This is a genomic window from Bradyrhizobium sp. IC3195 (assembly GCF_020193585.1).
Classification (GTDB): domain Bacteria; phylum Pseudomonadota; class Alphaproteobacteria; order Rhizobiales; family Xanthobacteraceae; genus Bradyrhizobium; species Bradyrhizobium yuanmingense.
Map to the genome: position 1 here is coordinate 56,265 of NZ_JADYVG010000001.1, position 115,343 is coordinate 171,607.

At 64.5% G+C, this 115,343-nt stretch carries 80 protein-coding genes (1 of these 80 only partly in view); 53 read left to right on the forward strand and 27 right to left on the reverse strand.

The window, feature by feature from the left end; translation table 11 throughout:
• Nucleotides 1-125: 125 nt before the first annotated feature.
• From I6F09_RS00275 to I6F09_RS00290, 4 genes are all read right to left on the reverse strand, one after another.
• Nucleotides 126-953, reverse strand: a complete 828-nt coding sequence (locus I6F09_RS00275; protein ID WP_225155782.1) for an AraC family transcriptional regulator — start codon at nucleotides 951-953, stop codon at nucleotides 126-128.
• 124 nt (nucleotides 954-1,077) lie between these two features.
• Nucleotides 1,078-2,328: an ABC transporter substrate-binding protein gene (locus I6F09_RS00280; protein ID WP_036013367.1), complete on the reverse strand. Its 1,251-nt coding sequence runs from the start codon at nucleotides 2,326-2,328 to the stop codon at nucleotides 1,078-1,080.
• 196 nt (nucleotides 2,329-2,524) lie between these two features.
• On the reverse strand, nucleotides 2,525-3,520 hold the full coding sequence (locus I6F09_RS00285) for an alpha/beta fold hydrolase (protein WP_225187223.1): 996 nt from the start codon (nucleotides 3,518-3,520) through the stop codon (nucleotides 2,525-2,527).
• A 13-nt stretch (nucleotides 3,521-3,533) separates the two neighbouring features.
• Nucleotides 3,534-4,469 carry an MBL fold metallo-hydrolase gene (locus tag I6F09_RS00290; RefSeq protein WP_225187466.1) on the reverse strand — a complete coding sequence of 312 codons (936 nt, stop codon included), beginning with the start codon at nucleotides 4,467-4,469 and terminating at the stop codon, nucleotides 3,534-3,536.
• 224 nt (nucleotides 4,470-4,693) lie between these two features.
• Here I6F09_RS00290 and I6F09_RS00295 point away from each other — a divergent pair, with 224 nt between their 5' ends.
• From I6F09_RS00295 to I6F09_RS00320, 6 genes are all read left to right on the forward strand, one after another.
• A complete protein-coding gene (locus I6F09_RS00295; RefSeq protein WP_036013415.1) occupies nucleotides 4,694-5,638 on the forward strand; it encodes a LysR family transcriptional regulator in 945 nt (314 codons plus the stop codon).
• 428 nt (nucleotides 5,639-6,066) lie between these two features.
• On the forward strand, nucleotides 6,067-7,017 hold the full coding sequence (locus I6F09_RS00300) for a PDR/VanB family oxidoreductase (protein WP_225187224.1): 951 nt from the start codon (nucleotides 6,067-6,069) through the stop codon (nucleotides 7,015-7,017).
• Nucleotides 7,018-7,034: 17 nt separating this feature from the next.
• On the forward strand, nucleotides 7,035-8,375 hold the full coding sequence (locus tag I6F09_RS00305) for a Rieske 2Fe-2S domain-containing protein (RefSeq protein WP_225187225.1): 1,341 nt from the start codon (nucleotides 7,035-7,037) through the stop codon (nucleotides 8,373-8,375).
• The gene (locus I6F09_RS00310; RefSeq protein ID WP_225171362.1) at nucleotides 8,372-8,848 is read left to right on the forward strand and encodes an aromatic-ring-hydroxylating dioxygenase subunit beta; all 477 of its coding nucleotides are present in this window, start codon (nucleotides 8,372-8,374) and stop codon (nucleotides 8,846-8,848) included. The genes I6F09_RS00305 and I6F09_RS00310 overlap by 4 nt, the downstream gene beginning before the upstream one ends.
• Nucleotides 8,849-8,855: 7 nt before the next feature.
• Complete coding sequence (locus I6F09_RS00315) at nucleotides 8,856-10,472, forward strand: ATP-dependent acyl-CoA ligase (RefSeq protein WP_225187226.1); 1,617 nt, start codon at nucleotides 8,856-8,858, stop codon at nucleotides 10,470-10,472.
• Between the two features lie 31 nt (nucleotides 10,473-10,503).
• Nucleotides 10,504-11,232, forward strand: coding sequence for an SDR family oxidoreductase (locus I6F09_RS00320; RefSeq protein WP_225187227.1), 729 nt, complete (start codon nucleotides 10,504-10,506; stop codon nucleotides 11,230-11,232).
• A 10-nt stretch (nucleotides 11,233-11,242) separates the two neighbouring features.
• On the opposite strand, the gene I6F09_RS00325 is transcribed toward I6F09_RS00320, so the two are convergent.
• From I6F09_RS00325 to I6F09_RS00340, 4 genes are all read right to left on the reverse strand, one after another.
• The gene (locus tag I6F09_RS00325; RefSeq protein WP_057029875.1) at nucleotides 11,243-11,725 is read right to left on the reverse strand and encodes a MarR family winged helix-turn-helix transcriptional regulator; all 483 of its coding nucleotides are present in this window, start codon (nucleotides 11,723-11,725) and stop codon (nucleotides 11,243-11,245) included.
• On the reverse strand, nucleotides 11,725-12,219 hold the full coding sequence (locus tag I6F09_RS00330; protein WP_225155790.1) for a MarR family transcriptional regulator: 495 nt from the start codon (nucleotides 12,217-12,219) through the stop codon (nucleotides 11,725-11,727). Before I6F09_RS00330 ends, I6F09_RS00325 begins: the two co-directional genes overlap by 1 nt.
• A gap of 156 nt (nucleotides 12,220-12,375) precedes the next feature.
• Nucleotides 12,376-13,941, reverse strand: coding sequence for an indolepyruvate oxidoreductase subunit beta family protein (locus tag I6F09_RS00335; RefSeq protein ID WP_225187228.1), 1,566 nt, complete (start codon nucleotides 13,939-13,941; stop codon nucleotides 12,376-12,378).
• A complete protein-coding gene (locus tag I6F09_RS00340) occupies nucleotides 13,938-16,097 on the reverse strand; it encodes an indolepyruvate ferredoxin oxidoreductase subunit alpha (protein ID WP_225137888.1) in 2,160 nt (719 codons plus the stop codon). Before I6F09_RS00340 ends, I6F09_RS00335 begins: the two co-directional genes overlap by 4 nt.
• A gap of 127 nt (nucleotides 16,098-16,224) precedes the next feature.
• Here I6F09_RS00340 and I6F09_RS00345 point away from each other — a divergent pair, with 127 nt between their 5' ends.
• The 10 genes from I6F09_RS00345 (at nucleotide 16,225) to I6F09_RS00390 (ending at nucleotide 25,495) form a co-directional block, all read left to right on the forward strand.
• Nucleotides 16,225-17,247, forward strand: a complete 1,023-nt coding sequence (locus I6F09_RS00345; protein WP_225187229.1) for a carbon-nitrogen hydrolase family protein — start codon at nucleotides 16,225-16,227, stop codon at nucleotides 17,245-17,247.
• Nucleotides 17,248-17,300: 53 nt separating this feature from the next.
• Complete coding sequence (locus tag I6F09_RS00350; protein ID WP_225187230.1) at nucleotides 17,301-18,407, forward strand: cupin domain-containing protein; 1,107 nt, start codon at nucleotides 17,301-17,303, stop codon at nucleotides 18,405-18,407.
• 45 nt (nucleotides 18,408-18,452) lie between these two features.
• On the forward strand, nucleotides 18,453-19,361 hold the full coding sequence (locus I6F09_RS00355) for a fumarylacetoacetate hydrolase family protein (RefSeq protein WP_036013397.1): 909 nt from the start codon (nucleotides 18,453-18,455) through the stop codon (nucleotides 19,359-19,361).
• Nucleotides 19,361-19,798 (forward strand): thioesterase family protein, encoded by a 438-nt coding sequence (locus I6F09_RS00360; protein ID WP_225149416.1) that lies wholly within the window; start codon nucleotides 19,361-19,363, stop codon nucleotides 19,796-19,798. The genes I6F09_RS00355 and I6F09_RS00360 overlap by 1 nt, the downstream gene beginning before the upstream one ends.
• Nucleotides 19,795-20,502 (forward strand): hypothetical protein, encoded by a 708-nt coding sequence (locus I6F09_RS00365; RefSeq protein WP_225187231.1) that lies wholly within the window; start codon nucleotides 19,795-19,797, stop codon nucleotides 20,500-20,502. Before I6F09_RS00360 ends, I6F09_RS00365 begins: the two co-directional genes overlap by 4 nt.
• Nucleotides 20,503-20,853: 351 nt before the next feature.
• A complete protein-coding gene (locus I6F09_RS00370; RefSeq protein ID WP_225187232.1) occupies nucleotides 20,854-22,158 on the forward strand; it encodes an ABC transporter substrate-binding protein in 1,305 nt (434 codons plus the stop codon).
• Nucleotides 22,159-22,228: 70 nt separating this feature from the next.
• Nucleotides 22,229-23,128 carry a branched-chain amino acid ABC transporter permease gene (locus I6F09_RS00375; protein WP_225187233.1) on the forward strand — a complete coding sequence of 300 codons (900 nt, stop codon included), beginning with the start codon at nucleotides 22,229-22,231 and terminating at the stop codon, nucleotides 23,126-23,128.
• Nucleotides 23,128-24,084 carry a branched-chain amino acid ABC transporter permease gene (locus I6F09_RS00380; RefSeq protein WP_225187234.1) on the forward strand — a complete coding sequence of 319 codons (957 nt, stop codon included), beginning with the start codon at nucleotides 23,128-23,130 and terminating at the stop codon, nucleotides 24,082-24,084. Before I6F09_RS00375 ends, I6F09_RS00380 begins: the two co-directional genes overlap by 1 nt.
• On the forward strand, nucleotides 24,084-24,827 hold the full coding sequence (locus tag I6F09_RS00385) for an ABC transporter ATP-binding protein (protein WP_225112763.1): 744 nt from the start codon (nucleotides 24,084-24,086) through the stop codon (nucleotides 24,825-24,827). Before I6F09_RS00380 ends, I6F09_RS00385 begins: the two co-directional genes overlap by 1 nt.
• A complete protein-coding gene (locus I6F09_RS00390; protein WP_225187235.1) occupies nucleotides 24,824-25,495 on the forward strand; it encodes an ATP-binding cassette domain-containing protein in 672 nt (223 codons plus the stop codon). The genes I6F09_RS00385 and I6F09_RS00390 overlap by 4 nt, the downstream gene beginning before the upstream one ends.
• Before the next feature lie 246 nt (nucleotides 25,496-25,741).
• On the opposite strand, the gene I6F09_RS00395 is transcribed toward I6F09_RS00390, so the two are convergent.
• The 4 genes from I6F09_RS00395 to I6F09_RS00410 are packed head-to-tail and all read right to left on the reverse strand — an operon-like array spanning nucleotide 25,742 to nucleotide 30,452.
• Nucleotides 25,742-26,455, reverse strand: coding sequence for an ABC transporter ATP-binding protein (locus I6F09_RS00395; protein WP_225145821.1), 714 nt, complete (start codon nucleotides 26,453-26,455; stop codon nucleotides 25,742-25,744).
• Entirely contained in the window at nucleotides 26,452-28,221 is a 1,770-nt protein-coding gene (locus tag I6F09_RS00400; RefSeq protein WP_225187236.1) for a branched-chain amino acid ABC transporter ATP-binding protein/permease, read from the reverse strand. The genes I6F09_RS00395 and I6F09_RS00400 overlap by 4 nt, the downstream gene beginning before the upstream one ends.
• Entirely contained in the window at nucleotides 28,218-29,261 is a 1,044-nt protein-coding gene (locus tag I6F09_RS00405) for a branched-chain amino acid ABC transporter permease (protein ID WP_225187237.1), read from the reverse strand. Before I6F09_RS00405 ends, I6F09_RS00400 begins: the two co-directional genes overlap by 4 nt.
• 42 nt (nucleotides 29,262-29,303) lie before the next feature.
• Nucleotides 29,304-30,452: an ABC transporter substrate-binding protein gene (locus I6F09_RS00410; RefSeq protein ID WP_225187238.1), complete on the reverse strand. Its 1,149-nt coding sequence runs from the start codon at nucleotides 30,450-30,452 to the stop codon at nucleotides 29,304-29,306.
• A 633-nt stretch (nucleotides 30,453-31,085) separates the two neighbouring features.
• On the opposite strand from I6F09_RS00410, the gene I6F09_RS00415 reads away from it, so the two are divergent.
• Genes I6F09_RS00415 through I6F09_RS00445 form a run of 7 tightly spaced genes read left to right on the forward strand, consistent with a single transcriptional unit; the run spans nucleotide 31,086 to nucleotide 38,466 of the window.
• The gene (locus tag I6F09_RS00415; RefSeq protein WP_225187239.1) at nucleotides 31,086-31,868 is read left to right on the forward strand and encodes an aspartate/glutamate racemase family protein; all 783 of its coding nucleotides are present in this window, start codon (nucleotides 31,086-31,088) and stop codon (nucleotides 31,866-31,868) included.
• Nucleotides 31,869-31,899: 31 nt separating this feature from the next.
• Complete coding sequence (locus I6F09_RS00420) at nucleotides 31,900-32,328, forward strand: organic hydroperoxide resistance protein (RefSeq protein WP_311735370.1); 429 nt, start codon at nucleotides 31,900-31,902, stop codon at nucleotides 32,326-32,328.
• A 22-nt stretch (nucleotides 32,329-32,350) separates the two neighbouring features.
• The gene (locus I6F09_RS00425) at nucleotides 32,351-33,529 is read left to right on the forward strand and encodes a thiolase family protein (RefSeq protein ID WP_109144175.1); all 1,179 of its coding nucleotides are present in this window, start codon (nucleotides 32,351-32,353) and stop codon (nucleotides 33,527-33,529) included.
• Nucleotides 33,526-34,767, forward strand: a complete 1,242-nt coding sequence (locus I6F09_RS00430; protein WP_225187240.1) for an SDR family NAD(P)-dependent oxidoreductase — start codon at nucleotides 33,526-33,528, stop codon at nucleotides 34,765-34,767. Before I6F09_RS00425 ends, I6F09_RS00430 begins: the two co-directional genes overlap by 4 nt.
• A 35-nt stretch (nucleotides 34,768-34,802) precedes the next feature.
• Nucleotides 34,803-35,582 carry a cyclase family protein gene (locus I6F09_RS00435; RefSeq protein ID WP_225187241.1) on the forward strand — a complete coding sequence of 260 codons (780 nt, stop codon included), beginning with the start codon at nucleotides 34,803-34,805 and terminating at the stop codon, nucleotides 35,580-35,582.
• 52 nt (nucleotides 35,583-35,634) lie between these two features.
• Complete coding sequence (locus I6F09_RS00440) at nucleotides 35,635-36,792, forward strand: ABC transporter substrate-binding protein (RefSeq protein ID WP_225187242.1); 1,158 nt, start codon at nucleotides 35,635-35,637, stop codon at nucleotides 36,790-36,792.
• Between the two features lie 9 nt (nucleotides 36,793-36,801).
• Nucleotides 36,802-38,466 carry an ATP-dependent acyl-CoA ligase gene (locus I6F09_RS00445; RefSeq protein ID WP_225187243.1) on the forward strand — a complete coding sequence of 555 codons (1,665 nt, stop codon included), beginning with the start codon at nucleotides 36,802-36,804 and terminating at the stop codon, nucleotides 38,464-38,466.
• Nucleotides 38,467-38,478: 12 nt separating this feature from the next.
• Here I6F09_RS00445 and I6F09_RS00450 read toward each other — a convergent pair whose 3' ends face one another.
• Nucleotides 38,479-38,985: a MarR family transcriptional regulator gene (locus I6F09_RS00450; RefSeq protein ID WP_036013463.1), complete on the reverse strand. Its 507-nt coding sequence runs from the start codon at nucleotides 38,983-38,985 to the stop codon at nucleotides 38,479-38,481.
• Nucleotides 38,986-39,265: 280 nt separating this feature from the next.
• On the opposite strand from I6F09_RS00450, the gene I6F09_RS00455 reads away from it, so the two are divergent.
• The 16 genes from I6F09_RS00455 (at nucleotide 39,266) to fhuB (ending at nucleotide 86,345) form a co-directional block, all read left to right on the forward strand.
• On the forward strand, nucleotides 39,266-41,584 hold the full coding sequence (locus I6F09_RS00455; protein WP_225187244.1) for a bifunctional salicylyl-CoA 5-hydroxylase/oxidoreductase: 2,319 nt from the start codon (nucleotides 39,266-39,268) through the stop codon (nucleotides 41,582-41,584).
• Nucleotides 41,585-41,600: 16 nt separating this feature from the next.
• A complete protein-coding gene (locus I6F09_RS00460; RefSeq protein WP_225187245.1) occupies nucleotides 41,601-42,779 on the forward strand; it encodes an acyl-CoA dehydrogenase family protein in 1,179 nt (392 codons plus the stop codon).
• A gap of 18 nt (nucleotides 42,780-42,797) precedes the next feature.
• On the forward strand, nucleotides 42,798-43,229 hold the full coding sequence (locus tag I6F09_RS00465; RefSeq protein ID WP_225187246.1) for a RidA family protein: 432 nt from the start codon (nucleotides 42,798-42,800) through the stop codon (nucleotides 43,227-43,229).
• A 283-nt stretch (nucleotides 43,230-43,512) separates the two neighbouring features.
• Nucleotides 43,513-44,661: an amidohydrolase gene (locus I6F09_RS00470; protein ID WP_225187247.1), complete on the forward strand. Its 1,149-nt coding sequence runs from the start codon at nucleotides 43,513-43,515 to the stop codon at nucleotides 44,659-44,661.
• A 249-nt stretch (nucleotides 44,662-44,910) separates the two neighbouring features.
• Complete coding sequence (locus I6F09_RS00475) at nucleotides 44,911-47,250, forward strand: TonB-dependent siderophore receptor (RefSeq protein ID WP_225187248.1); 2,340 nt, start codon at nucleotides 44,911-44,913, stop codon at nucleotides 47,248-47,250.
• Between the two features lie 22 nt (nucleotides 47,251-47,272).
• Nucleotides 47,273-47,527: a hypothetical protein gene (locus tag I6F09_RS00480; protein WP_141697691.1), complete on the forward strand. Its 255-nt coding sequence runs from the start codon at nucleotides 47,273-47,275 to the stop codon at nucleotides 47,525-47,527.
• Nucleotides 47,528-47,625: 98 nt separating this feature from the next.
• On the forward strand, nucleotides 47,626-47,853 hold the full coding sequence (locus I6F09_RS00485; protein WP_036013449.1) for an MbtH family protein: 228 nt from the start codon (nucleotides 47,626-47,628) through the stop codon (nucleotides 47,851-47,853).
• A gap of 21 nt (nucleotides 47,854-47,874) precedes the next feature.
• On the forward strand, nucleotides 47,875-48,630 hold the full coding sequence (locus tag I6F09_RS00490) for an alpha/beta fold hydrolase (protein WP_225187249.1): 756 nt from the start codon (nucleotides 47,875-47,877) through the stop codon (nucleotides 48,628-48,630).
• Nucleotides 48,599-49,567 carry a TauD/TfdA family dioxygenase gene (locus I6F09_RS00495; RefSeq protein ID WP_036023852.1) on the forward strand — a complete coding sequence of 323 codons (969 nt, stop codon included), beginning with the start codon at nucleotides 48,599-48,601 and terminating at the stop codon, nucleotides 49,565-49,567. Before I6F09_RS00490 ends, I6F09_RS00495 begins: the two co-directional genes overlap by 32 nt.
• Nucleotides 49,568-49,645: 78 nt before the next feature.
• Nucleotides 49,646-54,145 (forward strand): non-ribosomal peptide synthetase, encoded by a 4,500-nt coding sequence (locus I6F09_RS00500; protein ID WP_225187250.1) that lies wholly within the window; start codon nucleotides 49,646-49,648, stop codon nucleotides 54,143-54,145.
• Nucleotides 54,146-54,230: 85 nt separating this feature from the next.
• Nucleotides 54,231-59,375, forward strand: a complete 5,145-nt coding sequence (locus tag I6F09_RS00505; RefSeq protein ID WP_225187251.1) for a non-ribosomal peptide synthetase — start codon at nucleotides 54,231-54,233, stop codon at nucleotides 59,373-59,375.
• A 2-nt stretch (nucleotides 59,376-59,377) separates the two neighbouring features.
• Nucleotides 59,378-65,923, forward strand: a complete 6,546-nt coding sequence (locus tag I6F09_RS00510) for a non-ribosomal peptide synthetase (protein WP_225187252.1) — start codon at nucleotides 59,378-59,380, stop codon at nucleotides 65,921-65,923.
• Nucleotides 65,916-82,352, forward strand: coding sequence for a non-ribosomal peptide synthase/polyketide synthase (locus I6F09_RS00515; RefSeq protein ID WP_225187253.1), 16,437 nt, complete (start codon nucleotides 65,916-65,918; stop codon nucleotides 82,350-82,352). The genes I6F09_RS00510 and I6F09_RS00515 overlap by 8 nt, the downstream gene beginning before the upstream one ends.
• Before the next feature lie 4 nt (nucleotides 82,353-82,356).
• Complete coding sequence (locus I6F09_RS00520) at nucleotides 82,357-83,337, forward strand: alpha/beta hydrolase (protein WP_036001621.1); 981 nt, start codon at nucleotides 82,357-82,359, stop codon at nucleotides 83,335-83,337.
• Nucleotides 83,338-83,515: 178 nt separating this feature from the next.
• The gene (locus I6F09_RS00525) at nucleotides 83,516-84,352 is read left to right on the forward strand and encodes an ABC transporter substrate-binding protein (protein WP_225187254.1); all 837 of its coding nucleotides are present in this window, start codon (nucleotides 83,516-83,518) and stop codon (nucleotides 84,350-84,352) included.
• Nucleotides 84,339-86,345, forward strand: coding sequence for a Fe(3+)-hydroxamate ABC transporter permease FhuB (gene fhuB / locus I6F09_RS00530; RefSeq protein WP_225187255.1), 2,007 nt, complete (start codon nucleotides 84,339-84,341; stop codon nucleotides 86,343-86,345). Before I6F09_RS00525 ends, fhuB begins: the two co-directional genes overlap by 14 nt.
• Before the next feature lie 6 nt (nucleotides 86,346-86,351).
• Here fhuB and I6F09_RS00535 read toward each other — a convergent pair whose 3' ends face one another.
• Together I6F09_RS00535 and I6F09_RS00540 are read right to left on the reverse strand one after the other, a co-directional pair.
• Complete coding sequence (locus tag I6F09_RS00535; RefSeq protein ID WP_081494481.1) at nucleotides 86,352-87,203, reverse strand: ATP-binding cassette domain-containing protein; 852 nt, start codon at nucleotides 87,201-87,203, stop codon at nucleotides 86,352-86,354.
• Entirely contained in the window at nucleotides 87,200-88,261 is a 1,062-nt protein-coding gene (locus I6F09_RS00540; protein WP_158284413.1) for a siderophore-interacting protein, read from the reverse strand. Before I6F09_RS00540 ends, I6F09_RS00535 begins: the two co-directional genes overlap by 4 nt.
• A gap of 294 nt (nucleotides 88,262-88,555) precedes the next feature.
• Between I6F09_RS00540 and I6F09_RS00545 the strand changes: the two genes are divergently transcribed.
• From I6F09_RS00545 to dusA, 4 genes are all read left to right on the forward strand, one after another.
• Nucleotides 88,556-90,253: a cyclic peptide export ABC transporter gene (locus tag I6F09_RS00545; RefSeq protein WP_050995851.1), complete on the forward strand. Its 1,698-nt coding sequence runs from the start codon at nucleotides 88,556-88,558 to the stop codon at nucleotides 90,251-90,253.
• 177 nt (nucleotides 90,254-90,430) lie between these two features.
• Entirely contained in the window at nucleotides 90,431-91,492 is a 1,062-nt protein-coding gene (locus I6F09_RS00550) for a GNAT family N-acetyltransferase (RefSeq protein WP_225112787.1), read from the forward strand.
• Nucleotides 91,493-91,514: 22 nt separating this feature from the next.
• On the forward strand, nucleotides 91,515-92,813 hold the full coding sequence (locus I6F09_RS00555) for a lysine N(6)-hydroxylase/L-ornithine N(5)-oxygenase family protein (RefSeq protein ID WP_225187256.1): 1,299 nt from the start codon (nucleotides 91,515-91,517) through the stop codon (nucleotides 92,811-92,813).
• Nucleotides 92,814-94,063: 1,250 nt separating this feature from the next.
• Nucleotides 94,064-95,050 (forward strand): tRNA dihydrouridine(20/20a) synthase DusA, encoded by a 987-nt coding sequence (dusA, locus tag I6F09_RS00560; RefSeq protein ID WP_225187467.1) that lies wholly within the window; start codon nucleotides 94,064-94,066, stop codon nucleotides 95,048-95,050.
• Nucleotides 95,051-95,155: 105 nt separating this feature from the next.
• Here the strand turns inward: dusA and I6F09_RS00565 are convergent, their stop codons facing one another.
• From I6F09_RS00565 to I6F09_RS00585, 5 genes are all read right to left on the reverse strand, one after another.
• Entirely contained in the window at nucleotides 95,156-95,710 is a 555-nt protein-coding gene (locus I6F09_RS00565; protein ID WP_036001607.1) for a TIGR02281 family clan AA aspartic protease, read from the reverse strand.
• A 28-nt stretch (nucleotides 95,711-95,738) separates the two neighbouring features.
• Nucleotides 95,739-95,942, reverse strand: coding sequence for a DUF1289 domain-containing protein (locus I6F09_RS00570; RefSeq protein ID WP_036001604.1), 204 nt, complete (start codon nucleotides 95,940-95,942; stop codon nucleotides 95,739-95,741).
• Nucleotides 95,943-95,986: 44 nt separating this feature from the next.
• Nucleotides 95,987-97,582 (reverse strand): HAMP domain-containing sensor histidine kinase, encoded by a 1,596-nt coding sequence (locus I6F09_RS00575; protein ID WP_036001601.1) that lies wholly within the window; start codon nucleotides 97,580-97,582, stop codon nucleotides 95,987-95,989.
• 162 nt (nucleotides 97,583-97,744) lie between these two features.
• Entirely contained in the window at nucleotides 97,745-99,136 is a 1,392-nt protein-coding gene (locus I6F09_RS00580) for a sodium:proton antiporter (RefSeq protein WP_225187468.1), read from the reverse strand.
• 237 nt (nucleotides 99,137-99,373) lie between these two features.
• Entirely contained in the window at nucleotides 99,374-100,246 is an 873-nt protein-coding gene (locus I6F09_RS00585) for an NAD(P)-dependent oxidoreductase (RefSeq protein ID WP_036001597.1), read from the reverse strand.
• 182 nt (nucleotides 100,247-100,428) lie between these two features.
• Between I6F09_RS00585 and I6F09_RS00590 the strand changes: the two genes are divergently transcribed.
• The 5 genes from I6F09_RS00590 (at nucleotide 100,429) to I6F09_RS00610 (ending at nucleotide 105,237) form a co-directional block, all read left to right on the forward strand.
• Entirely contained in the window at nucleotides 100,429-100,866 is a 438-nt protein-coding gene (locus I6F09_RS00590) for a VOC family protein (RefSeq protein WP_036001594.1), read from the forward strand.
• A 53-nt stretch (nucleotides 100,867-100,919) separates the two neighbouring features.
• Nucleotides 100,920-102,056 (forward strand): Mrp/NBP35 family ATP-binding protein, encoded by a 1,137-nt coding sequence (locus tag I6F09_RS00595; RefSeq protein ID WP_225187257.1) that lies wholly within the window; start codon nucleotides 100,920-100,922, stop codon nucleotides 102,054-102,056.
• A gap of 207 nt (nucleotides 102,057-102,263) precedes the next feature.
• Entirely contained in the window at nucleotides 102,264-103,352 is a 1,089-nt protein-coding gene (locus I6F09_RS00600; RefSeq protein ID WP_036001589.1) for a TRAP transporter substrate-binding protein, read from the forward strand.
• A gap of 155 nt (nucleotides 103,353-103,507) precedes the next feature.
• Nucleotides 103,508-104,596: a TRAP transporter substrate-binding protein gene (locus tag I6F09_RS00605; protein ID WP_225146538.1), complete on the forward strand. Its 1,089-nt coding sequence runs from the start codon at nucleotides 103,508-103,510 to the stop codon at nucleotides 104,594-104,596.
• Between the two features lie 260 nt (nucleotides 104,597-104,856).
• A complete protein-coding gene (locus I6F09_RS00610; RefSeq protein WP_225187258.1) occupies nucleotides 104,857-105,237 on the forward strand; it encodes a hypothetical protein in 381 nt (126 codons plus the stop codon).
• Here I6F09_RS00610 and I6F09_RS00615 read toward each other — a convergent pair.
• Complete coding sequence (locus I6F09_RS00615) at nucleotides 105,234-105,395, reverse strand: hypothetical protein (protein WP_225187259.1); 162 nt, start codon at nucleotides 105,393-105,395, stop codon at nucleotides 105,234-105,236. The genes I6F09_RS00610 and I6F09_RS00615 overlap by 4 nt on opposite strands.
• 152 nt (nucleotides 105,396-105,547) lie before the next feature.
• A complete protein-coding gene (locus I6F09_RS00620) occupies nucleotides 105,548-105,694 on the reverse strand; it encodes a hypothetical protein (RefSeq protein ID WP_225187260.1) in 147 nt (48 codons plus the stop codon).
• Between the two features lie 234 nt (nucleotides 105,695-105,928).
• On the opposite strand from I6F09_RS00620, the gene I6F09_RS00625 reads away from it, so the two are divergent.
• Together I6F09_RS00625 and I6F09_RS00630 are read left to right on the forward strand one after the other, a co-directional pair.
• On the forward strand, nucleotides 105,929-106,603 hold the full coding sequence (locus I6F09_RS00625; protein WP_225187261.1) for a response regulator transcription factor: 675 nt from the start codon (nucleotides 105,929-105,931) through the stop codon (nucleotides 106,601-106,603).
• An 85-nt stretch (nucleotides 106,604-106,688) separates the two neighbouring features.
• Nucleotides 106,689-108,020 (forward strand): ATP-binding protein, encoded by a 1,332-nt coding sequence (locus I6F09_RS00630; protein WP_225187469.1) that lies wholly within the window; start codon nucleotides 106,689-106,691, stop codon nucleotides 108,018-108,020.
• Here the strand turns inward: I6F09_RS00630 and I6F09_RS00635 are convergent.
• The 5 genes from I6F09_RS00635 to I6F09_RS00655 all read right to left on the reverse strand — a co-directional run bounded on the left by I6F09_RS00635 (nucleotide 107,989) and on the right by I6F09_RS00655 (nucleotide 113,823).
• Complete coding sequence (locus I6F09_RS00635) at nucleotides 107,989-109,275, reverse strand: M20/M25/M40 family metallo-hydrolase (RefSeq protein WP_225187262.1); 1,287 nt, start codon at nucleotides 109,273-109,275, stop codon at nucleotides 107,989-107,991. The two genes, I6F09_RS00630 and I6F09_RS00635, sit on opposite strands and share 32 nt — an antisense overlap.
• Before the next feature lie 119 nt (nucleotides 109,276-109,394).
• Complete coding sequence (locus I6F09_RS00640) at nucleotides 109,395-111,050, reverse strand: TRAP transporter large permease subunit (RefSeq protein ID WP_225187263.1); 1,656 nt, start codon at nucleotides 111,048-111,050, stop codon at nucleotides 109,395-109,397.
• Nucleotides 111,051-111,078: 28 nt separating this feature from the next.
• The gene (locus I6F09_RS00645; RefSeq protein ID WP_225187264.1) at nucleotides 111,079-111,660 is read right to left on the reverse strand and encodes a TRAP transporter small permease subunit; all 582 of its coding nucleotides are present in this window, start codon (nucleotides 111,658-111,660) and stop codon (nucleotides 111,079-111,081) included.
• Between the two features lie 169 nt (nucleotides 111,661-111,829).
• Complete coding sequence (gene moaA, locus I6F09_RS00650) at nucleotides 111,830-112,849, reverse strand: GTP 3',8-cyclase MoaA (RefSeq protein WP_225187265.1); 1,020 nt, start codon at nucleotides 112,847-112,849, stop codon at nucleotides 111,830-111,832.
• A gap of 266 nt (nucleotides 112,850-113,115) precedes the next feature.
• Entirely contained in the window at nucleotides 113,116-113,823 is a 708-nt protein-coding gene (locus tag I6F09_RS00655; protein ID WP_036034495.1) for an HAD family hydrolase, read from the reverse strand.
• Between the two features lie 183 nt (nucleotides 113,824-114,006).
• Between I6F09_RS00655 and rpiA the strand changes: the two genes are divergently transcribed.
• The 3 genes in view from rpiA to gor are tightly spaced (at most 47 nt apart) and all read left to right on the forward strand, a layout consistent with a single transcriptional unit that may run on beyond the window.
• On the forward strand, nucleotides 114,007-114,738 hold the full coding sequence (gene rpiA, locus I6F09_RS00660; protein WP_036001558.1) for a ribose-5-phosphate isomerase RpiA: 732 nt from the start codon (nucleotides 114,007-114,009) through the stop codon (nucleotides 114,736-114,738).
• The gene (locus tag I6F09_RS00665; protein WP_036001556.1) at nucleotides 114,735-115,277 is read left to right on the forward strand and encodes a DUF2059 domain-containing protein; all 543 of its coding nucleotides are present in this window, start codon (nucleotides 114,735-114,737) and stop codon (nucleotides 115,275-115,277) included. Before rpiA ends, I6F09_RS00665 begins: the two co-directional genes overlap by 4 nt.
• 47 nt (nucleotides 115,278-115,324) lie before the next feature.
• Nucleotides 115,325-115,343, forward strand: the 5' portion of a protein-coding gene (gene gor, locus I6F09_RS00670; protein ID WP_225187266.1) for a glutathione-disulfide reductase. It continues 1,370 nt past the right edge of the window; 19 of the gene's 1,389 nt are visible here — the first part of the coding sequence; the start codon lies at nucleotides 115,325-115,327; the stop codon falls past the right edge of the window.

Sequence of the window (115,343 nt, forward strand, 5' to 3'; positions counted from 1 at the left end):
TGGCCCTGCCATGAGCGAACGTCCTCCCGTCACGCGCGATCCTCTTTTCCGGGATCGCGTTGCCGGCATCCTAGCCAAGCGGCGAGGGCGACATTTGATCGTGAGTATCTTTTCGTGGCCTGCGCTCAGGCGCGCAAAACCTTGGCGGCGCGACGATAATCGGTCGGGGCCATCCCGACATTGGCGGCAAAAAAGCGCGTGAAACCGCTCTGTGAGGAGAAGCCGAGATCGAAGCCGATGTCGGCGATCGGTGTCTCGCTCGCCACCAGCGCTTCGAGCGCCTGTTCCATGATCAGCGTGTTGAGATAGAGGTTCGGCGTGACGCCGGTCTGCACGCGGAACAGCCGGTAGAAATGCGGTCGCGACAGGCCGGATTCGCGCGCGATGGTGTCGAGCTCGATTTCAGCGCCGGGGCTCTCCGACATCATCTTGATGCACTTGCGGACGCGAAAGTCGGTGACGGCGCCGCCTGCGCGCGGATCGCGCGCGGTCTCGGCCTGCTGCCAGCTTTCGTCGTAGCAGATGTCGATCAGCCGCCTCAGCTCGGAATCGAGACTGGAGAGCGATGGTGCGCCGCACACGAGCGCGGCGGTCCGCCTGATGTGCTTGTCGAGTGCGGGCGTGCGCCTGAACTGGGTGCGGCCGAAGCGCAACCGGTCGGAGCCGGAGGCATCCGGCGCGAACCATTCGGCGTTGACGTAGAGCACGAAGAAGATCGCGCCGCCGTCGAGATCGGTCGGCAGGAAGTTGTGCGGTTCCCAGGGATTGACGGCGACGACCGACGTCTCGGTGAGATCGTAATGCCCGTCGGAGACATCGATGCATGCCGACATGCCGCCGACATGGAAGATCAGATGACCTTCGCGATGGGCGTGGATATTGAAAGGCCGGTTCAACTGATAAACCGTCGCCCGGCCGAAGCGGCCATGGAAGACGGCGAGCGCACGGCTCATGCCTTCCCCTCCCGAATGTTCTTGTCTTTTCGGCCAGCCTTCAACAACACCGCCGAGATTGCAAGAGCGGAGAGCGACCGCGTCAGCGAGTCGCTCCCCGGTTGCGTCTGCCTGACGTGATGCGTCAGTACTTCTTACATTCCGGCACGGTGCGGCTCGGCAGCCCGATCTTGGAGAACACGGCCGGGTCGTAGCCGAGCGTCTGGTTCACGTTCGGGATCACCTTCACGACCTTGCTGAACAGCGCGCCCTTGCCGTCGTCGACGACTTCGGTGACGAAGTTGGTGCCGATCGCCTGGCGGTTGGAGTCGAGCTTGATCTTGCCGTTCGGTGCGTCGAGCTCGATCTTCGCCAGTGCTTCCTTGTACTTGGCCTGGTTGTTGGAGAGATCGCCGTTGACCTGACGCAGTGCGAGGATGAGCGCCATGGTTGAATTATAGTAGTTGGTGGCGAGCAGCGACGGGCTCGGGAAGCGCTTGTTGGGCGGGAAGGCGTCTTGATAGGCCTTCACGAATTTCTGCCAGCCCGGATCCTCCCAGGTGTCGGCCTGTCCGCTCGCCGCGATGGTTCCGATCAGCGCGTTCTTGGCGTTGCCCTTCGACGACAGGATGGTCTGGTCGATCATGATGGAACCGCCCATCAGATGCGCCTTGCCGCCGGCCTGCTGATACTGGTTGAGGAAGTTGACGGCGTCGGCGCCGCCAAGCCCGAGATAGATGGCGTCGACGTCGTCGGGCAGGGCAGCGATGACGGAGGCGAAGTCCTTCGTTCCCAGCGGCACCCATTGCCGGTTGGTGACCTGTCCGCCCATGCCGCAGAACTCGAGCACCAGCCCGAACACCTGGGTATAGATGAAGGAATAGTCCTCGCCGACGGTCGCGATCTTGCGATACTTCTTCTCTTCATAGGCGTATTTGCCGAGGCCGATCTGCCACTGCGCGCCGTCCATGTTGTAGCGGAAGAAGTTCGGTGCCGGGTCGACATAGGTCGTTTCCTGCGCACCGGATGCGGCATTGATGAACGTCAGCCCGGGATGGCTCTTGGCAAAATTCTTGACCGCGATGCCTTCGTCGCCGGAGAGCGGCGACAGCAGGATCTGCACCTTGTCCTGCTCGATCAGCTTGCGCACGGCGCGCACGGCGGAGTCCGGCGTTGCATCGGTCGAAGCGACGATGAATTCGAGTTCCTTGTCGCCGACCTTCTTGCCGAGCACGTTAAGCGCGGTCTGGTGGCCGCGCATGCCGTCCTCGCCGAGCACCGTGTAGGTGCCCTCGAGCGTTGCGGTCACGCCCACCTTGATCTTTTCCTGGGCGATCGCCGCGCCCGAAAGAAACAGGCTGCTCAACGCGAGCAGTCCGATGCTGCATTTCGACATGTGCTCCTCCCTGTGTCATCGCTTGTTGCCGCGACGAACCGTATGATGCCCGTGGCTCTCGAAGCCCGCGGCTTTGGAGGAAAGCTAACCGAAGTCGGATGCGCTGCACCCATCGCGGCCTCGTTCGGCTTGACCGGCAGTCTCATTTTTGAATGTTGCGGCGCGAGTGATTTTCGCGGTGCAGCAGGACGCCGCGCTAGCTGTAATCTTCGCCGAGAAACTGGTTGATCGCATCGAACGCCTGCAGACGGTTTTTCTCCAGCAGAACCATGTGCGTGCCTTCGCCAATCTCGACCCATCGCCGGTATGGCGCATGCTTCAACGAAAGGAAGAAGTTCTGCGCCGAGTCGATAGGAACGTCCTGGTCCCATTCCGCGTGGACCAGGAGCACGGGCACGCGAATGTCGGCGGCGTCATAGAGCCTCTTGCCCGCGGCCCAGTATTCGCGGATGTCCAGGATCGGGCCGTTGACTGCACGCATGATGGCAGGCGCTTGCGCGCTGCCTAGCGGATCGGTGGCGAGCGAGATATTGGCCCAGCGCTCGAAGCCGCCCGCCGGGATCAAGCTCGATCGTGCTGCTTCCGGCGCAGCCGAAAGCCAGCGCTCCCTGAAGTCCAGCACCGGAACGTTGCGATAGCCGCCGAGGCGCCCGCCAGCATCGATCGGAGCTGGGCCCTGCAGCACCCAAAGCGGCGCGACCAGCGCGAGCTTGACGACCTTGTCGTTGTTGCCTGCGGTGTAAGCGCCGGCCACCGAGCCGCCCCAGGACATTGCAACCAGATTGAGGCGAGCGATCCTGCGCTGCTTCAGGATGTGCGCGACGGCGCTGGCGAGGTCGCGCACGCCGGCCTCGGTGCGCACGAGCGGTTCGGACTGCTCCGGCGGCGCGTCCATCTCGGACGGGCGGGTCGATTGGCCATAGCCGCGCACGTCGAGCGCGAAGACGTCGTAGCCATGGCCGGCGAGATAGTCCATGAACGAGACGCCGCCGAGTGGCGTGTCGAAAAGGCTTCCCGATGAATAGGTCGCGCCGTGCATCATCAGGATGGTTCGCTCGGCGGAGAAGGTCTCGAGCGCCGCGGGGCGCTTGTTGCGCAGGTGAAGCGAAATTCCGGCCGTTTCGCTCGGGATCATGAGATCCTCGACCACGATCTCGTGCCTGTCGACGCGCGCGCTGGCGTGCTGGCTCATGATCGCTCTCCGTTCAGATGAATTGCCAGGTGAAGCGTCCTCTGGTCCGGCTGACGCGGCCGACCGATGACTGTGCAAAATGGGTGGTGAAGATGGTTGAGCCCCGCTCGGCGGCGTCCTCCAGCACGAAGGCGCGCGAGCGCAACGCGGCTTCCGGGAATTCGCAGAAGCAGGAATTGAGTGAAGGCTCATAGACCTGGAGCGGGTGGTGCATCACGTCTCCGGCGAACAGCGCCTCCTCTCCACGCGAGACGAGGCGGATGGAGGCGTGATCGACGCTGTGGCCGGCCGTCGGGACGAACGAGATGCCCTCGATGGCCTCGCTCCCGTCCACTGCGATGAGTCTGGCAAGTCCGGCCTCGATCACCGGCCGGACGCTGTCGTCATAGACATGGTCGGCCGGCTTGCGCAGCGCGGGGCCGAGGGACGGGGCAGGGCGGGCCGTTCCGGTCGGCTCTGTGCCCGTCGCGAGGCTCTCGCCATAGGCCTGCTCGATCGCGGAGAAGACGTAGGTCGCATTCGGGAAGGTCGGGACCCAGCGTCCGTCGACGAGACGGGTGTTCCAGCCGACGTGATCGGCATGCACGTGGGTGAGCAGCACGTAGTCGACCTGCTCCGGCGTGACGCCCGCTGCGGCCAGCCGCGCCAGGAACGGTTCGTTGAGCCGGTGAAGCGGCGGAATCTCCGGCCGGTTCTTGTCGTTGCCGGTGGCCGTGTCGATCAGGATCGTGTGGTGCGGTGTCCTGACCACCCAGCTGTGAATGCTTTGGATGAAGGTACCGGTCGCAGCATCGAACGAGCCCGCCTCCAGGCTGTCGCGATGGCGCTCCAGCGCCCGCGGCTCGCCTCCCGGATAGAGCGCGTCGAACTTGAATGCGGCAAGCCGCAACTCGTCGATCCGCGTGACGGATGTTTTGCCGACCTGATAGGTCTTGGCCGCGTGAATCATCAAGATGTCCTCCACTGGACCGTAGGGCTGGTTGCCCGGGCCGCGGTGACAATGAGGTACGAAGCGCGCCAGGCCTTGGGGAGAGTCGCGGGCTCGATAGGTCCCATCGACATTGTCGATATCGGAAAGGATGCTCGCCCAGCTTTTCACGCCGCCGTTTTGGCCCTAACCCTCGTATCGCGGCTCGTCGCGGTCGCGACATGCCCCAGACGGAGGTGCCACCGATGCAGGATGCGGAACACGGCCGGGGTCGGCCGGCCGATGATAACGATCTCGCCGAGATCGACCTCGGTCTGTTGCTGGCTCTGGAGGCTCTCCTGCGCGAGCGGAACGTGACGCGCGCGGCCTCCCGGCTCAATATCGGGCAGCCTGCGCTCTCGGCGCGGCTGAACCGGCTGCGGCAGATCTTTGCCGATCCGCTGTTCGTACCCGCCGCGAGCGGGCGCGGCGTCGTGCCGACGACGCGGGCGGTGGAGTTGCAGACGGCGCTTGCGGACGTGCTCGGCAAGCTTCGTCGCATGGTGGAGGGGCCGGCTGAGTTCGACCCCGCCAAGAGCCAGCGTACCTTCGTCGTTGCCATCCACGAGAATCCGGCCGTGACGCTGGCGCCCGGCCTGGTCGCGCGCTTGACCGCGATGGCCGAGCGGGCGCGGCTCGCCCTCGTTCACCCCGCGCGCGATGTCGTGGATCAGCTCGAAAGGGGGGAGATCGACATCCTGGTGACGGGCGCCGACCGCGCACATGGCGAGCTGATGCAGCGGCCGCTGTTCGAAGACGGCTTCCTGTCCGCACAGCGCAAGGGTCATCCCCGCGGCATCGGTCCGCTCGATCTCGACAGCTTTTGCGCGCTCGACCATCTGCTGATCTCCGCCGATGGCGGCGGTTTCTCGGGCCTGGTCGACGACGCGCTGGCGGTGCTCGGCCGCTCCCGGCGCGTTGCCGTCTCGATCCAGACCTATGCGCTGGCGCCGGTCATCCTTGCGCACAGCGACTGCATCTGCACCCTTCCGCGGCGCTTCCTGATCCGCTTCGCCCACGAGCTCGATCTCACGCCCCCGCCGCTCGATCTGCCGCCCGCTCGCATCGTCGCGCTGTGGCATCCGCGCAATCAGGAGGACAAAGGCCACGCCTGGCTTCGCGAGTGCCTATACCAGGCGGCTGCCGCTTGATCGCGGTTGCCCTCACGTGGGGACGAGCGGGCGCTGCTCAGGCTGTAAGTTCTGATTTCGGAATGAAGTCGGCCAGCTTGCATTCGCCGCGTCCGGTACGCCGCCTGCCGCCTTCTTGAGTGCGTGCCGAGATGGGCACGTGTCTCGAAGTATCGCCGGATCGCCGTTATCGCCGGCTTTCGCCCTTGGTATCCTTGCTCGATGCCGAGCGCAGGAGAGCGCATGATGCGCCGGGCCTGGCGACCGGCGGCAAAGACCGGTAGCGAGCCCCCAGGCTGGCCACTGACGTTGCCAGCGGGCGATCGCCCGAGAAGCCAGCTGGCAATCCATTGATTGCACATCCAGACCTACCCCCCACGCTGACGATTGACAGTGAATTATTACATGTCTAAAAATATGCAAATTCATATAATCCGTGAGATGCCTGAATGGACGTGCATCCGCTCAAGCTCAAGGTCAGGTCGTATGTCGCGGAGACGCCGTTCATACGGAGCCTTGTGTTTGGTGTGGAGGACGGCGTCGTGCCGCAATGGCAGGCAGGCGCGCATCTCCGCGTCGCGCTCCCGAATGGCGGAGACCGGCCGTACTCGCTGATGGCGTTGCCGGGACTTCCTGAAGATGCGCTGGCGCTTGGTGTCCTGCGCGAGGAGGCTTCGAGCGGCGGCTCGCAGTTCATGCACGCGCTCAAGGTCGGCGACGTCGTGAAGGCGAGCGCGCCGGTCAACAATTTCCGACTGCACGAGGGAGCAGCGCCGGCGCTGCTGTTCGCCGGCGGCATCGGCATCACGCCCGTTCTCTCGATGGCGGCGGAACTGGCGGCGCGGGGAAGCTCATATCGCCTGCACTATGCCGGGCGCACGCAAGGACTGCTGGCGTTCCTGCCGCAATTGCAGGAGATCTGCGCCGGAGGGCTGTCCGTCCACTACGACAGCGATGAATCCCGCCTCGACATTGCCGCGGCGCTCGGCGATGCCGCAGCAAACACCCACGTCTATGTCTGTGGCCCTTCGGGCATGATCGAGGCGGTGAAGGCCGCTGCGGCCGCCGCCGGCGTATCAGCGGATCGCGTTCATTACGAGCTGTTCAAATCCGAACAGACGTCGGCGCCTGACCGGCCGTTCGAGGTCGAGATCAAGTCGACCGGGCAGGTCGTCGGCGTTGCTGCGGGGCAGACCATCATCGAGGCGCTGGAGGCGGCTGGTTTCGACGTGCTCTACGACTGCCGGCGCGGCGATTGCGGCATCTGCCAGTGCGGCGTGATCGCGGGAGTCCCCGATCATCGCGACGTCATCCTCAGCGACGAGGAGAGGGCGTCCAACAAGGTCATGCAGATCTGCGTGTCACGCGCGAAGTCGGAACGACTGGTGCTGGATCTCTAGGGGAGACGATGGACGCCATGAAAAGATACGGCGGGAATGCCCACGCGATTGCGGCGCTGGTGCGCGAGGCCGAGGTGCATCGCGACGTCTATGTCGATCCCGAGATCTTCGAGCTCGAGATGGAGCATCTGTTTCCCAACAGCTGGGTCTATGTCGGCCACGCGAGTCAACTTGCAAAACCCGGCGATTTCATCACGGCCAATATCGGCCGGCAGCCGGTCATCGCCAGCCGCCATACCGACGGCTCCATCCATGTGTTCTACAATCGCTGTCCGCACAAAGGCGTGAAGATCGCGTCCGAACCCTGCGGCAACACCGGAAAGTTCTTCCGCTGCCCCTATCACGCATGGTCTTTCAAGACTGACGGCTCGCTGCTCGCGATCCCGCTGAAGAAGGGCTACGAGGGCACCGGCTTCGGCGACACCCAAGCGAATGAGGGGTTGTCGAAGGTCAGGAACGTCGTCATTTATCGTGATTTCATCTTCGCTCGCCTGAGCGTTTCAGGCGTCTCCTTCGAGGATTATTTTGGCGAAAGTCTTTCGACCATCGACAACATGGTCGACCGCTCGCCGGAGGGCAAGCTCGCAGTCCAGGCGACGCCGATCCGTTACATGCACACGTGCAATTGGAAGATGCTGGTCGAGAACCAGACCGACACCTGCCATCCGATGGTGGCGCATGAGAGCTCGGCCGGCACCGCGGTCAAGGTCTGGAAGCGCGAGCAGGGCGATTCCACGGAAACACCGATGGCGGTGCAGCTCTACGGTCCCTTCATGAGCCCGTACGAGTTCTACGAGCAGAGCGGCATCCGGATCTGGCCGAACGGCCACGGCCACACCGGCGTCGCCAACTCCATCCATTCGAACTACTCTGATATCCCGGGCTATCTCGACCAGATGGTCGCAGCCTACGGCGAGCAGCGCGCGCATGAGATCCTTGGCGAAGTCAGGCACAACACCGTCTACTTCCCGAACATCATGGTGAAAGGCGCTGTCCAGATCCTGCGCAATTTCATCCCGATCGCAGTCGACAAGACGCTGGTCGAGAGCTGGGTCTATCGCCTGGTCGGTGCGCCCGACAAGCTCTACGAGCGCGCATTGATGTACAACCGCTTCATCAACGCGCCGACCTCGATTGTCGGCCACGACGACCTCGAAATGTATGAGCGGGCGCAGGAAGGACTGAAGTCCAACGGCAATCAATGGGTCAATCTGCGGCGGCTCTACGACGGCCATGAAGAGCAGGACGTCACGGCGGTGATCAACGGCACGTCCGAGCGGCAGATGCGCAACCAGTTTCACGCCTGGGCGAAATTCATCACCATGGACATGGACAAGCGCATCGAGGCTGCGGAATGATCGGCGAGAACACCATCACGGACTTCATCTATCGCGAGGCGGAGCTGCTCGACACCATGGAGTGGCAGGCCTGGCTCGATCTGTTTCACCCCGAAGGGCGTTATTGGATGCCGCTGGAATGGCAGCAGCAGGATCCGGTGCTGCAGCCGTCCCTGATGTACGAGGATCTGCTGCTCCTGAAGGTGCGGGTCGAGCGGCTCGCCGGCGAGCGCACCTTCAGCCAGAAGCCGAAGAGCCGTTGCCATCATCTGCTCCAGGCACCGCGGATCGTCGCGTGCGATCCTGCTGCCGGAATGTTCAAGGCACGGACCTCCTACATCTACACCGAGACGCGCGGCGATATGCTGGAGCGCTATTCGGGATGGGCCTCGCACGAGCTCGTGCAGGTCGGCGATGCCCTGAAGATCAAGCTCAAGCGCGTCGATCTCGTCAATTTCGATGCGCCGTTCGGCAACATCCAGCTTTTCATGTGAGACTGCCTTGTCCGCTGCGACCACTGTCCATGCCCGTTTTCAAGAGACCGCGCTTCGCCGCGGCGAAGCGGGTTTCCTCAACGTGCTGCCGGAGACCGCAGGCATCTACGGCATTGCGGCGGGCGAGATTTCCTACCGCGCGATGCTCGACCGGGTCGAGCGCCGGCGCGTAGCGTTTGCGAGCCGCGGCTACGGCGAAGGCCACCGGGTCGGGCTGCTGCTCCAGAACAGGCCTGTCTTCATCGAGCTGTGGTTCGCGCTCAATGCGCTCGGCGTCTCGGTGGTGCCGATCAATCCGGACCTCCGTCTCAGCGAGCTCGAATACATCATCTCGCATTCCGAGATGAATGCTGCGTTCGTCCTCGCCGAACGGCGCGAGGAGGTGGCGCTGGCCGCGCGTCAGGCCGGCCGGCCGATCCCTGTCGTGGACGATCAGGACGACGTTCCCGCGCCCTTCGGCGGTGCGCGGCCCTCGACCGCGGCAAGCGAGGGAAGCGAATGCGCGCTGCTCTATACGTCGGGGACGACGGGCCAGCCCAAGGGCTGCGTGCTCACCAACACCTATTTCCTGCATTGCGGAAACTGGTATCGCGACGTCGGCGGGCTGATCGACCTCAAGCCAAACGGCGAGCGGATGATCACGCCGCTGCCGCTGTTCCACATGAACGCGATGGCGGTGTCGCTGATGGCGATGCTGTCGGTCGGCGGCTGCCTGACCATGCTCGATCGCTTCCACCCGCGCAGTTGGTGGGCCTCGGTGCGCGACAGCCGTGCCACCTGCCTGCATTATCTCGGCGTGATGCCCTCGATGCTGATGAGCGCGCCGCCATCGGAGCTGGACCGCGCGCACAGCGTACGCTTCGGCTTCGGCGCCGGCGTCGACAAGCTGTTGCATGCGACGTTCGAGCAGCGCTTCGGCTTTCCGCTGCTGGAGGCCTGGGCCATGACCGAGACCGGCAGCGGCGGCGTCATCGCCGCCAATGTCGAGCCGCGCAAGGTCGGCACCAGCTGTTTTGGCCGCCCGGCCCCCGAGATCGAGGTTCGGATCGTCGATGACGGCGGCAATGATGCCCCGGTCGATGTGCCCGGCGAGCTGTTGGTGCGGCGCGCCGGCGCCGATCCGCGCTACGGCTTCTTCCGCGAATATCTCAAGAACGAGGCTGCCACCACCGAGGCGTGGGCCGGCGGCTGGTTGCACACCGGCGATATCGTGTCGCGCGATGCGGACGGCGACCTGCACTTCGTCGATCGCAAGAAGAACGTGATCCGTCGCTCCGGCGAGAACATTGCCGCGGTCGAGGTCGAATCCGTTCTCAACCGCCATCCCGCGATCCGGCAGGCCGCGGTTGCGGCGACGCCGGATCAGGTGCGCGGCGACGAGGTTGCGGCGGTCATCATCGCTGAGAAGGCCGGCGCGGACCGCGCGCTCGCCGAAGAGATCGTGCGCTGGAGCCTTGAGCAGATGGCCTATTACAAGGCGCCGGGCTGGATCTGCTTCGCCGACAGCCTGCCGCTGACCGCGACCGAGAAGATCCAGCGCGGCGGGTTGAAGGATTTTGTCGGGAAGCTGATGGGCGAGGGCGCGTTCTTCGACCTGCGCGACCTCAAGAAGCGGCAAGTCTGATCAAGAAGGTCTGATCAAAGAAGGTCTGATCATGAGCGAGATCCGCACCACCCTCATCACCGGCGGCAATTCGGGGATCGGCGAGGCCCTGGCGAAGAAGCTCGTCGCGCGCGGGCAGCGCGTGGTCTCGGTCGGGCTCGAGCAGCCCGGCTGGACACATGATCTGCTCGCGGCCTATCGCGCCGACCTCACCAATATCGAACAGACGCGTGCGATCGCGCAGGAGATCTGCCGGGATCACGCCGTCGACAGCCTGGTCCACAATGCCGGAATCATCCTGCCGAACCTGCTGCCCGACGCCAAGCCGGAAGACATATTGATGCTGGCGCAGTTGCATCTGGGCGCGCCGATGCTCCTGACCCAGGCGGCGCTGGAAGGGATGCGTGCGCGCCGCTTCGGGCGCATCGTGTTCGTCTCTTCGCGCGCCGCGATGGGGGCAGTGACGCGCTCGGCCTATTCGGCCACCAAGGCCGGCGTGCACGGCATGGCAAGGACTTGGGCGCTGGAGCTTGCCGCGAGCGGCATCACCGTGAATGTCGTCGCCCCGGGGCCGATCCTGACCGATAATTTCTGGGGCATCATCCCGAACGGCTCCGAGCAGCAGGAGCGGATGGCGCGCAACGTTCCGGTCGGGCGGCTCGGCTCGCGCGAGGACGTCGCGCACGCAATCTCGTTCTTCCTCGACGAGCACTCCGATTTCGTCACCGGCCAGGTGCTCTATGTCTGCGGCGGTACCAGCCTCGTCGGCCTCGGGCCTTGACGCGCGCGTTCTAGATCTGGTTCTGGCGGATATTCTCGACCATCTTGGCCAGCACGCGCGCGCAGACCTCGATGTCGTCGGGCTCGATGCCCGCGACCAGCCTGTCGTAATTGTTCGCCATGATCGGCCAGATCTTGCGCAGCAGCGCTTCGCCCTCCGGCGTCAGGGCGACGACGCGGCGGCGCTGGTCCTCCTCGGCGATCTCGCGCTTGACGAGGCCCGACGACACCATGGACTCCACCATGCGGCTTGCCGTCGACTGCTCGGTCACCGCGAGAACGGCGACCTCGTTGACCGTGAGCGTCCTGTAGATGAACAGCACCGACAGCGTCCGGAACACGACATTGTTGATGCCGTGCTCGCTCAAATCACGGTTCTGATCCAGGTTCCAGCGGTTGGCGAGCCGGTTGAACAGATACGGAATATAGGTTTGCAGCTGGTCCCTCGTCCTCGGCGGACCCGACTTCCATCTGCTCTTGGATTCTCTGGCCATTATCTCTTGCGACTTTGCTTCTTGCTCTCGGTATGAAGTTTCGAGGAAAGCGATTTGAGCACGGACAGCGCGGTGTCCAGCTCCCGGGCCGGGACGTTCTCGAGCCGTCTGGCGAGATGCTTCTTGTGGATTTCGGCCGCCTGCCGGAACAGCGCTTCGCCTTTCGGCGTCAGGCGCACGATGAAGGACCGCCGGTCCTCGCTCGACATCTCCCTGCTGATGAGGTCGTCGGCGAGAAGACGTTGCACCAGCCCCGAGACATTGCCGCCGGTCACCTTCAGGTTTTGCGACAATTGTCCGAGCGCGAGGCCCTCCCGGTAACGATCGAGCTGGGCCAGCACGTCGAATTTTGCCAGCGACAGGCCGAACTCCGAATTGAGCATCGAATTCAGCGAGGCGAACAGCTCACCATGCAGCGACAGCAATTGGAGCCAGAGCCGGGTTTCGATCTGCCCAGGGACGGGAACAACGTTCTCCTTGAGTGCTGCCGGCATCGCATGACCATCGAGTACAGAATGTCTCGTCGAGTGAAGGGAATTACTGCGGGTCGTTCGCTCCGATTAACAACCTGAGAATCGTAGTCAAGCGGTCTGATCCTGACCTCCAGCGGGGCGAACGGCAATCCAATCCTGCGTCCGGCGCCCGTGGAATCATGCGAAAGTCTTGATGGTCTGGATCACGCCGTCGAGCGCCGTTCCGGCGCTGTCCTTCAGGGCGGCCTCGCGCAGGCGGCGCGCCCAGTCGGCGGCATCCTCGCGGCGCTCCACCAGCTTGATCGCCGCGAGCGTCCTGTCGAATTTCGACAGCCCCCGGCTGTGGGTGTCTGAATAGCCTTTGACGAGGCGTCGGCATTGCAGGATCTCGACACCGAGCTGGTAATTGGTGCCGACCGCCTCGGTCGCGGCCTTGAGCCATGAATCCCGGTGCGCCGTCTCGATGGCGTGACGCAGCGAGCGGCGGCGCAGGCCGCGCATTCCGCCGACGACATAGAGGGCCAGGAACCAGGGCAGCGAGTAGGTTCGCACCCGGCGTCCCCGGTTGACGCGGCGATCGAGCCAGCCGAGCAGGCGCGGACGCGCGCCGAGCCAGCGGCCGAAGCCTGCCGGCAGCATGCCCATCACTTCCTCCATGCGGGGATGCATGAACTCGGTGGTCTGGAGCACCTGTCCATTCGACATCTCGAGCTCGCTCTCGATGCGGGCGCGGCGACCGGCGCGCGTCTTGAGGTCGGCGACGCGGATGACGTCGTCATAGGTCATCGCGTTGGCGAGGTACTTTGCCGCGGCTTCCGTGAAGGCATAGGTATGCGCGTCACCGCCGGCGTTTCGGTCGGCTGCGTGCAAGGTCTTGAGGATGTCGAGATATTCGCCGCCATAGGCGATGTCCTGGAAGTCGACGACCTTCCGCAAGCCTGCACGAGCCATGCCGAGTGCAGGCTCGGGCAACTCCTGATTCAATCTTGCGACAAGCTCGCCGAGCTGCGGATCGGGCGTCGTAGAAGAGGGGATAGTGTCGGCCGGTTTGGCTGGCGCGGGCGCCGCAACTTCGGTCGGGCCGGTCTTGACCCGCTCGAAGGCGGCCTCGAACGTCTCGACGCTGGCCTTGGCGCCTTTGCCGCCGGTGCGGATGACGTCGAGATAGCTGTCGCGGCTGAACGGCAGCACGCCCGCGCCTGCGAGCGCGCCGAACATGGCGGCCGAGATGACGCTGCCATGCGCGATCGCCAGCGCGTTCAGATCGAAGATGATCTCGGTCTTCGCCGCAATTCCGATGGCGCCGGTCACGGCACCGCCGTCGGCGATGCCGTTGCCCGGCGCGATCTTCTCGCCGATCGCAAACGAGCGGTGGTTGGACGCGATCAGCGTGGTGCGATCCGGCGTCACGAGGCCGCGCAGGATCGATCGACCGGCTTCCATGAATTCGGCCGCCATCACCACGTCGACGTCGCCGGGGGTGGGCATCAGCGACAGGATCGGCTTGCGGCCGTCGAGCGGCGGCATCGCCTCGATATAGTAGATGGTGGCGCCGGTGCGCTGGGCGACGCCGGGCACGGAGGTGGACTGCGCGACCCAGCCATGGTTCTCGGCGAGCTGAACGATCCAGTCGGTCAGGACGCCGCCGCCCTGGCCGCCCATCGCGACAATCGCGATCGAGATCGGCCGCTCCGTCGCTTCGCCTGCGGCGGGGAGGGCCAGCCGGACCGTCTCGTCCCTCATGCCAGTGCCTCGAGCGCCGGCCGACGGCGGTCGCGCCGACGCTGCAGCCAGCCGATCACGCTCATGGCGACCCTGGATTTGAACATGTCCCAGCGAGTCGGATTGTGGATGACGTCGGCTCGATAGAACGAGGGGCAGAGCACGGCGGCCTCGGAGACCTCGCCGCAATTGCCGCAGCCGACGCAGGAATTGTCGATCGCCGCGACCGGATCGTCGCGCAAGGGGTCGTCGAGCTGCTTCACCGACAGTGACGGGCAGCCGGAGAGGCGGATGCAGGCATGGTCGCCGGTGCAGACGTCTTCGTCGACGCCAAAGCGCTCCTTGACGATGCGCGTCCCGTCCTTGATCGCCTTGTTGATCTGCGGCTTCACGCGCCGCTGCTTGTTCAGCATGCATTCGGAGGACGCGACGATGACCTTCGGGCCTTCCTCTTTCGTCGTCAGCGCTTCCTTCAGCGTGTCGCGCATCTTGCCGACGTCGTAGGTGCGGTCGAGCTGGCGCACCCACTGGCCGCCGATGCCCTTCACCGCCTGCACGATCGAATTGTTGGTCTTGCGGCGCTTGTTGACCGCGCGCGAGGACAGGATGTCCTGACCGCCCGTCGCAGAAGTGTAGTAATTGTCGACGATGACGAACACGCCGTCATGCTTGTTGAACACGGCATTGCCGATGCCGCTGGTCAGTCCATTGTGCCAGAAGCCGCCGTCGCCCATCACCGCGATCGACCGCTTGTCCGCCTTGACGTTGAAGGCCGAGGTCGAGGCCGGGCCGAGGCCGAAGCCCATCGTGGTCGCGCCGATGTTGAAGGGCGGCAGGATCGAGAACAGATGGCAGCCGATGTCTGCGGAGACGTGGTGCTGGCCGAGCTCTTCCTCGACCAGCTTCATGGCGGCGAAGATCGGCCGTTCCGGGCAGCCGGTGCAAAGCCCGGGCGGGCGCGCCGGCACCACCTGCTTGAGCTTCTCGACCGCGGGGTGATTGAGCACGGGCGCTGCGTCCGGCGCCGGCGGCCGGTTGCCGAGCAGCCGCGGCTCGGTCTTCTCCAGGAATTCCCTGACGCCGCCGAGCAGCACCTGCGCGGTGTAGTCGCCGCCCATCGGCAGCACGTCCTTGCCGTGGACGCGCGCCTGGATGTCCTTGCGGCGTAAGACCGTATTGATCGCCTGCTCCAGATATTCCGGCTGGCCTTCCTCGACGATGAGAACGGCCTCCTTATCGATGCAGAATTCCGCAACCTCGGTGTCGATCACGGGGTAGGTGACGTTCATGATGTAGAGCGGGATCTGGGTGTTGCCATAGGCATCCGACAGCCCGAGATATTGCAGCGCGCGGATGACGTTGTTGTACATGCCGCCCTGCATGATGATGCCGACCTTGCCCTGCTTCGGCCCCATCCACTCATTCAGCTTGTTGTCCCGAATGAATCCGATAGCCGCGGGCATCCGCGTCTTGATCTTCTCCTGCTCGTGCTCATAGGCCGCCGGCGGCAGCACGATGCGGTTGACGTCACGCTTGGGATTGTTGAGCGCGTCCTTGATGGTGTGCGCCGGCCTGACATTGTCCTTGCAGGCGAAGCTGCCGTGCATGTGGCAGGCGCGCACGCGCACCTCCAGCATGACCGGCGTGTTGGAGACTTCGGAGAGCTCGAAGCCTTTCTCGATCAGATTGACGATGCATTCATGCTCGGGGCGGGGATCGAGCAGCCACATCTGCGACTTCATCGCGAAGGCGTGGGTACGCTCCTGCATGATGGAGGAGCCTTCGCCATAGTCCTCGCCGACGATGATCATGGTGCCGCCGGTGACACCGCCCGAGGCGAGGTTTGCGAGAGCGTCGGAGGCGACGTTGGTACCGACGGTCGACTTCCACGCCACCGCGCCGCGCAGGGGATACATCACCGATGCCGACAGCATCGCCGCGGCGGCGGCTTCGTTGGCCGAGCTCTGGAATACGACGCCGAGATCGTCGAGCACGTCCTTGGCGTCGGCCAGCACGTCCATCAGGTGCGAGATCGGCGAGCCCTGATAGCCGCCGACATAGGCGACCCCCGATTGCAGCAGCGCCTTGGTGATGGCGAGGATGCCTTCGCCGCGGAACGTGTCGCCATCGCCGAGCCTGAGATCCTCGACCTCGCGAGCAAAAGACCGTTCAGCCATTGCACCCTCCAGAAATATGCGATAGCATACGTTTACATGTGAAGTAAGTCAACGCCGCGCCATGCTATCACGCTTGCGGATGCTCTCTCCGACAAGGCGGTCATGAGCCAGCGACAGGGTAGGGCCGATGCTGAAGCTGCCTCGCTTTAAAGCTGCCGCCGTCCAGGCTTCACCAGTCTATCTCAACGCAAGCGCGACCGCGGAGAAGGCGGCTTCACTGGTCCGTGAGGCCGCAGCCGACGGGGCGAAGCTCGTCGCGTTCCCCGAAGTGTTCGTTCCCGGCTATCCTTATTGGAACTGGATCACCGATCCCGTCACCGGCAGTGCATGGTTCGAGAAGCTCGCCAAGGCGTCGGTGCTGGTGTCGGGGCCGGAGGTCGAAATCGTCCGCAAGGCCGCGCGCGATACGGGATGCCACGTCGTGCTCGGCGTGAACGAGCGCAGCCCGGTCTCGCTCGGCGCGATCTACAATACGCTGGTTTTCATCGGTCCTGACGGCGCCTTGCTCGGCAAGCATCGCAAGCTGGTGCCGACCTGGGCAGAGAAGCTGACCTGGACCGGCGGTGACGGGTCGAGCCTGCGCGTCTATGATACCGAGATCGGGCGTCTCGGAGGCCTGGCCTGCGGCGAGAACACCAACACGCTCGCGCGCTTTGCGCTGCTCGGGCAGGGCGAGCTCGTGCACGTCGCCAGCTATATCTCGCTTCCCGTCGCGCCCCCCGACTATGACATGGCGGAGGCGATCAAATTGCGCGCGATTGCCCACTCCTTCGAAGGCAAGATCTTCACGATCGTCTCTTGCTCGACCGTGTCGGAGGAGATCATCGCGGCGATGGAGACCGTCGTTCCCGACGCACGCGCACGCCTGCAACGGAAGTCGAGCGCATTCTCCGGCATCATCGGTCCGGACGGGCGCGTGGTCGGCGATCCCTTGATCGACGACGAAGGCATCGTCTATGCCGACATCGACCTCGAGCGTTGCATCCAGCCGAAGCAGATGCACGACATCGTCGGGCACTATAACCGGTTCGACATTTTCGATCTGCGGGTCAACCGTCGTCCACAGACGCCGCTCGGTCTGGCAGAGGCGGAAGCCGTCGCCGGACCGGAGCAGGCGGGCTTCGCGTCGATTCCAGGTCGAGCGGAATGACGGGCTGGCTCGCTTGAGGGTGCGGGATCATAAGACAGGACTTGGAGGATAGGATGCGCGAGAACGTGATCGGCCGGGCCAATGTCGAGGACACCCCCGAGCTCGAGGCCTATTACAAGGATCTCGAAAGGTACGAAGCCGGAGCGCTCTGGACCGTCGCCAACAAGATCGAGCCGTGGGCGCCGCAATCGGCCTCGGTTCCCGTGCTCTGGCGCTACAAGGATCTGCGCGAGCACGTGCTGCGCTCGGTCGAGCTGGTCTCGCCCGAGAAAGCCGGGCGGCGCGTGATCTATCTCAACAATCCCGGGCGGCGCGACGTGTCGGCCGCGGTCGGCTGGCTCTATTCCGGATTGCAGGTGATGCATCCCGGCGAGGTCGCCACGGCCCATGCCCACTCGGCCTCGGCGCTGCGCTTCATCATGGAGGGCGCGGGCGCCTACACCATCGTCGACGGTCACAAGATGACGCTGGGCGCGCGGGATTTCGTGCTGACGCCGAACGGCACCTGGCACGAGCATGGCGTCGAAGGCAACGGCTCGGTCTGCATCTGGCAGGACGGCTTGGACATCCCGCTCGTCAACGCGCTGGAAGCCAATTTCTTCGTCGTGCATCCGAACATCCAGCAGGAGCCGTCCGGCTATCCCGTGGACGACATGACCCGGACCTGGGGCAATCCCGGTCTTCGGCCGGCGGATTCGCGCTGGTCGAAGGATTATTCGCCGATGTTCAAATATGAGTGGGAGCCGACCTACGAGTCCTTGCAGAAATATGCGGCCGCGACCGATGGCTCGCCCTATGACGGCATCCTCATGAACTACGTCAACCCGGTCACCGGCGGGCACGTGATGCAGACGATCGGTGCGAGCATGCAGCTGCTGCGCCCCGGCGAGAAGACCAAGTCGCATCGGCACACCGGCAGCTTCATTTACCAGGTGGCCAAGGGACGCGGCTATTCGATCATCGGCGGCAAGCGGCTCGAATGGGAGGAGCGCGACATCTTCTGCGTTCCGTCCTGGGCCTGGCACGAGCATAGCAATGCCTCAGCGAGCGAGGATGCCTGCCTGTTCTGCTTCAACGACCTGCCCGTCATCGAGGGCCTGGGGCTCTATCGGGAAGAGGCCTATGGCGACAATGGCGGTTATCAGTCGGTTGCCGCCTGATAGGCCCTTGCAGAATTCAACCAGAACAGCCGGATAAAAGCCTTCATGCGTCTCGTCACCTACACCTTGGGCTCCAGCGGTGCCCGTCTTGGAGCCCTCGTCAATGGACTGGTCGTCGATGTCGAGCACCTTGGTGCGTCCAGCGGCGTGACATGGCCGGGTGATATGCTGTCGTTCATCGACAACAGCGTGACCCTGCTGCCTGCGCTTAAGGACGCACTGGCGGACGCCGATGGCCGCTTCCCGGCCGGCTCGGCGGTTGCGGTCGAGGATGTCAAGCTGCAGGCGCCGATCCCGCGGCCGCGGAAAAACATATTCGGCATCGGGCTGAACTACCGGGCGCATGTGGCGGAATCCGCCAAGAGCCTGGATACGGACAAGGACCTGCCGAAGCAACCGGTCGTCTTCTCCAAGCCGCCGACCTCCGTGATCGGCCCGGGCGCGGCGATCCAGCACAATGCGAAGATGACGCAGCAGCTCGACTGGGAGGTCGAGCTCGCCGTCATTATCGGCAAGACCGCAACGCGCATCGCGGCCGACAAGGCGATGGACCACGTCTTCGGCTATTCGGTGATGATCGACATTTCCGCGCGCGACAATCGCCGCGCCGGACAGTGGATTTTCTCCAAGGGCATGGACACTTATGCGCCGTTCGGCCCCTGCATCGTGACTGCGGACGAGATTGCCGATCCGCACGATCTGCGGCTGTGGCTGACCAAGAACGGGGTCACGAAGCAGGACTCCAACACCAAATATATGATCTTCGACATTCCGGTGCTGATATCGGACATTTCGTCGGGTATGACGCTCGAGCCGGGCGACATCATCGCGACCGGTACGCCTGAAGGCGTCGGCGCCGGCATGAGCCCGCAGGAATGGCTTTGGCCGGGTGACGTGGTCGAGGCCGGCGTCGACGGCGTCGGCGTCATCCGCCACCCCGTTGTTGCGATCTGATGACGAATTTTTCGTTCGATCGCGTGCTCAGGTTCGGAGACTGCGATCCCTCGGGGATCGCGTACTTCCCGTCCTATTTGAACATTCTCAACGGCGTCGTCGAAGATTTCTGGGCGCGGATCGGCTTTCCATGGCCGGAGCTGATCGCGGTCCGAAAGATCGGAACGCCCACGGTGCACCTGAACTGCGATTTCTCCCGGCCGTCGATGTTCGGCGATCTCCTGACATTCAAGCTGCGCATCATCAGGGTCGGTGGGTCATCTCTTCATCTCGAGCATGTCATCTCCGGCGCGAATGGCCCGCGCTGGCGCGCGCGCCAGATCCTTGCTGCGACCTCGCTGGTCGATCATCATGCGATCCCATGGCCCGATGACATTCGCCTCGCTCTGATGGCGCATGTGAGTGTGGGCGAGGGGACCGAGGCAACGCCCGCATGATCTCGCTGTTCATGACATTCTCCGATTCCACGGGCGAACGGCGACTCCGTCCCGATGAGGTTGCCGCTGTGGCGGAGCGCGTCGGATCGATCCCAGGCATGACCGAGGCCCTGCTGTTCACGCCGCTGGAACAGTCGGTCGACCATCCTTACAAGGCCGACGGCACCGGCCCCGCCTTTGCGCTTCAACTCCGGTTTCCCGACCTGTTCGCCTGCGAGGCGGCAATGGACCGCGGCGGCGTCCTCGCCAGCCTCGCAACAGGGGCCGGGCTATCCGGCCTCACCGGACTCGATGTCGCACACCAGGTGATGCTGACGCGCCCGTTTCCGGTCGATGTCGCAGAGCATCCGGCGGGAACGACCACCCCGTGCAGTTACCTCGTGCACTATCCCGGCCCGGCCGAGGATATGAACGCTTGGAACCTGCATTATCTGGAGCACCACCCGTCGATCATGCGGACCTTCCCGAACGTCCGCCAGATCGAGATCTACACCCGCATCGACTGGGTCGACCGGCTGCCGTCGCGGCGCGTCGAGCACATGCAACGCAACAAGCTGGTGTTCGACAGCCCGCAAGCCCTCGCGCACGCAATCGGCTCCGACGTGATCAAGCACATGCGTGCCGACTTCGTGAAATTCCCGCCATTCGCAGGCGGCAACAAGCATTTTCCGATGCTGACCAGAGTGGTGGGGGCGAGGTCCTAGGCCGCGTACCCGTAACCCGGGCGTGATGCGGCCAAAAGCAACGTCTGCTTTACTCCCTATAGCGACCGAGTTCGTGCGGCGGCGCAGTATGTCGCGATGGGCCCAAAGCGCAAAGCGCGGTCGGTGTTTGTTTTTTCGCACGCTGGAATTGGAGGCATCGACCATTTGGGGCCCTTGTCCGTTCCAATCGATGCGCAGCCGACAAAATGGGCGACGGCGTCGAACCGGGTTCGTCGGCTCGCGAATGACAGAAGAGGGCTGGCAACACGCGACAATTATAGTAGCGTTGTTGCAAGAAGAAGCGCGCGGCGGCTGAAACCGGGCGCAACAATAAAACAGGGAGGATTTTCAATGAAATTTCTCAAGGCTGCGGTTGCGGCCGGGCTTATAGTTGCGAGCTTTACGGGCCCCTCGCTTGCGCAGAACAAGCCGTCGGAGCTCAAAATCGGCATCACGACGTTCCTGTCGGGCCCTGCGTCAGTCTTCGGTGTGCCGGCGAAGGCCGCGGCGGAGATGATCGCGGAGGACCTCAACAAGAAGGGCGGCATCGGCGGCGTGCCGGTCAAGCTCTCCTTCATCGACGAAGGCGCGGGAGGCGAAGCGCTCGTCTCGAACTACCGACGCGTTGTGCAGGACGAAAAGGTCGATGCCACGTTTGCTTCGATCTCGTCGGGCAGCTGCACCCAGTTGGTGCCGGTCGCCGAAGACCTCAAAGTCATGAATTTCATGTGGGACTGCGGTGCGGCCTCCATCCTCGAAACCAAGAAGTACCGCTACAATTTCCGGACTCAGGCGAACGGCACGCCGGAAATGCTGGCCGTGCTCCTTTACCTGCTCAAGACCAAACCCGACTTCAAGACGATCGCGGTGGTCAATCAGGATTATGCATGGGGTCGGGAGAGCTGGGAGATCTTTTCGACCGCGCTCAAGGCGATGAAGCCGGACGTGCAAGTCGTCGCGGAGCTCTTCCCGAAGTTCGGCGCACCGGACTATTCCACTGAGGTTTCCCGTCTGTTGGCGCTGCGGCCGGATGTGGTCCTGACCACGTCCTGGGGTGGAGATCTCGACACGCTGGTCCGCCAGGCCGGTCAGCGCGGCCTGTTGCAGCAGTCGACCTTCGTGCTCGGGATCGGCGAATCATCGATCCAGCGGTTGGGCAAAGACCTGCCTGAAGGACTGATCGTCGGCGCACGCGGAGACCACTGGTTCCTGCATCCCGAGAAGAAGAACGACGCGGCCTTCAAGGCGTTCAATGAAGCCTTCAAGGCGAAGACCGGTGCCTGGCCGATCTACCCGGTCTATCACATGGCGCAGGCGTTCAAGGCCCTGCAGACCGCCTACGACAAGGCGATCAAGTCCAACGGCGGCAACTGGCCCACGCGCGAACAGGTCGTCGACGCGACGGCGGGGATCGAGTTCGCCACCGGCTTCGGCCGTCCGATTACGCTGCGGCCCGAGGACAACCAGGGTCTCGAAGCTCAGCTGGTCGGCGTCACCAAGTCCGTTCCGGGGTACGACTTCAAGCTGCTCGACAACATGATGATCTTCGATCCGAAGATGATCACCAACCCGGCGGGCGTACGGTCGGTCGAGTGGCTCAAGACGCTCAAGCCGGACTTCATCAAGATGGACGTGCCGATCTTCAAAGCTCAGTAAGGGCACGCTGGACTTTTGATCCCGTCCTCCGAGCCGCGTCCCGGAGGACGGACCTTTTCCGAAGGCCATCATGAACTCGACACTTGCTATCTTGGCGATCCTCGATGGGATCAGCTACGCCGCACTGGTGTTCCTGGTCTCGGTCGGGCTCAGCCTGATTTTCGGCGTGCTGCGCGTGGTCAACGTCGCGCACGGGTCGCTGTACGCGTTCGGCGCCTACCTGGCTGCGACGTTCAGCCTTGCAGTGGCGCCGATATCGCCTTGGCTCACCTATCCCGCGCTGCTGGCCGCCTCCATCGTGATCGGCCTCGTATGCGGCGGTTTCATCGAACGGTTTCTGCTGCGACCGCTCTCCGGACAGCAGGACGTCCTCCAGCTTCTGATCACTTTCGCCGCCTTCATGATCATGGACAACCTGCAGCGTCTGATCTGGGGCGTGCAGCCCATCTTCGCCGCGGAGCCGTTGAGACTACTTCCCAACATCGTCGTGTTCGGCGTCAGCTACACGTCATACCAGGTCATTCTGCTGCCCGGCGTCGCCCTGGCGACGCTGTTCGGGCTCCGCTACTTCCTGCGCAGGACGCTGTCGGGAGCGGTGATCCTCGCGGTCACGGAGGACCGCGAAGCTTCGACGGCCATCGGGATTGACGCAAAACGCGTATATTTCGTCACCTTCGTCATCGGCGCGAGTCTGGCCGCGTTGGGAGGAGCGCTGGCCTCGCCGACCACCTCGCTGGTCCCCGGTATGGGCGCCGACATGATCGTGCTTTCCTTTGCCGTCGCTGCGACCGCGGGTCTCGGCCAGATCGAGGGCACCGCGCTCACCGCGCTGATGATCGGCCTGACCCGTGCCTTCGTGATCTATCTCCAGCCGGAATTCGAAGTTCTCGTTCCCTATCTGCTGATGGTGCTGGTGCTTCTGGTGCGTCCGTTCGGCCTGTTCGGCGCGGTGCAGGTCAGGAAAATATGATGAGCGGTCGCATCAAGCCGGTCACGACGATCGCGATCATCTTCTTTCTGGTCAGCGCCGTCGCGCCCCTTTTGGTATCGAGCTGGGCGACCGTGTTCGCGTTGATCCTCGCGAAGGGCATCGTCGTTCTCGGTATCATTCTTCTGCTGCAGGCGGGGCAGGTGTCGTTCGGACATGCAATGTTCTTCGCCACCGGGGCGTATACCGCGGCGTTCTGGGGCAAGTACGTCGGTGGCGGCGACATCGTGCTCTTCATCGCGCTGGGCGGCATAACCTCCGCCGTCTTCGGCCTCATCGTCGGGCTCTTCGTCGTGCGCTACCGGGAGATCTTTTTCGGAATGCTGAATCTGGCGTTTTCGATGGTGCTGTGGTCGCTGCTGGAGAAGATGTTTCATTACACCAACGGCGCCGACGGCATCCGGGTCCCTCGTCCGGCCCTGTTGGGGCTGTCGTTTACGCCCGAAACCTTCCAGTACGTCATTCTTTACGTGAGCCTCTTGATCGCGGTCGTCGCCTTCTACGGCGTGCAACGCTATCTCGATAGCCCGCTCGGACACATGCTGCGTGCCATCAAGTCGAACGAGACCCGGCTCGAGTACCTCGGGATGTCCGCACGGCGCGTGCTTCTGATAGGCTACGTGATCTCGGCTTTTCTCGGCGGCATCGGCGGCACGCTGGTGGCGATCATCCAGCAGATCGCCACGCCCGAGTTCGGGTTCTGGACGAAGTCGGGCGAGTTCGTCTTTATCGCGATCCTCGGCGGCAGCGCCCACTCTTTCGGAGCGTTCGCCGGCGCGGCGATGTTCGAGTGCGTGCGCTTCTATGCTGCGGCCCACCTGGCCGACACCTGGCAGCTGATCCTCGGCGTGGTCTTGATCGTCATCATTCTCTATGCGCCTAACGGACTGATAGGTCTCAGGCAGCGCTACGGCCAGGCGAAGCAGGGAGGACATTGATGACCAACGTCCTCCTTTCCGCGAAGGGCATCAAGATCCGGTTCGGTGGCGTCGTCGCCGCCGACGGTATCGATCTGGACGTGCTCCAAGGCGAGAACCTCGCGATCATCGGACCGAACGGCGCCGGAAAGACCACCTTCCTCAACATCTCGACGGGCTATCTGCGGCCGCAGGCCGGAAGCATCACCTTCCTGGGGCAGGAAATCACTGCTCAGCTCCCGCGCACGATCACCAAGCTCGGCATCGCGCGGGCCTTTCAGATACCGCAGCTTTTTCTTGATCAGACTGTGATGGAGAACATGCTGATCGCCGCGGCCTCGCGGCTGGGAAGCCCTTCCGGCTTCACGGCTCTTTCCGCCCTGCCTGAGCTGCCTGAAATGGAGCGCCTTCTGGATCTCGTCGGCGTCAAGTCGTACGCGTCTCGCAAGGCGAGGGAGCTTCCCGAGGGACAACGCAAGCTGGTCGACATCGCTCTGGCGCTCGCGCTGAAGCCCAGACTGCTGCTGATGGACGAGCCCACCTCGGGCGTCGCCTCCGCCGAGAAGCTGGAGATCATGGACATCCTGACGTCCGCGCTCGCCAAGGAGAAGGTGACTTCGGTCTTCGTCGAGCACGACATGGACATGGTGGAGCGCTATGCCCATCGAGTCGCGGTGTGGAACGTCGGGAAGATCCAAAAGGTCGGCACGCCGGCGGAGGTTCTGGCCGATCCCAAGGTCCGCGAACAGGTGATCGGCATATGACGGCGATGCTGGATTTCGAGAACGTCAATGTCGCGATCGCCGATGCGCCGGTGCTGCGCAGCGTCAGCTTCTCGCTGCCGCCGGGCGCGACCGCCGCGCTCATCGGGCGAAACGGCGCCGGCAAGACCACGACGGTACGGACCATCATGGGCTTCACGAAGGCGAGCGGCACCGTGCGCCTGGGCGGTCAGAACCTGGGGCATGTTCCTCCGCACCGACGGCCCTTCTTAGGCATCGGCTACGCCCCCGAGGACCGTCGTCTCTTCTCGGCCTTTACGGTGGAAGAAAACATTCTTTTGCCCGCTCGCGTCGCGAAACTTAGCGCGGAAGAGGCGCGCCGGCGGCTGGAGCGAGCCTACTCCGTCCTGCCGGAGCTCGAGGAACTGGCGGGTCGCCCGGCGGGCTCCGTCTCGGGCGGCCAAGGCAAGATGGTCGCGCTCGGGCGCGCCCTGATGCTGGGCACCCGCCTCGTCATTCTGGACGAGCCGTTCCAGGGTCTCGCCCCTGTGCTGGCGCAGAGGTATGCCGAGGCGCTGCGTCGGCTTCGTTCGCATGACCGGGACATTACCCTGCTGATCACGGAGTCGAACCCAAAGCTGCTCGAGACCTTCGCCGACGTGACGCTGACGATCGAGCGCGGCGAAATCGAAAGCCGGGTCCTTGCGTAGCGCTCGCCCGGTTCGGCGGGCAAAAAAGACGGTCAAACCAAGCTCCACGAGTTGCTCAACTCGCACCAACTGGAATTGGGGCGATGATGGCATTATGCCCCTGTTTTGCCCGACGGAACAAGGGGTTTTCGTAAAATCCGCAAGACTCGCCGCCAAGTCATTGAAATCGCTGTCACCGGCTACTGTGCATGGGGTTGTTTTCGACGTTTTGTGTTTTCAGCGAGCGGGGCCTGATCCAGGCCGGCGCTAGTGTCCGCCGAGATAGGCTGTGATCAGCCGGGGATCGTGGATGAGATCCTTGGCGAGGCCCGACTGCACGATCTCGCCGGTCTCGAGCACATAGCCGTAATCGGCCGTCTCCAGCGCGGCGCGGGCGTTCTGCTCGACCAGCAGGATCGAGACGCCGAGGTCGCGCAGCGAGGCGATGGTGCGGAAGATCTCGCGCACGATCAGCGGTGCGAGGCCGAGGCTCGGCTCGTCGAGCATGAGCAGCTTCGGCTTGGCCATCAGCGCGCGCCCGAGCGCCAGCATCTGGCGCTCGCCGCCGGAGAGGGTGCCGGCGGCCTGGCGCTGCCGCTCCTTCAGGCGCGGAAAGCGATCATAGACCTCGTCCAGCGTCTTCTGGACGCCCGAGCGGTCGCGCAGGCTGTAGGAGCCGAGCAGGAGATTGTCGGCGACCGACATGTCGGAGAACAGCTCGCGCTTCTCCGGCACGAGGCACAGCCGACGCTCGACGCGGTCCTCGACGGACATCCTGCCGATGTCGTTGCCCTGAAAGACGAGGCGGCCGCGGGAGGCGAGCAATCCGATAGCGGCCATCAGCAGCGTGGTCTTGCCGGCGCCGTTCGGGCCGATCACGGTGACGATCTGGCCTTCCTCGACCGACAGCGAGACGTTGCGGACCGCTTCGACATTGTCGTAGCAGACGGTCACATCCGTCATGGAAAACATCTCGCTCACGCGACGCCTCCGAGATAGGCCTCTTGAACCCGTTCGTCGCTCCGGATCGCGGCGGGCGCGCCCTCGCAGAGCTTGGAGCCGAAGTCGAGCACGACGATGCGGTCGACCAGCGACATCACGAACTCCATGTCATGTTCGACGATCAGGATGGTCAGATGGTCCGACCGCAGCGAGCGGAGCAGCTCCGCAAGCCTGAGCTTCTCCTGGCGGCGCAGGCCCGCGGCCGGCTCGTCCAGCACCAGCAGCGCCGGGTCTGCGGCGAGAGCGCGCGCGATCTCCAGGATGCGCTGGTTGCCGAGCGGCAGATTGCCCGCGAGCTCGAACGGCTTGTCGCCGAGCCCGACGCGCTCGAGCTGCTTCAAGGCCTCGTGCCGGGTGCTGGCTTCCTCGCGCTGGTTGAGGCGGAGGGCGCCGGCGAACAGGCCCGTGCTGGTGCGGGCGTAGGTGCCGAGCATGACGTTCTCGAGCAGGCTCATGCGCGGCCGCAGCTTCACATGCTGGAAGGTCCTGGCGATTCCGCCCCTCGCGATGCGGGATTGTGGGTCGCGCGTGATGGCGCGGCCGGCAAAGACGATCTCGCCCTTGTTGACCCTGAGCGCGCCCGTCAGGCAGTTGAACATCGTGCTCTTGCCGGCGCCGTTCGGGCCGATGACGGCGAGGATCTCGCCGGAGCGGACCTCGAAGCTGACATTGTTGACCGCGACGAGACCGCCGAACCGCCGCTCGGCGCCGTCGACCTTCAGAAGCAGTTCGCCCGGTTTCGGCTGGGGACGGCGGGGCAGGGGCGGGGCGGCTGGCGGCCGTTCGCGCTTGATCTTCGGTAAGTAGCGCGCGACGAACGGCACGATGCCCTGCCGCGCCCATTGCAGGAACAGGATGAACAGCGCGGAGAAGGCGACGATCTCGAGCTGGCCGGACGCGCCCTTGGCGATCAGCGGCAGATAGTCCTGCACGCTGTTCTTGAGCAAGGTGACGATAGCGGCGCCCACGACGCCGCCGAGCAGGCTGCCGGCGCCGCCGACCATCGACATCATCAGATATTCGATGCCCATGCCGGCCTCGAACGGGCCCGGGCTGATGAAGCGGCTCATATGGGCGTAGAGCCAGCCGGAGAGCGAGGCGAGGAAGGCCGCGATCACGAAGGTCACGAGCTTGATCCGGAAGGCGTTGATGCCGAGGCTTTCGACCAGGATATTGCCGCCGCGCAGCGCGCGCATGGCACGGCCGACCCGGGAGTCCAGGAGATTGTATCCGAGGAAAAGCACCACGACGACGATGCCCCAGATCAGGAAATAGATCTGGGCGCTCGAGACGAGCGCGAGTGATCCGATACTGATCGGCGGGATCGACGAGATGCCGTTGAAGCGCCCGAGCCCCTCGACATTGCCGAACAGGAAGCCGATGGCGAGCCCCCAGGCGACGGTCGAGAGCGACAGGAAATGGCCCTGGAGCCGCAACGTGACGACGCCGAGGATGGTCGCGACGCCGCAGGTCAGCGCCACCCCGAACACGAGGCCGAGCCACGGGGAATATCCATTCAGAGCAGAGACCCAGGCCGTGGCATAAGCCGCGACGCCGACGAAGGCGGCCTGTCCAAATGACACGATGCCGCCGACGCCGGTGAGCAGGGCAAGGCCGATCGCGACCAGCGAATAGATGCCGATATAGTTCATCAACGTGATGCTGAAGGGGTTGAGGACGAATGGCGCGAGCGCGAGGCACGCTACCGCCGCCACCGCCGCGAGCTGAACGTGAAGGCGCGTCATTCCTCGATCTCCTCCTCGGAATGCAGCGAGGCGAGGGATCGCCAGATCAGGATCGGGATCAGAAGCGAGAACACGATGACATCCTTCAGCGCGCTGCTCTCGAAGGATGCGAAGCTTTCGAGGATACCGACGCCGACCGCGCCGATGGCCGCGCCGGGATAGCTCGTCATGCCGCCGACGATGGCGCCGACGAAGGCCTTGAGGCCGAGCAGGAAGCCGGAATCGTAGAATATGGTGTTGACGGGCGCGATCAGGATTCCGGAGACGCCGGCCATCAGCGAGCCCAGGAGATAGGCGATGGTGCCGGCGCGGGCGGGACGTATGCCCATCAGGCGGGAGCCGGTCCGGTTCACGGCCGTCGCGCGGAGCGATTTACCGACCAGCGTGAAGTCGAAGAAGAGATAGAGCAGGCCAGAGAAGACGAGGGCTGCGATCACGATCAGCATGGTCTGGCCCGAGATCAGCACGCCCGCAAACTCGGTCGACAATGACGTCAGCGGCTCGGTCCTGACACCCTCGGGACCGAAGAAGAGCAGCCCAAGGCCGACCAGCGCGAAGTGCAGGGCGACGGAAACGGTCAGGAGCAGCAGCACCGTTCCGTCCGCAATGGGACGGAAGACGATCCGGTCCAGCAGCGGGGAGATGGGGGTGATCAGCATCAAGGCCAGCACGAGCCTGATGGCGAGCGGCGGCTCGGCGCGCATGGTCAGCCAGGCGAGGCCAACCACGGCCAGCGGCAACGCGAGGTAGAAGAAGAGCGCGCGCGGAACCAGCCGACGCTCGCCGTTGCGCAGCAGCGAGACGATTTCGATCAGGGTTGCGAGGCACGCGAGGATGACGACCAGCGCGCCCGTGCCGGGAAAGCGCTTCGCGTCGAGCGCCGCCAGCGTCAGCGCGGTGAAGGCGGCGATGTCGCCAAAGGGAATGAAGATGACCCGTGTCACCGTGAAGATGAGGACCGTCCCGATCGCCACCAGCGCGTAGACTGCGCCGGTGGCGATCCCATCGATCGCAAGAATGGCTGCGATGTCGCTCGTCATTGAGAACGCCGTCCCCTTGTTCTGGTGGCCTGGCCTGTCCGACTACGGCGCGTATTTCCAGGCGCCGCCCGTCAGGCGCACCACGACCAGCGCGCGCTCATCGACGCCGGTCACCGAGCCGGGCTTGAAGTTGTAGATGGCGTGCACGCCGGGCAGCTCCTTGGTGCTGAGGATCGCGTCCCGCAGGGCGGCGCGAAATTCCGCCGTGCCGGGCTTCGCCGTCTTGAGCGCGCGCTCCGCTGCGTTGGCGAAGATCAGCCAGGCGTCGAAGGAGTAGGCCGAGAAGCCGTCGGTGGTCGGGATGTTATGGACCTTCTGGTAGACGCTGCGGAAATCCAGCGCGATCTTCTTGGCGAAATGTTCGTCGGGCAGCTGCTCGGCCACGATGACCGGGCCGGCGGAGACCTGGATGCCTTCGGCCGCCTTGCCGCCGACGTTCACGAAGTCCGGATTGACGAGCGCCACCGTGCCGTAGGTGTTTCCCTTGAAGCCGCGCTCCGCGAGGCTGAGGAGCGGCAGTGCGCCTTGCGTCCCCGAGCCGCCGTCCAGCACGGCGTCCGGCCGCGCCGCGAGCACTTTGAGGATCTGCGCGGTGACCGAAGTGTCGGTGCGCGCATAGCGCTCGTTGGTCTGGATCTTGACGCCGCCGGCGGCCTCCGCCGCCTTGGCGCCGTTGTAGACGAGGTCCCCCCAGGCGTCGGAGAAGCCGATATAGCCGATGTTCTTCATGCCATCGCGCTTCATGCGATCGGCGATGATCTTGACGAGGAGGGACGCAGGCTGCGGCACCGACACCACCCACTGCTCGGGAGTTTCCGGCAGTTTGCCGATCGGCGAGACCGCGATCATCGGCACTTTCAATTCGCTCGCCACCGCCGCCATGGCGATGGTCGAGGGCGCGGTCGCGGTGCCTATCAGGAGGTCGACCTTCTCTTCTTCCACCAGCTTGCGCCCGTTGCGGGTCGCGGCCGACGGGTCGGAGCCGTCGTCGAGCTGGATTAGACGGATGGTCTCGCCGTTGACGGTCTTCTTGTATTCATAGGCCGCGTTGATGCCACGCCCGTAGGGGATGCCGATCGACGAGCCGTTGCCGCTGAGCGAGGTCACGAAGCCGATGGTGATATCGGCCCGCGCGGCGGGGGCTGTGACGATGCCGGCGGCAAGTGCAAGTAAACTCAGAGTCTTGCGCATATGCGTTGTCCTCCGTTGATGCTGGATAGGAATGCTTCGATGCTGCCGCACGGGGTCCCCGAACGACGAACCGACCGATTGAAAACATTGCTGCGGCGCCAAATACCGGGCGCGACCGAAGAGAGTGTGCTCCGGGCGCTCAGCAGCCATGATGTTGCGTGCCGCGCGAACGATAGGCCCACCGGCACATGCAAGCGGGCCTTTTCCGGAGCGATGAAAGGTCGTCGATGCCGCCGCGATGCGCGACCGGCGATGCTGCTGCTAAGGCCGGCTGTTCGAGCACGGCGACTGTCCACACGATCGAGTCTCTCAAAATCGGTGCCCTGCAACATCATTGTCATGGCCACCGGTCTTTGACCGGCGAGGAATTACTTAAAGCCTAAAGTAACTCCGGTGGCGCCGTCAACACGTGTCACGGGGCTGTCAGAAAAAAATGTTGTTGCATACAATTTCGTCAGTGTGCGGCGCTCCTGCGCTCATCGACCCGTAGAAAACGCCGTGCTCGCCTTGACCCCGACGGCACTGGTCGCCGTCGCCGCCGCGCGCATTTGACGCGTCAATTAGTTTATGGTTGAAATATATTCATCGGCAGCCGACGACCGATCCTCCGATCACCGCTTGAGGAGAAGGACGATGCGCATCTTCTGGCAGAGCTTTGTTGATGCGAGCGTGAATGCGCCCTACATGGCGCGGCTGTCGGAATACCTGAACGACATCGCTGCGCCAGGCACGGCGGTCCACGTCCAGGGCATCAGTCCGCCGGACCGCGAGTTCGGACGGCTCGCGGAATTGCGCTGTGCGGTCCAGGCGATCGACAACGGCATCGCAGCGGAAGAGGGCGGGTTCGACGCCTTCGTCATGGGGCATTTTCAGGATCCCGGACTCTACGAGCTGCGCTCGGCCCTCGACATTCCCGTGATCGGGACCGGCGAGGCGACGTTGCTGGCGGCCTCACAACTCGGGCGGCGGCTGGGTCTTGTGACGCTCGATCCCGTCTTCGAGGTCTTGCACTATGAGCAGGCCGAGCGTTACGGCCTCGGCGATCGCGTCGTCCATGTGACCGGCCTTGGCTGCAGGCCGGATGATTTCGCCGATGCGTTCGCCGGAAACGCCGCCGCCCAAGCCCGCATGATCAAGGACTTCGTCGCCTGCGCACTCCCGCTGGTGGAACGCGGCGCGGATGTCGTGATCCCGGCCGGCGTGTTGCCAGGCCTCTTGATCGGGCGAGAGCATGGCCTGAAGGTCGGCCACGCTCCGGTGGTCAACTGCGCGGCCGTGGCGCTCAAGAGTGCCGAGATGTGGGTACAGCTCCGGAAGCTCAATGGCACCGAGCCCAGCCGCGGGCCGAGCTTCAGGCGGGCCAGCGCCCAGGCCCGCGATGACTTCCGCGCGCTACTTGCCCGTAACAGCCGCTAGTCCTCGAAAAACCGTTCCTGGAGAACAAATAATGATGACCCCCGAAAAGATCCTGTACGAGACCGAGGTGGCGGCGACCGGAGGTCGGGATGGCAAGGCGGTCAGCGCTGACGGTCTGCTCTCGGTGTCCCTGTCCTTGCCGAAATCGATGGGTGGTCCCGGCGGCGAAGGCACCAATCCCGAGCAGCTCTTTGCGGCCGGCTATGCCGCTTGCTTTCTCGGCGCGGTCAAGCTCGTCGCGCGCACGCGGAAGGTGGTGCCCTCTGCCGAGCCGTCCGTGACTGCGAAGGTTGCGATGGGGCCGGTGCCCGTCGGATATGCGCTCGCTGTCGAGCTGAAGGTCAGCCTGCCCGGTGTCGAGAAGGCCGTGGCCGAAGAGGTCGTTGCCGGTGCGCATGAGCGTTGCCCCTATTCGAACGCAACCCGCGGCAATATTGACGTGAAACTGACGGTGGTCTGAGGCGGATGAACGAGGGCGGTCGGTGACCAACACCTTGCGCGCACCATATGACGGCGTGGTGATCGCGGCTCCCGTCACGATTCCCTATGTGCGCTACTCCATCGAGAGCGCGCAGTGGTGGATCGGGCGGGCGCTGAGCGCGCTCGTCGCGCAGGCCGGCATCAAGGCCTCCGACATCGACGGCCTGTGCGTCTCCAGTTTCACCATGGGCACGGACAGTGGCATCGGATTGACACAGCATTTCGGGCTCTGCGTCCGGTGGTTGGACACGATCCCGCTCGGCGGCGCCAGCGCTATTGCGGCGCTGCGCAAGGCGGCGCGCGCGGTTCAGGCGCGCGATGCCGACATCGTGGCGTGCGTCGCTGGCGACACCAATCACGTCGATTCGTTCAGGCTGACGCTGGAGAATTTCTCGCGGTTCAATCAGGACGCCGTCTATCCTTACGGCGCGGGCGGCGCCAATGCCAGCTTTGCGCTGATTGCGCGCAACTATATGCGAATGTTCGGCGTCGCGCGCGAGGACGTCGGCAAGATCGCTGTCGCCCAGCGCGCCAATGCCCTGCGCAACCCGCATGCGCTCATGAAGGCTCCGCTCACGCTCGAGCAATACCTGGCGGCCCGGCCGATTTCCGATCCGATCCACCTGTTCGATTGCGTGATGCCCTGTGCGGGCGCGGAAGCTTTCCTCGTGATGCGCGATGAGACGGCTTCATCCCTGAAGCTGCCCGCCGCGCGACTCCTTTCGACGATCGAGCGGCACAATGCCTTTGCCGACGATCCGATGCAGGTGCGCGGCGGCTGGGCGATGGATGTCGACGAGCTCTATGCGATGGCCGGCGTCAAGCCTGACGATCTCGATGTCGTGCAGACCTATGACGACTATCCCGTCATCACGATGATGCAGTTCGAGGATCTCGGATTCTGCAAGAAGGGCGAGGGCGCTGAGTTCGTGCGCCAACACGATCTCACCATCGATGGCGACTTCCCGCACAACACCTCGGGCGGACAGCTCTCGGTCGGGCAGGCCGGTGCCGCCGGCGCCTATCTCGGCCTCGTTGAAGGGTTGCGGCAGGTTCTGGGCAGTGCCGGTCCCACGCAGGTCAGGAATGCGAGCCTCGCTCTGGCCTCGGGGTTCGGTATGATCAACTATGATCGTGGTCTCGCCTCGGGTGCCGCGATCCTTGCTGGACCGTCGCGATGATAGAGCAGATCAAGCCGCCCCGGCGCAAGAACCCGCTGCTGCGGACGCGGCTACCGGCCTCGCCACCGCGACCGCGCAGCAGGATGTCGCACGGGTTCACGCGCGCGGCCGCCGAAGGCCGCTTTATGCTGCAGCGCTGCGAGGCTTGCGGCACCTTTGCCTATCCGGCGCGCGAAACCTGCCCGTCTTGTCTTTCGGCCGGCCTCGCTTTCGTCGATGCGCCGCGGCGAGGTGTACTGCTTGCCGAGACAACCGCACGGGTGCCGAGCGACGTCTATTTCCGCGAACGGGCGCCGTGGCGGATCGGCCTCATCAAGATGGATTGCGGTCCGATGATCGTCGCACATCTTCATGCCGACTGCGCAGAGGGCGCGGCCGTCAGCATGTCGCTGCAACTCGACAAGAGCGGCCAGGCGGTGGCCTTTGCCCGTCCCGAAGGGGAGACTCCCAACATGGCAGACGACAAGCAGTGGCGGGAAATGACGGCCGATCCGAAATTCCGTCGCGCGCTCGTCACCAACGGCCGCAGCGTCATCGGTCAGGAAGCCGTCGCCGCTTTGAAGGCGGCGGGCGCCAAGACGGTGTTCGTCGGCGTTGCCGAACCATGGCGGCCGTTCGCCGGCGAGGAGCGGCTGCGCGGCCAGGACGGGATCGAGATCGTGACTCTCGATGCTGCTGACGAAAAATCGGCTACCGATCTTGCGGCCGACATCGGCGGCAAGGTCGATATTCTCGTCAACACGACGGAATATGTCCGGCCGGGCGGCCTGCTCGACCGCAGGGGCACGAGCATCGCACGGGACGAGATCGATCAGGCCTATCTCGGCTTCATCAATCTCGCTCAAGCCTTTGGCCCCGCCATGCGGATGCGCGGTGCCGACGGCATCAACAGCAGCGCGGCATGGGTCAATATTCTCTCGGTCTATGCACTGGCGAATTGGCCCGCCTTCGGCGCCTACTCGGCTTCGCAGGCCGCCTGCCTGTCGTTGTCGCATTGCTTGCGCGCGGAGCTGCGGCCGGGCGGCGTCCGGGTGATGAACCTGTTCACCGGCCCTGTCGACACCGAATGGTTCCAGACCGTGCCGCCGCCCAAAGTCGCGCCGCGCGTGATCGCGCAGGCGGTCGTGTCGGGCCTCAAGAACGGACTCGAAGAGATGTATGTCGGAGATGTCGCCGAAGAGATCCGGCAACGTCTCGCGGCCAATCCGAAAGCGCTCGAGCGCGAGCTCGACCGATAAGAAGCGGGATTTCAACCGAGCTGGAGGACTTGACGATGCAAAGCAATCTCCTGGAGCTAGCGAGTGCGATTTCTTCCGGCGCGGTGCGCGTCGTCGATCTGACCTTCACACTCAGTCCGGACTTTCCGGTCATCGTCCTGCCGCCGGAATTCGGTCAGGCCGCGCCTGTCCGCATCCAGGAGATATCGCGATACGATGGTCGCGGCCCGGCCTGGTACTGGAACAACGTTACGTTCGGCGAACACACCGGCACGCATTTCGACGCGCCGATTCACTGGTTCACCGGCAAGAACCTGCCGAACAATGCCGTCGACACGATGCCGGCCAAGGACATGATCGCACCGGCCTGTGTCATCGACTGCTCGGCGCAGGCGGCGCAGGATCCCGATTTCCTGCTGACCGTCCCGATTGTCGAAGCTTGGGAAGCCAGGCACGGCCGGATCCCTGAGCGGAATTGGGTCCTGCTCAGGACCGACTGGTCGAAGAAGGGGTGGCGCGACTACTCCAATCTCAGGGACGACGGCGCGCATACGCCGGGCCCGAACCCGGCGGTGATGAAGTGGCTGGTGGAGGAGCGCGGTGTCATCGGTTTCGGCACCGAAACCATCGGCACGGATGCGGGGCAGGCCGGCCACTTCGAGCCGCCTTATCCGGCGCATCATTTCCTGCACGGCGCGGGCCGCTACGGTCTGCAATGCCTGTGTAACCTCGATCAGCTTCCCCCAACCGGCGCTGTCATCGTGGCCTTACCGCTGAAGATCCAGAACGGCTCCGGCAGCCCGCTTCGAGTGATCGCTCTGGTGTCCTCGACCTGAGGCCATGGCGCTCGCCAATCAGACCAAGACATTCTCCCGAAAGACAGGTGCCATGAACTTGATCAAGAGCCTGGTGGCTTCCACTGCATTGCTGCTTGCCGTTCCGCAATTCGCGCAGGCCGAGATCCTCGTCGGATTCGTTACCGGCCTCAGTGGGCCGGTGTCATCGATCGGGATTCCCAACGCGAAGGGGATCGCGGCTGGTCAGGCCTATATCGGCGAAATCGGCGGCGAGAAGCTGCGGGTTATCCAGCTCGATGATGGCTCTGATCCGACCGCGTCGGCACGCAATGCGCGCAAGCTGGTCGAGCAAGAAAAGGTCGATATCCTGATCGGCACGTCCGGAGCTCCCCAGACGCTGGCGATGGCGACCGCGGCCATCCAGATGAAGATTCCGATGATCGCGGTGTCGCCGATCGCACCGGTGCCATCAGGCGACGGCGGTCCCTGGGTCGTGCAGACACCGCAGCCGACGCCGCTTCTGGTGCAAGGAATCGTGGACCACATGAAGGCGAAGGGCCTGACGACCGTCGCCTTCATCGGTTTCTCCGATGCGTTCGGCGATCTCATGTACAATTCGCTCGAGCAGAGTGCGAAGGCCGCCGGCATCAAGGTCATCGCCAACGAACGCTACGCCCGGTCGGACTCCTCGGTGACGGCTCAGGTGCTGCGCGCACTCGCCGCGCGTCCCGACGCCATCATGCTCGGCGGCACCGGCACGCCAGGCGCGCTGCCGGTCATCGCGCTGTCCGAGCGGGGATATAAGGGACCGCTCTACGGCAATCACGGGCTGATCAGCGCCGATTTCCTTCGTCTGGCCGGCAAGGCCGCCAACGGCATCATGTGCCCGACGGGACCTGTGACCGCGGCGGAGCAGCTTCCGGCCAGCAATCCGATCCAGAAGGTCGCCCTGGATTTCCGCACGGCCTTCGAAAAGGCCAACGGCGAGGCGCCGACGGATTCATTCTCGTCCTATTCCTTCGACGGCTGGCTGATCTTCGCCGACGCCGCCAAGCGTGCGCTGGCAGCCGGTGCCAAACCAGGCTCACCTGAGTTCCGTACCGCGATTCGCCAGGCGCTGTTCACCACCAAGGAGGTCGTCGGGACGCAGGGCGTCTACACCTACACGTCGGCGGACCGGCATGGAGTCGACGATCGCTCGCGCATCATGGTTCAGATCGAGGACGGCAAGTACAAGCTGTTGCCTTGAGGTGCGAGCATGGTCGTAATGGAGAAAGATGCGCTGGCGAACATCACCGAGGTGGTCGGCGGTGAGGACGTGACGCCTGCCTGGGCGCGCGCGATGGCGTCGTTTCCGCCGTCTGAGCGCATCCTCTCGACGATGCTCACGCGCCAGGCGGAGCGTTACGGCGATCGCCTTCTGCTCGTTGCCGGAGAGGCGCGTTGGAGCTTTACGCAGGCTGCGACGATTGCGGCTGCGTCGGCCCAGACGCTGGTCGATGCCGGGATCAAGCCGGGCGACCGGGTCGCGCTGATGTGCTCGAACCGTCCGGAGTTCTTGCAGGTCTATCTCGGCTGTGCGTGGCTGGGGGCGATTGCGGTCCCGATCAATACCGCCTTGCGCGGCTTCCAGCTGTCCCACATTTTCCGCAACTCGCGTCCCGCGCTGCTCGTCATCGAGGCTCAGTTCGCCAGCGCGGTCGAGAGTGTCGAGGCGGATGTCGAGCTGCCGCCTCGGACCTGGATCATCGGAGCTGCCGCCGACGCAATCGGTGCCAGGCTTTCCGCGGTCCCGCTGCCGCCTCTTGGCGCCGCAGCCCCGGCCGGCGCCGTGCGTCCCGGTGACACCGTTGCGATCCTCTATACGTCGGGCACCACGGGGCCTGCGAAGGGTGTGTGCTGTCCGCAGGCGCAGCTGTTCTGGTGGGGCGTCTATTCGGCGCGCGCGCTCGGAATCCGCGAGGGCGATGTGCTGTTCACGACGCTGCCGCTGTTCCACACCAACGCGCTGAATGCGTTCTATCAGGCGCTGCTGAACGGATGCACGTACGTGCTCGAGCCGAAGTTCTCGGCTTCCGGCTTTTGGGCTGCCGCGCGACAGCACAATGCGACGGTCGGCTATCTGCTCGGTGCGATGGCGTCGATGCTCCTGGCACAGCCGAAGAGCGCAGACGAGTCAATGCATCGTCTTCGTGTCGCTCTTGGCGGCGGCGTGCCGCCGCAAATCCACGGCCCGTTCCGCGAGCGCTTCGGCGTACCGCTGGTCGACGGCTACGGGTCGACGGAGACGAATTTCGTGTTCGCCGGCACGATTCCGTCGGATCGGGCGGGGACGATGGGGTACCTGGCCGATGGCATTGAGGCGCGGATCGTCGACGAGAATGATTCCGCGCTGCCTGATGGAGAGGCCGGCGAGCTCGTGCTTCGCGCGAGAGAACCCTTTGCGTTCGCGTCCGGCTATTTCGGCATGCCGGAGAAGACCGTGGAGGCCTGGCGAAATCTGTGGTTCCACTCAGGCGATCGGGTCGTTCGCGATTCCGACGGGCATTATCGCTTCATCGATCGCATGAAGGATTCCATCCGCAGGCGCGGCGAGAACGTGTCCTCGTGGGAGGTCGAGCAGGCGATCCAGGCGCACCCCGCGGTCGCTGCCTGCGCGGTCTACCCGCTGCCGTCGGAGTTGGGTGAGGATGAAGTTGCTGCTGCGATTCTGCTGGAACCGGGCCACTTGCTACAGCCCGTCGACATCGTCAGGCATTGCGAAGGACGGATCGCCTATTTCGCTATTCCGCGTTATGTGCGAATCCTCGGTCAGATGCCGCTGACGGAGAACGGCAAGATCAAGAAGGGCGTGCTGCGCGATGCCGGTGTCACGACGGATACATGGGATCGCGAAGCGGCCGGAGTGAAGGTACGACGCTGACGTCGTATCCGCTCAAGGTTTTTGCAAGGCGTCCCTGACGGCGGCCTTGAGTTCGTCGAGCTCGCCGATCAATCCATCGAACCGATCTGCCGGGAAATCCGCCAGCAGCTCGGCAAGCCATGCGCCGTGGCTCTTGGCCATTCGCCTGAAGATCTTGCGGCCTTCGACCGTCATACAGACGATCTGCACCCGCCGGTCGAGGTTCGACGCCGTGCGGGTGATGTATCCATCTGCGACCAGGCGGTCGACGATTGGCGTGAGGTTCCCGGCGGAGACCATCAGGCGCTTGGGCAGCTCTCCCAGCACAAGTCCGCTTGGTTCGCGGTCGAGCTGGGCGAGAACGTCGAAGCGGGGCATCGTGAAGTCGAACTCTTCGCGAAACCGGCGCCGCAACTCGCTTTCGATGAGGGACGTGCAGGCGAGGAGTCGGAGCCAAAGGCGTGTTTGAGCCCTGTACTCAGCCTCCTGATCCGTCTCGTTCTTGGCCGAAACAGGGGTGGACTCCTTCGCGAGTGCCAATCGAATCTCCCGGGCTTCGTGGCTTACGAAAGCTGGCGCAGCTCTCGTGACATTGGCAAGATAGTTCGTGCCAAAAGTAAATTCAAGGCTGGGTCCGAAGGATCCGGAATCGGCGCCGCCGTGCATCCGATTTACACTAAAATTCAGATCGACGCTGCGGCGAGGGGCGTGCCCTCCAGGGCCTTTGCAGAACCGCCTTGACAAGGCACGCGTCGAGGAAATATTTTATACTTAAAATAATTGGGTGAGAGCTCGGCGCAACGCGCGAAAGCGAGGGATCATGCGCATAGTCTGTATCGGCGGCGGGCCGGCCGGCCTCTATCTGGGCCTCCTGATGAAGCGTCGACATCCGGAACATGTCGTCACGGTCGTCGAGCGCAACAAGCCCTACGATACGTTTGGCTGGGGGGTGGTATTCTCCGATGCCATGATGTCTGCGATGCGTCTTGCCGACCCCGAAAGCGCGGCCGAGATCGAGGACGCCTTCAATCATTGGGACGACATCGAGCTGATCTTCAAGGGGACGCGCCAGCGCACGACCGGCCACGGCTTCATCGGCATTGGTCGCAAGCATCTGCTCAACATTCTCCAGAGGCGCTGCGAGGCTCTGGGTGTCGAGCTCGCCTTCGAGCGTGAGGTGGAGTCCGATCTCGAATTCCCCGACGCCGACCTGATCGTCGCCTGCGACGGTGTGAACTCCAGGATTCGCGCCCGCTATGCCGAACAGTTCCAGCCGGACATGGTGATCCGGCCGAACCGCTACATCTGGCTCGGCACCAAGAAGGCGTTCGACGCCTTCACGTTCGATTTCCAGAGGACCGAGCACGGCTGGTTCCAGGCACACATTTACAAGTTCGACGCGGAGACCTCGACCTTCATCGTCGAGACCACGGAAGAGACCTACAATGCTCACGGGCTGGGCGAGCTCGATCAGCAGGGGTCGATCGACTTCTGCGAGAAGATCTTTGCCGAGACGCTCGACGGTGCGAAGCTCTTGACCAACGCCCGCCATCTGCGCGGCTCGGCCTGGCTCAATTTCAGCCGCCTGATCTGCGGCAGATGGAGCGTGTTCAACGGCCGCTCCCATGTCGTGCTGATGGGAGACGCCGCGCACACTGCGCATTTCGCCATCGGGTCGGGCACCAAGCTCGCGCTCGACGACGCCATCGAGCTCGCCAACCAGTTCGATCGCCATGGTCACGGGCGCGACCGCATCCAGACCGTGCTGGAGGCCTACGAGGAAGTACGCCGCGTCGACGTGGCGCGCATCCAGAACGCCGCGCGCAATGCGATGGAATGGTTCGAGGTGGTCGGCCGGCGCTATGCTGATACGCTCGAACCGCCGCAATTCTTCTATTCGATGCTGACGCGTTCCCAGCGCATCAGCCATGAAAACCTGCGCCTGCGCGACCGTGCCTGGTTGGAAGGATTCGAGCGATGGTTTGCCGCGCGCTCGGGCATCGCCGTCGAGGACGGCGAACGGGTACCGCCGCCGATGCTGACGCCGCACCGCGTGCGCGGCCTCACGCTGGCGAACCGCATCATGGTCTCGCCGATGGCGATGTATTCGGCGAAGGACGGGCTGATCAACGACTTCCACATCGCCCACCTCGGAGCGCGCGCCATGGGCGGCGCCGCGTTGATCTTTGCCGAGATGACCTGCGTCTCACCGGATGCCAGGATTACGCCGGGCTGTCTCGGGCTCTGGAATGATGAGCAAGCGGCACAATGGCGCCGGCTGGTCGATCTGGTCCATAGCCTCGGACATGCCAAGGTCGGCATCCAGCTCGGCCATGCCGGGCGGAAGGGATCGACCCGGCTCGCCTGGGAGGGGATTGACCAACCGCTGGCTTCAGGCAATTGGCCGCTGATCTCGGCTTCCGCGCTGCCCTATCTGCCGCACAGCCAGTTGCCGCGGGAGATGAACCGCAGCGACATGGACCGCGTCCGCGACGATTTCGTCGCCGCAACGCGCCGTGCTGCCGACGCCGGTGTCGATTGGCTCGAGCTTCATTGCGCCCATGGCTATTTGCTATCGAGCTTCCTCTCGCCGCTGACCAACCGGCGGACTGACGAATATGGCGGCAACCACGAAAATCGTGCGCGCTTTCCGCTGGAGGTCTTCAGGGCGATGCGCGCGGCGTGGCCATCCGATCGGCCGATGTCGGTGCGGCTGTCCTGCCATGACTGGACCGAAGGCGGCAACACGCCGGCCGACGCCGCGATCTTCGCTGCGATGTTCAAGGAGGCGGGAGCAGACGTGATCGATTGCTCCTCGGGACAGGTCTGGAAGGAGGAACGGCCGATCTACGGCCGCCTGTTCCAGACGCCATTCGCCGATCTGATCCGCAACGAAGTCGGCATCGAGACGATAGCAGTCGGTGCGATCTCCGAGGCCGATCACGCCAACTCGATTCTCGCGGCTGGCCGCGCGGATTTCTGCGCGATTGCGCGGCCGCATCTCGCCGACCCGGCCTGGACGCTGCACGAAGCCGCGCGCATCGGGATCACAGCGGTCAACTGGCCAAAGCAATATCTGTCCGCCAAGGGACAATACGAAGCCAATCTGGCGCGTGCCGCTGCCGTGGCCGCGCAGTGAGCGAAGGAGGGATCGGATGAACTCCGTGGTAAAGATGATCCGGCGCGAATGGCTGGACTGGCCGTTCTTCGAGCCCCGCCATCTTGCGATCGGCGAGGCGCTCGATCGCTTCGTGCAGTCGGGAGCCCTCGACAAGATCGATCACCATGATGTGGATGGTGCCTGTCGCAAGCTTGTGCGCGCGATGGGCGCGGCGGGGTTGCTCGATTGCGCGGTCGCGGCGCCCGATGGCGATGCGACGTCGATCGATTCCCGCTCGATCTGCCTGTCGCGCGAGTCGCTGGCCTATGCCGATGGCCTCGCCGATTTTGCTTTCGCCATGCAGGGGCTTGGCTCCGGAGCGATTGCACTGGGTGGCTCGGCGGAGTTGCGCAAGGCCGTGCTGCCGAAGGTGCGTTCCGGCGAATGGCTCGCGGCCTTCGCGCTCTCCGAGAAGGAGGCGGGGTCGGACGTCGCGGCGATGTCCTGCACGGCGCGGGCCGACGGCGACACCTACGTCATCGACGGCGAGAAGACCTGGATCTCGAACGGCGGCATTGCCGACGTCTATACGCTGTTTGCGCGAACGGGCGAGGCGCCGGGCGCCCGCGGCATTTCGGCCTTCGTCGTCTTTCCGGATGATCCCGGTTTTAGCATTGCCGAGCGCATCGACGTCATTGCGCCGCACCCGCTGGCGACGTTGCGCTTTACTAATTGCCGGATTCCCGCGAGCCGTAGGCTCGGCGCGCCCGGGGGCGGGTTCAAGCTCGCGATGCAGACGTTGGATATTTTCCGCGCATCGGTCGCCGCCGCAGCCCTCGGCTTTGCCCGTCGCGCGCTCGACGAGGCATTGTCGCATGCCCGCAGCCGAAACATGTTCGGTGCGACGCTGGGGGATCTTCAACTGACCCAGGCCGCGCTCGGCGACATGGCGACCGACACCGACGCGGCGGCGCTGCTGACCTACCGCGCGGCCTGGCGCCGCGATGTCCAGAAGCTTCCGACGACGCGCGAAGCCGCCATGGCGAAGCTGACCGCCACCGAGACCGCGCAGCGCGTCATCGACCGTGCCGTCCAGATGTTCGGCGGCCGCGGCGTGCGCAAGGGAGAGGTCGTCGAAAGTCTCTACCGCGAAATCCGCGCGCTGCGCATCTACGAGGGTGCGACCGAGGTCCAGAAGTTGATTGTCGCCCGCGAGCTGTTGAAGCCGCGCTGAAGGGATTGAGAACTACGCATGAGCACGATCAGCAAGCCGGAAGCCCCCGTTGTGCGTGGTCTGCAACTGCTTCAGCCCAGCGGCTGGCCGCAGCCGAAGGGGTATGCGAATGGCGTCATGGCTGAAGGACGACTCATCGTGACGGGTGGTGTGGTCGGTTGGGACGCAGCCGGGCGATTTGCGGACGGCTTCGTTGCGCAGGTCCGCCAGACGCTCGAGAACATCGTCGCGATTCTGGCAGAGGGGGGCGCGCGGCCGGACAATCTCGTGCGCCTGACCTGGTACGTCGTGGACATGGACGAATATGTGTCGAACCTGAAAGCGCTCGGCAAAGTCTATCGCGAGGTCATTGGCACCCATTACCCCAGCATGGCGCTGGTGCAGGTCGTGCGTCTCGTCGAGCCATCCTCGCGTGTCGAGATCGAGGCGACGGCCGTCGTCCCGCGCTGACGAAGGCGTCGGCCGCAGGCCCGCGGCGAGACCGCGACGATGGAAAGCTCTCTACGGCGCCCGTGATGGATTGGAGCGAGAGCTCAATATTTTCAATCGGCTAAGGGGCGGCGTGTGCACGATGTGTGCACCGGGAGATGCACAAAAATCTATCGACTGCAAATTTGAGCAGACGGTCTGAGGCGTGATACTGAGCTCGGCTTCCGCGCGATCGAATTGACGAGAGCAGTGCAGCGACTACAACAGGCGTTTCGCCGCCGGTCATGAGTGAGAAAGAAGCCCAATGTTCCTGACCGAGAACGATCTGAATGAATTGGTGACATGGCGACGCCATCTTCACGCCGTGCCGGAACTGTCGGGGCAAGAGGCAAAAACCGCGGAAGCCGTGCGGGCCCGTCTTCAGGCGGCGGGTGCCGACAGGATCGTTTCGGGCCTCGGTGGTCACGGCGTGCTTGGAATCTATGATGGACGTGAGTCTGGCCCGACGATCATGCTTCGGGCCGAACTGGATGCACTGCCGATTCAAGAAAAATCAGAACTCAAGCATCGATCGCTGATAGCAGGAAAGGCCCATCTCTGCGGTCATGATGGTCATATGGCAATTCTGGCGGCCGTAGCGCAAAATCTGAGCCAGCAACGTCCAAGCCGAGGTCGCGTAGCGCTCCTGTTTCAGCCGGCCGAGGAGGACGGGTCCGGTGCGGCCGCCGTTCTGGCTGACGCGAAGTTTGAGCAGGTGCGGCCCGACTTTGTCTTCGCGCTGCATAACCTTCCCGGCCTCGGTCTTGGACAGGTCTCTCTTGCCGAAGGTTTGGTGAATTGCGCCTCGCAAGGAATGCAGATCAGATTATCAGGACGAACGACGCACGCGTCGAATCCGGCGCTCGGTATCTCCCCGAAAGACGCGCTCGCCAGGCTTCTGCTGGAGATACCCGCGCTCGGGCGCGGGACGGAGCTAGACGACGACTTCTCAATGCTGACGGTCACCCACGCAAGACTTGGTGAGCCTGCGTTCGGTATCGCGCCAGGCTTCGGCGAATTGTGGGCGACACTGAGAACATGCACCGACGTGATGATGGAACGGCTCCGCCTGGAGGCGGAAGACTTGGTTCGAAGCGTGACGGCCGGTGAGGGGCTGAGCACGGAAATCGCTTATCGCGACGTCTTCAATCATTGCGCAAACGACGTCGATGCTGTTGCCCAGCTTAGAAGCGCGCTGGACGCAGAGGGGGTGCGACATTCGGCGGAGGGCCTTCCACTGCGTGGCTCCGAGGACTTCGGACGTTTTAGCTCCCGTTCGAAGTCGGCGATGTTTTTCCTGGGAGCCGGCAAAGAGCATCCCGGGTTGCATGAGCCGAACTACGACTTTCCGGATCAGTTGATAGAAATTGGTGCAAGAATATTCATACGCACCATACGCAACCTGCTTGGCTAAATAGAGAATTCCGGACGGAGTGACAGCGTATCGCCTGCATGTCACATGTTGGATCGGCGCTTAGAACGATTTGAAACTAGAAGCTTTCGAAAATTTGCAGTGAAGTTCGAAGCAGGAAATCGCTTCTCCGATCACGACGGTTTCGTCGTGCAACCTTAGATAATTTCTAGGTCCCAATTCCTTCTCGCAGCACCGTCGTATGTTAGGAAGCGACGGGGACGTGCTTGCAAGTGGAATTGGGGCGCAGGAATGATGCGTGAACTCTCGGCCAGGAAAATCGTGCGTACACTATCGTTGGGCGCGGTGAGTTATCTCGCACTGTCGATGGAATCTTCGGGTGACCTTCAGCATGCGGTTGCGCAATCCAATCTGCCGCCCGTGACCGTGGATGCCCCCAAGCCAAGAGTTCGTCAGCCGGTCCAGAGATCACAGTCGACGCGCGCCTCGCGTGGACAGCGATCAGTCGCCGCGGCGCCTCCGCGCCAGGCTGCACCCGTTCCCTATGTGGTGCCCTCGACCGGAACGGTCGGCACGGTGCCGCCCGCCTACGCAGGCGGCTGGGTTGCAACCGGCGGGAGTCTCGGTCTGCTCGGCAATCGCGGCGTGATGAACACGCCGTTCAACCAGACGAGCTATACGGCGGAGCTGATCAAGAATCAGCAGGCGCGCACCGTCGGCGATGTGCTGTTCAACGATCCCTCGGTCCGGGTGAAGACGCCTGCCGGCAATGGCATCGATGGTGTCTACATCAGGGGCTTCTACCACGACAGTGGCGACTACGCCATGAATGGCCTCTATGGAATGGCGCCGTTCTATTCCACGTCAGCGAATTTCCTTGAGCGCGTCGAGGTTCTGAAGGGACCGGGCGTGCTTCTCGGCGGCATGCCGCCTGCAGGTGCCAATGGTGGTAGCATTAACTTGGTGACTAAGCGCGCACCTGACTTCGACATCACGCAACTCACTGCACTTTACATATCAAGGTCTCAGTTCGGACTGCAAACCGATGTGAGCCGTCGATACGGCGAACATAAAGAATGGGGCGTCCGGTTCAATGGTGAGGCGCGGGGCGGCTCGACTGCGTATGATCGGCAGACCGATCAGTTCGGCAACGCCGTGCTCAATCTGGACTACCGGGGTGAACGCGTGCGCTTTTCAACGGATATCGGTTATCAGGCTGATGATCTGAAGCCGCCGCTGCGGTTCCTGACGTTTACCACCAGTCCTCCGTTCGCGACCACCATCCCAGTTCCCGCCCTTCCGAAGCCCGGCGCCAATTACATGCCGGAATGGGCGACATGGAAACCGAAAGACGCGTTTGCCATGACGCGCGGTGAAGTCGATTTAACGGAGTCGGTGACGGCGTACGGTGCGGCTGGATATCACAAGAGCGAGATCGACTACGTCTATCCATCGCCGCGCATCACGAACGCGAACGGCAACTGGACGGCCGTTCCATTCAGCGGGCGCGATGTTTATGACAATTATACAGGTGAGGTCGGGCTGCGAGCCTCGGTGGATACCGGCCCCATCAATCATCTCTTGACTGTGAACTACTCGGCTTTCGAGCGAGATTACAGTTCGTTCGGCAGGGCAGGCGCTGCGATCAATTCAAACTTGTACAATCCGGTTCCGATCCCTTATCCCAACTTCGCTACCGTCGCCCAGAATCTGGAGACGCGAACCAAGCTTACCAGTGTCGGTATCGCTGATACGATGTCGATGTTCAACAACAGGCTTCAGTTTGTTGTCGGGGCGAGGCGGCAGACAGCGGGCGTAGACAGCGTGAACCTGCTGACCTCTGCCAAATCGAGTGTCGACGTTCCGACCTGGAGTCCCGGCTATGCGGTCATCGTCAAGCCGGTGGAGAACATCTCCCTTTACGCAAACTACATCGAAGGCCTTAAGGCGCCCGAAGTCGTTGTCGGCGCCACGTCGTATTCGAACGTTGGCGAGATCATTCCTCCTGCTCAGACCAAGCAGAAGGAAGTCGGCATGAAGGTCGATATGGGCCGGATCGGCTTTACTGCCAGCGCATTTGACATCAGCAGTCCGAACATTATTTCGGTCGCAGTGCCGGGGCAAACCCTACCTGCGAGGCGACTTTCCGGCGAGCAGCGCAATCGGGGCTTCGAACTGTTCACCTTCGGGGAGGTGACCCCGACGTTCCGGGTGCTGGGTGGTGTGAGCTTCATTGACGGCGAGGTCGTCAGGCAGGCGGTCTCCGTCGGATCGATCATCGTCAACTACAATGGCAAGGTTCCCGTCGGCGTGTCGGCGGTTAACTTGAACCTCGGCGCCGAGTGGGACACCCCGTTCCTGCCGGGACTGACTATGACCGGCCGGGTCATCTACACTAGCGAGAGCTACGCCAACGATGCGAATACGCAGGAGCTTCCAGCGTGGACGCGAGTCGACCTTGGCGCACGCTACACATTCCTGTCGCCTTGGAACGGTAAGCCGATTGTTGTTCGCGCCAGCGTGGAGAACGTGTTCAACGAGGCGTACTGGAATTCCTATCGCACGGTGAGTAGCGCGGTATCACTCGGCGCGCCGCGCACCTACCTCCTGTCGACGACGTTCAATTTCTGAACGCTGGTCCTTGGTACTCCCGATGCGCACCGCCGTGGATCTGGTCCGCGGCGGTTTTTCGTTGGTCCATAATCAGCAAGCTGCACTTGTCGCGATTGATGACAGTGTCATGAAACACCACCGCGATAAAATGCACCATCATGCTACATCGGAAAAGTTCCTTCTTACGCAGTTAGAATTGCAGCAATCTGCGACATGTTCTGAAATCTCGATATTTTCCCGCGTATTGGCGCGCAAGCGCGGAGGTTGCATTGTGTTCTCCCGTCGCCAGTTTTGAGGTCTTACAAAAAGGCGCGTCGATATTGCTTTGACCCTCGTCGGCTTCTGACCTAGTCAAACGTCTCTGCTTTCGCTTTCCGAAAAGGGGATCGCGCCATGATGGTGTTCGACAGAGACGACGTCACCTTCACCGTCGTCGTCAATCACGAAGAGCAATACTCCATCTGGCCGACGTTCAAGGAGATTCCTGCCGGCTGGAAGGCGGTGGGCAAGTCAGGCAGCAAGAAGGAATGTCTCGACCATATCGAGCAGGTGTGGACCGACATGCGCCCGCTCAGCTTGCGCAAGTTCATGGACGGCGCGTCGCCTCAGCAGACGACGTAGTCAGCGAAGTCTGGTCGTCCGATGCGGCTTCTTTGTCTGCCTTATTCCGGCGGCAGTGCCATGTTCTATGCGCGGTGGCGCAGGCTGCTGCCGTCATGGATCGACGTTCGGCCGGTCGAATGGCCCGGGCGTGGTGCGCGCATGGACGAGCCGCTGGCGACCGATCCGGGCGTGCTGGCGGCGCAGCTGGCTGGTGAACTCGCGGCGCAGCTCGACGGGCCCTATGCGTTGTTCGGGCACAGCCTCGGTGCCGTGATCGCGTTCGAGCTCGCACATGGCCTGCTCGATAGCGGAGTGCCTGCGCCGGCCATTCTCTTCGCCTCGGGTGCGGAAGCGCCGGCGGTGCGGGACGGCAGCAAGTGGCGCCATCCCCTGAGCGACCAGGCGCTGATGCAGGAGCTGCGTCATCTTCAGGGCACACCCGACGAGGCGCTGTCGAATGCCGAGTTGATGCGATCCGCGCTGCCGGTACTGCGCGCAGATTTTCTGATGTGCGGAGCCTATGCCTACCGGCCGCGGCGTCCATTGCCGTGCCCCGTACACGTTTTTGGCGGAGCGGACGACGAGACCAGCCGCGAAGCACTCGAGGCTTGGCGGCTGGAGACCTCGGCGGCATTCACGCTCGATATTCTGCCCGGGCATCACTTCTTCATTCACACACAGCAGGCCGAACTGATCGACCGGATCGGCTGGGCGCTGGCCCGGCAATCGGGGCGATCGACCGGTTTGCATCGGAGCGAGGATCATGAGCGCGTTCTCCGTCCAGCCACTCATTGAGGGCAAGGCTCTTCCCATGCTGCTTAGGGCAGGTGAGGCCGGGCAGCCGCTCGGCGAATCCCTTCCCATGCTGCGTGCAACGATCGACCGGTACCTCACCGACAGCGGCGGCATCGTGTTTCGCGATTTCGCGCTCGATGGTCCCGATGCGTTTCGAGCCTTCGCGGCCGATTTCGGCCACCCGCTGCTGACCTACGAGTTCGGGTCGACGCCGCGTTCGCAGGTGACCTCAGGCGTCTACACGTCCACGGAGTATCCGCCGCACCAGCATATCCCGCTGCACAACGAGCAGGCCTATACCCGCGATTGGCCGATGAAGATCTGGTTCTACTGCATGCAGCCAGCGCTGGAAGGCGGCGAGACGCCGATCGCCGACAGCCGCGCCATCTATCGCGACATGCCGCCGGCCATTCGCGAGCGGTTCGCCGAGAAGGGCGTGATGTATGTGCGGAACTACGGCAACGGGCTCGACGTCGATTGGCAGCAGGTGTTCGGCACCGACTCCAGATCGGAGGTGGAAGCTTACTGCGCTCGCCACGACATCGAATGCGAGTGGAAGGAAGATGGCGAACTCCGTACGCGCCAGGTCTGTCAGGGCACGGCGCAGCACCCGGTCACGAAGGAGTGGGTCTGGTTCAACCAGGCGCATCTGTTCCATGTCTCCAATCTCGAGCCGGAGGTGCGCGAGAGTCTGCTCGACGTGGTCGAGGACGAAGCCGATCTACCGCGCAACGTCTTCTATGGCGACGGTTCGACGATCGAGGACGAAACATTGTCAACGGTCCGGACCGTTCTGGAGAGGCACAAGATCAGCTTTCCCTGGCAGGCTGGGGACGTCGTGATGCTCGACAACATGCTCACCGCGCACGCGCGGGCCCCGTTCAGGGGTCCGCGCAAGGTGATCGTCGCCATGGCGGAAGCTCATCGGCAGGGGTGATCGGCAAGGGTGATCAGCGGCACGTCTCATTCGGGCGGCGGGGATTTCCGGCGCGCGGCCGGACAGGAATTTGAGAACATGGACAGATCCGACCTCGTCGAACGCTTGCGAGAGCATGCCGCCTTGCGACCGGAGAAGGTGGCGTTGCGATTCCTGGAGGGCGACGACGTCGCCGACGAGCTGACGTTCGCCGCGCTCGACGCTCGGATCAGGGCGCTTGCGGCTTGGTTTCAGCAGATGGGCGGTACGGGCGAGCGGGCGGTGATCCTGCTTCCGAGCGGGATCAACTATGCCGTCGCATTCTATGCCTGCCTGTATTCGGGCGTAATCGCCGTGCCGGCCTATCCGCCTGAGGGCGGCCCCGAGCGCTATGCGGGACGACTCAACGGTATCCTGCGAGATGCCGCGCCGCGCTTCATCCTGGTGGAGACGGGGCTGCGCGGCCTCATCGAGGCGGCATTGCCCGAGCTCGCCGACGTGCAGATCGTTGCGGTGGACACGATTTCGCCCGATCTCGCGGCGGACTGGCGCGAGACGGGGCCTGCGGCCGATGGGATCGCGTTCCTCCAATACACATCCGGCTCGACCTCGCAGCCGAAGGGCGTTTGCGTCTCTCACGGCAATCTGGCGGCCAACGAGCGTGCCATCGAAGCGGTTTGTGGCGGAACGCCGGACGACGTGTTTGTGAGCTGGCTGCCGCTCTATCACGACATGGGGCTGATCGGCGGACTTCTGAACCCGCTGTTCACGGGCTTTACCGGCGTCCTGATGTCGCCACGGAACTTCCTGGAGCGGCCACGGCGCTGGCTCGAGGCCATCGACCGTCACGGCGGCACGTTGAGCGGTGGCCCCGACTTCGCGTACTCACTCTGCACCGACCGCATCTCGGAAGAGACCATCCGTCGGCTCGACCTCAGCCGGTGGAGGTTTGCGTTCTCGGGCTCGGAGTTCGTCCGCCGCACCACCTTCGAGAAATTTGGCGACCGGTTTGCGCGGGCCGGGTTCGATCGACGGGCGTTGACGGCTTGCTATGGCCTTGCGGAGGCGACGCTGCTGGTCACGGCCAGCGACATCACCGCCGAGACCGTCAGCTACACGCTCGACACCGCGGGACTCGCCGCCGGCCGCATCGCGAGCGCCAGCGAAGGCACGGACCTCGTGGCATGTGGTCGAACTGCTGCTGGTCACGCCGTGCGCATCATGCGTATCGACGGCTCCGCCGAGGCCGAGGCGAATGAGGTCGGCGAGATCTGGGCCTCGGGTCCCAGCGTCGCGCATGGATATTGGAACAATGCCCAGGCCACACATCAGGCCTTCGTCGAGCGGGATGGCGTGCGTTGGCTGCGGACCGGCGACATCGGCTTCCTTCGCGACGGCGCACTCGTGGTGGCCGGTCGTCTCAAGGACCTGCTGATCGTTCGCGGGCAGAACGTCTATCCGACGGACGTGGAGCAGGCGGTCGAAGCCGAGGTCGAATCCGTCCGCAGCGGACGGGTTGCCGCCTTTCCCGTCGAGGTCGATGGGCGTGAGGCCATCGGAGTGGCGGCGGAGTTCAGCCGCGCCGTGCTCAAGCGCAGCAACCCGGAAGTGCTCGCACATGCGATCGGCGAAGCCGTCCTCCGGCAGGCGCAGGAATATCCGGCGGTGATCGTTCTGCTGAACCCGCAAGCGATGCCGTTGACAACGAGCGGCAAGCTGCAGCGGTCGGCCTGCGCAACGCGTCTCGCCGACAACACACTCGACAGCTTCGCGGTGTTCGAGAGAGGGCGTCGCCGCGGCACTGCATCCCTGACGGTGCCGGCGACTGATACCGAGCGCGCCGTCGCTGCGATGTGGTGCGAGGCGCTTGGCGTCGCGGCGGTGCATCGCGAGGACGATTTCTTTGTGCTGGGCGGAAACTCGATCGCGGCTGGCCAAGTAGCCGCGGCGATCGGCGACCGCCTGAACGTGGAAGTGGAGCTGCGCACCTTCTTCGACGCGCCGGCGCTTGCGGCCTTCGCTGGCCGGATCGATGTTTTGGCGGGCACCGGCGCTGGCCGGGCGCTCCCGCCGATCCCATGGGCCGTCGCGGCCGATCGCACGATGCTGTCGCACGCACAGGAGCGGCTCTGGTTCCTCTGGAACATGGATCCTGCTGGGACAGCCTATACCGTTGCGAGCACAATCGGTCTGAAGGGACGGCTCGACCGTGCAGTGCTTTCGCGTGCTTTCGGCGAGATCGTCCGTCGTCACGAGATATTGCGCACCAGGTTCATCGCCAGAGACGGCCGTGGAACGCAGCTCATCCACGATGTCGTGAGCATCGGCGTCCGGCACGAGGATCTCCGCGCCTATTCTGTGCGGGAGCGCTCCGAGCGCGCGGAGACGGTCAGGCGATCAGAGCTCGGCAAGCCGTTCGATCTCGTGAACGGGCCATTGTTGCGCGTCGTGCTGCTTCAATTCGCGGACGATGCATATGAACTGCTGCTGCTGGCCCATCACATCATCGTCGATGGCAGGTCGCTTGATGTGTTGCTCGAAGAGCTAGCCGCTCTCTATCGGGCCGGTACTGGTCAAGGCGCAGGCGTGCCGCCGGTTCCGGCAATTCAATATGCTGATTTTGCGGCCTGGCAGCGAAGCTGGCTTGCGGACGGCGAGGGCGATCGGCAGCTCGCCTATTGGCGCGCCAAGCTCGGCGATGTTCACCCGGTGCTGGCGCTGCCGCATGATCGGCCGCGCCCGACGATCCAGAGCCATGCCGGCGATACGATCGGTCTGGCCATCGACGCCGTGCTTGCGTCCCGGCTCCGGGAGATCGCCGGCAAGCAGCGCGTCAGCGTCTTCATGCTGCTGCTCGGCGCATATTACGCGCTGCTCCAGCGCTACACCGGGCAGAGTGATTTGCGTGTCGGCGTGCCGGTCGCCGGGCGCCGGCATACGCAGCTCGAACGACTGATCGGATGTTTCGTCAACACGCTGGTGCTGCGGGCCGAGATGACCGCCGAAGCGAGCTTCACGAGCCTGTTGCGTCAGGTCAGGGAATCGGTGGTCGAGGCACTGGCGCACCAGGATCTTCCGTTCGAAATGCTGGTCGACAGCCTCAAGCCCGAACGCAGCGGTAGGCAAAATCCCCTGTTCCAGGCGAAGTTCAACTACATGACGGCGCCGGGCGGTTTCTCCGGCGTCGAGGGGCTCACTGCCGACATCGACATTGTCGATCTCGCTGGTTCGCATTTCGATGTCGCCCTCGACGTCATCGATGGCGTCGGCATGAAGGTCACGTTCAACTACGCCATCGATCTGTTCGAGCGTCCGACTATCGCGCGATTGGCGACGCAATTCGGTTCGATGCTGCGCCAGATTGCCGACAACGCCGAGCGGCGGATATCGGACTTCGTCATCGACGACGGACACCGGCAGACCGTGCCGAGTGAGGCTGCGGCGTTCGGCTTCGCCGATGTGGTGAGCCTTCATCGCGCGGCGACAGTCGATCGACAGACCGCCATCGCCATTCGATGCGGCCGGGGGCAACTGACCTTTGCGGAGCTCGAGCAGCGGTCAAATCGTATCGCACACGCCCTCATCGCGAAGGGCGTGGCACGCGAGACACCGGTTGCGCTGTGGATCGAGCGCTCTCCGGCCTTTGTCGTCGCCTTGCTCGGTGTGCTGAAGGCGGGCGGCTCTTATGTCCCGCTCGATCCGAAATGGCCGTTGGAGCGCGTCCGCCGTATCCTGACCGACGGCGGCATCGACATCATGCTTGCGGCGGGCGACAAATTGGCGGATGCGCGCGAGCTGGGCTGCCTGGTGCTCGACGCGGAGGCGGAAGCGGCGCGCGCCGAGGTATCGAGCCTGCCGCTCGACACGACCATTCATCCAACGCAGACCGCTTACGTCATCTATACCTCCGGATCGACCGGCGCGCCTAAGGGCGTCAGCGTCTCGCACGGGGCCTTGGCCAATTATGTCCAGGCTCTGCTGCAACGTCTGAAGCCGCGCCCGTCGGCGAGCATGGCGATGGTTTCGACGGTGGCGGCCGACCTCGGCCACACTGTCCTGTTCGGTGCGCTCGCATCCGGCGGCACGCTGCATCTGCTGTCACCGGAGGCCGTATTCGACGCGGATGCGTTTGCACAAGCGATGCGCGAGGGCGAGGTCGACATTCTCAAGATCGTGCCGAGCCATCTGCGAGGGCTGCTTCAGGCCTCGCACTCGGCCGATCTGCTCCCCCGCGACGCGCTCGTCCTGGGCGGCGAGGCGTGCGATGGCGCGCTGCTGGACGACGTCCGGCGTTTGCGGCCGGAATGCCGGATCCTGAATCATTACGGGCCCACGGAAACGACCGTCGGTGCGGTGACGCATGAGTGCGCGGCAGGCCGCGGGGACGGTTCGGTTCCGATCGGTCTGCCCCTTGCCAATCTGCGCGTCCATGTCCTCGATGACGCCTTGAACGAGGTGCCGATCGGAGTCGTTGGCGAGCTCTATGTCGGCGGCGCTGGGCTGGCGCGGGGCTATCGCGGCGCGGCGGGCCTGACCGCGGAACGCTTCGTGCCGGATCCATTCGGCGCCGCGGGCGGGCGCCTCTACCGAACCGGCTGATCGTGTCCGCTGCGACCGCGAGGGCCGGCTGATATTCCTGGGTCGTTCTGATGACCAGATCAAGTTGCGCGGCTATCGCATCGAGTTGGGCGAGGTCGCGCGCGTTATCAAGGTGCTGCAGGGGATCGGTGACGCGGTGGTCGTTTCACGCGCCATCGGTGAAAGTGAGCGCCAGGAGCTGATCGCCTATTGCGTGGCTGAGAGCGGCGCCGCTCCACAGGCCGATGCGATCAAGCAACAGCTGGCTGCAATCGTGCCGGACTATATGGTTCCGTCACACATCGTCATGTTGGCGCAATTGCCGCTGACGCCCAATGGAAAGGTCGATCGTCGCGCCTTGCCCGAACCGGCCGAAGAGGGGGCGTCGGCCGGCTATGCCGCGCCTGCGGGGGATATTGAAATTGCCATCGCGGCGGTCTGGTGCGAGGTGCTCGTTCGCGAGCGCGTCGGCCGTAATGACAATTTCTTCGAACTCGGCGGCGATTCGATTCTGAGCCTGCAGATCATCGCCCGCTTGCGCAAGCGCGGCATCCGGCTCACTCCGAAGCAGATCTTCAGCCAGCAGACGATTGCCGGGTTGGCGACGGTCGCCGTGATATCGGCGGGGACGACCAAGAAGGAGAGACCGGCGGCGAAGGCGTCAGTCGGCGACACCGCATCTGGCATGCCCCATCTGATGCCGATTCAGACGCGCTTCTTCGCCGAGGACATTGCCAACCGGGATCACTGGAACCAGGCGGTTCTGCTGCTGCCCCGTATGCAGGTCGATTGGGAGACGCTGCGGCGCGCGCTTGCGGCCATCTCGGACCATCACGATGCGTTACGTTTGCGGTTCAAGCAGGTGGATGGTGCTTGGCGGGGGGAGCAGGGACCGGCGCCGGGTTCAACCGAACTGTTATGGCTTCATGCGGGCGTCGGCGGCGCGATGGAGGTCACGGCGCTCGCCCGCGCTGCGCAGGAAAGCCTCTCACTGTCTTCGGGACCGCTGCTGCGCGCGGTCGGCATGGACCTGGCGGACGGTAGCCAACGCTTGCTGCTTGCGATCCATCATCTCGTCGTCGATGGCGTGTCCTGGCGTATCCTGCTGGAAGACCTGGCGTTGGCCTATGACCAGCTGCAGCGTGGCAGTCCCGTCGCGCTGCCGCCGAAGAGCGACTCCTTTGCCTCGTGGAGCGAGCGGCTGCATGCCTATGCGGGAACGGCGGAGATCGCGGCCGAATTGCCGTATTGGCTGGATCGTGGCGCCGGCGCACGCCTGCCATGCAACGACGACCATGGCGATGTCGATCGCGTCGGTGATGGCGGCGAGGTGTCCTTGGTGTTGGATGCCGATCTGACGTCACAGCTCCTCGAACAGGCGCCGGCTGCCTATCGGACCCAGGCCAACGATCTCCTGCTCGCCGGTCTCGTGCGCGCGGCGTCGCGCTGGAGCCAGCACGACGAGATCACCGTGGAGCTCGAAGGCCACGGCCGCGAGGAGATCTTCCCAGATGCGGATGTGTCCCGCACCGTCGGCTGGTTCACGACGGCCTTCCCGGTCCGGCTGAAAGATGCAGGCGACGAGGCGTCGCTGATCAAGGCGGTCAAGGAGACGCTTCGCGCGATTCCGAATCGCGGGATCGGCTATGGCGTGTTGCGCCATCTCGGCTCCGAGCAGCAGCGCCATGCTCTGGCTCAATTGGCGGAGCCGCAGATCGTCTTCAACTATCTAGGCCGCTTCGACGCCAACATAGGCACCAACCAGCGCTTCGCCTTCGCAGCGGAGAGTGCAGGTCCCTCGCGTAGCGCCACGGCACCCATGCGCGGTTGGCTGAACATCACTGGCCTCGTGCGTGACGGTCGATTGGAACTATCTCTCGGATACGGACGCAAGCGTTACCGGGACGCGACGGTCGAGCGGCTCGCCGCACATTACAAAGACGCACTGCGCGAACTGATCACCCACTGCTGCAATGGAGCGTTCGGCCTCACGCCATCGGATGTCCCGCTGTCTGGGCTCGCTCAAGCCGACCTCGACCGGTTGGCTGCGAACCTGGATCTGCGCGGCATCGAGGAAATCTATCCGCTCTCGCCGATGCAGCAGGGCATGCTGTTTCATGCGCTGCGCGACGGTGCCAACGACGCCTATGTGAATCAGGTCGGGCTCGAACTGTTCGGCGTCGATGCGGGCAAGCTGAAAGCCGCGTGGCAGATAGTCAGCGACCGGCATGCGGCCCTGCGGACCGGGTTTGTCTGGCAGAACCTGTCGGGCGCAGCGCAGCAGATGGTGCATCGTCATGTGACGGTGCCGTTCGTCGAGGAGGACTGGCGCGGCAGCGCGCCTCCGGATCTGCAAGCCGCGCTGGCGGAGATATCCCGGCGTGAGCGCGAGATGGGCTTCGACATTTCGCAGCCGCCGCTTCAGCGTATCCGTCTGATCCGTCTCGACGACGAGAGGCACTGGCTGATCTGGACCCATCATCACATCTTCGTCGATGGTTGGAGCTCGGCCCGGCTAGTGGCCGAGGTATTGCAGCAGGCGAGCGGCCGCCCGCTGCCGGCCGTGCAGGGCGGCTATCGGGACTACATTGCATGGTTGCAGGGCCGCGATCGCGAGAGCGCTGAGAGGTTCTGGCGCGAGGCTCTGGCAGGGCTTGAGGCGCCCACATTGCTCGCGAACACACTGACGCCCCCCAAAACATCCCTCGCCGAAGGCCATGCCAGCGTCGGGGCGGTGGACGCAGCGTTGACCGAGCGATTGAAGTCCTTTGCAAAGCATGAACGGGTAACACTCAACACGCTCATACAAGGAGCATGGGCGCAGCTGCTGCGGCGTCATTCCGGGCAGTCCGCGGTCTCTTTCGGCGTGACCATCTCGGGTCGTCCGGCCGAATTGCCCGGTTCAGAGGAGATGGTGGGCCTCTTCATCAACACGCTTCCCATCGTCGATGCGACCAGCCCGCAAGCTATCGTGGGCGATTGGCTGCGCCAGTTGCAGGAACAGAATTTGGCGCTGCGCGAGCACGGTTGGACGCCGCTCTACGACATTCAGCGCCTCGCCGGCCGTGCCGGGCAGCCGCTGTTCGACAGTATCCTGGTGTTCGAAAACTATCCGATCGACGAGGGGGTGCTGCGAGGCGGGGAAGGTGGTCCGCGGCTGGGACGTGTGGCGCATGTGACGCCGACGAGCTATGCGCTGGCGGTCGCGGTGTTCGCCGCCGGCGATCGGCTGAACATTGAATTCAACTATGACCGGAGCCGGGTCGACGAGGCGGCGATCCCGCGCCTTCGCGACATTCTCCACGCCCTGCTGGAACGGATTGCGGCGAATTCGGAATGTGCGCTCGGTGATCTCTCTGCGGCAGTCGAGCAGGACGCGCGACGAGCTCTCGAATGGAGTGGCGCAGCGCGGCTGACCTCCGCATCATCCTGCGCCGACGTCGTGATGCATATCGAAGCACAGGCCGCGCAGGCGCGGTCTGCCATTGCCATCGTCTGCGGCGACCAGCGCATCTCCTATGGCGAGTTGAACGCGCGTGCGAACGCGCTCGCACGACGCCTTCGCCTCTGGAACGTCGGTCCGGATCGGCTGGTCGGCATTGCCTTGAGCCGAAGCCCGGACATGATCATCGCGCTGCTCGCGGTTCTGAAGGCCGGAGGCGCCTATCTGCCGCTCGATCCGGATTATCCGGCCGAGCGGCTTGCCTACATGCTGCGTGACGGCGGCGCGGCGCTGGTCCTGACGCAAGGCGCGCTGCTCGAGCCGCTTGCACCGGTGCTGCGCGAAGCCGGGGTCGAGGCGCTCTGCATCGACGAGCCATCGCCGCGCGCCGGCGAGGACGGCGGGAACCTCGACATCGAAATCCATCCGGACAGCCTGGCCTATGTCATCTACACGTCCGGGTCGACCGGCGCGCCGAAAGGCGTGGCGGTTGCGCGCGGACCGCTGGCGATGCATTGCGAAGCCATCGGCCGGCTGTACCGCATGACCTCGCGTGACCGCGAGTTCCAGACGGCATCGATCAATTTCGACATCGCCCACGAGCGATGGCTGGTACCGCTGATGACGGGCGGTTCGCTCGTCCTGCCTTCGAAGCCCGGTCTCCTGATTGACGATCTCGTCAGCGAGATGACCCGCAATGCGGTGACCTCGATCTTCCTGCCGCCGGCCTATGCGGATCAATTGAGCGCGGCATTGCGGCAGGGTGGGCGCAGGCTGGCGATCAGGGCCTGTATCGTCGGCGGCGAAGCCTGGTCCGATACCGGGGTCAGGGCATTTCGAGAAGCTTTCATTATCGATCTTCTGGTCAACGCCTACGGCCCGACCGAGACGGTGATCGCGCCGACGGCGTGGATCGTCGACGCCGCCGCGTTGACACCTCACCAGCCCGCACCGATCGGACGGCCCGTTGGTGCGAGGTCGGCGCACATTCTCGATTCCGACCTCAATATCGTTCCCGCCGGCGTCACCGGCGAGCTGTTCATCGGTGGTGTTGGCCAGGCCCGCGGCTATCTGAACCGGGCTGCACTGACCGCGGAGCGGTTCGTCCCCGATCCGTTCAGCGACGATGGCACGCGCCTCTATCGCACCGGCGATCTCGCGCGCTGGCGCAACGACGGCGTGATTGAATATGTCGGCCGCGCCGACCAGCAGGTGAAGATCCGCGGCTTCCGTATCGAGCTCGGAGAGATCGAGGCGCGTCTGCTCGAGCAGCGTGGCGTGCGTGCGGCGGCCGTTGTGGCGGGCGAAGGCCGGACCGGGCGCCAATTGTTCGCCTATGCGAGTGGCGGGCCGTCGCTCGACGGCCGCGCCTTGCGCGATGCACTGTCCGCCGTTCTGCCTGACTACATGGTGCCGTCGTCGGTGACGGTGCTGGAGCAGTTGCCGCTCACCGCTAACGGTAAGATCGATCGGCGTGCACTGCCGGCGCCGGGCGAGGATGCGTTGGCGAGTCGCACCTACGAGGCACCCGAGGACGAGATCGAGCTGGCGCTGGCCGGGATCTGGGCGGAGCTGCTCGACGTCGATCAGGTCGGACGCAACGATCACTTCTTCGAGCTCGGCGGACATTCCTTGCTCGCAGTGCGGGTGCTGAGCCGGGTGTCGCAGGAGATCGGCGTGTCAATCGCGGTCTCGGATCTGTTCGCTCATCCCGATCTTGCCTCATTTGCCCGGGTCGTGTCGATCAGGCTCATCGAGCAAGAATTCGATGCCGAAGAGCTCCAGGAACTGGTGGGAACGGAGCAGTGAGCATGGCTGACACGGCAAAGCCGAGCTTACGCGATCTGGATCCCCAGCAGATGAGAAAGCTCGTCGCGCTGGCCAGGGATCGCGGCCGGAGTGCCGACAGGAGTGGCGCCAGTGCCATTCCGGTGGTGGCGCGGAGCGGATCGTTGGAAATGTCCTTTGCGCAGCAGCGGCTCTGGCTGCTGGCGCAGCTCGATGGTACGAATTCCAGCTATCACATTCGCGGAGCATTGCGGCTTACGGGCGAGCTCGATCTCGAAGCCTTGCGTCGCAGCATCGACCGTGTGTTCGCGCGCCACGAAGCCCTGCGCAGCGTCTTTCGCGTAGTGGACGAACAGCCGCGCGTGGTGCTGCTGCCCACGGATGCGCGTGTGCCGCTGCTCGAACATGATCTGAGTAGCCGGGACGTTCGCGAGCAGGAGCTGGCGCGCCTCTGCCGCGAGGAGGCCGCGACGCCGTTCGATCTCGCCGCTGGACCGTTGGTCCGCGGTCGCCTGATCCGGATGGCGGAGGGAGAGCATCTCTTCTTGCTCACCCAGCATCACATCGTCTCCGATGGCTGGTCGATCGGCGTGCTCATGCGCGAGCTCGGCGCTCTCTACCGGGCATTCGCCGCCGGCAAGGACGATCCTCTGCCGCCATTGGCAATCCAGTATCCGGACTATGCCGTCTGGCAGCGGCAATGGCTGTCGGGCGAACGCTTGCAGCGGCAGGTCGACTATTGGCGAGAAGCACTCGCGGACGCTCCTGCCGTGCTTGAATTGCCGACGGATCGGCCGCGTCCGCCAATCAGGTCGCTCGCCGGGGCGTCCCTGCCGATCGAGATCGATGTGGAGCTGGCCTCCGGCATCAGGCGACTGAGTCAGTCGCATGGCGCCAGTGCTTTCATGACGGTGCTGGCGGCCTGGGCAGTGGTGTTGTCGAGACTCTCCTCGCAGACCGATATCGTCATCGGGACTCCGACGGCCAACCGAAATAGGCCGGAGATCGAGGGCCTGATCGGATTCTTCGTCAACATGCTGGCTGTCCGCGTTGATCTCTCGGCGGAGCCCAGCGTGGCCGAACTGCTCCGCCGCGTGCGCGCGGCGGCGCTCGCGGCGCAGGATCATCAGGACCTACCGTTCGAGCAGGTCGTCGAGATCGTCCAACCGCTGCGACGGCCGGAGCAGACACCGGTCTTCCAGGCCGTGTTCGCCTGGCAAAACAACGAGAGGGGGCCTCTCGAGTTGCCCGGCCTCAAAGCCGAGGTCGCTGATATTCCGCTGCAACAGGTCAAGTTCGATCTCGAGCTCAATCTCGGCGAGATGGACGGGCGCATTGTCGGCTCCCTGAATTATGCGACGTCGCTATTCGACGAAGCGACGATCACGCGCCATCGGGGCTATCTGTTGACCGTGCTGCGGGCGATGATCTCCGATGCGGACCAGGAGGTCGACCGGATCGAAATCATTGGTGCCGATGAGCGCAGGCGCGTTCTCGACACTTGGAACGAGACGGCCACGCCGTTTCCCTCCGAAAGCTGCATTCAAGATCTGTTTGCGGAGCAGGTGAGAAGGGCGCCGGAGGCCATTGCGCTGGCATACGAGGACGTTCGTCTGAGCTATAGCGAGCTCGATGCGCGGGCGAACAGGCTTGCGCGGCACTTGATCACCTTGGGAGTGGTGCCGGATCAGCCCGTTGCGATCTGCCTGCCGCGGGGCATCGCAATGGTGGTGAGCCTGCTGGCCGTGCTGAAGGCGGGCGGCGCCTATCTGCCGCTCGATCCCGCTTATCCTGCGGAGCGGCTACGTCAGATTGTCGAGGATGCCAGGCCGCGCCTGCTGATCGCAGACGCCACAGGACGCGCGATCATTCCAGATGGGACCTGCGAGATGGTCGACCCCGACGCAGACGCAGGGCTGGCGACGTCGGATCCGAGTGTTCTCCTCGAAGGCCTGACTGCGCGAAGCCTCGCCTACATCATCTACACGTCCGGCTCGACCGGTCGGCCGAAGGGGGTGATGGTCGAGCACCGTGGCCTGGTGAATTTGGCGTTGGCGCAGCGGGCATTGTTCAACATCAATTCGAGCAGTCGCGTCGTGCAGTTTGCCTCGCTCAGCTTCGATGCCAGCATCTGGGAAATCGTCATGGCCCTGTGCTCGGGCGCCGCGCTGTTTCTGGCCGGCACGCGCGAGCATCAGGACACCGCGGCATTGTTCGGCTATCTCGCGGACAATGCGATCACGCATGCGACCTTGCCGCCGGCGATGCTGCACGGGCGGACCGATCTCGAACGGCTCGCCTCGTTGCGGGTTCTCGTTCTTGCCGGTGAATTGCCCAGGGCCGAGCTGGTCAAGGGATTGCCTCCTGATATTGCCGTCTTCAACGGTTATGGGCCGACGGAAGCAACGGTCTGCGCCACGAGCTGGTTGCGGCATCGGGGCTTTGATGGCGACGCGGCTCCGATCGGTCGACCGCTGCCGAATGCGCGGATCTATCTTCTGGACCGGTTCGGTGCGCCCGTTCCGCTCGGTGCGGTCGGTGAAATCCATATCGGAGGGGTCGGCATCGCGCGCGGTTATCTCAATCGCGCCGATCTGACGGCGGAACGCTTCGTGCGCGATCCCTTCTGCGGCGATGCGGATGCACGCGTGTACCGCACCGGCGATCTCGGCCGCTATCTCCCGGACGGCAATATTGCGTTTCTCGGCCGCAACGACCACCAGGTCAAGATCCGTGGCTTTCGTATCGAGCTCGCTGAAATCGAGTTTCGGCTCAACGAGCACGCCGACGTTGCCGATTCAATCGTGCTGGTGCAGCGCAATCATGGCGGCGACATGCGGCTGGTCGCCTATGTGGCCGCTAGGGGGGGCGTAAGGCGCGATGGCGGAGAGCTTGCCAGCGCGTTGCGCGATCACCTGCGTGCGTGTCTGCCGGACTACATGGTGCCGTCAGCGTTCGTAAGTCTCGATGCACTCCCGCTCACGCCGAATGGCAAGGTGGACCGCAAGGCGCTGCCGGCGCCGGAGAACGATGCATATGCGCGGCGCCGTTTCGAACCGCCGCGAGGCGAGGTCGAGCAGATTGTCGCAAATATCTGGGCCGAGCTCTTGGGCGTCGATCGGATCGGACGCAGTGACCACTTCTTCGAGCTCGGCGGCCACTCGCTGCTCGCAGTGCGCATGCTGGAGCGATTGCAGCGGCATGCGCTGAGGGCGGATGCGCGCATGCTGTTCGCGAAGCCGGTGCTGGCGGAATTTGCCGCCAGCCTCGATGGCGGCGTAGAAGCGGACGTTCCGGTCAATCGGATCACCCGGCAGACGACGGCGATCACACCGGAATTGTTGCCGCTGATCGCGCTAACGCAATCCGACATCGACAGCATCGTGGCCGGCGTTCCCGGCGGCGTCGGCAACATCCAGGACGTCTACGGCCTCTCGCCACTTCAGGACGGCATCCTCTTCCACCACCTGCTGTCGAAGGAAGGCGATCCCTATCTGCTGGTTGGCCGGATGGCTTTTGCCGACCGCGACCTGCTCGATCGCTATCTCGACGCGGTCCGGCAGGTGATCGCTCGCCACGACATTCTGCGAACGTCCATCGTGTGGAACGGCCTGTCCACACCGGCTCAGGTGGTCTGGCGGCAGGCGCCCTTGGTCGTCACCGAGATCGTGCTGGACGGCGAAGGCCCTGGGGATGAGCAACTCGCGCGACGATTCGATCCGCGTTTGCATCGGATCGATCTCGGACGGCCGCCGCTTTTGCGATTTGCGGTCGCGGCCGATCCGGGTGGAGAGCGCTGGCTGCTTTTGGTCCTGCTGCATCATTTGATTGGCGACCACTCCACGCTCGAAGTGATGCACGACGAGGTCGGGAAGATCCTGTCCGGGCGGAGCCACGAATTGCCGCCGCCTTATCCGTTCCGGAATCTGGTGGCACAGGCGCGCGGATCGGCGGCGACCGTGGAGCATGAGCGCTTCTTCCGCGGCATGCTCGCCGACATCGACGAGCCCTCCACGCCGTTCGGCCTGGATCGGGTGCACGGCGATGGTGCCGGTATTGCCGAAACCCGGCTGATGCTGCCCGAGAGCTTGAACGCAAGGCTTCGTGTGCAGGCGCGGCGGTTGGGCGTCAGCCTCGCCAGCCTTTGCCATCTCGCCTGGGGGCAGGTGGTGGCGCGAACCAGCGGGCGCGAGCACGTCGTGTTCGGGACCGTCCTGTTCGGCCGCATGCACGCCGGCGCGGGCGGCGATCGCACCATGGGCTTGTTCATCAACACCTTGCCGTTGCGGCTGGATCTTGGTGACGCTGCGGTCGAGGACAGCGTTCGTGATGCGCATCGCCGGCTGACCGAACTGATGGCACACGAGCACGCCTCCCTGGCGCTCGCGCAGCGATGCAGCGGCGTCACGGCACCTGCGCCTCTGTTCAGCGCGGTCCTGAACTATCGGCACAATGCAATGCCGGCGGATCTGGCTGCCAACAGGGAGAGCACCGGCATCGAATGGCTCGGGGGCGAGGAACGCACCAATTATCCCCTGATGCTGGCGGTCGAGGATTATGGCCAGGCGCTTGGCCTGACCGCCCAGATCGTCCATCCGTTCTCGGCCGATCGCATTTGCGCCATGATGCAGCAGGCACTCGATCAACTGGCCGATGCGCTGGATCGCGCGCCGCGTGCGCCGGTCCGGCAGCTCGACATTTTGCCCCCCGACGAGCGGCAGCTGTTGCTGGAGACGTGGAACCGGACGCAGGCGCATGATCGGCGACAGTCGTTGATCGAGCAATTTGAAGCACAGGTCCGGAAGTCACCTGAGGCGATCGCGCTGGTGTTCGGCGAGGCGGAGCTGAGTTACGCTGCGCTGAATGCGCGCGCCAACCGGCTGGCGCGACGATTGCGGGATCACGGCGTCGGGACCGAAATCGTGGTCGGGCTGGCGCTCGACCGCGGCGTCGAGATGCTGGTCGCGCTGCTGGCGGTGCTAAAAGCCGGCGGGGCCTATTTGCCGCTCGATCCGGATTACCCGCCGGAGCGGCTGGCGCACATGCTGCGCGACAGCGGCGCGGCGCTGGTGCTGACGCAGGAGAGATTGCACGATCAGTTCGCAGCCATCCTGGCGGAGACCGGCGCAGAGGCCTGGCTCGTTGATGGACAGGACGGCGAGGGCAGCGATGCCGCCAATCTCGATGTCGCCGTTCACGGTGAGAGCCTCGCCTATGTGATCTACACCTCGGGCTCGACCGGCCTGCCCAAGGGCGTGATGGTCCGTCATGACGCGGTGACGAACTTCCTCGCGACCATGGCGGAGCAGCCCGGCATGACGGCCGCCGACCGGGTGCTTGGCCTGACCTCGCTGTCCTTTGACATCGCAGTGCTTGAGCTCTGGCTGCCGCTGACGATTGGCGCCTGCGTCGTGCTGGCGGATCGCGCGGCCGCGCATGATCCTGCCAAGCTCAAGGCGAGCGTGGAGCGGCATGGCGTGTCCCTGATCCAGGCAACGCCGTCGACCTGGCGGATGCTGCTCGATCATGACGGCCCTGCGCTGCCGGCGAGCTGCCGGGTGCTGTGCGGCGGCGAGGCGCTGCCGCCGGATCTGGCGCGGCGGCTGGTGGCGCAAGCCGGCGAGGTCTGGAACCTGTACGGTCCGACCGAGACCACGGTGTGGTCGGCGCGCCATCGGCTCGATGCGATGGATGATCGTCCGCTGCTGGGCCGCCCGATCGGCAACACCACGCTTTACGTTCTCGACGGTGACCTCAACCTCGCGCCGGTCGGCGTCGCCGGCGAGCTCTATATCGGCGGGAGCGGGCTCGCCCGCGGCTATTGGCAGCGCGGCGGCCTGACGGCGGAGCGCTTCATCCCTGATCCGTTCGGTCCGCCGGGGGCGCGGCTGTACCGCACCGGCGACGTGGCGCGGTGGCGATCCGACGGCGTGCTCGATTATGTCGGCCGTGCCGATTACCAGGTGAAGATCCGCGGCTTCCGCATCGAGCTCGGCGAGATCGAGGCGCGGCTGCAGGCGCAGCCGGGCGTCCGCGCGGCCGTGGTGGTGGCGCGCGAGGCCGGCACCGGCCGCCAGCTGGTCGGCTATGTCAGCGGCGAAGCGGTGGATGGGGCGGCGCTCAAAACGGCGCTGTCCCCGGTGCTGCCCGACTACATGGTCCCGGCGCGGATCGTGGTGCTGGAGCGTCTGCCGCTGACGCCGAACGGCAAGATCGACCGCAAGGCATTGCCGGCGCCGGATCAGCTCGCGGAGTCAGAACGCATCGCGCCGCGCACGCCGGCGGAGGCTGCATTGGCCGCGATCTGGGCCGATCTGCTGCGCCAGCCCAATATCGGTGTCACCGACAATTTCTTCGAGCTCGGCGGCGATTCCTTGATCGCGGTCCAGCTCGTCAGCCGCATCAAGCGGGATCTCGGCCACGACCTGCCGCTCAATCGTCTGTTTGAATTGACGACCGTTGAAACCATGGCTGCTGCGCTGGGCCTGGAGAGCGAGATCGACAAGCGAAGCGACGACATCGTAGCGATGCTCGACCTGTTGAAGGAAGTCGAACTGTCCCATGAGTGACACGGCAACCACGCAAAAGCAGCAGCTGCGCGACATTTCACGGCGCTTGATGCGTCTCGATTCCGGCAAGCAGCACGCGTTCGTGTCGCAGCTCGCGGCGAAGGGCGTCAACCTCGCCATGCTGCCGATCGTGCGCCAGGGGCGAAAGCGGGCGCCGCTGTCCTTTGCGCAAGCGCGCCTCTGGTTCCTGTGGCGGATGGATCCGTCCAGCGCGGCCTACAACATATCAGCGACGGTGCGCGTGCGCGGCCAGCTGCAACCACGCGCATTGCAACAGGCGTTCGATATGCTTGTCGCCCGCCACAGCGCGCTTCGCACCGTCTTTCGGCAGGAAGGGGAGCAGGCCGAACAAGTCATCCAGGTTCCGCAGCCGGCCGCATTGCGGCACCTGGCCCTCGATGGCGACGACCGCGAACGGCAGGCGCGCGAGCTTGCGCGGCAGGAGGCTTCCCTGCCGTTCGATCTCGAGGCCGGCCCGCTTATGCGCGCGACGCTGCTGACGCTGGACGAGGGCGATCACTTCCTCGTCGTCAGCCTGCACCATATCGTGGCCGACGGCTGGTCGATGGGCGTGCTGGTTGACGAGTTCTGGAAACTGTACGCGGCATTCGCTTGCGGTGAAGAACCGGCGCTGCCGGAGCCGGAGATTGACTATGCCGACTACGCCGAATGGCAGCGGCTCTGGATGAGTGCGGTCGATGGCGAACGGCAGGTCGGCTACTGGACCAGGCGTCTTGCCGATCCGGCGGTGCTCCAGCTGCCGATCGACCGGCCGCGCCCGGCGGTCCCGGATCTGGCGGGATCGGCACATCGCATCCCGCTCGACCCGGCGCTAGCCGATGGCTTGCGCGGGCTCGCGCGGCGGCATCGCACGACCCTGTTCGCCGTCCTGCTGGCGAGCTTCAAGCTGCTGCTCTATCGCTACACCGGGCAGTCCGACATCAACATCGGCGTGCCCGTCGCCAACAGGCATCGCGGCGAAGCGCGCGGCGTGATCGGTCTGTTCGTCAATACCCAGGTGCTTCGCACGCAGATCGACGGCCGCGCGGCGATCGCGGACTTCATTGCGGCGGTTCATGCGGCCACTGTCGAGGCACAGGAAAACCAGGACCTGCCGTTCGAACGTCTGCTCGAAATCCTTCGGCCCACGCGCAGCCTGAGTCAGAATCCACTGTTCCAGGTCCTCTACAATCACCAGCGCCGTCGGGCGTCGGCTAGTCCATCGGATCGGACCGGTCTCCAGATCGAGACGATCGATACGGAGGTCGATGCCGTCAAGTTCGACCTCGCGCTCGATACCGAGGAGGGGCTGTCAGGCGAAATCCGCGCCGTCTTTACCTATGCGGCGGCGCTGTTCGAGGCGGCGACGATCGAGCGTCTTGCCGCGCATTGGACCACGACCCTGAAGGCCATGGTCGCCGACGACGCGCAAGGGATCGCCGATGTGGCGTTGCTGTCCGAACAGGAACTGGGGCAGTTGCGGCAATGGAATCGCGCCGACGAAACGGCAAGCTCATCGTTCACACCGGTGCATCGGACGGTTGCACGGCTGGCCGCCGAAACGCCCGACGCGCCGGCGCTGGTCTTCGGTGACGATGAAATCAGCTATGCCGAGCTCAACCGCCGCGCCAATCGGCTCGCGCACCACCTGATCCGCCTCGGTGTCGGGCGCGACGACCTTGTCGGTGTCTCGGCACGGCGTTCGCCAGGCCTCATTACAGCGCTGCTCGCCATCTTGAAGACGGGTGCAGCCTATCTGCCGCTCGATCCCGAGCATCCGGCCAGACGACAGGTCGGCACCCTGCGCGATGCCGGCGCGCGTGTCGTGCTGGTCGACGCAGATAGTTCGGCGTTAACGCCGCCGCCAGCTGGCGTTGTGGTCGTTCCGCTCGGTGCGATCGATCTCGCCAAGGAGAGCGAAAGCGATCCCGAGATCGCGGTGGTGCCAACCAGCCTTGCCTATGTGATCTACACCTCCGGCTCCACCGGCATCCCCAAGGGCGTCGCGGTCGAACACGGTCCGTTCGCCATGCACTGCGAGGTGACGGCCGGGCTCTACGACATGGATCGGCACTCGCGCGAGCTGCACTTCCTGTCCTTCACCTTCGATGGCGCCCATGAGCGGCTCTGGACCGCACTGACCTGCGGCGCGGCGCTCGTGATGCGGGATGCGGACCTGTGGTCCGCCGAACAGACTATCGAGGTTCTGCGCCGGCAGCGCGTCACCAATGCCGGATTCCCGCCCGCCTACCTGCAACAGCTCGCTGATTTCGCGATGTGGCGTGGCGATCCGCCGCCAGTCGAGCTGTACTCGTTCGGCGGCGAGGCGATGCCAAAGGCCGGCTTCGACAAGGTCAAGCGCGCGCTCAAGCCGCGGGCATTGATCAACGGCTACGGGCCGACCGAAACCGTGGTCACGCCGCTGGTCTGGAAGGTCGATGCGAGCGAGGAGATCGACGGCAATTATGCCCCGATCGGTCGCCCGGTGGGCCGCCGCTCGGCGTACATCCTGGACAATGATTTCAACATCGTCCCGGTCGGCGTGACCGGTGAACTGTTCATCGGCGGCGAGGGCTTGGCGCGCGGTTACTGGCAGCGCGCCGAGCTGACGGCCGACCGCTTCGTCCCTGATCCGTTTGGCGCGCCGGGCGCGCGGCTGTATCGCACCGGCGATCTGGCGCGGTGGCGCGCCGATGGCGTCATCGAATATGTGGGCCGGACCGATCATCAGGTGAAGATCCGCGGCTTCCGGATCGAGCTCGGCGAGATCGAGGCATGGCTGATGCGGCAGGCCGGCGTGCGGTCGGCCGTGGTCGTTGCCCTTGAAGCCAGCGTCAGCCGTCAGCTGGTCGGCTATGTCGCCGGCGATGGGCCGTTCGACGAAGCGGCGATGCGTGCGGCGCTCTCGGATGAGCTGCCCGACTACATGGTGCCGGCCCGCATCGTGCGATTGGACCGGCTGCCGCTCACCGCGCACGGCAAGGTTGATCGCGACGCCCTGCCGGCGCCTGAGATGCCGGCCGCAACCACCGCGCATGTCGCGCCGCGCTCCGCAGCCGAGACGGTGCTCGCTGCGATCTGGGCCGAGCTGCTCGGCCAGCCCGCCATCGGCGCCACCGACAATTTCTTCGAGCTCGGCGGCGATTCCATCATCTCGCTGCAGTTGGTCGGTCGCGCGCGCCAGGCGGGCCTGCTGATCGAGCCGCGTGACGTCTTCCGGCATCAGACCTTGCAGGATCTGGCGCGCGTGGCGCGGAGTGAAGACAAAGCGGAGATCGTCGCCGCTGAGATCGATCTCGACGGCCGCGAGCACCTGCTGCTGCCGATCCAGTTGCGGTTCCTCAGTGAGGATGCAGGGGACCGTCATCACTGGAATCAGGCCGTCCTGCTGATGCCGAAGTCGCGGCTCGACTGGAAGCTCGTCGAGCTCACGCTTGCCGCTCTTGTCGCGCATCATGCGGCCCTGCGCCTGCGCTTCGAGGAGATAGACGGTGTGTGGCGTGCCATCTATGGCGCAGCGCCTTCAGCGTCGGAGCTGCTTTGGATTCGCAGCGACGTTCGCGATGCCGCCGAGGTCACGGGAGTTGCCGCGTCGGCTCAGACCAGCCTGTCGCTGGCCGGACCGCTGCTGCGTGTGGTCGGCATGGATCTCGCGGACGGCAGCCAGCGGCTTCTGGTGGTGGTGCATCATCTCGTCATCGATGGCGTGTCATGGCGGATGCTGCTCGAAGACTTTGCGGCGGCGTACGATCAGCTCCGCCAGGGTGCGGCTTCAGTCGCGCTGGTGAGGAGCGAATCTTATGCATCCTGGGGCGCGCGATTGCAGGCCTATGCTGCGACCGACGAGCTGGCAGCCGAGCTCGACTATTGGCTGGAGCGAGGATCGCATTCCGCGTTTCCCTGCGATGACGATCATGGGGGGGTAGATCGGGTTGCCGACGGCGAGGAAGTCCTGCTGGCGTTCGACGCCGGATTGACCACGCGGCTGCTGAAGGAGGCCCCGACCGCCTACCGTACCCAGGTCAATGATCTCCTGCTGGCGGCACTTGCGCGAGCGGTGTCGCGCTGGAGTGGGACTGAAGATGTCGTCGTCGAGCTCGAAGGCCATGGCCGCGAGGACGTCTTCGCAGGCGCCGATGTGTCCCGCACCATCGGCTGGTGCACCACTGCGTTTCCGGTGCGGCTGCCGGGCGGCTCCGGGGACGATGCCTCTCTGATCAAATCCGTCAAGGAGGAGCTTCGGGCCGTTCCCAACCGCGGCCTGGGGTACGGCGTCCTGCGTCATCTCGGCACCGAAGCCCAGCGGAGCGCCCTGGCGGCACGTCCTGAGCCGCGCATCGTCTTCAACTATCTCGGCCAGTTCGATTCCAGCATGGGAGAGAGTGCCCCGTTCCGCCTCGCGCCCGAGAGCTCGGGGCCGATGCGCAGCGAAAGCGCGCCGCTCGGTCGCTGGGTCAGCATCAACGGTCAGGTCGGGGAAGGACAGTTGCGCCTGTCGTTCAGCTATGGCCGCAGGCGTTACCGGCGCGCAACGATCGAACGTCTCGCCGAGCATTACGCGGCTTCCTTGCGCGAACTCCTCGCCCATTGCACGGGCGGCGCCCGCGGAATCACGCCGTCGGACTTCGCCTTGTCGAACCTGAAGCAAGCTGATCTCGACGCGCTGGTTGCAACGATCGACTGCCGCGAGATCGAGGACATCTATCCGCTGTCTCCGATGCAGCAGGGTATGCTGTTCCATGCTCTGCGTGATGGCGAGAGTGGCAACTACGTCAACCAGATTGGCCTGGAGGTTCGTGGTCTCGAGGCCGGCAGGCTGCGCGCAGCCTGGCACGAGATCGGTTCGCGCCACGCCGTGTTGCGAACCGGATTTGCGTGGCGCGAGCTGTCGGGGGCCGCGCAGCAGGTGGTCTATCGCTCTGCGCCTTTGCCATTCGAGGAAGAAGACTGGCGAACGCGGGCGGCCGCCATGGAAGAGGAGGAGCTCCGGGTTGCGCTCGCGGGTATTGCGCAAGCCGAACGCGCCAGGGCATTCGACCTGTCGCAAGCGCCATTGCAGCGGGTCCGGCTGATCCGGCTCGACGAGGCACGCCACTGGCTGATCTGGACCCACCACCATATCCTGCTCGACGGCTGGAGCGCCGCGCGTCTGATGGCGGAGATCTTGCAGCACGAACGCGGCGAGCGGCTGCCCGCTGTGAGGGGCCGCTATCGCGACTACATCGCGTGGTTGCAAACGCAGGACCGCGATGCGTCGACAGCATTCTGGCGCTCCGCCTTGGCAGAACTGGAGGAGCCTAGTTTCCTGGCGGACACGCTGGGAGGACCAGTAACCACGGATTCAGCCGGCCATGGGTCGCTGGATCTGCTGCTCACGCCGGATCTGACGGTAAACTTGCAAGCCTTTGCCAGGCGCGAGCACGTCACGTTGAACACGCTGGTGCAAGGCGCGTGGGCGCAGCTGCTGCGTCGCCACACCGGCCAGAGCGCGGTCTGTTTCGGCGCGACGGTATCGGGCCGGCCGGCCGAGATCAGCGGGTCCGAGGACATGGTGGGCCTGTTCATCAACACGCTACCCGTCGTCGATCAAGCAGCCCCGCAAACGGAAGTGGGAGCGTGGTTGCGCGACCTCCAGGCGCGCAATACGGATCTGCGCGATCATGGCTGGATGCCGCTCTATGACATTCAGCGTCTTGCCGGCCGTTCCGGCCGCGCGCTGTTCGACAACATCCTCGTGTTCGAGAACTATCCGATCGATCAGGCGCTGCGGGGCGAGAGCGATAGCGGACGCCGGTTCGGCCGGGTCGAGCAGGTATCGATTACCAATTATGCGTTGACGGTGGCGGTCTTCGCTAAACCCGACGGCATCAATCTGGGCTTTCGCTACGATCGCAGCCGTTTCGACCACGATCATATCAGATATCTGCAAGCCTCGCTGTCGCAACTGCTGGCCAGGATCGTGGCGGACGCCTCGCGGCCGCTGGGCGCGCTGGACAGCCTCGATGCCGATGAGGAGCAGAGATTGCTCGGCTGGGGCGGCAGCGCCGAGCGGGCACCGAAGCTTGGCGACACTATCGTCGCGCAGATCGAAGCCCGGGCCGCGGCTTCGCCATCATCGATCGCCTTGATCTTCGGTGAACGACAGATCAGCTATGGCGAGCTGAACGCACGTGCCAATCGCCTGGCCTCGCGGCTGCGGGAGCACGGGATCGGTCGCGACCGACTGCTCGGCTTGGCGCTCGAGCGCAGCGTCGAGCTGATCGTCGGCGTCCTGGCCGTGCTGAAGGCCGGCGGCGCCTATTTGCCGCTCGATCCCGACTACCCGTCCGATCGCCTGCTTCACATGCTGCGCGACAGCGGAACGGCGCTGGTGCTGACCCAGGAGCGCCTGCTCTCGCATCTGGCGCCGGTGATCGCGGATGCGGGAGCCGAGGCCTGGACGATCGACGGCGAGGGCGAGGCCCACATCGAGATGCCTGCGGGCAACCCCGAAGCGGTGCTTCATCCGGACAGTCTGGCCTATGTGATGTACACGTCGGGCTCGACTGGCGTACCCAAGGGCGTAGCCTGCTCACATCGCGCACTCGCGGCACGGCTCGGCTGGATGCAGGCGGAGTATGGTCTCGATCCTGCCGAGACCTTGCTGCACAAGACCCCGTTCAGCTTCGACGTCTCGGTTTGGGAGATATTGTGGCCGCTCGCAGCCGGCGCGCGGCTCGCGATCGCCGCTCCAGGCGCGCATCGCGAGCCGCGAATCCTGGTGGACGCCGTCATCGCCCATGACGTGACGACGCTGCACTTCGTGCCGCAGATGCTCGAGCATTTCGTGACCGAGCCCGGCGCGCCGCGCTGCACCTCGCTGAGGCGCCTGTTTGCTGGCGGCGAGGCGCTGTCACTCGATCTCATGACGCGTGTGCGTGCGGCGTTCCCCCATGTGCGGTTTGACAATCGCTACGGTCCGACCGAGGCTCTCATCAACGCCACGTATTGGACCTGTCGCGACGAGGATGGGACGCGCGTGCCGATCGGACGACCCATTCCCGGCGTGACGATCCGCATCCTCGACGCCGATCTGAACATGGTTCCGGCAGGCGTGACCGGCGAGTTGTTCATCGGCGGGGCCGGTTTGGCGCGGGGCTATTGGCGGCGCGAGAAGCTGACGGCGGAGCGCTTCATTCCGGATCCCTTCGGGGAGCAAGGCGAGCGGCTCTATCGGTCGGGAGACCTGGCGCGCTGGCGCGCTGATGGTGCGATCGACTATGTCGGACGCGCGGATCACCAGGTCAAGATCCGCGGCCTCCGCATCGAGCTCGGCGAGATCGAGGCGCGGCTGCTCGAGCAGCCCGGCGTTCGCTCCGCCGTGGTGGTGGCGCGAGAGGTCGGCGCCGGCCGGCAGCTCGTTGGCTACGTCAGCGGCACGGCGGAGTTGGAAGAGGCTACGCTGCGGACAGCGCTGTCGGCCGTCCTGCCGGATTACATGGTGCCGCCGAGAATTGCCGTGCTGGAGCGGCTGCCCTTGATGCCGAGTGGCAAGGTTGATCGCCAGGCGCTGCCGGCGCCCGACATGGCCCATGGCCATGCGGATCATCAGGCGCCACGCACGCCTGCGGAGATCGCCTTTGCGGCGATCTGGGCCGAGCTGCTCGGCCGGCCGGCCGTCGGCCTCACCGACAATTTCTTCGAGCTCGGGGGCGATTCCATCATCTCGCTCCAGATGGTGAGCCGCGCCCGGCGCGCCGGATACCTGATCGAGCCCCGCGACGTATTCCAGCATCAGACGCTCGAAGCTCTGGCGCGCGCGGCGCGGACCGAGCAGCGCACGGGGACGCTCGCCGATCAGGGGCAGGTCATCGGCCCGCATCCGCTCTTGCCGATTCAGTCCCGCTTCTTTGCTGAGGACATGGAGAATCGGGATCATTGGAACCAGGCTGTGCTCTTGCATCCGCGAGAGCGCCTCGACTGGAACGTGATGCGGCGCGCGCTCGCCGCCGTGGTCGATCATCATGATGCGCTACGCCTGCGCTTCGAGCAGAAGCAAGGAAGCTGGTATGCCGAGCACGGCGCTGCTGTTGGCGCGGAGGAACTGCTCTGGGTCCGGCAGGCGGCCGGCCGCGATGCCGTGACGGCGCTGGCATCGTCGGCGCAAGCAAGCCTGTCGATCTCCGGCGGGGAGCTGTTACGGGCCGTCGGCATCGATGTCGCTGACGGCAGCCAGCGTTTTCTGATCGTGATCCACCATCTCGTGGTCGACGGGATGTCATGGCGCATTCTGCTGGAGGACGTCGCGTCCGCTTACAGGCAGCTTGCGAAGGGTGACGCCGCGGCCGCGCTTCCGCCCAAGACTCATGCTCACGCGCTGTGGGGTCAGCGCTTGCGGGCTTACGCGACCTCGCCAGAACTGGCGACGGAGTTACCCTACTGGACCAGCCGCTGTGCAAATGCGGACGTTCCCTGCGACGAGGACCACGCGGGCAACGATCGCATCGCCGATGCCGATGAGGTCCTGCTGTCATTCGAAAGTGAATGGACGCGGCGCCTGCTGACGGATGCGCCATCGGCTTATCGTACGCAGATCAATGATCTCCTTCTTGCCGGCCTTGCACGCACCGTCTGGCAGTGGAGTGGGCACGACGACGTTCTCGTCGAGCTGGAGGGGCATGGCCGCGAGCCTCTCGCTGGCGATCTCGACCTCTCGCGCACGGTCGGCTGGTTTACGACGGCCTTTCCCGTGCGGTTGACCGGTGGCTCGGAAGATCCTTCGTCATTGATCAAAACCGTGAAGGAGGAGCTTCGCGGCATTCCCGGCCGCGGACTGGGCTACGGCGTATTGCGTTATCTTGGCTCCGAAGAGCAGCGCTTGGCGCTATCGCACGCTGGCGAGCCGAGGATTGCGTTCAACTATCTCGGCCAGATCGACGGAGGCGATGAGGCGGCGCTGTTCAAGATGGCAGCGGAAAGCGCCGGCCGATCGCGGGATGCATCGAGCCCGCTGCGACGCTGGCTGACGGTGAACGGCACGGTGCGCGATGGTCGGTTGTTTCTATCGTTCGGGTTCGGCCGCAAGCGCTATCGGCGCGAGACGGTCGAGCGGCTGGCCGCGTTGTACGAGGCTGCGTTGCGCGAGCTGGTCGATCACTGCACCGGCGACGCTTGCGGTCTGACACCATCGGACGTGGCGTTGTCGGGGCTGGGTCAGACCGAGCTCGACAGGCTTACGCTTGATTGGCGCGAGATCGAGGACATCTATCCATTGTCGCCGATGCAGCAAGGCATGTTGTTCCATGCGATGCATGACGGCGAGAGCGGGCTCTACGTCAACCAGGTCGCGGCGGAGATCCGTGGGCTGGAAGCCGGAAAGCTGCGCCGCGCCTGGCAGGCAGCCAGCGATCGTCACGCGGTGCTGCGGACGGGATTTATATGGCGTGACCTGTCCGGCGCGCCGCAACAGGTCGTCTATCGGCGGGCCGAAGTGCCCTTTATCGAGGATGACTGGCGAGCACGGAGTGCGACGTGGGACCAGGCGCAACTGGATGCGGCGCTGGCCGACGTTTCGCGGCAGGAGCAGGCCGCCGGGTTCGACCTGTCGCGACCACCCTTGCAGCGGGTCCGGCTGATCCGGCTCGGCGCCGACAGGCATTGGCTGATCTGGACGCATCACCACATCCTGCTCGACGGATGGAGCTCGGCGCGTCTGATCGCCGAGGTGATGCAGCATAATGGCGAGGGACGTCTGCCGGCGCTGCATCACCGTTATCGCGACTACATCGCGTGGCTGAAGGCTCGCGACAGCGACGCCTCGGCGGCGTTCTGGCGCAATGCGACGGCAGAACTTGACGAGCCGGGTTTCCTGGCAGACAGCCTGGCTGACCGGTCGGGCGCGCAATCGTCAGGCCACGGCACCCTCGCGCTGGAGCTGGATGCGGCTCTGACCGGACGCTTGCAGGAATTCGCGGCGCGCGAGCGGATCACGATGAACACGCTGGTGCAGGCGGCATGGGCGCAGTTGCTGCGACAGCATACCGGGCAGGGCACGGTCTGCTTCGGTGTCACCGTGTCGGGCAGACCGCCGGAGCTCGCCGGCGCCGAAGAGATGGTCGGCCTGTTCATCAACACGTTGCCGGTCATCGACGGTGTCGGCCCGCAGCAGACCGTTGGATCATGGTTGCACGAGTTGCAGGATCGCAATCTGGCCCTGCGCGAATTCGGCGCGACGCCGCTCTACGAGATCCAGCGGCTGGCAGGGCGCCCCGGACGGCCGCTATTCGACAGCATCCTGGTGTTCGAGAATTACCCGGTCGATCGCGCGCTGATCGGACAGAACCGGCAGATCCAGGTCGGCGAAACCCGGATCGTCGAGAGCAGCAATTATCCTTTGTTCGCCAGCATCGGCGTCGATGAGCGCCTGCGCCTCGTCTTCAACTATCAGCGCAAATATTTCGACGAGGCTCAGATCGCACGGCTGCAGCGAACCTTTGTGCGGCTGATCGAGGCGCTGAGCATGGATGCCGATCGACCGGTCGGGATGATCGCGGCCCGCGACCCCGCGGATGACGTCCTGCTTGCACGGGCGAACGATACGCGCCGGGATGAACCGCGCGAGGGGATCATTGCGCAGTTCGAGGCACAGGTCCGGAAGTCGCCGCAGGCGATCGCGCTGGTGTTCGGCAAGGCGGAGCTGAGCTATGCCGCGCTGAATGCACGCGCCAACCGGCTGGCGCGGCGATTGCGCGATCGCGGCGTCGGGACCGAGATCGTGGTCGGGCTGGCGCTCGAGCGCAGCGTCGAGATGCTGGTCGCGCTGTTGGCGGTGCTGAAAGCCGGCGGGGCCTATTTGCCGCTCGATCCGGATTACCCGCCGGAGCGGCTGGCGCATATGCTGCGCGACAGCGGCGCGGCGCTGGTGCTGACGCAGGAGAGATTGCACGATCAGTTCGCAGCCATCCTGGCGGAGACCGGCGCAGAGGCCTGGCTCGTTGATGGACAGGACGGCGAGGGCAGCGATGCCGGCAATCTCGATGTCGCCGTTCACGCCGAGAGCCTCGCCTATGTGATCTACACTTCGGGCTCGACCGGTCTGCCCAAGGGCGTGATGGTTCGCCACGACGCCGTGACAAACTTCCTCGCGACCATGGCGGAGCAGCCCGGCATGACGGCCGCCGACCGGGTGCTTGGCCTGACCTCGCTGTCCTTTGACATCGCAGTGCTTGAGCTCTGGCTGCCGCTGACGATTGGCGCCTGCGTCGTGCTGGCGGATCGCGCGGCCGCGCATGATCCTGCCAAGCTCAAGGCGATTGTGCAGCGGCATGGCGTGTCCCTGATCCAGGCAACGCCGTCGACCTGGCGGATGCTGCTCGATCATGACGGCCCTGCGCTGCCGGCGAGCTGCCGGGTGCTGTGCGGCGGCGAGGCGCTGCCGCCGGATCTGGCGCGGCGGCTGGTGGCCCAGGCCGGCGAGGTCTGGAACCTGTACGGCCCGACCGAGACCACGGTGTGGTCGGCGTGCCATCGGCTCGATGCGGCGGACGATCGTCCGCTGCTCGGCCGCCCGATCGGCAACACCACGCTCTACGTTCTCGACGGTGACCTCAACCTCGCGCCGGTCGGCGTTGCCGGCGAGCTCTATATCGGCGGGAGCGGGCTCGCCCGCGGCTATTGGCAGCGCGGCGCCCTGACTGCGGAGCGCTTCATTCCCGATCCGTTCGGTCCGCCGGGGGCGCGACTGTACCGCACCGGCGATGTGGCGCGGTGGCGATCCGACGGCGTGCTCGATTATGTCGGCCGTGCCGATTACCAGGTGAAGATCCGCGGCTTCCGCATCGAGCTCGGCGAGATCGAGGCACGGCTACAGGCGCAGGATGGTGTCCGCGCGGCCGTGGTGGTGGCGCGCGAGGCCGGCGCCGGCCGCCAGCTGGTCGGCTATGTCAGTGGCGAAGCGCTGGATGGGACGGCGCTCAAAACGGCGCTGTCCTCGGTGCTGCCCGACTACATGGTCCCGGCGCGGATCGTGGTGCTGGAGCGCCTGCCGCTGACGCCGAACGGCAAGATCGACCGCAAGGCATTGCCGGCGCCGGATCAGCTCGCGGCGTCCGCCCAGCATGTGGCGCCGCGCACGCCGGTGGAGGTCACACTGGCCGCGATCTGGGCCGATCTGCTGCGCCAGCCCAACATCGGCGTCACCGATAATTTTTTCGAGCTCGGTGGTGATTCCATCATCTCGCTGCAGATGGTGAGCCGCGCGCGGCGCGAAGGCGTGCTCATCGAGCCGCGCGACGTGTTCCGGCATCAAACCATCGAGCTGCTGATTGCGTCGTCCCGAGATGTCGAGCCCGATAAGGAAGACCCCGCATCGGAGCGTGGCTCGCTGGCGGGACTCTCCAGTGAGCAGCTCGAACGACTCGGTCTGGACTGGAGCCGCGTCGAGGACGTCTATCCGCTGTCGCCGATGCAGCAGGGCATGCTGTTTCACAGCCTGCGCGATGCTGGCAGCGGCGTTTATGTCAATCAGGTCAGTGTCGAGATCCGGGGCCTCGACCCGGAACGGCTCGGCACAGCGTGGCGCGAGGTGAGCGCGCGTCATCAGATGCTGCGGACCGGCTTCCTCTGGCGTGAGCTCTCCGGCTCCCCGCTGCAAGCCGTCTATCGCGACGCCATCGTGCCGTTCGCACAGGAGGACTGGCGAGGGCAGGCGATCAGTGATGAAAGAATTGCGGCGGCTCTTGCCGATGAGCGCGCCGCCGAGTTCGATCTCCAGAGGCCGCCGCTCCAGCGGGTGCGGCTGTTGCGCCTCCAGGACCACCTGTATCGGCTGATCTGGACCTATCATCACATCCTGATGGACGGCTGGAGCTCGGCAAGGTTCGTCGGAGAAGTCCTGGAGTGCTATTACGGCGGCGCTGCCGCCGCGAACGCAACGCGCTACCGTGACTATATCGCCTGGCTGCAGGCGCAGGACGCCAAGGCTGCCGAAGCGTTCTGGCGTGAACAACTCAGGAGCTTCGATCAGCCAACGCAGCTCGCCGACGCCTTCGGCGCGCGCCGCCATCAGGCATCCGGCCACGAACGCTGTTACACGCGTCTCGGAGAGGCCGCCACCGCGGAGCTGAAGGCGTTCGCGCGCCGCGAACGGATCACGCTGAACACCGTCGTCCAGGGCGTGTGGGCGCTGCTGCTGCAACGCTATACGGGCCAGAACACAGTCACATTCGGCGTAACCGTGGCCGGTCGTCCGGCCGGTCTCGACGGATCGCAGCAGATGCTCGGGCTCTTCATCAACACGCTGCCCGTGATCGAAACGATTCCGCCCGAAAGCCCGATCGGAGAATGGGTCCGCGCGCTGCAGGACCGCAATTCGGCGATCCGGGACTACGAGCACACGCCGCTCTATGACATCCAGGGCTGGGCCGGCCGCGCCGGTCAGACCATGTTCGACAGCATCATCGTCTTCGAGAACTATCCGATCGAACGCAGCATGCACCGCGGCGCAGGCGCATTGCAGTTCAGCGGCCTCAAGAGTGTCGACGTGACGAACTATCCGATGGACCTCTCGGTGCTGGTCGAAGACACGCTCCAGGTCGAATACACCTATATGCCGAGTCATTTCACCGCAGCGCAGGCGGCGCAGATCAAGGCGCAGTTCGAGCTCTTGCTGGCGGAGCTGACTCGGGATGCCGCGGCCTTGCTTGGTAGCATCCATCCCCTCACAGAGCTCGACGCCGTCCTTGCGGATCGTTGCAATCGGCACGCGACGTCGAGCGCTCCGCTGCCGCTGGTGCATGAGGCGATCAGCAGCCATGCGCGGCGTCTCCCGGAGCGGACGGCGTTGACAATCGGCAGCTCGGTGCTCTCGTTCGGAGACCTCGAGCGCAGGGCCAACCGTCTGGCGCATCACCTGATCGCCCGGGGGCTCAAGCCCGAGCAGCGCGTCGGCGTGGTGGTCGAGCGAACTGCTGCCACGATGATTGCGCTGCTGGCCGTGCTCAAGGCGGGTGGGGCCTACGTTCCACTCGATCCCGAGCTGCCCTCGGAGCGGCGCGCGTTCGTCATGCGCGATGCCGCAATCGCGTTCCTGTTGACGGGTCCGCTCGAAATCGAGGGCAGCCCGGACGGCATGGAGCGAATTTCCTTGTCTTCGTTCGAGTTCGACGCGGGACCGGACCATCCGCCGCAGCCCGAACTGCATCCGGAAAACCTTGCCTATTTGATCTACACCTCGGGCTCGACGGGGACGCCAAAGGGCGTCGCTGTCGCCCACGGACCGCTGGCGATGCACTGTCACGTCACGGGCAGCCTCTACGAGATCGACGAGAGCTCCTGCGAGCTGCATTTCCTCTCGCTGGCCTTCGACGGCGCCCATGAGCGCTGGCTCACAGTTCTGTCGCATGGCGCACGGCTGTTGATGCGTGACGCCGAATTGTGGACGCCGGAACAGACCGTCGAGAACCTGCACGCCCATCGCGTCAGCCATATCGGATTGCCGCCGGCCTACCTCCAGCAGGTCGCCGATTGCGTCGAGCAGAGCGGCAATCCACCGCCGGTCAAGCTCTACTCGTTCGGCGGCGAGGCGATGCCGAAGGCGGGCTTCGACAAGGTCAGGCGCGTTCTCAAGCCACGCATTCTGATCAATGGTTATGGTCCGACCGAAACCGTCGTCACGCCGCTGGTCTGGAAAGTCGATGGCGCGTCGGAATGCGACACGCCCTACGCGCCGATCGGCGTGCCGGTCGGAGATCGCCGTGCCTACATTCTCGATGCCGCGCTCGACATCATTCCCGCCGGAGTCGCCGGCGAGCTTTATCTCGGCGGCTTTGGGCTGGCACGGTGCTATCACGGCAAGGCCGGTATGACCGCAGAGCGCTTCGTGCCTGACCCATTCTCGTCGACCCCGGGAGCGCGGCTGTACCGCACCGGCGATCTGGCGCGATGGCGCGAGGATGGCACCATCGAATATCTCGGCCGCAGCGACGACCAGGTCAAGGTCAACGGCTTCCGGATCGAGCTCGGAGAGATCCAGACCTCGCTGCTTCGTCATGAGGCGATTGCGCAGGCGGCGGTGGTGGCAGTGCCGAGTGCAGCCGGAAATCAGCTCATTGCCTATGTCGCGCCGAAGGCGGCAGATGACGCCGCGCCTGATGCGGCCGAGACGCTGGTCGAGCGCTTGACCGGTTTCCTGAAGCTCGTCCTGCCGGCCTATATGGTGCCGGCTCGGATCGTGGTGCTGGAGCGGTTGCCGATATTGTCGAGCGGCAAGATCGACCGGCGTGCATTGCCGGCTCCCGATGCGTCGATGCGGAGCTTCTTCCCCCCGCGAACCCCGGCAGAGATTGCAATGGCGCGCCTGTGGTCCGAGATCCTGGAGGTGCCGCAGGTCGGCGTCACCGACAATTTCTTCGAGCTTGGCGGCAATTCAATCCTGTGCCTCAAGGTCGTGGCGCGGGTCCGTCAGGACAAGACGTTCGGGATCGAGATCAAGCTGCGCGATCTGCTTCAGAAGCCGACGATCCGCGCCTTGCTCGCCGGCAGCGCCACCGCGGCGTCCGCCGTCGCACCCGCGCCATCGGCGCTGCTGCCGCTGAATGCCGCGGTTCGCGGCGTGAACCCGGTCTTCGCTGTGCATGGGGGCTTCGGCACAGTGTTCGACTACGGGCCGCTGGCGCGCCGCCTCGAAGGGCACCGGCAGCTGATCGGGCTGCAATCGAGAATGCTGGTCGATCCCTCGTGGACCGACGCCTCCCTCGAAGCCATGGCCGTGGACTACGCGGCCGAGATCAGGCGGATGCAGCCGCGCGGTCCCTATAGCCTGGTCGGCTGGTCCTTGGGAGGACTGCTGGTCGGTCTCGTCGCGGCCGAGCTCGAACGCGGCGGTGAGCGCGTCGATCGTCTCGCGCTGGTCGACAGCTTCGTGCCGCGGCAGCCGGACGGACCGAACCGGCAGGAGTCGATGGCACACTGGGCCGACGATCTCGCAGGATTGCTGTCCGCGGTTCTTCCGAGCGCTGCAGCCTCTCGCATCAAGGCGCAGGTCGAGGCAGCGAAACGCGCTGATTTGCCGGAGACGCCGGAGCGCATCCGCGATCTGGTCGCCTCTGTTGTGGAGCAGAGCAGGAGCGTGAGAGCGAACGACGCCTCGCTCGGCGCCGATGATTTGTCCGCTGCATTCGCAGTCGGACGGCACCTCAACAGGCTGGCGCAGAACACAGCGCTGCCGCGGGGCCTGGAAGCCACGCCGCTCTGCTGGTGGACCTCGACCCGTCTGGCACAGCGTGATCGGCTGGAATCGCAGATGCCGAAGGCGGTCGATCGCGGCTTCGTCGGCGACAACCATTTCACGATCCTGAGGGATGCCGGCCTGCTCGATGAGATCTGCGGTCTGCTCGTGCCGGCGGAGGCGTCGACGATCGCGCAGGATACGGTCCCGGAGCCAGCGGAGTAAGTCTTTGAGTCTTGATCCAGATATCGCGGCATTGCTCGAGATGGTGCAGGCCGGCACCGAAAGCGGCGCGCGCGTTCCGTTTCCGCAATTGACTGCTGCGCAGGCGCGGGCCGATTTCGATGCGTCCTCGCCGCTGCTCGACGTCGATCCGCCGGCGCTCGCCTACGAGCGGCGTTTGTCGCTGCCGGTGCGGGATGGCGCGATCATCGAGGCGCGGCTCTATGCGAGCGCGCAGCCGAGCGAACGCACTCCCATTCCTGTTCTTCTTTACATGCACGGCGGCGGCTTCGTCGTCGGCAGCCTCGATTCGCATCAGCCATTGTGCCGCGGCCTCGCCGAGGACAGCGGTGCGGCCGTGCTGTCGGTCGGCTACAGGCTCGCACCGGAGCACAAGTTTCCGACCGCTTTCGAGGATGCAGTCGATGCGCTGACCTGGATCGGCCTCGAGGGCCGCGCGATCGGGCTCGATCCCCGCCGGGTCGCCGTCGGCGGCGACAGCGCCGGCGGAACGCTTGCCGCCGCGCTCGCGATCGAGGCGAGGACAAACACGGGCCTTCCGCAGCCGGTGCTTCAGGTTCTCGCTTATCCCGGTCTCAGCTCCCGACAGACCTCCGCATCCTACCAGCGCTACGGTACCGGCCATCTCCTGGAGCGCAGCACTGTCGATTGGTTCTTCCGGCAATATCTCCGCGACGAGTCGGATCGCGACGATTGGCGTTTTGCGCCGCTCGCATCGGATGATTTGTCGGGCCTTGCTCCCGCATGCATCGTCCTCGCCGAGTTCGATCCCCTGGTGGACGAGGGGCACGATTATGCAGCCCGCTTGGCGGCGGCCGGCGTTCCCGTCGATCTGCACGTTTATCCCGGCATGATCCATGAATTCCTGCGCATGGGGAATGTCGTGGCCGATGCCTTGCAGGCGAGAGCGACGATCGGGCGGGCGCTGGCCAAAGCCTTTCTCGCCGCTGGTGAAAAGGCGGCCTGATATGGCAATGCAGCGTGAACGAGAGTATGTCATGATCATCATCTGTCGCGGCCTCTCTGCGAGAGGCGCCTGAACGGATCCCATGAGCACGTCTATTCCAGACCATAGGCTGTCCCGCCGTGCGCTCCTCGGCGCGGGCGCAGCGATCGGAGGCACGGCCCTTGCGGGTCCATGGCCCATGGCGTTTGCCCAAACCGCTGGATCGCAATCCGGGCCCCGGGTCGCCGCGCTCGGCTGGGCCTGTGCCCAGACGATCCTGGCGCTCGGCGTCGTGCCGCTGGTGATTCCGGAGATCGAGCGCTATGGCCGGCTCGTCGTCGAGCCGCCCGTTCCGTCCGCGGTTCAGGAAATCGGTCTGCGTTCGGAGCCAAATCTCGAACTGCTGCAGAGCTTCGCGCCCGACATCATCGTCATCGACCCCAGCATTGCGGCCGCCGTCCCCCGGCTCAAGCTGATCGCGCCGGTCGAAACGTTCACGATCTTCAGACCCGGCGGGCATCCTCTCGACACGGCGCGCCATTCGACGCTGGAGCTTGCCAAACGCCTCGGGGTGCAGTCGGCGTGCGAAGCCTATTTCGCCCGTTTCGACGTCGCCATGGCCGGCTATCGTGAGCGGCTCCGGGGTCGCGGCGGCGAGCCGCTCTATCTCGTCAGCGAGATCGCGCGCAACCGCGCGCTCGTGTTCGGTCCGAACAGCCTCTATCAGGAGGTGCTCGATCAGTGCGGATTGAGGAATGCCTGGACGGGACAGAGCGGCCCATGGGGCCATACCAGTGTTGGGCTCGAAGTGCTCGCCGCGGTTCCGGACGCGCGGCTGGTGTTGATGACCTCGCGGGTCGCCGATGTCGAAGCGCTGCTGAAAGCAAGCCCTGTGCTTCAAACCCTGCCGTCTCTTCGGTCGCATCGGCTGACGGTCCTGGGTAATCAATTTTTCTATGGCGGCGTGCCGGCGGCCGAACGTTTCGCCCGCCTTCTCGCCGAACGTCTGCCGCGGGAAAGCCATGAGCAAGGTTGAGGCACTGCCGGCCCGGTCCGGCTTGGAGATGCATCCGGCGGTGCTGATCGGCTTGCTGCTGGCAGCCGCGGCCGCGCTGACCTGGCGCAACCTGTCCGGATATCTGCCCGCAGGCGCCTGGCTGCCGGTGTTGTGGCGGCCCGAGGTCACCGATCCCCAGCAGATGCTGGTGCACTACACCGTGTTTCCGCGCATCGCAGTGGCGCTGCTGGCCGGCGCAGCCCTCGGTCTTGCCGGCACGGTCTCTCAGCAGGTGTTGCGCAATCCGCTTGCGGAGCCGAGCACCATCGGCGTCCTGAACGGCGCCTATCTTGCGCTGGCCGTGACGACCCTGTGGGCGCCGTCGCTGCTGGCCTTCGGCCGCGAGTGGATTGCGCTGTGCGGCGGGTTCGCTGCGTTCCTGTGCGTGTTCGGGCTGACCTGGAAGCGTGCGCTGTCGCCCGTCGTCCTGGTGCTCGCTGGATTGATCGTCAGCTACTACTGCGCGGTGACCACCCAGGCGCTGGTGCTGCTCAACCACGAATATCTGATCGGTCTGTTCATCTGGGGCGCCGGCTTCCTCAATCAGCAGGATTGGAGCAACGTCACCTTCCTGGCGCCGCGGCTGCTGATTTCGATCGTGCTGATCGCGGCGATGGTTCGTCCGCTGACCCTGCTCGGCTTCGACGACGAGACCGCGCGCAATCTCGGCCTCGGATTGACGAGGGCCCGGGTCTTCGCGCTCGTCATCGCGATCGCGCTCAGCGCGTCGGTCGTCAGCGTGGTCGGCGTCATGGGATTTGTCGGTTTGTCCGCGCCGGCCATCGTCATGCTGTCAGGCGCGCGCCGCTTTCGCGACCGGCTGATCTGGGCGCCACTTTGCGGCGCCCTGCTGCTGTGGCTGACGGATCAGCTCGTGCTTCTGATCCCGCCCGGCTATCGCGAAATGCCGGCCGGTGCGGTGACGGCCCTGATCGGCGCGCCAATGTTGCTCGTGCTGCTGCCACGGCTGCGAGCCACCATGCCGATGGGAAACCTCACGCCATCCGCTCCGGCGCGGCTCGATCATCCCTGGCGCGTGATCCTTTTGGCCTTAGTCTTGCTGCTGCTCGCCGTCTGGATCGCGCTGGCCCTCGGCGTCGGCTCCGACGGCTGGCGCTGGAGCGGCCTGTCGGGCTTGCAGGAATTCTGGCCGTGGCGCTGGCCGCGCGTGGTGTCGGCGCTGGCCGCGGGCGCGACGCTGGCGGTCGCCGGCACGCTGCTGCAGCGGATGACCGGAAACCCGATGGCCGCGCCGGAGGTCATGGGCATCAGCTATGGCGCCGCGATGGGCGTGATCGTTCTGCTCTATCTCTTTCCCGCCCACACCCGGCTGGAGCAGATTGCAGCGGCCGGGATCGGCGCCTTCATCGTGCTGGCGCTGGTGCTGCAGTTCAGCCGGCGGTCCGAGTTCAGTCCGGAGCGCGTGCTGCTGGCAGGCGTCGCCATGAGCGCGGCATTCGGTGCGATCATTGCCATGGCGCTGGCGACAGGCGATCCCCGCATCGGCACGCTGCTGTCGCTGCTGACAGGCTCGCTCTACCAGATCGGCCCGGCCGAGGCCGCAATCCTCGCCGCCGCGGCGCTCGTTCTGCTGATCATGGTGCCAATGCTGTCCCGCTGGCTTGATATCCTGCCGCTGGGATCTGCGACCTCGCGTTCGATCGGCATCTCGCTGACGCGGAGCCGCGTCATCATCATGCTGCTGACGGCGTTGCTGACGGCGACGGCCACGCTGATGGTTGGTCTTCTGAGCCTGGTCGGCTTCATCGCGCCACATATGGCACGGATGATGGGGGCGCAGCGCGCGCTGCATCAGGCGGCGCTGGCCGCGTTGATCGGGGCGATCCTGATGGTCACGGCGGATTGGGCCGGACGCATGGTGATCTTCCCGTTCCAGATGCCCGCCGGCATCTTCGCCATGATGCTTGCTGGACCCTATCTCATCTGGCTGCTGCGCCCGCAGCGCGGTTGACGGCGCTCACCGCGCGAAGCTGATGAGATGGCCATGGTCCGGCGACGGCATCACGCCCATGGGGATGCCGTAGATGGTTTCGAGCTCGGCCGGCGTCATGATCTTGTCCGGTGTGCCGCGCGCGATCAGCTTCCCGGAATGCAGCGCGATGATCTCGTCGCAGAAGCGGGCGGCCATGTTGACGTCGTGGAGCACCACGACCACGCCGAGATTGCGCTCGCGGGCGAGCTGCCTGACCAGCGACAGCACTTCGATCTGATGAGCGATGTCGAGCGCCGAGGTCGGCTCGTCGAGCAGCAGGCACTCGGCATCCTGCGCAACCAGCATGGCGATCCACGCCCGCTGGCGCTCGCCGCCGGACAACGTATCGACCAGGCGATCCGCAAAGGGTTCGATATGGGTCAACGCCATGGCGTTTGCGACCTTCTCGCGGTCGATGTCACCGAACCGTCCGAGCGCGCCGTGCCAGGGATAGCGACCGAGTGCGACCAGCTCCTTGACCAGCATGCCGGCGGCGGGCGGCGTCTGCTGCGGCAGGTAGGCGACCTTGCGGGCATAGTCCCGATCGCTCCAGGCGCGCAGTGCGCGGCCTTCGAAACGAATCGTTCCCGACGAGCTCGGCTGCTGGCGCGACAACAATTTCAGCAAGGTCGATTTGCCGGAGCCATTATGGCCGATCAGCCCGACGACGCTGCGTGCGGGAAGAGATAGCGTCAGCGGTTCGAGCAGCGCGCGCCCGGCCACGGCGAAGCCGACCTGGTCGAGCTGGAACAAGGGCGCGGGCGCTTCCAGTGAGGCCTGCGTGACGTCGGGCAAGGCGAGCGTCCTTTCGCTCGTCTGCGCGTGTTGGATCGTCATGGTTGGCGTAGGCTCCAATAGGCGACGGCCAGAAGCTGGTCACGGGAAAGCTTTCGCTCATCGCGCAGATGGTTGCGCAGGGTCTTCAGCGCCTGCGCCTCACACGCGATCCAGGCGAAGACGTCCCGATGGTCCGGCCATCGCACTGCCTTGACGGCGTCGACCAGGAGCTGCGTCGTCCCGGCTGGACGGCCCTCGCGATGCAACCAGCGGATTGCTACCCCGGCCGGGGCGACCAGCGGAACTTCCTCGCGCCGATCCGCGACCTCGATAAAGGCCTCACCCGTCGCCGTCGCCGGCAGCGTCTCCAGAATTCGCGCGATGGCGGGCAGGGCGGTTTCGTCGCCCGCCAGCAGCACCCAGCGCGCCGGACGAATGCCCCGGCCGAGCGGGCCGGCCATGCCGCAGATGGCACCGGCCGTCGCGTTCACCGCGAACGCCGAGCCCGGCCCGGCATGATCATGGACCACGAAATCGATGTCGATCTCGCGGCTCTGCAAGTCGATGCGGCGGATCGTGTAATAACGGGTGACGGGCCTGCGATCGGGCTCCGGCCACAGGATACGTCCGTCGGGCGCGGGCCACGGCCATTCGGGCTTGGCGAGGCCCTCGGGCGGGAAGTACAGCCGCACGTGCAGATCGTCGTCATTCACGAAACGGGCGATATCGTCGCCCGTGAAGGTCAGCCGCCGCATGTGCGGCGTCAGGGTGATCGCGGCCTTCAGCCGCACTTCACGGAAATTAGCCAGCGTGCCGCCGTTGGATTCATGACCGGACCAAATGATGGTTGGGGCAATGTCGCCCGCGAACTCGATCACATGCGAGGCGACGACCGAGCGCAGCATTTCCAGATTGCCCTTGTCGTTGGCCTCGACGCGGATCTTGAGCGCTTCGGCCTCGACGGCGAGGGAACTGGTGCCGAACGGCAGTTTCGCCACCATGAGACCGTCCCGGTCCTCGAAGGCGATGTCATGCTCGGCCAGATGATCGATCATCCGCGCGGCGAGGCCGGCGGCGTCGGGAAGCGCGATGCGGGTTTCGGAGATCAGCAAGTCCAAACTCATTCTCCACCGGCCTGTCCGATGCCAGCCTGCAAGCGCTTCAAATGTCCGGATGTCGCGGCCTGGCACGGCTCTGGATCAAAAATCCTGCTCGCTCGCCGGCTGCGATGCAAAAGCGATACTACCCGCATCATATTAAAGGCATTGCCGATCCCAAATTAGAATCCATCGAAAGAGCAGCGAAAATAACCGCTGGAGTTGCGGTGCTGCCATCATGTATTCGCATCACTTCGGCACGGCTTGTCCGGCCATATAGGTTCGCTTCAGGTCTCCTCCAGCGCGGCTCTCATCATGAACTCACGAAGCGGCCTGACGACGCAGATCCTGCAGCTCCTGCGGCCCTACTGGCCACTCGTGCTCGGCGGCAGCGTTCTCGGAGTGGTCGGCGGTGCCTCCGTCGCGGCGTTGCTCGCGGTCGTGAATCATGGGCTTTATGCCACGCAGGCCGACGTGGTAACGCTGTTTTTCGCCTTCGCTGGCCTGTGCCTTTTGATCCTGATCGGTTCCATTGGCGCCGACATCAGCGCCAATTTTGTCGGACAGCGGATCATCGCCGAGCTTCGTAAGTCGCTCGCCGCCAAAATCCTGGCTGCGCCGATCGATCAGCTCGAAATCTACCGGACGCATCGCCTGATCCCGGTTCTCACGCAGGACGTCGACACGATCAGCGATTTCGCGTTCTTCTTTTCGTCCTTTTTCGTGTCGCTCGTGATCGCGCTCGGCTGCATGGTTTACCTGGCGGTGCTGTCTTGGCAGCTTTTCCTGATCACGGGAGTCGTCATCGTGCTGGGATCGCTGGCGCATGGATATGCGAGGACGCGCGGCGTTCGCGGCTTCAGCACCGCGCGAGAGGCCGAAGATCAGCTGCACAAGCAATATCGCGCGATCGCCGAAGGTGCCAAGGAGTTGCGCCTCAATCGGGTGCGCCGTCGGCGCGTCTATGTCGAGCAGCTCCAGCAGACCGTCGACCGGATCAGCTCGGTGCAGATCAGGTCGATCAATCTGTTCGTGACGGCGCGGGCGTTCGGGACGATGCTGTTCTTCGTCGTGATCGGCGTGGCGCTGACCTTGCGACCGTTCCTGTGGCCCGACAGTCCCGCTGCGGTGTCCAGCGGGTTCGTGCTGGTGCTGCTCTTTATGCGCGGGCCTATTGACCAGGTCATCGGCATCCTGCCGGCGCTCGGTCGCGCCCAGGTCGCGATGCGCCGCATTGCGGAGCTCTCGGGGCAGTTCTCGAGCCCCGAGCACGATCTGCTGGCCAGTGCGCCCGCTGCACCCGGCAAGACCGCCATCGAATCCATCGAGCTCCGCGGCGTAACCTATGCTTTTCGCGCCGTGCCGGGCAGCGATCCCTTTGTCCTCGGGCCGGTTGATCTGTTCGTTCGGCAAGGCGACATCGTCTTCATCGTGGGGCAGAACGGCAGTGGAAAGACGACCCTGATCAAGTTGTTGCTGGGCCTTTATGCTCCGCATGGCGGCGCCGTGCTGCGCGACGGTTCGCCGGTCCTGACGGAGACACGCGACGATTACCGCCAGCTCTTCACGACCATCTTCTCCGACTATTATCTGTTTGAGGATCTCATTCGTGGAGAGGGCGTGGTTCCTGATGTGGCGGAACGCTATCTCCAGCGGCTGGAGGTCGCGCACAAGGTCTCGGTCGAGAACGGCGTGTTCACGACGACGGACCTGTCGAGCGGACAGCGCAAGCGATTGGCGCTGATGAATGCATGGCTGGAGGAAAGACCCGTGCTCGTGTTTGACGAATGGGCCGCGGATCAGGATCCGGCGTTCCGGCACATCTTCTATACGGAGCTGCTGCCCGATCTGAAGCGTCTCGGAAAGACCATCATCGTGATCTCACACGATGATCGCTATTTCGGGATTGCGGATCATCTGGTGCGGCTGCGCGACGGCAAGATCGTCGCAAGCGAGGCAAGGGCCAGCAACGTCGCTGGGCCTTCCGCAGTTCCAACCGATGCGCCGCTTTAGACACAATGTAGCGAGCCGCTGGCGCCATCTGTCGCACAAATGACGGCATACGATCCCGTTTTGCGACAGGCCGTCAGATTTGTAGAGAATCTAATCTGCGTGTGCGCGCATTCCTTGTCAGCCTGTAGGCGAGTGATCTACACCACGCCTCAGCGATGATCGAGATGCGAGGGCCGGATGAACAAGGCTTCGGATTCCGGGACCGGACCTCGTGCGTTCCCGGTCGGCCCATATTCCGCTCAGACCGTTTTCCAAGAGGGCGATCGCCTTCGCGTCGTCGCCGCCGATGTGACCGCGTTGGAACTGCGTCTGCGCGAGCGCGTCGATCACCTCGATATCCTGAATGCCTCGGACGACCGCGAGGTTGCGGCACGGGCGGTGTCGGCGTCCGCCGAGGCGCTGTTTGCCTGGCGACCTGGCGCCGATCGACTTGTTCTGGACTTCGCTGGAAGAGCGCCGCTTGCACGAGAGCTGACCGAGAGTGGTCTTGCCATCATGTCCGAGGGGCGACTGGTGCTGCTGCCCGAACTGGTGATGCAGCGGCGGGACAACTGGCTGGTCAACCCCGGGCGACCGCCATTGCCGCAACTCCACGTCATGACGGACGGCAAGCGCCATCCGCGCCGCGCCGCAAAGCCGGCGGGAAAGGTGTACGGTCGTTTCATTCCCTGGCTGTCGGAGGTCATCTCGTTTCGCGTGGCCGATCTCGAGAATGACCTCCATTTGTTGCACCGCTGGATGAACGATCCTCGCGTCGATGCATTCTGGAACGAGGCGGGCGATCTCGACAAGCATCGGCGATATCTGGCCGGCATTCTGGCCGATCCTCATATGCTGCCGTTGATCGGCTGCTTCGGCGAGCAGCCGTTCGGCTATTTCGAGCTCTATTGGGCCAAGGAAAATCGCATTGCGCCGTTCTATGATGCCGACGACTATGACCGGGGATGGCACGTGATCGTGGGCGAGGACGCTTTTCGCGGCGGTCGTTACATCAGCGCGTGGCTGCCGTCTCTGATGCACTACATGTTTCTCGAAGATTGCCGCACGCAGCGGATCGTCGGGGAGCCGGCGGCGGCGCATGCGCAGCAGCTTCGCAATCTCGAGCGCTCGGGATTCGCAAGGATCAAGAACTTCAACTTTCCCCATAAGCGCGCGACCCTGGTCATGCTGTTGCGCGAGCGCTTCTTCGGCGATCGGCTTTGGCTTCCGGCAGCCGCCGGCCCAACGGTCTCGTCTTAAAGCGCAAGCGGAGCGCGGCTTCATGTCCCATCAACTTGCGATCGAGCACGACGTCATTGGCGTCGGATTCGGGCCTTCCAATCTCGCGCTCGCCATCGCATTGGACGAATGCGCGAAGCGATCACGGCTGAAATGCACGCCGCTGTTCGTGGAGAAGCAGCCGCACTTCACCTGGCATGGCGGCATGCTGCTTCCGGGCAGCGACATGCAGATATCGTTTCTCAAAGATCTGGTCTCCTTGCGCGATCCGACCAGTCCCTTCACCTTCGTGAACTACCTGCATAAGCGCGGCCGCCTACTGGATTTCATCAACTGCCGGACGTTCTATCCGAGCAGGGTCGAGTTCAACGATTACCTGCAGTGGGTGGCGAGCCATTTTAAGTCGCAGGCCGCTTACGGTGAGACCATCGTCGCCGTCGAGCCGGTGACGGTCGGGCAGACGGTGACGTCGTTGCGGGTGCATTCGCGCTCGCTCGCCGGCGGGGAGACCGTGCGGCTGGCGCGAAATCTCGTGGTCGCGGTTGGAGGCCAGCCCTATGTTCCGCAGGTGTTTGCCAAGGCTACCGACGATCGCAGGCTGCTGCATTCCAGCCGCTATCTCGACCTGATCGAGCGCGTTGTCCCGCGCGGCCGGTCCGTGCGTGTGGCCGTCGTCGGTGGCGGACAGAGCGCGACCGAGGTAACAGTCGATCTTCATGGCCGATGTCCCGAAGCGCATATCGATCTGATCTTCCGCGGCCATGCTCTCAAGCCGTCCGACAGCAGTCCCTTCGTCAACGAGATCTTCAACCCGGACTATACGGACTTCGTCTACGCGCAGCCTGCCGAGCGGCGGGATGCGATCGTCCGCAACTTCCGGAACACCAACTACGCCGTCGTCGATGCCGACCTGCTGGACCAGCTTTATCGGCTGCTCTACCAGCAGCGCGTCGGTGGCGACACAAGGGTCATGTTGCGTCCCCGCAGCGAGATTTCCAATGTGGATGCGGGACCGGACGGCATCGAGATCGGCGTGATTGACAAGTTCCGCGGCGAAAACCGTCGTTCGACTTATGACGTGGTCGTGCTGGCGACGGGATACGACAGGGAGACGCCGCACGGGTTTCTCGAACCGATCCGCCGCTACATTCGCGATGCGGCGCTGGATCGCAACTACCGGCTCGTGATCAATCCGGCGTTCCGGCCGCAGATCCACCTCCAGGGCTATTCGGAATCCTCTCACGGTCTGAGCGACACGCTGCTTTCGGTGATTGCCGTGCGGTCGCAGGAGATTGCGGAGTCTCTGCTCTCGACAATCTCGCGCCGGGAACTCATCGCCTAGAACACGATCCGGGAGAGATCGCAGCTCCAAAAGCCTTGCGCGGATCGAGATTGAAACGCATCACGAATCGTCCCGTTCTCATTACACAATAGCCGGCGTTCTCGCGGTCACCCTGCAACGTGTTCCGCTATCGCTTTGGGGTTCCCCGATCTAGAACCTGTCTAATCGAGATCAACCGCAGCGTGTACGTGTGAGACAACGCCGATTGGCTTTGCTAGAGGAGTTCTTAGAACGATCTTGGAACGTCTGAAAGTCTAGCTGGAATTGACCGTGAGGAAAGCTCTCGTTCCCAAGCAGGGGCAAAGCCTTCTCCCTGAGCGAATTGCAGGCATTCTGGTTCACAGTCCGCTTGCAGCGTTGGTTGGCAAAGAGCCCGTGACGCGCATGCACTACCTCCTCGAGATTGCGTCGCTTCACACCAAGACCGAGCTCCTGGCGCAGCCGGGCTTGGGACGTTCAGGCGTGCGTCGCATCGAGAACTGGATGGCCTCTCACGGACACCGCATGCGCGACGTGAATGAGAGTCTCGATAGCGTCATCTGCCGCTTTGCGTTCCGACGTTCTTCCGTTCGGAAAGGAAACGTTCGTTCTCTCCCCTTATCGGCGTCGCCCTCGCGTTTCACGCGGGCAGCTGGTGGCTAAGGCGGTACATGCGTCGGCACAAGCAGGTCGATTGTTTTCAGGCGCTGTCTCACGAGCTTGAGCATTGGACCGGCGCCCCCTGTCGAAGCCAGCGAGCTCGCCCGAGTGCTCGCAGGCGAGCTACTGCTTGAGCTTGGTGTAGCGCCGCGGCGTACGCCAATCCTCGCGGCCCGCAACAAGCGAGGTAAGGACGGCCGAGTGGCGAAGCCTGATCTGATCAGGCGCAACCACGCTGCACAGATTTGCTGCATGGCGACGTGATTGGAGCAGCCTGCGCTGCAATAGCGTGCTTGATTTCGCTTTCGATCTCTCATGTTGGTTAGGGGCTATCGTGTCCACGACATGTGCACCGGGAGATCAAGGCAAATCTTCCGACGGCCCACGTGAGTGAGCATGCTCTTCGCGCGCTACTCGCTGGCAGCGGACTGGTCGCGTTCGACGTGTACGCGTTCGAGCGCGGCGCCGCGCCGTGCTGCCGCGAACCGCTTGCCGTCTGGTCTGGCGCCGGCCTTCCCCGCGCCGATTGGCTCGCAGAGCGTGCCATCGGGCCCGGCACGGTCATGAAATCCGCTATTCCCGTCGGGGGCTCGAAAGTCTATATGATCCATATGTTGTCTCATCGCTTTTCCGTGGCCCCCATGATGGATTGGACCGACCGGCATTGCCGGGTGTTCCACCGTCACCTGACGCGGCGGGGATTGCTCTATACCGAGATGCTGACGACCGGCGCGATCATTCACGGCGACCGGGTGCGGCTGCTTGGGTTCGACGCGGTCGAGCACCCCGTGGCGCTTCAGCTCGGCGGATCGGATCCGCGCGAGCTCGCGGCGGCGGCACGGATCGGCGAGGACTTCGGTTATGACGAGATCAATCTCAATGTCGGCTGCCCGTCCGATCGTGTGAAGGATGGCCGTTTCGGCGCCTGTCTAATGGCCGAGCCGGAGCTGGTGGCGAGGTGCGTCGACGCGATGAAGCGCGTGGTCGCCGTTCCCGTCACGGTGAAGTGCCGCATCGGCATCGATGATCAGGATCCGGAGGTCGCGCTCGATGCGCTCGCGCGTGCGGTGGTCGCCGCGGGCAGCGATGCGTTGATCGTGCACGCCCGCAAGGCCTGGCTCAACGGCCTGTCGCCGAAGGAGAACCGCGATATCCCGCCGCTCGACTATGATCGCGTCTACCGGCTCAAGCGCGCGATGTCCGATGTGCCCGTCATCATCAATGGCGGCGTTCGGAGCATCGACGAGGCAAAGGCGCATCTTGCCCATGTCGACGGCGTGATGCTCGGCCGCGCCGCCTATCAGGAGCCGTGGCGGCTGCTCGCGGTCGACCACGAAATCTTTGGAGGGCCGGCGCCGCACGCCACCATGCAGGACGCGCTCGAGGCGATGATGCCCTACATCGAAGAGCAGCTCGCGCACGGCACGCGGCTGCACGCGATCACGCGGCATTTCGTCGGCGCATTTCATGCTGTGCCCGGCGCGCGTGCGTTCCGCCGGCATCTTGCCGAGCAGGGTGTGAAGCCCGGCGCCGGTCTCGACGTGCTGCGCGAGGCGATCACGTGCGTCGGGGCCCGCGCGCCGGCTGAGGCGGCCTAAATGAGCGGGAGCGTGATCCGGAAAAGTGCGCAGCGGTTTTTCGAAAAGATCATGTTCAAACAACAACCTAAAGCGCGAGACGATTCATCCTAATCGCATCGCGCTTTAGTCGACCGCCGTGCGCGCGCGGCGGGGACTGCGCTGCTGCTCCGGATACCCTGTCAGCATCAGCGTGTCGGCGCGCACGCCCCAGCTTTCCAGCCGGTCGAGGAAGCTCATGCCGAGCAGATTGGTCTTCATCTGGCCGCGCTGCACGACGAGGGCCGGCACCGACTTCTCGACCAGCTTGCCGACGGCGAGACGGTCGAGCGTGAGCCGCGCTGCCTTGGTGTGGCCGCCCGCGGTCTCGAGATCGACGTCGTATTCAAGCATCTCGAGCGGCAGCCCGATCGCCCTTGCGGTTTCCCAGGTCAGCACCACCGACGTCGCGCCGGTATCGATCACCATCGGCGCAGTGACGCCGTTGATCTTCGCGCGCAGCGTGAATTCGCCGCCCTGGCCACGCGGGATCTGCACGGCCGGCGCCGGGGAGGCTGCTTGTGCGCGAAAAATATGCGAGACCTTGTGGCTGGCGCGCGCGATCTGGTCGGGATCGCCATAGGCGACGACGGCACCTGCCGTGCCGGCGAGCATGATCAGGACGAGCAGGAAGCGGATCATCGCGCGCCTCCAAGGGCACGCAGGCGGATCAGACGTGCTTTGGGGATCCAGCGATCCGCACTAGTCCGGCTTCCGTCATGCGCTCCGGCAAGAGGGCCATGATCGCGCGCCGGTCCGCGCTCTCCATGGCGTGCCAGCGTGCGATCTCCGGCAAGGTGCGGCCGCAGCCGAAGCACAGCTTCGTCTTGGGATCGATCATGCACACGGCGACGCACGGCGTTTCTTTGCTCATACGGACATAGTGGGGGATGATCGGGCATGTCTGCAAGCATCTCGTTAAGAGCCTGTGCCGGCACTCATGATCGGCTTGTGCCGCGGCCGGCGTTTCTCGTCCGGCACGACGGAGCTCTCCGGCTGGAGCGGTGGAGAATCGTCCGAGAGTGGGGCAAGCGCGCTCATCACGCGCTCCGGCGGGAATGTGACGATCACCTCGGTGCCGATGCGCAGCTTCGATTTCAACGTGAACGTGCCGCCGTGCAGGTCGATCAGGTTCTTGGCGATCGGCAGGCCGAGGCCGGCGCCCTGTTCGGCCGACTTGATCGAATTGGAGCCCTGGCCGAACGAGGCGAGCACGACCGGGATCTCGTCCTCGGGAATGCCGGAGCCGGAATCCCTCACCGAGAGATATTGTCCGCCGGAGGCGGTCCAGCCGGCCTTGAGCCAGATCTCGCCGCCCTGCGGGGTGAACTTGATCGAGTTGGAGAGCAGGTTGAGCACGACCTGGCGGATCGCGCGCTCGTCGGCCCAGAGCCGCGGCATCGCCTGCTCGAACACTTCGTGGATGGTGATGCCGCGGCTCGAGGCACGCAGCTTCATCAGATGATGGCAATCGGCGACGATGCCGACCAGGGACACCGCTTCCTCGTTGAGCTCGTAACGGCCGGCTTCGATCCGCGACAGATCGAGGATCTCGTTGATCAGGTTGAGCAGGTGCACGCCGGAATTATGGATGTCGGCGGAATATTCCTTGTAGACCGGTACCGCATGCGCGCCGAAAATCTCGCTCTTCATGACCTCTGAGAAGCCGAGGATGGCGTTCAGCGGCGTCCGCAGCTCGTGGCTCATCTGCGCGAGGAAGCGCGACTTGGCGACGTTGGCGGCTTCGGCGCGGTGGCGCGCTTCGTCCGAGATTGCCTTGGCCTGCTCCAGCTCGCCGATCAGCGCGTCCTTTTCCGCACGTGCTTCCAGCGTGGCGAAGGTGGAGGAGTGCAGGCGGTGCGCCAGCAGCACGAAATAGCCTTCGGCGGCGAGCGACAGCGCTGCCAGGATGTAATTGTCCAGCGATCCGGTCGTCACGAAGCTTAGCGCCATCGCAACCGCGACCGGCGCCGTGGCGGCGAGGGCTGCGATCGGCAGATTGGCCGCGAGCATGCTCGATACTGCGATCACCAGCAGCATCAAGAACATCATCAGCGTTTCCGTGACCATGTCGAGCACGGGATGGATCAGGATCGCCATCCAGCACAGGCCATAGAGCAGGTCGAGCACGACGAAGCGCGTCCGCCATGCGCGTGTCGCGGCCGGCGAGGCGGGCTCGGTCAGGAAGCGCCGGCAGCTGCGGATCATGGCGCTGTGGATGCAGAGCATGCCCGCGGTCCAGGCCGCGGCCGGGATCGGCTGCATCCATAGCCCGAACAGCACACCGGTCGCCACCACCAGGAGCATCACGACATAGGAGGCCGACAGCCGGGTCTGGGCGTATTGCCGCAGCATCTCGGCGTCGAAAGCCGGCCGGGTTCCACTGGTCGACGTTAACTTGTCGCGCGCCTCGCGCACCCGCTGCGCCGCAGCCCTTCGGCTGCTCGCCGATGGCGCGCTCACCGGCTCGGCCGGAAGCTGCACGACCTCAGGCTTTTCAGCGGGGTTACTCATCAAGCAACACGGATTCCTGCCCACGCCGGACGCGGGCTTTCTGCATTGTCTATCTCTGGCAAGAAATCCTTAAGAGCTGACTTAAGGAGCTAAAGAATTACGTTAACCGAACGTTAATTCATACGCAGTCCGGGCGGCCGCTTTCATCAACCCGCGCTTCAATCATCTGAAGAAAACGAGCGTGACCAACCCGAAGACCGGCAGCAGCAGGACGGAGGTCCAGGCCATGTATCCGAAGAAGCCGGGCATGCCGACACCACTCGCTCGGGCAATTGCGTACACCATGAAATTGGGCGCGTTGCCGATGTAGGAGTTTGCGCCCATGAACACCGCACCGGCGGAAATCGCGGCAAGGGTCAAGGCGCCGTTCGTCATCAGATGCTTGGCGTCGCCTCCGGCAAGTTCAAAGAAGACCAGATAGGTCGGCGCATTGTCGAGAAAGGATGAGAGCAGGCCGGTCAACCAGAAATATGCGGCATTGTTCGGCGTGCCGTCGGCGTTGGTGACCATGTTTACGACGGAGGCAAACGCGCCGGATTTGCCGGCGTTGAGAATCGCGAGCACGGGAATGATGGTGATGAAGATCGCGGCAAACAGCTTTGCCACTTCGATCATCGGGCCCCAAGAGAAGCCGTTCGCGTCGTGGTCCTCCTTCGAGGTGACGGCGAGAGATGCGAACACGACTCCGATCATCACGGCATCGCGCAGGAGATTCTGCACCTGGAGATGCGTGCCGAGAACTTCAAATCCGCCGAGGTCGAGCTTGGCACTCAAGAGGATCGCAGCGATGATGACTCCCATCAAAGCGAAGTTGAGGCCGCCGCTGATCCGCAAGGGATTGTCCGGAGTTGGGTCCGGTTTGACGCGGCCTTCCTTGCGATAGAGATAAGTATCGATGCAAAAGAACAGGGCGAGCAGAATCCAGGCCGCGAACGTGGTCTGGGGAAGCAGGTGTGTCGTCGTCCAGAAAAAATCCACGCCGCGCAGGAACCCCAGAAACAGCGGGGGATCTCCAAGGGGGGAGAGCGAACCGCCGATGTTGGACACCAGAAAGATGAAGAAGATCACGACGTGCGCGTTGTGCCGCCGATCGTCATTGGCGCGGATCACCGGTCGGATCATGACCATTGAGGCGCCGGTCGTGCCGATGACGCTCGCGATCAGAGTGCCGAGAGCGAGCAGCAGCGTATTCAGGACGGGGGAGCCGTGAAGATTGCCGCGCACCACGATTCCGCCGGCGACGGTAAACAGAGCGAGGAGCAGCAGAATGAACGGGACGTATTCGAGCAGCGCCGTATGAACGAGCGCTTGGACGGTTGGAAGCGGGCCGTACCAGATTGCAAGCGGCAGCGCGATCAGGGTGGCCCACATCGCGGCAATCTTGCCTTGGTGATGCTCCCAGAAGTGAGGCGCGGCGAGCGGAAATATGGCGATCGAGAGCAGCATCCCCGCGAATGGAAGCGCCCATTGCGGGCCAATGCTGGCACCATCGAGCGATGCGGCAAGCGCCTGTGCAGGAGATCCAACCAGGATCAGGAGCGCGACCGGGAGCAGGCGCGCGATGAGCCGGGATCGCCGCACGCCCAAACCTGCGGCAATCCTGGCGGTTCGGAGTCGAAGCTCCGGCGCGAATTCGACGCGGGCAACAGCAAGGATGGCGGCGATCACGCTAAGCAAGGCTCCCCCCGGAAGTCTATGGTTGTTCGGTCGGTGCGCTCGACACAATTCGTCGCGGCCGAGGTCGCGACGAAGTTCAAAGCCGGCTACGCCGAACCAGGCCGCAACAGAGCGTCAGCGTTGCAGGCGTGCGAGCAGGCTCGACGTATCCCAGCGCTTGCCGCCCATCTTCTCGACCTCGGAATAAAACTGATCGACGAGCGCGGTCACCGGCAGATTGGCGCCGTTGCGGCGGGCTTCGGCCAGCGCGATCGAGAGGTCCTTGCGCATCCATTCGACCGCGAAGCCGAAATCGTACTTGTCCTCGTTCATGGTCTTGTAGCGGTTCTCCATTTGCCAGGACTGGGCGGCCCCTTTCGAGATGGTCTCGATCACAGCGGCGACGTCGAGGCCGCTCTTCTTGGCGAAATGGATGCCCTCGGAGAGGCCCTGCACCAGACCGGCGATGCAGATCTGGTTGACCATCTTGGTCAGCTGGCCGCTTCCGGCGGGCCCGAGCAGCTTGCACATCCGCGCATAGGCGCCCGTGATGATCGGCTCGGCGCCGGAATAGGCGTCCTGCGCGCCGCCGCACATCACCGTCAGCACGCCGTTCTCGGCGCCGGCCTGGCCGCCGGAGACGGGGGCGTCGACGAATTTGAAGCCGGCCTTGGTCGCGGCTGCGTCGAGCTCACGGGCGACCTCGGCGGAGGCAGTGGTGTGGTCGACGAAGGTCGCACCCTTCTTCATGCCGGCGAAGGCGCCGTCGGGGCCGATCGTGACCGCGCGCAGATCGTTGTCGTTGCCGACGCAGCACATCACGAAATCCTGACCCTCGGCGGCGGCCTTCGGGGTCGGTGCGGTCTTGCCGCCGAACTTGTCCGCCCATTCCTTTGCCTTCGCCGCGGTGCGGTTGTAGACGGTGACCTCATGGCCCCCTTTTTTCACGAGGTGTCCGGCCATGGGGAAGCCCATCACGCCAAGACCGAGGAAAGCGACTTTAGCCATAGTGGTACCTTGTCCGTAGTTCGGGTTTACGGTTCTTGCCAAGCGAGGGATGCCTGGGTTCCGCGGTGAGGGCGGACCGGAGGCGCACCATAAACCCTTGAGGCCAGAGGGCAACGGCTTCGTTTGGCGGCCTGCCGTGCTAGGGTGGCGACCCAAGGACTTCAAAACAAGGGAGCGAGAGCATGGGCGGCGTGAGCGTAGGCGTCCTCGATCATTTCAACATCCGGACCCGGAATCTGGCCGAGACCGTCCGCTTCTACGAAGACGTGCTGGGCCTGGAAAAAGGCGCGCGGCCGAACTTCGCCTTCCCGGGCGCCTGGATGTACAGCGAGGGCAGGCCGGTGGTTCACCTCGTCGACATTTCCCCGACCGACGAGCCACAAAAGCCGGATTCCGGCGTTGTCCACCATGTCGCCTTCGCCAGTCGCGGCTTTGACGGTATGAAACAGCGGCTGGCGTCAAAGAAGATCAAGTTCGAGGCCCGCCAGGTGCCCGGTGGCGATCTCTGGCAGATATTCGTCCACGACCCCAACGGGGTCATGATCGAGCTGAACTACGAGGCTGCCCTGGAGCAGGGGGCGGCGCCGGCCGAAAAGGCGGACGATATCGGCAGACAGTAGCCTTTTGGGCGTTTCCGCTCTAATGGGGCATCCTCAACTGCAGGAGATGCGCTTTGAGCGTGACGCAGCAACAGGTTCTCGATAGCCTCGCCAGGGTCCAGTCGCCCCGCGGGGTCGCACTCCCCCATGCCAATGTGCTGAGCGCGATCAGCGCCTCCGACGGCAAGGTATTCTTCTCGATCAATGTCGACGCCGCCGAGGCAAGAGCCTGGGAATCCGTCCGGGCCGAAGCGGAAGCCGCCGTGCGAAGCATTCCCGGTATCACCACCGTCATGGTGGCGCTGACCGCCGAGCGCAAGCCGGGCTCCGCGCCGCCGCCACCCCCGCAGCCGAGCCGCGGCACGCCCGGCGTGCAGCCGGCCCATGCCCACAAGCCGCCCCAGGGCGGGGGGTCGCCGATGGCGCGGCAATCGGAAATTCCCGGCGTTGCCGCCGTAATTGCGGTCGCCTCCGGCAAGGGCGGCGTCGGAAAGTCGACCACGGCGCTCAATCTGGCGCTCGGCCTGCGCGACCTCGGCCTCAAGGTCGGGCTGCTCGACGCCGATATCTACGGCCCCTCGGTGCCGCGCCTGACGGGCCTGCGCGACAAGCCGGAGCTGAACGACGAGCGCAAGATGATTCCGCTTCGGCGCTTCGGGCTCGCCATCATGTCGATCGGCTTCCTGGTCGAGGAGGAGACCGCGATGATCTGGCGCGGTCCGATGGTGATGTCGGCGGTGACGCAGATGCTGCGCGACGTCGAATGGGGCAAGCTCGACGTGCTGGTCGTCGACATGCCGCCGGGCACCGGCGATGCCCAGCTCACGCTGGCGCAGAACGTGCCGCTCAAGGGCGCCGTGATCGTCTCGACCCCGCAGGACCTGTCCCTGATCGATGCGCGGCGGGGGCTTGCCATGTTCAAGAAGGTCAACGTGCCCGTGCTCGGCATCGTCGAGAATATGAGCTACTTCCAATGTCCGCATTGCGGCACCAAGTCGGATATTTTCGGCCATGGCGGGGCGCGGCACGAGGCCGAGAAGCTCGGCGTCCCATTCCTGGGCGAGATCCCCCTGCACATGGCGATTCGCGCCACCTCGGACGCCGGCAATCCCGTGGTCGACAGCGAGCCGGACGGCCCTCATGCGGCGATCTACCGCGCCATTGCCGGCCAGGTCCGGGACCAGCTCAAGGGTGTCATCGCCGCGGCCTGAATGGGGGGCACCGCGGCAGGCTCCGGGGCATGCGACTTTCGTAGAGCCCCGTCATGTCATTGTCGCGTTCCGAAACCGGGCTGGCCGTGTTAAAGGCCCCCCGCAGTCAAGCCCCTTCGGTTCGACGCGACCTCAACGCGTCGCCGGAACGAGCGGCGGCAAGAAGAGAAGTCAAGGGGAAACGCCCCAGCAAGGAGAGACCTGAAGATGAAGCGTCGTGATTTTCTCAAAGTGTCGGCAGCAGGCGCGGCGGCGACCGCGGTGGCCTCGCCGGCGATCGCACAGTCCTCGCCCGAGGTGAAGTGGCGCCTGACTTCGAGCTTCCCGAAGTCGCTCGACACCATCTATGGCGGCGCCGAGCAGGTGGCGAAGTACGTCGCCGAGATGACTGACAACAAGTTCCAGATTCAGGTGTTCGCCGCCGGCGAAATCGTCCCCGGCCTCCAGGCGCTCGATGCGACCTCGAACGGCACGGTCGATATGTGCCACACCGTCTCGTACTATTACGTCGGCAAGGACCCCACCTTCGCGATCTTCGCCTCGGTGCCGTTCGGCCTCAACGCGCGCCAGCAGAACTCGTGGCTCTATCAGGGCGGCGGCAACGAGCTCGCCAACGAGTTCTTCAAGAAGTCGAACGTGATCGGCTTCCCATGCGGCAACACCGGTACCCAGATGGGCGGCTGGTTCCGCAAGGAGATCAAGACCGTTGCCGACCTCTCCGGCCTCAAGATGCGCATCGGCGGCATCGCCGGCCAGGTGCTGCAGAAGGTCGGCGTGGTGCCGCAGCAGCTCGCCGGCGGCGACATTTATCCCGCGCTGGAGAAGGGCACGATCGACGCCGCCGAGTGGGTCGGCCCCTACGATGACGAGAAGCTCGGCTTCGCCAAGGTCGCCAAGTACTACTACTACCCCGGCTTCTGGGAGGGCGGTCCGACCGTCCACGCCTTCGCCAACCTGGAAAAGTTCAATGCGCTGCCGAAGAGCTACCAGGCGATCCTCACGAACGCGACGGCGAACGCCAACAGCTGGATGGCTGCGCGCTACGACATGCAGAACCCGGCGGCGCTGAAGCGCCTGGTCGCCGGCGGCACCCAGCTGCGTCCGTTCACCAACGAGGTGCTGGAAGCCTGCCTCAAGGCGACCAACGAGCTGTGGGCCGAGGTTTCTGGCAAGAACGCCGACTTCAAAAAGGCCATTGACTCCATGCAGGCCTACCGCTCCGACGAATATCTGTGGTGGCAGGTTGCCGAATATACCTACGACAGCTTCATGATCCGCTCGCGCACCCGCGGCTGATCTCCGGCTTAGGTCGTAAGACCACTAGCCCGGCCTCCCCAGGAGGCCGGGCTTTTTCTTTGCGATCGGGATGGCATTCGGTCCCGTGATGTTCCATGCTGTCGGCAAGCCTCGCAAAGAAGGCTCCACAATCAGATCCATCAGGGTAGGAAATCATGAAGAGAAGAGACTTCATCAAGGTCACAGGACTTGGCGCGGCCGGCGCCGCCACGCTCGCGGCTCCCGCGATCGCGCAGTCGATGCCGGAAATCAAATGGCGCATGCCGACGAGCTGGCCGAAATCGCTCGACACGCTGTTTGGCGGCGCCGAGATGATGTGCAAGATGGTTGCCGAGGCGACCGACAACAAGTTCCAGATCCAGATCTTCGCGGCCGGCGAAATCGTGCCGGGCCTGCAGGTGCTCGACGCCGTGCAGAACGGCACCTGCGAGATCGGCCACACCGCGTCCTATTATTATTTCGGCAAGGACCCGACCTTCACCTTCGGCTCGGCCGTGCCGTTCGGTCCCAACATGCGCATCAACCAGGCCTGGTACATGCTGGGCGGCGGCCGCGACGTGCTCAACGAGTTCTACAAGGGCTACAACGTCATCTCGCTGCTCGCGGGCAACACCGGTTGCCAGATGGGCGGCTGGTTCAGGAAAGAGGTCAACACGCCCGACGATCTCAAAGGCATGAAGTTCCGCATCGGCGGCTTCACCGGCCGCGTGCTCCAGAAGCTCGGCGTGGTGCCGCAGCAGCTCGCCGGCGGTGACATCTATCCGGCGCTGGAGAAGGGCACGATCGACGCCGCCGAATGGGTCGGGCCCTATGACGACGAGAAGCTCGGCTTCTACAAGATCGCGCCGCACTACTACTATCCCGGCTGGTGGGAAGGCGGTCCGATGCTGATGGCTTTCGTCAACCTCGACAAGTGGAACGCGCTGCCGAAATATTACCAGAGCGTGCTGGAGCAGGCCGGCCACTACGCCAACAACTACATGATGGCGCGCTACGACAACGCCAATCCGCTGGCGCTGAGAAAGCTGCTCGCGGGCGGTACCAAGCTGCACGCTTTCTCGCCCGCGATCATGGATGCCTGCTACAAGGCGGCCAAGGAGCTGCACGCCGAAGTCGCTGCGACCAATCCGAACTTCAAGAAGGTGAACGACTCGCTCGCCAAGTTCACGAGCGACGGCTATTCCTGGTTTCAGGTCGCCGAGGTCGGCTACGACATCTTCATGGCGCGGCGCTCGCAGAGCTGATCGCGTCCCGATCGGATGCGGCACGCCCCGGAGCGAAGGCTCCGGGGCGTTGTCGTTGCGGTATTTGGAGGTCATCAAACAAAAATTCGAAAACAACCCCATGCACAGTAGGCGGGAGCAGCATTATCAATGACTTGGCGGCATGACCTGCGGCGCCACCATGAGCGACTGCGAAATTGCCGAATTTTTTGACCCGTCGGGCAAAACAGTGGTAGACATGCATCATCGACCGATCCGTCGTACCGCTGGACGATGGCCGGATGCGCTTTGATCCCGCTGAAATCCAAAGAGCACTGCGCAAGGCATGGTCGCTGGCGACGGCCAGTCAGTGGACTGCGGACAATCCCGCGGCGGGGCAGTGCAACGTCACTGCGCTGCTTATTCACGAACTCTTCGGCGGTGATTTGCTGAAGACGCCTCTGCCGGCCGGAGACCATTTCTATAATCGGATCGGCGGCGAGAGGTACGACTTCACGGCGAGCCAGTTCGATCGGCCGATCGCTTACGCGGATCTACCTGCAAGTCGGACCGACGCAGAGCTGGGAGCGACACGCGACCAGCTGGCGCAATTGAGAACGGCCTTTCGAGAGCAGTGTATCCAACCAGACGAGCGGCAGCCGAGGCTTGGTCTGGGATCCTAGCGAACGACGCCAGCGGCGTCATCCGTGCTCGGAATGAGCCAATCGAGCCCCACCAGGCATGCTTCGATGATCACGAGGGCGGCAAGGCCGCCGAGCCAGCCAAAGAAGACGACGGCAAAAGTCCCCAGCAACAGCGCGCAAAAGAGGTCGGCAAGCATCTTGCAAATGCGGTCGCTTTGATCCTGTCCGGAATGGAAATACGGCATCGGGCTCCTCCAGGCGCAGCTCTGACCTTGAATTCTAGCCATAGCGCGAGGCGGCCGTCCACCCCGACGGAATCGCGATGCACGGGCGGTGCCCTCCAAGTCCCTCAGATCAATTCTTCGGCTGGCCGAAATCGAGCGGCGGTGGCAGCTCGACGTCCGGTCTCGAGCTTGATCTTGTCCAGGTCCACCTTCGCGTGCGCATCCAGCAGTGCCGTCACCGTGATCGGGAAGGCGATGACGACCGCGACCATGATCGCCTGCAGGCCGATCCAAGCTATCTGCGCCCCAGCAGATGCCGAGCTCTTGACCTCCTTCTGCGGTCTGGACCGGATCCTTCGCGGGCACCTGCGATGATGGGCTTACACCAACCTGACAAGCGTATGGCCATCGGACCTTTTTCGCTGGCCGCGGCGGCCGGAATGGTGGAAGAAGAGCGAAGATGCCGCGGGGCCGTGCGGCGACCTTGGGTGTTCGTGGGGACTTCGATGCGGCTTCTGATCGTTGAGGACAATGCTGAGCTGTCGCGGCTTGTTGCCGGCGGGCTGGCGGCGGCCGGCTACGAGAGCGACGTCGTGGGGAGTGCCGCCGAGGCGCGCGAGGCGGTGAGCTGCGTGAACTATGCCGCGATGATCCTCGACCTCGGCCTGCCCGACGGCGACGGCCTGTCGGTGCTGCGCGAGCTGCGCCTCAAGATGGAGCCGCTGCCGGTGCTGGTGCTGACCGCGCGCGGCGGCTTGCAGGACCGCGTCACCGGCCTGCGCAGCGGCGCCGACGACTATCTGGCAAAACCGTTCGCGATGGAGGAGCTGGTGGCGCGGCTGGAGGCCATCCTGCGCCGCCCCGGCCAGTTGCTCGGCCGCTCGCTCACTCTCGCCAACCTCGTCTACGACACCGAGAGCCGGCAGATCTTCGTCGACGACCAGCCGCGGATCATCTCCGCGCGCGAGACCTCGGTGCTCGAGATCCTGCTGCGCCGGCAGGGGCGGGTGGTACCGAAGAAGAACGTCGAGGACCACATCTTCGGGCTCGACGGCGAGGTCGCCTCCAACGCGGTCGAGGTCTACGTGTCGCGGCTGCGCAAGCAGCTGGCCGAACACGGCGCGAAGGTCGTGATCCATACGATCCGTGGCGTCGGCTATCTCATGACCGAGGAGAAATAGCGTGCCCGCCGCGGGCCGTGCCGGATCGCTGACCTTCAAATCGCTGATCTCGCGCATCGTCTTCCTGCACATCGTCGCGGTCGCGATGGTCGCGATCTTCCTGCCGCTGGTGTTGTTCTGGCTGCTCAACTCCGAGATCGACCAGCTGCATCGCGATGCCATGCGCGCGCAGGCCGAGGTGCTGGCGGAGCGCATCGTCGCGCAGCCGGACGGCACGTTGACCTTCAACCTGCCCGACAGCCTCAAGGGGCTGTACTCGGACGCTTATGGCCGCTACCAGTTCGACATTCGCGATGCCGACGGAAGGTCGCTGTTCTCCTCGCACCGACGCTCAGTGACGACGCCCTCCCGTTTCTCCGACACCGTCTCCGGCGCCAGCGTCACGCGAGACGTTGCCGGCAAGACGGTGCGCATCCAGGTTGCCGAGGATCTGGCCCACCGGGACGTCATCATCGACGATATCGTCTCGAACTTTTTCCGGCGGGTCGGGTGGATCACCGTCCCGATCCTCCTGGTCCTGCTTGCCATCGACATCATCATCTTCCGCCGGGCGATCGCGCCGTTGTGGAAAGCCTCTCAGGAGGCCAGCAACATCGGCCCTGCACGCACCGACATTCGCCTGCCGACCGAGCAGATTCCGCGCGAGATCGTGCCGCTGGTCACCGCCGTGAACCAGGCGCTCGACCGCCTCGAGGCCGGCTTTCGCGTGCAGCGGCAATTCACGGCGGATGCCGCGCATCAATTGCGCACGCCGCTCGCAATCTTGCGCACGCGGATCGAGACGCTCGGCGACGGCGCGGAACGGCGGGCGCTGCATGCCGATGTCGAGGCGATGAGCCGGATCGTCGCCCAACTGCTGGAGATTGCCGAGCTCGACACGCTAGTGCTCGATCCCGACGAGACCGCGGATTTGCGCGCCGTCTGTGCCGAGGTGGTCGGCTCGATCGCTCCGTTCGCGATCGCGCAACGCAAGGACATCGCGCTGAAGGGCACCGAGGCGCCCGTCCTGATCCACGGCAATTCGGAGATGCTGCAGCGCGCGGTGTTCAATCTTGCCGAAAACGCCATCAAGTTCACGGCGGAGGGCACCACCGTCGAGGTCGAGATGGGAGAAGACGGTTCAGTGCGCGTGCGCGATTCCGGCCCGGGCATCGGCGAGGGCGAGCGCGAGCTGATCTTCCAGCGCTTCTGGCGCGCCGATCGCCGGCGCAGTGACGGCGCGGGGCTGGGGCTCTCGATCGTGCGCGCCGTGGCGGATGATCACGCCGCCACGGTGTCGGTGGAGAACCTGCCCGGCGGCGGCGCGGAGTTCACGCTGCGGTTTCGGCTCGCGAACAAAACTGCCTCTTTACCCTCTCCCCTTGTGGGAGAAGTTGGCTCAACCGCTATTTCAGCTTGCCGGTCGACAGGTCCATGATCATGCGTGACGTCAGATACAGCCGCGGCACGATGCTGTCGATCTGGACATATTCGGCGTCGTTGGAGTGCGCGCCGAAGCTCGACAATCCCATGCCTTCCACCACGGCTCCCTTGGACTGCAGCGCGGCAAAAGCTGCGTCGGTGCCTCCGCCGGTGGCCTTCTCGTCGACCTTGAGGGATAGTCCAATCTCGCCGTAGATCGTCTTGCCATGGGCAGCCACCCGGCGGGAGGCTTCGCTGGGTTCGAGCGGCGGGCGGCGCACCTCGAACTTCAGCTCGACCCTGGACTCCGGCAGCAGGCGATTCTTGATCTTGTCCTGCAGCGCCTTCTGCAGCTCGTCGAAGTCGGACACCTTGAGCGCACGCGCGTCGGCCTGGGCCGTCGCCTCGGCGGGGATCACATTGCGGTTGGTGCCGGACTTTGACACCGTCCAGTTCAGCTTCAGGCCCTGCTCGGGCTTGGACAAGTCCTTCATCTGCAGCACCTGATGCGAGAGCTCGTACAGCGCATTCACGCCGCCTTCGGGCCGCGCGCCGGCATGTGACGATCTGCCATGCACGGTGAGATAGGCCGAGCCGATGCCGCTGGTGGCGAGGCGCAGCGTGCCGTCGGTGCCGCCGCCCTCGAACGAGAACACCACGTCCTGATCCGAGGCGAGCTTGGTGATGGTGCTGCGCCAGCCGGGCGAGGAGATCTCCTCGTCGCCGTTCGTGAGCACCGTGAGCGTGCCGTAATCCCTGAAGTTCAGCTTCTGCAGCAATGCAACGGTATGAAGAATGAGCGCGATTCCCTGCTTGTCGTCGGCAATGCCGAGGCCGTAGGCCTTGTCGCCGTCAATGCGGAACGGCTGGTCCTTCAGCATGCCCTTCAGGTACACCGTGTCCATGTGGGCAATCAGCATGATCTTCTTGGACCCCGTGCCCTTGAGCACGGCGTGCACGGCCGGCCCGATCTTCTCAGGGGTGTCGTCGAGGCGATAGATGTCGGTGGGCTGCAGGATTGCCACGGTGCCGCCGAGCTGCTTGAGCTGGCCGGCAATGCGTTCGGCGATCTGGTTCAGGCCCTCGATGTCCTTGCTGCCGGATTCGATGTTGACGAGATCGCGCAGCGTGTCGAGCAGTGGCTGCTTTTCGTTCTGCGCCAGCGCATGGACGTCCGCGACCGGCTCGGCCTGCACCAGCGTTGCGGCAGACAGCCAGAGTGAGGCGATCAACGTTCCAAAGAACGTGGAGCCGAGGTGCGATCGAGGCATGAGCGGCCATCCATGCGGGGTGGGGGGACGGCCGGTATGCCTCCGATTTCGCTGCTTGTCACGCGGCGAGGCGCGTCATGCGCCGCGATAGCGGAGCATGACGGCGAGCCTCGTTCACGCTACTTCTGCGGTGGGCCGAGATCCAGCGGCGGCAGCTCGATCTGCGGCACCTCGATCTTGATCGTAGAGGGGTCGATGTTCGTCTGCACGCCCTTGTAGTGCATCACCATCGACGGGAACGCGATCACGAGGCCGACCATGATGATCTGGATGACGACGAAGGGCACCGCACCCCAATAGATCTGGCCGGTGGTGACGGGGTCCATCCGCTTGCCGGTGACGCGATCGGTGTATCGCTCCTTCGGCGCGACGGACCGGAGATAGAACAGCGCGAATCCGAACGGCGGGTGCATGAACGAGGTCTGCATATTGACGCCGAGAATGACGCCGAACCAGATCAGGTCGATGCCGAGCTTCTCGGCGGCCGGTCCCAGCAGCGGGATCACGATGAAGGCCAGCTCGAAGAAGTCGAGGAAGAAGGCCAGTACGAATACGAGCGCGTTGACGAAGATCAGGAAGCCGATCTGGCCGCCCGGCAGCGAGGTGAGCAGATGCTCGACCCAGACGTGACCGTTGACCCCGTAAAAGGTGAGCGAAAAGATGCGGGCGCCGACCAGGATGAACACGACGAAGGCCGACAGCTTGGCGGTCGATTCCGTGGCCTGCCGGATCAGGTCCCAGCTCAGCCGCCGCTTCACGGCACCTAGAATGAGGGCGCCGGCGGCACCCATCGCACCGCCTTCGGTCGGCGTGGCGATGCCGATGAAGATGGTGCCCAGCACCAGGAAGATCAGGAACAGCGGCGGCACCATCACGAAGGTGGTTTGCTGCGCCATCTTCGAGAGGAAACGGAATCCGGTCAGCTTATCCACCACCCAGTTCAGCACGGCGACGGCGAATGCGAAGATGATGCCGTAGAACATGCTGAGCACGACGTAATCGGCGCCGCGAGTGGTTGAACTGCGCATCATGAGCCATCCGAATGCGCAGCTCGCGAGGAACAGCACACCGAGCGATACAAGGCCGCGATCGCCGTTCTCTTCGCGGAAGCCGATGGCGTCCTTCGGCAGGCCGGGCGCCGCCTTCGGCCAGATCATGCTGACGAGGAAAGCGTATCCGGCGTAGAGGGCGGCAAGCACGAGGCCCGGGATGAAGGCGCCTTCGTACATGTCGCCGACGGACTTGCCGAGCTGGTCGGCCATCACGATCAGGACGAGGGAGGGCGGAATGATTTGCGCGAGCGTGCCGGAGGCGGCGATGACGCCGGCCGCCACACGGCGATCATAGCCATAGCGCAGCATGATCGGCAGCGAGATCAGGCCCATCGAGATCACGGACGCCGCCACCACGCCGGTGGTCGCAGCGAGCAGCGCGCCGACGAAGATCACCGCATAGGCGAGGCCGCCGCGGATGGTGCCGAATAGCTGGCCGATGGTATCGAGCAGGTCCTCGGCCATGCCCGACCGCTCCAGCACCAGTCCCATGAAGGTGAAGAAGGGGATCGCGAGCAGCGTGTCGTTGTTCATCACGCCATAGACGCGCTCCGGCAAGGCCTGGAGGAAGTCGGGGTGAAACTGGCCGAGTTCGACGCCGATGATGGCGAAGAACAGGCCGACGGCGCCGAGCGAGAATGCCGCCGGATAGCCGAGCAGCAGCATGACGACCAGCGATACGAACATGATGGGCGCCATATTGGCGATGATGAATGCGGTCATGAATTCCCCCTACACCGTCGCCAACGGCCTACTTCTTCTCGATCGCTTCGACGAGATGCTCGACTTCCGCTTCCAGCGCCGACACCTGCGATTCGTGCGGGTCCGGCATCAAGCCGCGCATCACTGCAATCCGCTTGATCAGCTCGGAGATGGCTTGCACCAGCAGGAACGCGAACCCGATCATGATCAGGGCTTTGGCAGGCCATTGCGGCAGGCCGCCGGCATTGCCGGATTGCTCGTTGATCTGGAAGGAGCGCAGGAAGAACGGCACGCCCGTGACGATCATGACGATGCAGATCGGAATGAGGAAGAACACGTGACCGACCACGTCGATGACGTTGCGTGCCTTCTTCGGCATCGTGTTGCTCACGATATCGATGCGGATGTGCTCATTGTCGAGCAGCGTCCAGGGCGAACAGAGCAGGAAGACGATGCTGAACAGCACCCATTGCAGTTCGAGCCACGAATTGGACGAGGTGTCGAACGTCTTGCGGATGATCGCGTTGACCGCCGAAATGACAACGGCGAGCACGATCAGCCACGCAATACGTTTGCCGGTCCAGCGCGTGAACGCGTCGATCCTGCTGCTCAGCTTAAGGAGCGCTTGCAACGATAGGTCCTCCCCCGATTGTGCCCCGGCCGTCTTGACTGCGCCGAGATGGCGCGTGGCTTGTCTCGCCGCGCAGGCATGAGGCCGCCGCACCAAACCAGCGGGCGTGCCGCCAGTCAATCGGAAGTTTGTTGATAGTTAAGGGGAATAGGACCGCAACTCTACGGAGTTAGCCGCCCGTGACGCTCATGTGCCGGGAGACGCTCGGACGGTCGTGACGGCGGTCGATGATGAAATCGTGGCCCTTGGGCTTCAGGCCGATGGCGCGGTCGATCGCATCCGCAAGCAATAGATCGTCGCTCGATGCACGCAGAGGTTTGCGCAAATCGGAGGCATCCTCGTGGCCGAGGCAGGTGTGCAGAGTCCCGGTGCAGGTGATGCGCACCCTGTTGCAGGATTCGCAGAAATTGTGGGTCATCGGCGTGATGAAGCCGAGCTTGCCGGCGGTCTCGGCGACGCCGACATAGCGCGCCGGACCGCCGGTGCTCTCGGCCAGATCGGTCAGCGTGAATTGCTGGGCGAGGCGGGCCCGCACCAGCGACAGCGGCAGATATTGGTCGATCCGGCCCGATCCGATCTCGCCCATCGGCATCACCTCGATCAGCGTCAGGCCCATGCCCTTGCCGTGGGCCCAGCGCATCAGCGAAGGCAGCTCGTCCTCGTTGAGGTTCTTCAGCGCCACGGCGTTGATCTTCACGGCGAGCCCTGCGGCGCGCGCGGCCTCGATGCCCTCCAGCACCTTGTCGATCTCGCCCCAGCGGGTGATCTCGCGAAACTTCTTGGGATCGAGGGTGTCGAGCGAGACGTTGATGCGGCGGACGCCGCAATCGGCGAGCTCCCGCGCGTGCTTCGCAAGCTGGGTGCCGTTGGTGGTCAGCGTCAGCTCGCTCAACGCGCCGCTCGACAGATGCCGCGACAACGAGCGCACCAGCGACATCACATTGCGGCGGACCAAGGGCTCGCCGCCGGTGAGGCGCAGCTTCTTCACGCCCTTGGCGATGAAGGCCGTACAGAGCCGATCGAGCTCCTCCAGCGTCAGCAGGTCCGCCTTGGGCAGGAACGTCATGTCTTCGGACATACAGTAGAAGCAGCGCAGGTCGCAGCGGTCGGTGACGGAGACGCGCAAGTAGGTGATGGTCCGCCCGAACGGATCGGTCATCGGGGTCGACAATGCGGCGGATCCGGTCATGCGAGAGGCCTTCACTTATGGCGACGGGCGCACCTTTGCTGCAGCGGTGCGGTCGACGCAATCTAAGCATCGGACGCGGCAAGGACAATCGGGTGGTATACGTGAGTGCAGCACTGACGCATGTGACCCCCTCGGCGCGGGATTTCGGCTCGTTCGGTGCGGCTCGCAGCTGGGTTCCGCGTACGACCGGCAACGCCCGCGGCGCCGGTGAAGTCAGCCCTCTATGCATCCATTCGGGATGTGAGGCGGCGAAAATGGCAATCCTATCAAAGCGTTGCTGTGTTGCTTGCCGTCATCAGGCTGATCGCGGCCGCCGGCAGGTCGCGCATGTGGTGGATCAGGCGGTCCGGCTTCAGCTCGGCGATCGGCACGTCGGTGTAGCCGAAGCTGACCCCGATCACGGGCACGCCGGCCCGCCGGGCGACACCGACATCGGTTCCGGCGTCGCCGACCATGATGCTGGCCTTCACCTCGCCGCCGGCCCGGGCCACGGTCTCGCGAAGAATGGTCGGATCGGGCTTCTGGACGCCAAAGGTGTCCGCGCCGCAGATCGCCGCGAAGCGGCGGCTGAGGTCGAGCTGGTCCAGCAGGCGCTTCGACAGCCATTCCAGCTTGTTGGTGCAGACCGCGAGGCGATGGCCCTGGGCGGCAAACTGGTCCAGCGCGGCCTCGAGACCCTCGAAAGGGCGGGATTCCACAGCGATATGGTCGGCGTAATAGGCGATGAAATCCGCCGTCATCCGGTCCATGTCGGCGGGGGTGACGGTGCGGCCCTCCGCCTCCAGCCCCCGCTCGATCAGCTTGCGGGCACCGGCGCCGATCATGTTGCGGGCCGAGGCCATCGGCACCGGCGGCAGGCCTTCGCGGTCGAGCACGTAATTGAGGGCCGTGATCAGGTCGGGTGCCGTATCCACCAGCGTGCCGTCGAGATCGAAGACGATGGTGTGAGGGGAAGTCGTCTTGAAGGAGGTCATGATTCCCAAGCGCTACCGGCCCGGTCCTATCCGCGCAAGGGGCGGGCCCATAAGATCACCTTATAGGCCTGTTCCCAGACCCTGTTCCAGGCCCTGTTCTCCTGGGAAAAACGAGGCTACATAGGCGCCCGAAACCGGCCGGAATCGGCCGCATGTTCGAGACTTCACAAGGCAGGCGCACACGTGACCATGGACCAGTTGAAGCGGCAGGCTGCGGCGCGTGCGCTGGAGGAGGTGCGCGACGGCATGCAGCTCGGGCTCGGCACCGGCTCGACCGCCAAGCACTTCGTCGAGCTGCTCGGCGAACGCGTTGCCGCCGGGCTCAAGGTGATCGGCGTGCCGACCTCCGAGGCGACGCGGGCCGATGCGGAACGCTGCGGCGTCAAGCTGACGACGCTGGACGAGATCGACCATCTCGACCTCACGATCGACGGCGCCGACGAGATCGATCCCGAGCTCAATCTGATCAAGGGCGGCGGCGGCGCGCTGTTGCGCGAGAAGATCGTGGCGGCCGCCTCGGACCGCATGATCGTGATTGCCGACGACAGCAAATGGGTGCCGACGCTCGGCAAGTTTCCGCTGCCGATCGAGGTCATCCCGTTCGGGCTCGGTGCGACGCGCCGCGCGATCGAAAAGGCATTTGCCGAATGCGGCGTTTCCGGGCAAATGGCGGTCCGCAAGGCCAAAGGCGGGGACAAGGACGGCCACGTTTTCGTCACCGATGGCGGCCACTGGATCGTCGATGCCCAGCTCGGACGTATTACGGATCCCCCCGGTCTCGCCAAGGCGTTGAGCGCCATTCCCGGTGTGGTCGAGCACGGGCTGTTCATCGGCTTGGCCAGCTCGGCCGTTCTGGCGGGCGGTGGCGGAATCCGCGTGATTGAACGGCGCAAGCCGAAAGGAGACCAGGAATGAAGAACGTGTTGAAATTCTTGCCGGCTGCGGCTCTCGCTGCGGGATTGGCCCTTTCCGCCGCCCCGGTCGCCGCGCAGCAGGCGGGCCAGAAGGCTCCCGCGGCGCCGGCCCTGCCGAAGGCGTCGCCCGCGGCGATTGCGGCAGCGAAGGAAATTCTGCAGATCAAGAACGCCGCCGGGATGTATGCGGGCGCCGTGCCGGGCATGGTCGAGAAGACCAAGGGCGCGCTGATCCAGCAGAACCTGAATTACCAGAAGGACCTCAACGAGGTCGCCCCGATCGTGGCCCAACAGCTCAACGGCCGCCAGAGCGAGATCGGCGAAGGCATGGCGCAGATTTATGCCAGCGAGTTCACCGAGCAGGAGCTGAAGGACCTCGTCACCTTCTACAAGTCGCCGCTGGGCAAGAAGCTGATCGATGCCGAGCCGCGCGCGATCGGGCAGAGCATGGCGTTCATGAACAGCTGGGCCCAGAACTTCTCGGAAACCGTGATGGGCGCCTTCCGTGCCGAGATGCGCAAGCGTGGCAAGGAGATCTGAGCGCACCTATCTGAAAGCTCGTTCCTGATAAGGGGTCGGAGTGGATAATGGCTGATTTCGACGTCG

Excerpts from the sequence above, each read along its gene's own strand:
- I6F09_RS00275 (WP_225155782.1), bottom strand. The coding sequence starts at position 953 with ATGAGCCGTGCGCTCGCCGTCTTCCATGGCCGCTTCGGCCGGGCGACG.
- I6F09_RS00280 (WP_036013367.1), bottom strand. The coding sequence starts at position 2,328 with ATGTCGAAATGCAGCATCGGACTGCTCGCGTTGAGCAGCCTGTTTCTT.
- I6F09_RS00285 (WP_225187223.1), bottom strand. The coding sequence starts at position 3,520 with ATGAGCCAGCACGCCAGCGCGCGCGTCGACAGGCACGAGATCGTGGTC.
- I6F09_RS00290 (WP_225187466.1), bottom strand. The coding sequence starts at position 4,469 with ATGATTCACGCGGCCAAGACCTATCAGGTCGGCAAAACATCCGTCACG.
- I6F09_RS00295 (WP_036013415.1), top strand. The coding sequence starts at position 4,694 with ATGCAGGATGCGGAACACGGCCGGGGTCGGCCGGCCGATGATAACGAT.
- I6F09_RS00300 (WP_225187224.1), top strand. The coding sequence starts at position 6,067 with ATGGACGTGCATCCGCTCAAGCTCAAGGTCAGGTCGTATGTCGCGGAG.
- I6F09_RS00305 (WP_225187225.1), top strand. The coding sequence starts at position 7,035 with ATGAAAAGATACGGCGGGAATGCCCACGCGATTGCGGCGCTGGTGCGC.
- I6F09_RS00310 (WP_225171362.1), top strand. The coding sequence starts at position 8,372 with ATGATCGGCGAGAACACCATCACGGACTTCATCTATCGCGAGGCGGAG.
- I6F09_RS00320 (WP_225187227.1), top strand. The coding sequence starts at position 10,504 with ATGAGCGAGATCCGCACCACCCTCATCACCGGCGGCAATTCGGGGATC.
- I6F09_RS00325 (WP_057029875.1), bottom strand. The coding sequence starts at position 11,725 with ATGGCCAGAGAATCCAAGAGCAGATGGAAGTCGGGTCCGCCGAGGACG.
- I6F09_RS00330 (WP_225155790.1), bottom strand. The coding sequence starts at position 12,219 with ATGCCGGCAGCACTCAAGGAGAACGTTGTTCCCGTCCCTGGGCAGATC.
- I6F09_RS00335 (WP_225187228.1), bottom strand. The coding sequence starts at position 13,941 with ATGAGGGACGAGACGGTCCGGCTGGCCCTCCCCGCCGCAGGCGAAGCG.
- I6F09_RS00340 (WP_225137888.1), bottom strand. The coding sequence starts at position 16,097 with ATGGCTGAACGGTCTTTTGCTCGCGAGGTCGAGGATCTCAGGCTCGGC.
- I6F09_RS00345 (WP_225187229.1), top strand. The coding sequence starts at position 16,225 with ATGCTGAAGCTGCCTCGCTTTAAAGCTGCCGCCGTCCAGGCTTCACCA.
- I6F09_RS00350 (WP_225187230.1), top strand. The coding sequence starts at position 17,301 with ATGCGCGAGAACGTGATCGGCCGGGCCAATGTCGAGGACACCCCCGAG.
- I6F09_RS00355 (WP_036013397.1), top strand. The coding sequence starts at position 18,453 with ATGCGTCTCGTCACCTACACCTTGGGCTCCAGCGGTGCCCGTCTTGGA.
- I6F09_RS00360 (WP_225149416.1), top strand. The coding sequence starts at position 19,361 with ATGACGAATTTTTCGTTCGATCGCGTGCTCAGGTTCGGAGACTGCGAT.
- I6F09_RS00365 (WP_225187231.1), top strand. The coding sequence starts at position 19,795 with ATGATCTCGCTGTTCATGACATTCTCCGATTCCACGGGCGAACGGCGA.
- I6F09_RS00370 (WP_225187232.1), top strand. The coding sequence starts at position 20,854 with ATGAAATTTCTCAAGGCTGCGGTTGCGGCCGGGCTTATAGTTGCGAGC.
- I6F09_RS00375 (WP_225187233.1), top strand. The coding sequence starts at position 22,229 with ATGAACTCGACACTTGCTATCTTGGCGATCCTCGATGGGATCAGCTAC.
- I6F09_RS00380 (WP_225187234.1), top strand. The coding sequence starts at position 23,128 with ATGAGCGGTCGCATCAAGCCGGTCACGACGATCGCGATCATCTTCTTT.
- I6F09_RS00385 (WP_225112763.1), top strand. The coding sequence starts at position 24,084 with ATGACCAACGTCCTCCTTTCCGCGAAGGGCATCAAGATCCGGTTCGGT.
- I6F09_RS00390 (WP_225187235.1), top strand. The coding sequence starts at position 24,824 with ATGACGGCGATGCTGGATTTCGAGAACGTCAATGTCGCGATCGCCGAT.
- I6F09_RS00400 (WP_225187236.1), bottom strand. The coding sequence starts at position 28,221 with ATGACGCGCCTTCACGTTCAGCTCGCGGCGGTGGCGGCGGTAGCGTGC.
- I6F09_RS00405 (WP_225187237.1), bottom strand. The coding sequence starts at position 29,261 with ATGACGAGCGACATCGCAGCCATTCTTGCGATCGATGGGATCGCCACC.
- I6F09_RS00410 (WP_225187238.1), bottom strand. The coding sequence starts at position 30,452 with ATGCGCAAGACTCTGAGTTTACTTGCACTTGCCGCCGGCATCGTCACA.
- I6F09_RS00415 (WP_225187239.1), top strand. The coding sequence starts at position 31,086 with ATGCGCATCTTCTGGCAGAGCTTTGTTGATGCGAGCGTGAATGCGCCC.
- I6F09_RS00420 (WP_311735370.1), top strand. The coding sequence starts at position 31,900 with ATGATGACCCCCGAAAAGATCCTGTACGAGACCGAGGTGGCGGCGACC.
- I6F09_RS00430 (WP_225187240.1), top strand. The coding sequence starts at position 33,526 with ATGATAGAGCAGATCAAGCCGCCCCGGCGCAAGAACCCGCTGCTGCGG.
- I6F09_RS00435 (WP_225187241.1), top strand. The coding sequence starts at position 34,803 with ATGCAAAGCAATCTCCTGGAGCTAGCGAGTGCGATTTCTTCCGGCGCG.
- I6F09_RS00440 (WP_225187242.1), top strand. The coding sequence starts at position 35,635 with ATGAACTTGATCAAGAGCCTGGTGGCTTCCACTGCATTGCTGCTTGCC.
- I6F09_RS00445 (WP_225187243.1), top strand. The coding sequence starts at position 36,802 with ATGGTCGTAATGGAGAAAGATGCGCTGGCGAACATCACCGAGGTGGTC.
- I6F09_RS00455 (WP_225187244.1), top strand. The coding sequence starts at position 39,266 with ATGCGCATAGTCTGTATCGGCGGCGGGCCGGCCGGCCTCTATCTGGGC.
- I6F09_RS00460 (WP_225187245.1), top strand. The coding sequence starts at position 41,601 with ATGAACTCCGTGGTAAAGATGATCCGGCGCGAATGGCTGGACTGGCCG.
- I6F09_RS00465 (WP_225187246.1), top strand. The coding sequence starts at position 42,798 with ATGAGCACGATCAGCAAGCCGGAAGCCCCCGTTGTGCGTGGTCTGCAA.
- I6F09_RS00470 (WP_225187247.1), top strand. The coding sequence starts at position 43,513 with ATGTTCCTGACCGAGAACGATCTGAATGAATTGGTGACATGGCGACGC.
- I6F09_RS00475 (WP_225187248.1), top strand. The coding sequence starts at position 44,911 with ATGATGCGTGAACTCTCGGCCAGGAAAATCGTGCGTACACTATCGTTG.
- I6F09_RS00480 (WP_141697691.1), top strand. The coding sequence starts at position 47,273 with ATGCGCACCGCCGTGGATCTGGTCCGCGGCGGTTTTTCGTTGGTCCAT.
- I6F09_RS00485 (WP_036013449.1), top strand. The coding sequence starts at position 47,626 with ATGATGGTGTTCGACAGAGACGACGTCACCTTCACCGTCGTCGTCAAT.
- I6F09_RS00490 (WP_225187249.1), top strand. The coding sequence starts at position 47,875 with ATGCGGCTTCTTTGTCTGCCTTATTCCGGCGGCAGTGCCATGTTCTAT.
- I6F09_RS00495 (WP_036023852.1), top strand. The coding sequence starts at position 48,599 with ATGAGCGCGTTCTCCGTCCAGCCACTCATTGAGGGCAAGGCTCTTCCC.
- I6F09_RS00500 (WP_225187250.1), top strand. The coding sequence starts at position 49,646 with ATGGACAGATCCGACCTCGTCGAACGCTTGCGAGAGCATGCCGCCTTG.
- I6F09_RS00510 (WP_225187252.1), top strand. The coding sequence starts at position 59,378 with ATGGCTGACACGGCAAAGCCGAGCTTACGCGATCTGGATCCCCAGCAG.
- I6F09_RS00515 (WP_225187253.1), top strand. The coding sequence starts at position 65,916 with ATGAGTGACACGGCAACCACGCAAAAGCAGCAGCTGCGCGACATTTCA.
- I6F09_RS00525 (WP_225187254.1), top strand. The coding sequence starts at position 83,516 with ATGGCGTTTGCCCAAACCGCTGGATCGCAATCCGGGCCCCGGGTCGCC.
- fhuB (WP_225187255.1), top strand. The coding sequence starts at position 84,339 with ATGAGCAAGGTTGAGGCACTGCCGGCCCGGTCCGGCTTGGAGATGCAT.
- I6F09_RS00535 (WP_081494481.1), bottom strand. The coding sequence starts at position 87,203 with ATGACGATCCAACACGCGCAGACGAGCGAAAGGACGCTCGCCTTGCCC.
- I6F09_RS00545 (WP_050995851.1), top strand. The coding sequence starts at position 88,556 with ATGAACTCACGAAGCGGCCTGACGACGCAGATCCTGCAGCTCCTGCGG.
- I6F09_RS00550 (WP_225112787.1), top strand. The coding sequence starts at position 90,431 with ATGAACAAGGCTTCGGATTCCGGGACCGGACCTCGTGCGTTCCCGGTC.
- I6F09_RS00555 (WP_225187256.1), top strand. The coding sequence starts at position 91,515 with ATGTCCCATCAACTTGCGATCGAGCACGACGTCATTGGCGTCGGATTC.
- dusA (WP_225187467.1), top strand. The coding sequence starts at position 94,064 with ATGTTGTCTCATCGCTTTTCCGTGGCCCCCATGATGGATTGGACCGAC.
- I6F09_RS00565 (WP_036001607.1), bottom strand. The coding sequence starts at position 95,710 with ATGATCCGCTTCCTGCTCGTCCTGATCATGCTCGCCGGCACGGCAGGT.
- I6F09_RS00570 (WP_036001604.1), bottom strand. The coding sequence starts at position 95,942 with ATGAGCAAAGAAACGCCGTGCGTCGCCGTGTGCATGATCGATCCCAAG.
- I6F09_RS00575 (WP_036001601.1), bottom strand. The coding sequence starts at position 97,582 with ATGAGTAACCCCGCTGAAAAGCCTGAGGTCGTGCAGCTTCCGGCCGAG.
- I6F09_RS00585 (WP_036001597.1), bottom strand. The coding sequence starts at position 100,246 with ATGGCTAAAGTCGCTTTCCTCGGTCTTGGCGTGATGGGCTTCCCCATG.
- I6F09_RS00590 (WP_036001594.1), top strand. The coding sequence starts at position 100,429 with ATGGGCGGCGTGAGCGTAGGCGTCCTCGATCATTTCAACATCCGGACC.
- I6F09_RS00600 (WP_036001589.1), top strand. The coding sequence starts at position 102,264 with ATGAAGCGTCGTGATTTTCTCAAAGTGTCGGCAGCAGGCGCGGCGGCG.
- I6F09_RS00605 (WP_225146538.1), top strand. The coding sequence starts at position 103,508 with ATGAAGAGAAGAGACTTCATCAAGGTCACAGGACTTGGCGCGGCCGGC.
- I6F09_RS00610 (WP_225187258.1), top strand. The coding sequence starts at position 104,857 with ATGCGCTTTGATCCCGCTGAAATCCAAAGAGCACTGCGCAAGGCATGG.
- I6F09_RS00615 (WP_225187259.1), bottom strand. The coding sequence starts at position 105,395 with ATGCTTGCCGACCTCTTTTGCGCGCTGTTGCTGGGGACTTTTGCCGTC.
- I6F09_RS00620 (WP_225187260.1), bottom strand. The coding sequence starts at position 105,694 with ATGGTCGCGGTCGTCATCGCCTTCCCGATCACGGTGACGGCACTGCTG.
- I6F09_RS00625 (WP_225187261.1), top strand. The coding sequence starts at position 105,929 with ATGCGGCTTCTGATCGTTGAGGACAATGCTGAGCTGTCGCGGCTTGTT.
- I6F09_RS00630 (WP_225187469.1), top strand. The coding sequence starts at position 106,689 with ATGGTCGCGATCTTCCTGCCGCTGGTGTTGTTCTGGCTGCTCAACTCC.
- I6F09_RS00635 (WP_225187262.1), bottom strand. The coding sequence starts at position 109,275 with ATGCCTCGATCGCACCTCGGCTCCACGTTCTTTGGAACGTTGATCGCC.
- I6F09_RS00640 (WP_225187263.1), bottom strand. The coding sequence starts at position 111,050 with ATGACCGCATTCATCATCGCCAATATGGCGCCCATCATGTTCGTATCG.
- moaA (WP_225187265.1), bottom strand. The coding sequence starts at position 112,849 with ATGACCGGATCCGCCGCATTGTCGACCCCGATGACCGATCCGTTCGGG.
- I6F09_RS00655 (WP_036034495.1), bottom strand. The coding sequence starts at position 113,823 with ATGACCTCCTTCAAGACGACTTCCCCTCACACCATCGTCTTCGATCTC.
- I6F09_RS00665 (WP_036001556.1), top strand. The coding sequence starts at position 114,735 with ATGAAGAACGTGTTGAAATTCTTGCCGGCTGCGGCTCTCGCTGCGGGA.